Source organism: Streptosporangium canum (genome assembly GCF_900113865.1).
GTDB lineage: Bacteria > Actinomycetota > Actinomycetes > Streptosporangiales > Streptosporangiaceae > Streptosporangium > Streptosporangium canum.
The window spans coordinates 1-113,334 of record NZ_FOQY01000026.1; the positions used below are offsets into that span (position 1 = coordinate 1).

Below are 113,334 nucleotides of genomic sequence, written 5' to 3' on the forward strand. Positions count from 1 at the left end.
GCCCGACGAGGATGTGGACGCCTACGCGTTCCGGATCCTCTGCCAGTAATGGGTTGAAATCCCCCATTGCAATCCTTCCACCTCAGCTACCGATAAAGCTACTAATAAGTTGTTCTATGGCTATCAAAGCAAATATCGAACCTGGCGTTCACTGATTTCACATGTCTTTCACGATCTGTTATCCAGGGTTCCCGGCTGCCACCTGCGGCGACGTCCCGCCGGAATCGTGACGCTACCCAGGGCGATCAGGATGACGGCAGCGAGCGACAGCAGGGCGATCCACGTCGCGACCGAGATACTCCGGGTGTCCTCCGGCGGCGCCTGCCGGATCGCGTCGGCCGCCAGCGGGGTGGGCTCCGGCGGCGCGAGCGCCACCGCCTCCGACGACAGGATCGCCGAGACGGCCTGCAGCGGGTTGACCATCCCCTTGCCGGTGCCGGTCCCGGAGCCGCCGTCCGCGGTCAGCGTGATGCGCCGTACCACCTCCGCCTGGGTCAGCTCCGGATAGCGGGAGCGGACCAGCGCGGCGACCCCGGACACGTACGCCGCGGCGAAGCTGGTGCCCTCCCGTTTCTCCATGTAGACCCGGAAGGGCCAGGGGGTGGTGAGGTCCGTGCCGGGAGCCAGCACGGTGATGGGCGTGATCGGGTTCGAGGAGTCGGCTCTGCGCCCGTCGGGACCGGCGGAGCCGACGGACAGCACCCCGGGATAGGAAGCCGGATAGGCGGGCAGGGGAGAGCCGTCGTCCTTGTTCACGTTGCCGGCCGCGGCGACCACCACCACGTCCTTGGACAGCGCGTAGGCGATGGCGTTGCTCAGGTCGGGCTGGTCGGCCGCCCGAGTCGATATGTTGATCACGTCGGCGCCGAGCTCCACGGCTTTGGCGACGGCCTGGACCAATATGCCGATCTCTCCTTCGGGCCCCACGGTGTATTTGACGGAGACCAGCTTCACCGCCGGCGCGATCCCGGAGAAGAGGACCCGGTCGCGCGGGACGGCGGCGATGATGCCCGCCACCGCGGTGCCGTGGCCGTAGCAGTCGAGCGGCCCGGTGCCGGTGACGTCCTCCGCGCGGGCCCCCCTCAACTGGGGATGCGTGGTGTCCAGGCCGCTGTCGATGACCGCGACGGTCACCCCGGCGCCCTTGGTCAGCCGCCACACCTCGGGCAGGTTGAGCCGCTTCTGGCCCCATGACTCCGCGATGCTCACCGTGCCGCGTTCGGGGGCGCACTTCTCGGGCGCCGCCGCGGCGGACGCGACCGCCGGAGCCGCAGGCACCGTGATCGCCGTCAGCAGCGACACCGCGGCGAGCATCCGACCGATCACCATGTGTTCCCCCAATGTGGGTGAAAGACCGCCAGAACCCTACTCAACTTGATCAAGCGTTGTCACGACGGGACGGGCCACGCGCGACCGCTCGGGTGAGCGGCGGCGCCCGGCGGTCCTAAGCTGGCTGTCGTGAACGAGCGAGGCGGGCGGGCCGGCAGGCGCGCCGGTGATCGATCGTTCTCCGACGTGTGTGGCTGGGAGCGGGCATGAGCGAATATCCGTGGGGTGAGGCGACCGCCACCGGCGTCGGGTCGCACCCGGGGGCGGACCACGCGGAGGCGATCAGGGTCGTCTTCGGAGAGCTGCCCGCGCTGCCGTACCTGCCGGAGCTGCCCGCGCGCGGGGTGGGCGCCGACCTGATCGGGCGCACCGCGTCGCTGCTGGTGGAGCTGCCGGTGGAGGTGCAGCCGTCCGGCTGGCGGTTCGCCGACCGGCCGGGGCGCGACTTCAAGCGGGCCCGCGACCACCTCGTACGCGACCTCGACGCGCTGGAGGAGGCGGCCCAGGGATACGAGGGGCCCTTCAAGATCCAGGTGTGCGGCCCGTGGACGCTGGCCGGCGCGGTCGAGCTGCGCCACGGCGACAAGACGCTCGCCGATCCCGGGGCCGTGCGCGACCTGGTGGGCTCCTTCGCCGAAGGGCTCGCCGCGCATGTCGCCGACGTGCGCCGCAGGGTTCCGGGCGCCTCGCGGATCGTGGTCCAGCTCGACGAGCCCGGCCTGCCCGGCGTCCTCGCCGGCACGGTGCCGACCGCGTCGGGTTTCGGGCGGCTGGCCGTCGTCGAGGCACCGATCGCCGCCGAGCGGCTCGGGGCGGTGCTGCCCGAGGGCGCGTTCACGGTCGTGCACTGCTGCGCCCCCGGCGTGCCCTTCGGCGTGCTCCGCGCGGCGGGCGTCGGCGGCGTCTCGCTGGACGCCTCCCTGCTCAGGCGGCGCGACGAGGACGCGATCGGGGAGGCGATCGAGGCCGGGACGGCCTTCTTCCTCGGCGTGGTGCCCGGCGTCGACTCCCGGCTGCCCGACGTCGACGTGGTCGCCAAGCCCGCCGTCGAGCTCTGGCGCCGTCTCGGCTTCCCCGTCGCGACTCTGGCCTCGCAGGTCGTGCTCACCCCCGCCTGCGGGCTGGCCGGGGCCTCGCCCGCCTACGCCAGGGCCGCTCTTGCCAAGGCGCGGGAGGCGGCCCGCGTGCTGAGAGACGACCCCGGCGAGTGACCGCGGCCGGCCCCTCCGGCCCGCGGTCGCGGGCATAGAGGGGATGTCCGGCGACGTCAGGAGGGCCGGGCCGGCCCTCCACGACGCCCACGCGGCGTGGCGGGAAGCCACCCCGGTTACGCGGGAGAGGAGTCACCTCCGGGTAAGGCCGCCGCGGGATGTCGGCGCCCGGCGATAGCGTTTCCCTCGGTTGGATCGATGAGGGGAGAGCTGGCGATGGGGGCTGAGGTCGAGGGTGTGCCGGTGGCGGCGCTGGATCGGCACGCGGAGCTGACCGAGCTGGTCGAGGAGGCCAACTGGCGCTATCACGTGCTCGACTCGCCCACCGTGAGCGACGCCCAGTACGACACGTGGATGCGTGAGCTGCGCGGCATCGAGGAGGAGCACCCGAGCCTGCGCACGCCCGACTCGCCCACGCAGAAGGTCGGCGCGCCGATCTCCAGCGATTTCACGCCGGTGGCGCACCTGCAGCGGATGGAGAGCCTGGACAACGCGTTCGACGCCGACGACCTCGCCTCCTGGCAGGCGCGGGCCGAGCGGCTGGCCGAGCGCGACCCGGCTCCCTACCTGTGCGAGCTGAAGATCGACGGTCTGGCCATCGCGCTGGTCTACGAGAAGGGCCGCCTGGTCCGGGGCGCGACCCGGGGCGACGGGCGTGTGGGCGACGACGTGACGGCCAACGTGCGCACCGTCGCCGGCGTGCCGCACCGCCTGGCCGGTGACGACGTGCCCGACCTGGTGGAGATCCGGGGCGAGGTCTACATGCCCGTCGAGGGGTTCGTGCAGCTCAACGAGCAGCTCGGCAAGGCGGGCAAGGCGCCGTTCGCCAATCCGCGCAACTCCGCCGCCGGCTCGCTGCGGATGAAGGACCCGCGGATCACCGCGCAGCGCCCGCTGCACCTGATCGTGCACGGCGTCGGCAGGTGGGAGGGGACCGCCCTGCCCCGGACCCAGTCCGGGGTCTACGAGCGGCTCCGGGAGTTCGGCCTGCCGGTCAGCGACCTCTACAAGGTCGTCGACGACCTCGACGGCATCAACGCCTTCATCGAGTTCTACCGCGAGCACCGCCATGACCCGGCCTACGAGATCGACGGCGTCGTGGTGAAGGTGGACCGCATCGAGCTCCAGAACAACCTCGGCTCCACCAGCCGGGCGCCCCGCTGGGCGATCGCCTACAAATACCCGCCCGAGGAGGTCAACACCAAGCTCCTGGACATCCAGGTGGGAGTGGGCCGGACCGGCCGGGTCACGCCGTACGGCGTCATGGAGCCGATCGTCGTGGCCGGTTCCACGGTCGAGCGCGCCACGCTCCACAACGGCTCGGAGGTCGCGCGCAAGGGCGTGCGCATCGGCGACACCGTGGTGCTGCGCAAGGCGGGCGACGTCATCCCCGAGATCGTCGGGCCGGTCGTGGACCTGCGTGACGGCACCGAGCGCGAGTTCACGATGCCGACGCACTGCCCGGAGTGCGGCACCGCGCTGGCCTACGAGAAGGAGGGCGACGCCGACCTGCGCTGCCCCAACACCAGGGCGTGCCCCGCCCAGCTCCGCGAGCGGATCTTCTTCGCCGCCGGGCGCAGGGCCCTCGACATCGAGGGCCTGGGCTACGTGGCGGCCACCGCGCTGACCCAGCCGCTGCCGCCCCAGGAGCCCCCGGTCCGCACCGAGGCCGACCTGTTCGACCTGACCATCGAGCGGCTGCTGCCGATCCGGTCGGTCGTCCGCGACCCCGACACCGGCCTGCCCAAGACCGACCCGGAGACGGGCGACCCCAAGGTCGTCTCCTTCTTCGCCAACCAGAGCGGCGAGCCGAGCAAGAACGCCGAGAAGATGCTGGAGGAGTTGGAGAAGGCCAAGGACCAGCCGGTCTGGCGGGTCCTGGTCGCGCTCTCCATCCGGCACGTCGGACCGCCCACCGCCCAGGCCATCGCCGCCGAGTTCCGCTCGATCGACGCGATCGCGGCCGCCTCGGAGGAGGAGCTCGGCGCCGTCGAGGGCGTCGGCCCCCGGGTGGCCGCCGCGATCCGCGACTGGTTCGAGGTCGACTGGCACCGGGAGATCGTCGACCGGTGGAAGGCCGCGGGGGTCCGGATGGAGGACGAGCCGCCGACGGATCAGCTCCCGCAGACCCTGGCCGGGCTCACCTTCGTGGTGACCGGCACGCTGGAGGCCTTCACCCGCGACGAGGCGGGCGCGGCCCTGGCGAGCCGGGGCGGCAAGGTGTCGAGTTCGGTGTCGAAGAAGACCGCCTTCCTGGTCGCGGGTGAGAACGCCGGATCCAAGTTCGACAAGGCGGTCAAGCTCGGCGTGCCGATCCTCGGCGAGGAGGGCCTCCAGGTCCTGCTGGCCGAGGGGCCGGAGGCGGCGGCCGGGCTGGCGGTCCAGCCGGAGGAGTGACCGGGGGCGGGAGCCGGGCCGGTGAGGCCGGCGAGACGACCGGGGGCCGGGGCGCGGCCGGTGGTCGAGCCGGCGGAGTGACCGGGTGGGTGGCCGGGCCGGGGTGGGAGCCGGGCCGGCGGCAGGCCCGCAGGAGTGACCGGGGGCGGGAGTCGCGGCAGCGCGGGCGTTTCAAATGACCGGTAACGGAACGTGCGCAACCGGTTTCGCGAAGTGGCCCAGAGGCCGTACTCTCCCATAGTGAACTAATGGGGGTTTTGTTACTCATGGCCGACCCAAACGACGCACGCGACAGCGGACCGCGCATGGGCTCACCCCTGTGGGCCTATCTCGCCGCCGTCATCACGATCGGCTTCACCGCCCTCGTCGTGGCCCAGTGGTGGATCAGCCCGCCGGAGCTGGCCGGCCTCGCCCGCAGCCCGCTGTTCTGGATGCTGACGTTCCTGGTCGTGCTGGGGGAGCTGCGGCCGGTGCTGCTGTCGTCGTCGATGACAGTGGGCGGCACCTACCCGTCGACGATGTTCACCTTCGCCGCGCTGCTCCACTACGGGCTGCCGGTCGCCGTGCTGATGCAGGCGGTCGGCATGGTCGTCAACTGCGCCGTCACCCGCAAGGCGTGGCACCGGGTCATGTTCAACATCGCCCAGGCGACGCTGGCCTGCACCGCGGCCGGGCTGGTGCTCGCGCTGTTCGGGAGCCCGCCGGCCCCGGAGGTCTCCTGGGTGCCCAGGGGGCCCGACATGCTCGCGATCGGACTGGCCGGGCTCGCCTACTTCGTGGTCCGGGCGCTGCTGGTCTCCGGCGCGGTGGCGCTGCACGAGCGCCGGTCGATCAACCGGGTGATCAGGACCACGATCGGCCACCAGAGCCTGGTCTACGCCGGGCTGCTCGGGCTGGCCCCGCTGGTCGTGGTGGTGATGAAGCACTCGCCGGCGCTGGTGCCGCTGTTCCTCGCCCCGATGGCCGCCGTCTACTTCACCGCCACCCTGTCGGTCCGCCGCGACCACCAGGCGATGCACGACGGGCTCACCGGGCTGCCCAACCGCAAGCTGCTCGTGCTCAGCACCGAGGAGGCGCTCGCCGAGGCGCGGCTGAGCGAGCGGGTCGGCCTGTTCCTGCTCGACCTCGACAGGTTCAAGGAGGTCAACGACACGCTGGGGCACCCGGTGGGCGACCGGCTGCTGCAGATCGTGGCGCACCGGCTCACCCACAGCGTACGGCCGGGCGACGTGGTGGCCAGGCTCGGCGGCGACGAGTTCGCGGTGCTGCTCCCCTCGATCAGGGACGCCGCCGCGGCCCGGGAGGTGGCCGCACGGCTGCGGGTGGCCCTCACCGAGCCGGTCCGGCTGGAGGGGATGACCTTCGACCTGGACGCCTCGGTCGGCATCGCGCTCTACCCCGACCACGCGCCGGACTTCGAGCTGCTGCTGCAACGCGCCGACGTGGCGATGTACCTGGCCAAGGAGGGGCGGACCGGTGTCGAGATCTACGTCGCCGACAAGGACCGCAACAGCCCCGAACGGCTCAACCTCATCGGCGACCTGCGCAGGGCCATCGACCGCTCCGAGCTCCGGCTCCACTACCAGCCCAAGCTCGACCTGGCCAGCGGGCAGGTGCGGGGGGTGGAGGCGCTGCTGCGCTGGCGCCACCCGGAGCGGGGGATGATCTCCCCGGGGGAGTTCGTGCCGATGGCCGAGCAGTCCTACCTCATGCGGCACCTCACCCAGTACGTCATCGACGCGGCACTGGAGCAGGCGGCTCACTGGTGGCATACCGGAGTGCACGAGCAGATATCGGTAAACGTTTCCGCCCGTGATCTGCTCGACTCCGCGCTCCCCGACCGGCTGGAGGCGGGCCTCGCCCAGTACCGGCTGCCGCCCAAGGCGATCCAGCTCGAGGTCACCGAGCGCATCCTGATGACCGACCAGGCCTACACCGCCGACGCCGTCCGCGCCCTGGCCTCGCTCGGTGTGCCGCTCGCGCTGGACGACTTCGGCACCGGCTACTCCTCGCTGGTCCGCCTGCAGCGCCTGCCGGTCTCCGAGGTCAAGATCGACTCCTCGTTCGTCCGCAGGATCTGCGACTCCAAGGACGACGAGCGGATCGTCCGCTCCATCGTCGACCTGGTCCGCTCCCTGGGCCTGCGCTCGGTCGCCGAGGGCGTCGAGTCGGCGGAGGTGGCCACCTGCCTGGCCGCCATGGGCTGCGACCTCGCGCAGGGCTGGCTGTTCGCCGAGCCGATGTCGGCCGTCGACGCCACCGTCTGGCTCCGCAAACACCGTGACCCGGCCACACCCGGATTCTGTTTCCTCGGCTCCGCCGAGGTCCTGGACCCCCAGAGGGCCTAGTCTCAGAGGGCCTGGTCTCCGGCTCCGGCGGGCCGCTCGGAGCCTTCCGTACGGCCGGCCGTACGGGCCGGACCCCACCGGCCGGCCGGGGTCCTCATCGCCGCCCCGCGTACGGCGGCGCGGCCGTCCGGCCCCTTCCAACAGATCTTCGCGTGGTTACCGCGACGTCAATGAGTCAGGCACGTTAGGTCACGAGCCCTAAGATGACAGTGTCCAATTGCCATTCCACGAAACGGGTTCAACGACTCATGTCCGCCATAACCCGCGACGAGGTCGCTCACCTCGCCCGGCTGTCCCGGCTGGCGCTGGCCGACGAGGAACTCGACCACTTCGCCGCCCAGCTCGATGTGATCATCGGTGCGGTCGCCCGCGTCGCCGAGGTGGCGGCCGACGACATCCCGCCGTCCTCGCACGCGCTCCCGCTCACCAACGTCTACCGCCCCGACGAGGTACGGCCCAGCCTGACGCCCGACCAGGCGCTTTCGGGCGCCCCGGCAGTCGAGGACGGCCGCTTCCGTGTTCCGCGCATCCTCGGGGAGGAAGCATGAGCCTCATCCACAAGTCCGCCGCCGAACTGGGCGCGCTGGTCGCCGGCGGAGAGGTCTCGGCCGTCGAGGTGGCCCAGGCCCACCTCGACCGGATCGCCGCCGTCGAGCCGCAGGTCAACGCCTTCCTGCACGTCGACGTCGAGACGACGCTGGGGCAGGCCCGCGCCGTCGACGCCCGCCGGGCCGCCGGGGAGGACCTCGGCCCGCTCGCCGGTGTGCCGATCGCGCACAAGGACGTCTTCACCACCGTCGACATGCCGACCACGGCCGGATCCAAGATCCTTGAGGGCTACCGCCCGCCGTACGACGCCACCGTGACCCGCCGCCTGCGCGAGGCCGGGCTGGTGATCCTCGGCAAGACCAACCTCGACGAGTTCGCGATGGGCTCCTCCACGGAGAACTCGGCCTACGGCCCCACTCGCAACCCGTGGGACCTGAACCGCATCCCGGGCGGCTCCTCCGGCGGCTCGTCCGCCGCGGTCGCGGCCTACGAGGCCCCGCTGTCCACCGGCACCGACACCGGCGGCTCGATCCGCCAGCCCGCCGCGGTCACCGGCATCGTCGGCATGAAGCCGACCTACGGCGGCTCGTCCCGCTACGGCCTGATCGCCTTCGCGAGCTCCCTGGACACGCCGGGCCCCTTCGCCCGCAACGTCATGGACGCGGCGCTGCTGCACGAGGCGTTCTCCGGGCACGACGCCATGGACTCCACCTCCATCGACGCCCCGGTGCCCTCCGTCGTCGAGGCGGCGCGCAACGGCGACGTGGCCGGGCTGCGCATCGGCGTGGTCAAGGAGTTCGGCGGCGACGGCTACCAGGCGGGCGTGCTCGCCCGCTTCCACGAGACCGTCGAGCTGCTGGAGTCCCTCGGCGCCAAGGTCGTCGAGGTCTCCTGCCCGTCGTTCACCACGGCCCTGCCGGCCTACTACCTGATCGCCCCGTCGGAGGCCTCCTCCAACCTGGCCCGTTTCGACGCCATGCGCTACGGCCTGCGCGTCGGCGACGACGGCACGCGCAGCGCCGAGGAGGTCATGGCGCTGACCCGGGCCGCCGGCTTCGGCCCCGAGGTCAAGCGGCGCATCATCCTCGGCACCTACGCGCTGTCCAGCGGCTACTACGACGCCTACTACGGCCAGGCGCAGAAGGTCCGCACGCTGATCGCACGTGACTTCGAGGCAGCCTTCCACCAGGTGGACGTGCTCGTCTCGCCGACCACGCCGACCACGGCGTTCCCGATCGGCGAGCGCGCCGACGACCCCATGGCGATGTACCTCGCCGACCTGTGCACCATCCCGACCAACCTGGCGGGCAACGCGGCCATCTCGGTGCCGTGCGGCCTGGCCGACGAGGACGGCCTGCCGGTCGGCCTGCAGGTCATGGCTCCGGTGCTCGGCGACGACCGCTGCTACCGGGTCGCCGCCGCGGTGGAGAGGGCCCTCGAAGGCCGCTGGGGCGGCAGCCTGCTGTCCAAGGCCCCGGCGCTGTAGGGCGCCGCGGGGCTTTCGGGGCGACAGGGCGACAGGGGGAACGGCGGCATGATCACTCGGATCGAGATCGACGGGTTCAAGTCATTCTTGAACTTCGACCTCGAGGTGCCGCCCTTCCTCGCGCTGGTCGGCCCCAACTCAAGCGGTAAGTCGAACCTGTTCGACGCCCTCGGATACGTCGCGGACGAGATCGTCGGCTCCGGCGGGCTGCTCGACGCGCGCCGCGGCCTGCCGGGGGAGCAGTTCCACCGGGTCGCGCGGGGCACCCCCGTGCCGGGGTTCGTCGTCTCGGTGGAGGCCCTGGTCTCCCCGGAGCCCGGCGCGCTGCTGCCGATCCGGTTCGACGTGGGCGCGGAGATGGTGCTCAGGATCCCCAGGTCCAGCGGGGCCGTCATCAGCCATGTGGCCCACCAGCTCCCGGAGGAGCTGCTGGAGTTCATGGTCGAGGATCCGGAGCCGGAGATCACGCCTCGCCGTACGGTCCAGTCGTGGCGCCGTTACGTCCCGTCGCCGGGGGCCATGCGCCGCCGGTCCTCCCCGGCCGACCGCGGGCCGCTCGCGGCCGACGGCGCGAACCTCGCCGCGGTGCTCGGGCGGATGGCGGGATCGGCGGCGCTGGCCGACCTCGTGGCCGACCTCGCCGGCGTGGTCCCCGACGTGGTCGAGCTGGTGCCCCGGGCCGACCGTGAGGAATGCTCCTTCGAGCTGGTCGTCGACGGTCAGGGCACGGTGCCGGCCGCGCTGCTGTCGGACGGGACCCTGCGGATCCTCGGTCTGCTCACGGCCCTGCACGATCCGGACCACTCCGGAACCCTGCTGGTGGAGGAGATCGAGAGCGGCGTGCACCCGAGCCGGCTCGGCGAGCTGCTCCGCCGGATCCGGCAGCGGATCGCCGAGCCGGGGAGCGTGAAGCCGTCCCGGCAGGTGATCCTCACCAGCCACTCCCCGGTGGTGGTCGCCGAGATCTACCGGAGCGACCCCGACGCGCTGACCTTCCTGGACACCGCCGTCCGCGTCGATCCCGACAGGGACCGGGTCTCGCGGGTGACCGTGGCCAAACCGATCCAGCCGGACGGCGAGCCGGGCACCTACGTGTCGCCCCGGCAGGTCCGCAAATACCTGGGCGCGGCGGCATGAGCCGCCCCCTGGTTCCCGGGCTGGTCGCGGAGGGGGAGGCCGACGAGGGCTTCCTCGGCATCGTCATCTCCCGGCAGCTGCGCGAGCTCACGTGGATGTCGCCGCACGCGGTCGACGTCGAGGCGACGGAGGTCGTCTCGTGCGATCGGGAGCACATGGTGACGGCGCTGGAGGAGCTCGCGGCGGACTGCCACCTGCTGTTCACCCACGACGACATACGGGAGCGCGGGAAGACGGGCGGTAAGACGGACGGCGTCCGCTACCACTCGCACTACCTGGTGCCGGTCATCGGCCTGGGGGAGACCGAGGCCTGGCTGCTCGCGGACCGCGGGGTGTGGGCCGGTCTGGAGGGCAGCGACCTCAGCCTGCTGCCCGCCCGGCCGCGCGACGTCGAGAGGATCACCGACCCCGCCGGAATCCTGGCCGTGACCGTTCCCCGCCGGGGGAAGCCGATCCGCGACTACTTCGAATACATAGGCCGGAACATCGATCTCGCGGTCCTCGCTCAGGTGCCCGCCTACGCGGACTGGGTCGCCGAGACGAGAAACGCACTGAAGGGACTTGGTTACCTGTGAGCCGGAGAGAGCCCGACGCAGTGAGCGGAGTGGCCGGCGAGGTACGAGCCGTCCGCACAGCGAATGAGGAGTGGTGAACGACCGATGAGCACCGAAACGCTCATGCCGTACGACGAGGCGCTGGAGCGCTTCGAGCCGGTGCTGGGCCTGGAGACGCACGTCGAACTGGGCACGGCGTCGAAGATGTTCTGTGGTTGCCCGACCACGTTCGGCGCTCCGCCGAACACCCATGTCTGCCCGGTCTGCCTGGCCCTTCCCGGGGCGCTGCCGACGGCCAACGCCGCGGCGATCGAGTCGACGATCCGTATCGGCCTGGCGCTCAACTGCTCGATCGCCGAGTGGTGCCGCTTCGCCCGGAAGAACTACTTCTATCCGGACATGCCGAAGAACTACCAGATCAGCCAGTACGACGAGCCGCTCTGCTCCGACGGCTACCTCGACGTCGAGGTGGACGGGAAGACCGTGCGGATCGAGATCGAGCGGGTCCACCTGGAGGAGGACACCGGCAAGTCCACCCACGTGGGAGGCGCGACCGGCCGCATCCACGGCGCCGACTACTCGATCGTCGACTACAACCGCGCGGGCATCCCGCTGGTGGAGATCGTCACCAAGCCGATCCCGGGGACCGACCGGCTCGCCCCCGAGGTCGCCCGCGCCTACGGCACCGAGCTGCGCGAGGTCATGCGCGGCCTCGGCGTCTCGGACGTGCGCATGGAGGAGGGCTCCATGCGCTTCGACGTGAACGTCTCCCTCATGCCGCGCGGCTCCTCGGAGTGGGGCACCCGCACCGAGACCAAGAACGTGAACTCGCTGCGCAGCGTCGAGCGTTCGGTCCGCGGTGAGATCGAGCGCCAGGCCGCGATCCTGGCGGGCGGTGGCCGGATCTTCCAGGAGACCCGCCACTTCCACGAGAACACCGGCACCACCACCTCGGGCCGCTCCAAGGAGGAGGCGCAGGACTACCGCTACTTCCCCGAGCCCGACCTGGTGCCGATCGCCCCCGACACCGCGTGGGTGGCCTCGCTCAAGGCCGCCCTGCCGGAGCTGCCGAGCGCGCGGCGCAAGCGGCTCCAGCAGGAGTGGGGCGTCTCCGACCTCGACATGGCGGCCATGCACAACGCCGACGCCATCGGCCTGGTCGAGGCGACGGTCGCCGCCGGGGCCCCGCCCGCGGACGCCCGCAAGTGGTGGATGGGCGAGCTGGCGCGCCGGGCCAACGAGGCCGGGGTGCCGCTGAGCGAGCTGCTGATCACCCCGGACCAGATCGCCCGGGTGTGCGCGATGGTCGCCGGGGGGGCGCTGAACGACAAGCTGGCCCGCCAGGTGCTGGAGGGCGTGCTGAACGGGGAGGGCTCCCCGGACGAGGTGGTGGCCGCCCGCGGGCTGCAGATCGTCAACGACGAGGGCGAGCTGACGGCGATCATCGACCAGGTCCTGGCCGACAACGCCGCCGCGGCCGACAAGGTCCGCAGCGGCAAGATCGCCGCAGTCGGCGCTCTCGTCGGCGGTGTCATGAAGGCCAGCCGCGGCAAGGCCGACGCGGGCCGGGCCCGTGAGCTCCTGCTGGAGAAGCTGGGCGTCTCCGAGTAGTCCACTCCGGTCCCCGCGGCGCCGCGCGGACCATATGAAAGGCCCCGCCGATCGAAAGATCAGCGGGGCTTTTGTATGTGGTAATTCTGATTTTTCATATCAAATACATATTGACTCAATTGTTCATTACTTGCACAGTGATCACGTTAGTAACCCCTTTATCGCTGGCGCTGTTCGGCCCCAGGATCGGAGAACGCGTGAAAAGGTATTTGGCGCTCCTGGCCATGGTCCCGGCCGTTCTCGGCGGGACGCCGGCGGCCGTCTCCCCAGCTCACGCCGCCGCCCCCATTCCCAGCGCCTCCGTGGCCCTCGGGGTGGACGCTGTCATCGTCGCCGACGGCGTCCGCCTGCGGTCGAGCCCCGGAGGGTCGTACGTGATCGGCCTTCTCTACTACGGCGATTACGGCCAGATACTTGGCTCGTCGAATGGCTGGTGCCGCTTCCGGCTGGGCGGCAGGTCGGCGTCCGGGCTGCCCGCGGGGACCACGGGATGGGCGTCCTGCTCCTACTTCGCGACGGAGGAGGGCCGGCGCATGTCGGAGGTGGCCGTCGACTCCCTGGAGGCCGGCTCTTCATGACCGCCGTCTCCCCCTGACGGCCGGCTCTCCGTGACGGCGGGAACCCGAGGGAGCGGGCGGGGCCCCGCCGCTCTCCGGTACGGCGGGGCCCCGGCAACCGTCTGGCGCATGCCCGGTTCCCGGGACGGTCTACCCGGCGTGTGACGGGCGTGCGACCAGCTTCCTGACGAGCGGGACGGCCAGGACCAGCAGCGCGACCACCAGCAGCACCGCCGCTATCGGGCTCCTGACCAGGACCGTCACGTCGCCCGCGCCGATGGCCAGGGCCCGGCGGAGCTGGATCTCGGCCATCGGGCCCAGGATCATGCCGATCACGGCCGGGGCCACCGGGAGCCCGAAGCGGCGCATCGCGAAGCCCAGCATGCCCAGGATGTAGAGAATGACCAGCTCCACCCAGGAGGAGTTGAGGGCGTAGACGCCCAGCGCGGCGAACAGCACGATGCCCGCGTAGAGGTAGGGGCGGGGCACGTGCAGCACCCGGGCCCAGAGCGGGGCCAGCGGCAGGTTGAGCACCAGCAGCATGGTGTTGCCGATGAACAGCGAGGCGACCATGCCCCAGACCAGCGCCGGGTTGTGGTCGAAGAGCTGGGGGCCGGGCTGCAGGCCGTACTGCTGGAAGGCCGCCAGCAGGATCGCGGCGGTCGCCGACGTGGGCAGGCCCAGCGTGAGCAGCGGGACGAGGGTGCCCGCGGCCGAGGCGTTGTTGGCGGCCTCGGGGCCGGCGACGCCCTCGATGGCGCCCTTGCCGTACTCCTCGCGGGCGACCCCGCGGGCCAGGCGCTTCTCGATCGAATACGACAGGAAGGTGGGGATCTCCGCGCCGCCGCCGGGCAGCGCCCCGAACGGGAAGCCGAGCGCGGTGCCGCGCAGCCACGGCCGCCAGGACCTCGACCAGTCGGAGCGGCCGAGGAACGCCCGGCCGACCGGGACGACCTCCGGCTCGCCGTGCCGCAGCCGTGAGGCGACGTAGAGCACCTCGCCCAGCGCGAACAGGCCGACCGCGACGATCACCACGTCGATGCCGTCGAGAAGCTGCGGGACGCCCAGGGTCAGCCGCGCCTGCCCGGTCTGCTGGTCGATGCCGACCAGCCCGATGACCAGGCCGATCCCCAGCGAGGCCAGCCCGCGCACGACCGAGCGCGACAGCACCGACGACACCGCGGTGAAGGCCAGTACGGCCAGGGCGAAGTAGTCCTCGGGACCGAACGAGATCGCGAAGTCCACCACCAGCGGAGCCGCGACGACCAGCAGCCCGGTGGCGATCGTGCCCGCGACGAACGAACCGATCGCGGCGGTGGCCAGCGCCTGGGCCGCCCGGCCCCGCTTGGCCATCTTGTTGCCCTCGAGCGCGGTGATCATCGAGGAGCTCTCGCCGGGGGTGTTGAGCAGGATCGAGGTGGTGGACCCGCCGTACATGCCGCCGTAGTAGATCCCGGCGAACATGATGAACGCGCTCGCCGGGGGGACGGTGAAGGTGATCGGCAGCAGCAGCGCCACCGTCATGGCCGGTCCGATGCCGGGCAGCACCCCGACCAGCGTGCCGAGAGTGACCCCGACCAGCGCGTAGAGCAGGTTGACCGGGGTCAGTGCGGTCGCGAACCCCTCCATCAGAAGCTGGAACGGATCCACCTAGATCACCCCCGACAGCAGCCCCGCGGGCAGCGTCACGCCCAGGCCCTTGACGAAGGCCAGGTAGGTGACGGTGGACAGCACCACCGCGATCACGCCTGCCTGCAGCCGCCGGGTGGCCCCGAGCACCACCGAGAGGCCGAAGAAGAGCAACGCGCCCGCGATGATCCAGCCGAGCAGGTCCAGCAGCCCGGCGAAGGCCAGGAAGATCACGCTCACCAGCGCGACCGTCCGCCAGTCCGGGCGGGCGCCGGCGTCGACGTCCTCGCTCTCCTCGGGGTCGCCGTGGCCACCCCGGACCACGTCGATCACGTAGAACAGCCCGATCAGCAGCAGCGCCGAACCGACGATGACCGGGAAGAACCGGGGTCCCAGCCCGAGAGAGGAGCCCGCGGTGCTGACGTCCGCGGTCCCCGCGATCACGAACACGCCCAGCCCGAGGACGATCAGCGCCAGGACGAGCTCGGGCCGCCGCCATGAGTGCGCCGGGCCGGCGCCACGGTCGGTGGCGCCGGTCGGCTCTTCGGTGGAGTACATCAGGAGACGAGTCCCATTTCCGCGATGATGGTCTTGACCTTGGTCTGCTCGGCGGCGAGGTAGTCGGCGAACTGCTGGCCGGTCTGGAAGGAGTCGATCCAGCCGTTCTTGGCCACCGCGTCCTTCCACGCCTGCGAGTCGTGCATCTTGGTGACCAGGTCGGTCAGGTTCTTCCTGGCGGCGTCGTCCAGTCCGGGCGGGGCCACGAACCCGCGCCAGTTGGCCAGCTCGACGTCCAGGCCGCCCTCCTTCAGAGTGGGCGAGTCGACGCTGTCGACGCGGGCGGGCGAGGTCACGCCGAGGGCGCGGAGCTTGCCGGACTTCACGTGCTCGGCGAACTCGCCGATGCCGGAGACGCCCATCGCCACCTTGTTACCCAGCAGCGCGTTGAGCGCCTCACCGCCGCCGGAGTGGGCGATGTAGTTGACCTGCTTGGGGTCGATCCCGGCGGCCTTGGCCATCAGGCCCGCCACGATGTGGTCGGTGCCGCCGGCGGAGCCGCCCGCGATCGCGATCTTCGCGGGGTCGGCCTTCCAGGCCGTCACCAGGTCGGCCAGCGTCTTGTACGGCGACTCCGCCGGAACCACGACGATCTCGTACTCCTCGGTGAGCTTCGCGATGGGCGTGGTCTCGGCCAGCGTGACCTTCGACTTGTTCTGCTCCACCGCGCCCACCATGACCAGGCCCATGGTCATCAGCAGGTCGCCGTTGCCCTTCTGGCCCGCGAGCTGGGCCAGGCCGATGGTGCCGCCCGCGCCGGGGACGTTGTAGACCTCCACCTTGCGGGACGGCTCGGCCGACTTGAGGGCCTCGGCCGCCGTACGCGAGGTCTGGTCCCACCCGCCGCCCGGCGAGGCCGGAGCCATGATTTTCAGCGTGCCGACGCCCGAGCCCGAGCCCGAGCCGCACGCGGTGAGGGCGGCGAGGGACAGAGCCGCGAGGGCGGCGAGTCTCCGGAGACGCATGGTCAACTCCCAACAACGGAAAGAAAGCGTGGTGAGGATGCTGGGCGTCGCGGACGGCGGTGTCGATCCTTTGCGAGGTTGCCGTCGTATCGGTCGTATTGGTCATGCCAGGCACGATCGCCGCGACCGCGCCGTTATCTCCGGCTGCTTTCATAATCTCCCTGACCAGGGAGTTCACTCGTGCGACGCATACTCAACGCCTCCCTCGGCACCCAGTTGTTCGTGCTGCAGACGGTGATCGTGTTCCTCGCGGTGGGCGGCACGGCGGGCGTCTGGATGGAACACACCCGCAGCCAGCTCGACCGGCAGTACCAGCAGCGCGCACTGGCGATCGCCGAGTCCGTCGCCGGGCTTCCCCAGGTCCGCGAGGCCTTCGCGCGTCCCCGGCCGGAGTCGATCCTGCAGCCGATCGCCGCCGGGGTGCAGGCGGCCACCGGCGCCGACTACGTGGTGATCGCCAACCGCGAGCAGATCCGCTACGCGCACCCCAACACGGCGCTGATCGGCAAGAGGCTGTCCACCGACGGCTCGGAGATCATGAGCAGCGGCCATGCCTGGACCGGCATCCAGACCGGCACCCTCGGCCGTTCCGTGCGCGGCAAGGCCCCGATCTTCGACTCCTCCGGCCGGGTCATCGGCCTGGCCTCGGTCGGCGTGCTCCAGGACACCGTCGCCGACGAACTCGGTTCGGCGCTGCCGCCGCTGCTGTGGACCGTGCTCGCCGTACTCCTCGCCGGGTCGGCGGCCACCGGGCTGATCGCCCGGCGGGTCCGCCGGCAGACCTTCGGCCTGGAACCCCGGGAGATCGCGGCCCTGCTCGAACAGCGCGAGGGGGTGCTGCACGGCGTGAAGGAGGGGGTGCTCGCCCTCGACCTCCAGGGCAGGGTGACGCTGGTCAACGACGCGGCCCGCGACCTGATCGGCCTCTCCGCCCACGACGTGGGCCGTGAACTGCGTGAGATGCCGCTGTCGGACCGGATGCGGGACGTGCTGGACGGCGTGGACGCCGGCGACGACCGGGTGGTGCTCCACCGCGACCGCGTGCTCGTGCTCAACCGCACCCCGGTCGCGGTCCGCGACCAGCAGAGCGGCTGGGTGGTCACCCTGCGCGACCGGACCGAGCTGGTACGGCTGGCACACGAGCTCGACCAGGCCAGCAGCACCACCGACGCGCTGCGTGCCCAGGCCCACGAGTTCGCCAACCGGATGCACACGGTGGTCGGCCTGCTGGAGCTCGGCGAGCACGACATGGCCGTCAACTACATCACCCAGACCTCCGAGGCCTACGGTCTGTACGCGTCCGGCATCCGGGAGAAGGTCGCCGATCCGACCCTGGCCGCGCTGCTGCTGGCCAAGTCCGCCGAGGCGGCCGAGCGGGGCGCGTCCCTGGTGCTCGCCGAGGACTGCCGGGTGGAGGAGGGCGTGCTCGGCGACCCCCATGACGCCGTGCTGGTGGTCGGCAACCTGGTGGCCAACGCCCTCGACGCGCTGGAGGAGATCGGCGGCACGGTCGAGGTCTCGGTCCGCACCGAGACCGACGGCCTGCACGTCCGGGTCGGCGACTCCGGCCCGGGGATCACCCCCGGCCTGGCCGAGGAGGTCTTCCGCGAGGGCTTCACCACCAAGATCGCACACGCGGGCCCGCGCGGACTCGGTCTCGCCCTGACCCGCCAGGCGTGCTCGCGCCGGGGCGGCTGGGTGCGGGTGCACAACGCCGGCGGCGCCGTCTTCACGGCCCTGCTGCCCCGGCGCGAGGACACCGGAGGGGCCCGGCCGCAGGGAAGCGGGACGGGCGGGCGGGAGAGCGCGACCGGCGACGGACCGGGGAACGGGACGGGTGGGTGGCGGGAGAGCGCGACCGGCGACGGGCGGGGCCGGATCACGGACGCGGAGGTGCCGAGATGATCCGGGTGCTCGTCGTCGACGACGACTTCATGGTGGCCAGGATCCACAGCGGCTATGTGGCGCGGGTGCCCGGGTTCACGGTGGTCGACGCCGTGCACACCGGCAGGGCGGCGGTCGCGGCGGTGGCCGAGCACCGGCCCGACCTGGTGCTGCTGGACGTCTACCTGCCGGACATGTCCGGCCTCGACGTCCTCATGACGCTCAGGGGCGTGTCCCACCCGGTCGACGTCCTGGTGATCACCGCCGCGCGCGACGTGGCGACGGTCCGCGCGGCCATGCGCGGTGGCGCGGTGAACTACCTGATCAAGCCCTTCACCGCCGGAGCGCTCACCGAGCGCCTCGGGCAGTACGCCGACACCCGCAGGCAGCTCGCCGCCATCGGGTCCGAGGTCCGCCAGGACGAGGTGGACCGGTTCTTCGGCGCGGACAGGGGCGGGCCGCCGCCGCTGCCCAAGGGGCTGTCGGCCACCACCTGCGGCCTGGTCGCCGACGCGCTCAGGGAGACCGGCACCGACGTGTCGGCGGCCGAGGCGGCGGTGCTCACCGGGCTCTCCCGGGTCAGCGCCCGGCGCTACCTGGAGTACCTGTGCGCGACGGGTCAGGCCGAGCTGCGGCCGAGGTACGGCACCGCCGGGCGGCCCGAACACCGCTACCGGTGGACGGGCTGATTCGTTACGCCTTTTCGGGCCTCGGCCGATGGTTGTGGTTTAGGGTTAACGGAGGTAAAAACTGCGGAGCAGGAGGAGACGGAGGCCGTGCGGAACGCCGGAGCGTCGATAGACCCGCCGACGGACCCGTTCGCGGCAGTGCCCCTCCCCTCACGCCCGGTCCGGCCGGGCGCCCGCGACCCCAACGCCTCCCCCGATGACCGCCCCAAGGGCGGACCACGGCTCCCTCCCGGCGTCTCGCCTGACATCTTCGGTCCTGCCGGGAGCGCCCAGCCCGCGGGGCCCTCCGGATTCGGTCGGCCCGCCACGGGATCGGCCGGGTTGCCGCCGGCGGCCTCACCGCCCCAGCCCTGGAAGATGGCCACCTCGCCCGAGCGTCCCCTGCAGCAGCGGCCCCCGCGTGAGGAGCCCCCGGCCGCCTCCTCCGGCGGCGGCGACCCCCGGCAGCCGGAGGCGTCCCGTTACGAGGAGCCGCCCCGCCGGGGGCGCAGGATCACCGTCGCCGTCCTGCTCCTGCTGCTGCTCGCCGGTCTCGCCTATGCCGTGCCCGCGATCGTCATGTCCGGCAAGATGCTGCCCGGCACCCAGGTCCACGGCATCGACATCGGCGGGCTGACCGCGACCGAGGCGGCCGACAAACTCAGGGACCGGCTGCCCGGCAAGGCAGGCGAGGAGATGGTCGTCCGGGCCGCCGGCAGGAAATACTCCATCGATCCCGAGAAGGCCGGGCTGGAGTTCGACGTGGTCGCCACGATCGACCAGGCGCACAGCGGCTTCCCCGCTCCGATGGAGGTCTGGCGGGCGCTGACCGGCACCACCGAGCTGGCCCCCAAGGTCTCCGCCGACTCCGAACGCATGCGGGACACCGTCACGGCCCTGGCCAAGAAGATCGACCTCAAGGTCCGTGAGGGCGCGGTCACCTTCGAGGGCGTCAAGCCGGTGGCGGTGACCCCCCGCGACGGCCGCGAGCTGGAACAGGAGGCCGCGGCCCGCACCATCAGGACGGCCTTCCTGGGCCCCGCCGGCGAGGTCGAGCTGCCGGTCTCGGTGATCAAGCCCAAGGTGACGGCCGCGGTGGTCAAGGAGGCCGCCGCCGACGCGGGGAAGGCCCTGTCCGGCCCGGTCACCCTGACGTACGCGGGCAAGCAGGTCCAGCTCCCGGTGGAGACCCTCGCCGCCCACCTGTCCTTCGAGCCCGACAGCTCCGGCGGCATGGGGCCGGTGTTCGACGCCAGGAGCGCGGTCGCGACCGTGGAGACCAGGCTCGTCGATCCGGCCCTGGCCCCCCGCGAGCCCACCTTCCAGATCGTCGGCGCCACGCCGAAGCTGATCCCCGGCCGCAAGGGCAAGGGGATCGACGAGGACAAACTCGCCGAGTCCGTGGCCCGGATGGTCGCCGAAGGCGGCAGCCGGACCATCCCGGTGGCCCTCACGACCGTCCAGCCCCGCGTCTCCGAGGCCGAGGTGCGCAAGCTCGGCATCAAGGAGAAGATCAGCGAGTTCACCACCCCGTACGACTGCTGCCTGCCCCGGGTGACCAACATCCGCACGATCGCCAAGCTCCTGGACGGCTACCTGGTCAAGCCCGGCGAGACCTTCTCGCTCAACGGCGTCATCGGCCAGCGCGACACGGCCCGGGGCTTCGTCCCGGCACCCATGATCCAGGGGGGCCGGCTGGTCGACTCGGTGGGCGGCGGCATCTCCCAGTTCGTCACCACCATGTACAACGCGGTGTTCTTCGGCGGTCTTGAGGACGTCCAGCACATGGCGCACGAGTTCTACATCTCGCGCTACCCGGCCGGCCGCGAGTCCACCGTCTCCTGGCCCGCGCCGGACTTCCGCTGGAAGAACGACTCCAAGTACGGCGTGCTGGTGAAGACCTCCTACACGGACAAGGGCGTCACGGTGGCCTTCTGGAGCACCAAGCGCTACGACATCGAGTCGATCTCCTCCGAGCGCTACGACATCACCCCGTTCAAGAGCGCGACCGACAGCGGTCCCACGTGCATCCCGATGGCCGGCCAGCAGGGTTTCACCATCGACGTGACCCGGGTCTTCAAGCAGGACGGCAAGGAGGTCAAGCGGGAGACGAAGAAGACCGTCTACAAGCCCGAGACCGACCTCAAGTGCGTCCCGTCCACCACGCCCGCCCAGGACGAGTAGCCTCCTGAGCGGTCCGGGGGCGCGCGTTGTTCGCGCTGCGGTGGGTGGGTGTTGTGGTTCGCTCCCGTTCGCGCTGCGGTGGGTGGGTGGTGCGGCCGGCCGTCGTTGGTCGCGGTCTGGTGTTTTCAGGCCTCCGGCCTGGCGGGCGCGGTGGTTTCGGTCCTTTTATACGCCGGCCGCACCACCCACCCACCTCCGCGCACCTGTGTCTCGCCGTACGGCGTGCCCGCCGTAGCCGCTCACTTTCCGGCCGCCCGGCGGGCTCGGGGAGGCTGAAGCGATCTCCGCATGGCCGTCCAGGGCGCGCCGCCGTAGCTGAAGCGTCGCTTTCGAAAGGAGCGCACAGCTGGGCGCCAGCGATCTCCGTATGGCCTTCAGGGGGTGCCGCTGAAGCGTCGCTTTCGAAAGAAGCGCACAGTCGGGCGCCGTGGAAGATGTGAACTCTGGGCTGTTCTGTGCCGGGCAGGGCTGGCGTTGCGCTCCGGGTGGGGATGCCGGAGCCGACCGTGGTTCTCATGCCGACGTGTGGAGTGCTGCATTTATTGGATCTTTGCCGAGGTCGGAGATCTATCTACCTGGTTGCCTGGCTACGCTCAGCGCCATGATTATCTGGTTGAACGGGACCTTCGGAGCGGGCAAGACAACTACCGCCAAAGAGCTCACGCCGCTCATCCAACGGGCTCGTCTCTTCGATCCCGAGCAGATCGGTTACATGCTGGGCCACGTCCCCGATCTCCCAAGGCTCGGGGACTTCCAGCACTGGAGGCCCTGGCGTGGCCTGGTGGTGGAGACCATCGTGCAGCTCCTGGACTATGTCGGCGGTGTGCTGGTTGCCCCGCAAACAGTTCTCATCGAGCAATACTGGAAGGAGATCCATACCGGCCTGAGCAAGTCCGGCATTCCCGTCCACCACTTCGTGCTGCACACCGACCAGCGCACGCTCACCCACCGGATCGAAACCGACACCGTCGAGACCGGGGCACGGCAGTGGCGCCTTGACCATCTCGCGGACTACCACGGCGCCTTGCCGTGGCTTACCCGCGAGGCCGAGCTCGTCGATACGACCGAGATAACACCTTCCCAAGTGGCACGCATCATCGCCGGCAGGGTGGCGCAAGATCCTGAGGCGAGCAGCGTGGAGCAGTGACGGACAGCCCGCAAAGGCCGGGATCGAGGTAGGAGTCCTGAGGTGCCCAGCAGATTCCGGACAGTCGGCTCCCGCTCCCTTTGATCCCGGTCTATCTGGGCGTGTGGATTCTGCTCGCTGTGGCGCGCATCCGTCCTGTCGCCGGGCTGAAGGCGTGGTGCGGCGGATTCATGGAGGGGCTCCGCACTCCGTGCGGCCCCCGGAAGCCGATGAAATGGCGGACGGTGTGGCGCATGACCAGGCTGGGGCGGCCTCCGGTCATCTGAGGCGACCGTTTCCTCGTCAGACCTTGAGCGGGTTGATAGGCAAGAAACGGTTGGGCCAGGCCGTAGCAGCAGCAGGTCTTCCCCAGGAGCCGGATCCACAGCGGGTGGGCGACAGACCGCAGCAGTGCGACCGGGCGGCCCGCTCATCACAGGCGACCCGTTAGAAGGTAAGCACCCACGGCCCCCTGAAGAGCCCCCTGACGAGCCCCCCTGGGGCCCCTGACGGACCCCCTGAGCTGAGCGGTCTCATCTGAGCGATCTTGTCCCTTGGCCGGGTACACGGATTTTTCATGTGCTCCCTGAGGTGTCCGGCTGTGCGCTCCTTTCGAAAGTGACGCTTCAGCTACGGCGGCGCGCCCTGGACGGTCATACGGAGATCACTGGCGCCCAGCTGTGCGCTCCTTTCGAAAGCGACGCTTCAGCTACGGCGGCGCGCCCTGGACGGCCATGCGGAGATCGCTTCAGCCTCCCCGAGCCCGCCGGGCGGCCGGAAAGTGAGCGGCTACGGCGGGCACGCCGTACGGCGAGACACAGGTGCGCGGAGGTGGGTGGGTGGTGCGGCCGGCGTATAAAAGGACCGAAACCACCGCGCCCGCCAGGCCGGAGGCCTGAAAACACCAGACCGCGACCAACGACGGCCGGCCGCACCACCCACCCACCGCAGCGCGAACGGGAGCGAACCACAACACCCACCCACCGCAGCGCGAACGGGAGCGAACCACAACACTCACCCACCGCACAGAAGCGAACCGTCATCTGCAGATCGGTGAAAGCCTCAGGGCTACGGGGTCAGGACCAGGATGCGGTCGTCGCCGGGGACGGGAGAGCCGCGGCCGTCCTTGTTGCTGGTACCGATCCACAGGGAGCCGCCGGGGGCGGCGGTGACCGCGCGGAGCCTGCCGTACCGGCCCTCGAACCTGGCGGCGGGGACGCCGGCCGTGCCGTCGGCGGCGAGGGGGACCTGCCAGAGCCGGCGGCCCCGCAGCGCGCCGACCCAGAGGGAGCCGTCGGCGTAGGCCATGCCGGAGGGGGAGGCCTCGTCGGTGCTCCAGGTGACGATCGGGTCGATGAACCGGGGGGCGCCGCCGACACCCTCGACCTCGGGCCAGCCGTAGTTGCCGCCCTTCCTGATGAGGTTGATCTCGTCGAACGAGCTGGACCCGAACTCGCTGGCGTACATGCGTCCCGACGGGTCCCAGGCCATGCCCTGGACGTTGCGGTGGCCGTAGCTCCAGAGCACGTTCGCGAACGGGTTGCCGGGTGCGGGCTTACCGTCGGCGGTCATGCGGAGGATCTTGCCGGCCATGGAGCCGAGGTCCTGGGCCAGGGCGCGGTCGCCGGTCTCGCCGGTGCTGGCGTAGAGGTATCCGTCGGGGCCGAAGGCCAGGCGGCCGCCATTGTGGATCGGGCCCTTGGGGATGCCGTCAAGGAGCACGGTGGCGTCGGTCAGGCTCCGGTCGTAGCGGTAGCGCACGATCCGGTTGTCCTGGGCCGAGGTGAAGTAGAGGAAGACGTAGTGGTCCTCGGTGAAAACGGGAGAGACGGCCACGCCCATCAGGCCGCCCTCGCCGTCGGGGCGTACGCCGTCGATCTCGCCGACCTCGGTGACCTTCCCCGCCGGGGTGACCCGCAGCAGCCTGGCGGTGTCGCGCTCGGTGACCAGGGCGTCGCCGCCGGGCAGGAACGCGATGCCCCAGGGTACGGCCAGATTCTCCACCAGGGTGCGCGGCTCGCCGGAGGGGGCGGCGGCCACGCCGGAGGCGGGGGTCCGCGCCGTGCCGGCGGGAGCCGCCGAGCAGCTCGCCACCAGCGCCGCCACCAGCGCCGTCGCCAGGATGGAAGCCAGTCGTGACATTCGAATCATGCGAACCTCCTCCTTCATTCATACCGTCGTATGTGGGGGGAGGTTCCAGGACGATCCCCTGGATAATGCAGCCATGAAGATCTGGGTCCCCTCCGAAGCCGCCGTCGACGTCCTCAGTGATCTACCCGATGTGGAGTGCGTCGTCTACGACGGCACGGGTCCGGTCCCCGACGGGGCCGAGGAGGTCGAGGTCTGGGTCCCACCGCTCCTCACGGTGGCGGGCCTGCCGGAGCTGCTCGGCCGGATGTCCCGGCTGCGGCTGCTGCAGACCGTCACGGCGGGGGTGGACGCCTACCGGCCGCACCTGCCGGAGGGCGCGGTGCTGTGCAACGCGCGGGGCGTGCACGACGCGGGGACCGCGGAGTGGGCGGTGGGGGCGATGATCGCGGTGATGCGGGAGTTCCCCGGGTTCGCCGCCGCGCAGCGGGAGGGCGAGTGGACCTACCACCACACCGGTGTACTGGCCGACTCCACGGTGCTGATCATCGGCTACGGCTCGATCGGGGAGGCGCTGGAGCGGCGGCTGGACGGTTTCGAGGTGGACGTCGTCCGGGTGGCGAGGACCGCCCGGGGTGACGTGCACGGCCAGGACGAGCTGCCTGAGCTGCTGCCCCGGGCGGACGTGGTGGTGCTCCTGGTCCCGTCGACCCCCGCGACCACGGGGCTGGTGGACGCGGACTTCCTGTCGGCGATGAAGGACGGCGCGGTGCTGGTGAACGCGGCCAGGGGCGCGGTGGTGGACACCGACGCGCTGGTCGCCGAGCTGCGCAAGGGCCGGATCCTGGCCGCGCTCGACGTCACCGACCCCGAGCCGCTGCCCGCGGGGCATCCACTGTGGACGGCGCCGGGAGTGTTCATCACCCCGCACGTCGCGGGCAGCACCCCGGCGTCCGGACGGCGCCTGCTGAGGCTTCTCCGCTCCCAGCTCCTGCGCTACCTGGCAGGTGAGCCGCTCAAGAACGTGATCACCGGCTCGTACTGACCCCGATCCGCGCCGCCCTGAACCCCTGCCGAGCAGCTCTTTACCGGCTGTAATCCGTACTGTCCGGGAAAGGAATCCGGACCGTGGCTACCTCGTGACCTCGGATCCGTACGGTGATTGACTGCGACCCTGATCGCTCGCATGGTTATCAGATCGGTGACGACTACGGCGTTGTCACCCCCCGCACCGGCCGGAGAGCACACACTGACCGTGTGCCGTCGCGGAAGCGAGACGAATCGACACTGATGGGCAGACGACATTGATCCGCTGGCGTGACCCCCGGGTACCGCTGACCGCCGCTGCCGGAACCGGCGCGGTGGGGCTCGTTGCCGCTCTTCTCAGCGGTGTCTCGCCCGGGATCGTCGGAGCGGTGGCGGGTGTCGTCGCCGCCGCGATCGCCGCGGTGTCACTGTTCGCCGGGCTTCTCCGGGGCGCCGACCGGCGCAGGGCGACGGCGGTCCGGTGGTTGGCCGGCGGTTCGGTCACCTGGCTGGTCGGGGTCGGTGTGCGGCCGCTCGCGGGCGGCACGCCCTTCTCCGTGACCTTCGCCGATCTGGTGGTCCTCGTCGGTACGGCGATGCTCACCGTCGGCACCGGCCTGTCCGCCACCCGGCCCGCGCACGGACGTGCCCTGCTGCGGGATCTCGCCGACTCCTACATGTGCGCCGGCGCGCTGTTCGTGATCGGCTGGGTCCTGCTGCTGGGCCCGTCCTACCGCCAGGCCGACGACGCCGGCACTTTCGCGATCACCATCGCCCTGCCGCTGCTCTGCCTGATCCTCGCGTGCGCCGTGGGCCCGGCGGTGCTGCCGATCCGGCGGTCCGCCTGGCCGATGGGTCTGGCGGCGCTGGCCGTGCTGGCCGCCATCACGGCGTCCGAGACGGGCACCGCGCTGGCCCGCGTGAGCGGTGACGCGCCGCCGCTGCTCGGGGTGTGGCTGGCTCCGGCGGCCTTCCTGCTGCTGGCCGCGGTCCCGTGGAGCGGCCGTACGGCCCGCGTCGCGGACCCTGACGAGGAGGAGCCGTCCGTCGGACAGGCCACCTCCTGGCTGATCGCGGCCCTGCCGCTGATCCTCGTCGTGGCGGCCACCGCGGTCGTGCTCCTGCGCGTGCTCGGCGGCAGGGTGCAGGGGCCGGTCCCGGTCCTGGCCCTGGTGTCGGCGTCGATCGTCTGCGTCCTGGTGGTGCGCCTGTTCGTGGTGCTGATGGAGACGGGCCGGATGCGGCGCCTGGTGGACCTCGGCGAGCGGCAGCTCCAGGACCTGGCGGAGAGCACCGGCGACGTGGTCCTGCTGTGCGACTACGACGGCGTGGTGCGGGAGATCGGCGAGGGCGTCGAGATCACGTACGGCTACCGCCCCGACGAGCTGGTCGGCGGGACGATCTTCGACTACATCCACCCCGAGGACGCGCCCGGGATCCAGGTGGCGCTACGTGCGATGAGCCTGGACGAGGAGCCGGTCGAGGGGCCGGGCACCTGCATGATCGCCTGCCGGGTCCGGGCGTCCGACGGCACCTGGCGGCCCACCGAGTCGGTGGCCACCCGGCACGTGCGCGGCGAGGACCTGCTGCTGGTCACCACCCGTGACGTCAGCGACCAGGAGGCCCTGCGCAACCAGGTCGCCCACCTGACCTTCCACGACGGCGTCACCGGCCTGCCCAACCGGGCCTACTTCGAGGAGCGCACCCGCGAGGTGCTGGCCCGTCCGGGTGCGAGCAGCGCCGTGGTGGTGTTCCTGGATCTGGACGGCTTCACGGCGGTCAACGACTCGGTCGGCCATGCCAGCGGCGACTATCTGCTCGGTCAGGCCGCCCGCAGGCTCCGCGCCGCCGTACGGGCCGACGACACCCTGGCCCGCTGGGGCGGCGACGAGTTCGCGGTGCTGCTGGAGGCGGCGGTGGACGCCCAGACGGCGGTGGATCTGGCCGAGCGGCTGGTCCGTACGGTCTCGTCCGAGCCGTTCCGGGTGGCCGACCGCGACATCGCGCTGACCGCGAGCGTCGGGGTGGCCTTCGCCGAGGACGACGTGTCCTCAGCGGACCTGATCCGCAACGCCGACGTGGCGATGGCCAGGGCCAAGGATCTCGGCGGGCGCCGGGTCGAGGTGTTCGCCGCGCACATGCACGCCGATGTGGTGCGCCGGCTGGAGCTCGCCGCCGACCTGCAGCGGGCGCTGCTGGAGAACCAGTTCGCGATCGAGTACCAGCCGGTGGTGGACCTGGCCACCTCGCGTGTCACCGCTGTGGAGGCGCTGGTGCGCTGGTGGCGGGGGAGCGCGTTCGTGCCGCCCGAGCACTTCCTCGGCCCGGCGGAGGACACCGGCCTGATCGTCCCGCTGAGCGAGTGGATCCTGCGCGAGGCCTGCCGGGAGGTCGCCGCCTGGCGCGCGTCCTCCTGGGACATCGGGTTGTCGCTCAACCTGTCGGCCCGGCAGATCATGGCGCCGCGTTTCGTGGAGACCGTCGAGTCGGCGCTGGCCGAGAGCGGCCTGCCGCCCAGCGCGCTGACCCTTGAGGTCATCGAGGAGATGCTGGTCGAGGACGCCGACGAGACCATCACCCGGCTCTCGGAGCTGCGCCGGCTCGGGGTGCGGCTGGCCATCGACGACTTCGGCACCGGCTACGCCTCGCTGGCGTTCCTGCGGCAGCTCCCGGTGGACATGATCAAGATCGATCCGTCGTTCGTGTCCGGGCTCGGCCGGGACGAGACGCTGACGCTGCTGACCCGCACGATCGTACGGCTCGGCCACGATCTGGGGCTGATTGTGGTCGCCGAGGGCATCGAGCGTCCCGAGCAGCTCGAGCTGCTGCGCGAGATGGGCTGCACTCGGGGGCAGGGCTTTCTGGTGGCGCGGCCGATGGCCGCCCGCGGGGTCGACTCCCTGATGCGCACGAGCTTGTCCAGCCTGCACAGCGGCGTATGACGGCGTTCACCCCGCCCTGCGGGGTGAACGCCGAGGAGTGTGTCTTTCCTCACCCCTTGTCCGTTCTGTTACCTCGTTTCGCTGCCTGGACCGGGCTCGCGCCCGTATCTGTCATCTCGGACTTTGAGACTCCTGTCCCATGAATTTGACGCAGGCACACTCTGTCGGCCATGGTGGAGCCATGCATCACAGTGGGATTCTCGTAGTACTTCGCCGGCGCGCAGGCCGATAGCGAAGCACTTCGACCTGCGCGCCGCCCCAGCTCCGCCGTATCAGGTGGAATGGGGCATTTTTTATGCCGCCAAACATGCTTAGCCACACAAGGAACGAGCCGATGACCGAACAGATGACAGGTGCCCAGGCCCTCGTCAGAGCGCTGGAGCACGTCGGGGTCGACACTGTGTTCGGGATCCCGGGCGGCGCGATTCTCCCCGCCTACGATCCTCTCTACGACTCGGCCAAGGTCCGGCACGTGCTTGTACGGCACGAGCAGGGCGCAGGCCACGCGGCCCAGGGCTACGCGCAGGCCACTGGCAGGGTCGGGGTCTGCATGGCCACCAGCGGCCCGGGTGCGACCAACCTGGTCACCCCGATCGCCGACGCCTACATGGACTCGGTCCCGATCGTCGCGATCACCGGCCAGGTGGCCAGCGCCGCCATCGGCACCGACGCGTTCCAGGAAGCCGACATCTCCGGCATCACCATGCCGATCACCAAGCACAACTTCCTGGTCATCAACCCGGACGACATCCCCAGGACGATCGCCGAGGCCTTCCACATCGCCGCGACGGGGCGTCCGGGGCCGGTGCTGGTCGACATCGCCAAGGACGCGCTCCAGGCGATGACGACCTTCCAGTGGCCGCCGGTGATGCAGCTGCCGGGCTACCGCCCGGTGACCCGGCCGCACTCCAAGCAGATCCGGGAGGCGGCCAAGCTGATCGCCGACGCCAAGCGGCCGGTGCTCTATGTCGGCGGCGGCGTGCACAAGGCGCGGGCGGCGGCGGAGCTGCTGGAGTTCGCCGAGCTGACCGCCATCCCCGTGGTCACCACGCTGATGGCGCGCGGCACCTTCCCCGACAGCCACCGCCAGCACCTGGGCATGCCGGGCATGCACGGCTCGGTGCCGGCGGTCGGGGCGCTGCAGCGCTCCGACCTGATCATCGGGCTCGGGGTCCGCTTCGACGACCGCGTCACCGGGCAGCTGTCCACTTTCGCCCCGCATGCCAAGATCGTCCACGCCGACATCGACCCGGCGGAGATCTCCAAGAACCGGCACGCGGACGTCCCGATCGTGGGCGACTGCAAGGAGGTCATCTCCGACCTGATCGCCGCGGTGCGCAACGAGGACCGCAAGGGCGACTACAGCGAGTGGTGGACCCAGCTCGACGCCTACCGGGCGACCTACCCGCTGGGTTACGACGAGTTCGAGGACGGCTCCCTCGCCCCGCAGTACGTCATGGAGCGGCTGAGCGCGATCGTCGGGCCGGACGCCATCTACACCGCGGGCGTCGGCCAGCACCAGATGTGGGCCGCCCAGTTCATCGGCTACGAGAACCCGGGGACCTTCATCAACTCCGGCGGCGCCGGCACGATGGGCTTCGCGCTGCCGGCCGCGATGGGTGCCAAGATGGGCAGTCCGGACACCACGGTCTGGGCCATCGACGGCGACGGCTGCTTCCAGATGACCAACCAGGAGCTGGCCACCTGCACCATCGAGGGCGTGCCGATCAAGGTCGCGATCATCAACAACGGCAATCTCGGCATGGTCCGGCAGTGGCAGACGCTGTTCTACAACCAGCGCTACTCCAACACCAACCTGCAGACGGTCCGCCGGATCCCGGACTTCGTGAAGCTGGCCGAGGCGTACGGTTGTGTCGGCCTGCGGTGTGAGCGTCCGGAGGACGTGGACGCGACCATCAAGAAGGCGATGGAGATCAACGACGTGCCTGTCGTGGTCGACTTCGTGGTCCACCAGGACGCCATGGTCTGGCCGATGGTGGCGGCCGGGACCAGCAACGACGAGATCAAGTTCGCGCGCGACATGGCGCCGGCCTGGGACAGCGAGGACTAGCGGTGCGTGATCGAAGCGAGCCGGCAGACAGGCGCAGAGGCCCGGCGGGCGCGCGGGCGGGCCGCCGGGCGAGGAGGAAGGCATGAGCAGGCACACGCTCTCCGTGCTGGTGGAGAACAAGCCCGGCGTGCTCGCGCGCGTCGCGTCGCTGTTCAGCCGCCGTGGGTTCAACATCGACTCGCTGGCGGTCGGGCCGACCGAGCACGAGGACATCTCGCGGATGACCATCGTGGTGAACGTCGAGGAACTACCGCTCGAGCAGGTCACCAAGCAGCTCAACAAGCTGGTCAACGTGCTGAAGATCGTGGAGCTCGACCCGGCGCAGGCCGTGCAGCGCGAGCTCACACTGATCAAGGTGCGGGCCGACGCCGAGAACCGTTCCAGTGTGCTGGAACTGGTCAACCTCTTCCGCGCGCGCTGCGTCGACGTCGCCTCCGACGCGGTGACCATAGAGGTCACCGGCACGCCGGACAAGCTGCAGGCATTCATCAAGCTCCTGGAGCCGTTCGGCATCAAGGAGCTCGTCCAGTCGGGCATGGTGGCCATCGGCCGCGGCGCCCGTTCCATCACCGACCGTTCTCTCCGGGCCCTGGACCGGACTGCGTAACCCGCACGAGAAACCCGAAAGGTTAAGTAAGTGACTGAGATCTTCTACGACGACCAGGCCGACCTGTCGATCATCCAGGGTAGGCACGTGGCCGTCCTGGGATACGGCAGCCAGGGCCACGCCCACGCTCTGTCCCTCCGCGACTCCGGCGTCGACGTCCGGGTCGGTCTGCCCGAGGGCTCCAAGAGCCGGGAGAAGGCCGAGGCCGACGGCCTGCGGGTGCTCACGCCCGCGGAGGCCGTCGAAGAGGCCGACCTGACCGTGATCCTGGCGCCGGACCACATCCAGCGTCACCTCTACGCCGAGCACGTGGCCCCGAACCTCGTCGAGGGCGACGCCCTCTTCTTCGGCCACGGCCTCAACATCCGCTACGGCCTCATCGAGGCCCCCGAGGGCGTCGACGTGGCCATGGTCGCGCCGAAGGGCCCCGGCCACCTCGTCCGCCGGCAGTACACCGCGGGCCGCGGCGTGCCGTGTCTCGTCGCCGTGGAGAAGGACGCCAGCGGCAACGCCTGGGACCTCGCGCTGTCCTACGCCAAGGGCATCGGCGGCACCCGGGCCGGCGCGCTGAAGACGACCTTCACCGAGGAGACCGAGACCGACCTGTTCGGCGAGCAGGCCGTCCTGTGCGGTGGCGTGTCCGAGCTGATCAAGGCCGGTTTCGAGACCCTGATCGAGGCCGGCTACCAGCCCGAGGTCGCCTACTTCGAGTGCCTCCACGAGATGAAGCTGATCGTCGACCTGATGTACGAGGGCGGCATCTCCAAGATGTACTGGTCGGTCTCCGACACCGCCGAGTACGGCGGCTACTCCCGTGGCCCGCGCGTCGTGACGCCGGAGACCAAGAAGGAGATGCAGCGCATCCTCGCCGAGATCCAGTCCGGCGAGTTCGCCAAGGAGCTGGTGGATGAGTTCGACGGCGGGCAGAAGAAGTTCACCGCCTACCGCGAGGAGATCGCACAGCACCCGATCGAGAAGACCGGCGCCAAGCTCCGCCCGATGATGAGCTGGCTCAAGTAGCGGCGAGCCCCTCCCGGGCGGTCCCCGGGTGAACGGGCGCCTCGAACGGCGACGCCCCCGTGACGGTCATCCGTCGCGGGGGCGTCGCCGTTCCCGTCGCCGTCTCCGGTGTCTCCGGCGGCGGGCCGGGGCCCTACTTGGCGGCGAAGTCCTGGGTCCAGTAGATCGTGCCGCCGGAGTTCTTGGCCGCGCCGACACCGATGAGGGTGTACTTGCAGTTCATGATGTTGGCCTTGTGGCCCGCGCTGTTCATCCAGGAGCTCATCACGGACGCCGGGGTCTTCTGTCCGGCGGCGATGTTCTCCGCCCAGCCCGACCCGCCGGTGAAGCCGGCCGCCCGGATGCGGTCCATGAAGCTACGGCCGTCCTTGGAGGTGTGGCTGAAGTAGCCCTGGTCCGCCATGTCGGCCGAGTGGCCGTAGGCGGCCTTGCGGAGCTGCGCGTCGTGCTTGAGGGGCCGGCAGCCGCCCTTCGCCCGCTCCACGTTGACCAGCCGCACGACCTCGTTCTCGTCGGCCGTCCCCACGGTGCCGCCCGGCGAGGTCGCGGTGGGGGTGGGGGTGGGGGTGGGGGTGGGCTTCACGGTGGGGGTCGCCGTGGGCTTGGGCGTCGCGGTGGGCGTCGCCGTCGGCTTGGACGTGGGGGTGGCGGTCGGGGTGGGGGTCGGCGTGGCCGAGGGGGAGCAGGACAGCCGGGCAGCCTTGGACCTGCCCGCGTTGCCGCGGTAGTCGGTGACGACCGCGTAGTAGACGCCCGGGGCGCACGGCAGCGCGACGGTGACCCGCCCGTTGTGCCCTCTTCTGGAGGCGCTCTTGACGACCGGGTCGGGACCGGCCTCGGCGCGCTTGACACGGATGCGGACCAGCGCGGTGTCACCGCAGCCGAGCCGTGCGGCGGACGCCTGGATCTTCCCGGCGGCCGTGACGTAGGGAGCGGCCGCGTACACGCGGCACGCCGCCTGCGGGGCCGTCGCGGCGTGGGCGGTGGCCACCGGCGTGCTGAGTGCCGCCAGGCTCCCGAGGCACGCGAGTACCCCTAGCGGTCTACGCATATCGGTTTCCTCCAGTTGGGTGGACGCTGGATGGATTCCGCATTCTGTCGGGGTCAGGTACTCCCTGTCACGAAATTTCGGATATTAATTTGTGATCTAGGTAAACCAGAGTGATCAGATAGGCGTCTGGGATCGTTCCCGCCTCCACGTCTTCCCGCCCGCCTCCCCGCCGCTCCGGCGGGAAGGCGGAGCGGCGGGAAGGCAGGCGGCGGTTCAGCAGCTGACGGGCTTCAGCCAGGAGCACTCGACGTCGGCGGAGTCCTGCTGCGCCTGGCGGAGCTGGACGTTCGCGACGTCGGCCGGGGCGGTCCGGCTGAACTGGGCGAGACGGATGGCGATCTTGTCCTCGATGTCCTTGGCGGAGCCGGACAGGAACTGGTTGAGCATGACGGAGAAGACCAGGGGCTCGTTGTCCGCGCTGGTCACGTAGCCGGACAGGGAGGTGACGCCGGTCAGCGAGCCGGTCTTGGCGTGGACGTTCCCGGCGGCCGGGGTGCCGCGCATCCGGCTCCGCAGGGTGCCGCCGACCATCCGGTCGGGGTCACCGGCGATCGGCAGCGAGCCGTACCAGGTGGAGAACCAGGGCTTGGAGCGCAGCGCGAGCAGCAGGCCGGTGACGCCGCCGGGGGTGAGGCCGTCCACCCGGGACAGGCCGGAGCCGTCCCGCATGCGCAGCGTCGGCATGCCGTTGGCCCGGGCGAAGGAGGTGATGGCGGCGAGCCCGGCGCTCCAGGTCCCGGCCCCGGAGACCTTGCGCCCGATCGACTTGGTCAGGATCTCGGCGTGCATGTTGTTGCTGAGCTTCATGAACGGCACGAGCAGCTCGCTCAGCGGCATCGAGTCGCGTGCGGCCACGGTGGTGGCCCCCGCCGGGGTCGCCTCGCGGGCCGTGGACCCCAGCACCCGCACGCCGTGCTTGGCCAGCGCCTTGCGGAAGAGCGAGGCGACGTAGCCGGTGGGATCGTCGACGGTGACCCACTCGTTGTAGTCGTCCGCCACGGTCCCGGTGATCAGCACGGTGTTGGTGCTGTGCTGCCGCTCGATCAGCACGTCGGTCTCGGCCCCGGTCGTCGCCCGGTTGACGATCTTCAGGTAGTCGGTCTCGGGGGTGGTGGAGACCTTGGCGGGCTTGCCCGCGGCGTCGCCGGGGGCCACCGAGACGACGACGCTCCCGGCGTCGTAGTCGGTGTCCGGCGAGGCGGTCAGCGCGGAGATCTGCGCCGAGTAGTAGTACGGCTCGTCGTCCCAGGCCCAGTCGGTGCCGAGCCGTACCGAGTCGAACCAGGTGTCGTCGGCGACCAGCTTGCCCGTGACCACCTTGATCCCCGAGGCGGCCACGCGGGCGGCCAGCGCGTCGTAGTCGGCGGCGAGGAGGGTGGGATCGCCGGTGCCCTTGAGGTAGAGGTTCCCGGTGAGGGCCGAGCCGGCGCGGCGGCCGGTGGACAGCACGCTCGTGGTGAAGCGGAAGTCCAGGCCGAGGGTGTCGACCGCGGCGGCGGAGGTCACCAGCTTGGCGTTGGAGGCGGGGGTCAGGACCTTGCCCGAGTCCTGGGCGTAGAGCTCCTCGCCGGAGGCGGCGCTCTTGACCACCACTCCGGCTCGGGCGGGGGTCAGCCGGGCGTCGCTGAGGATCTGGTCGATGTCCTTGACCAGATCGGTGACGCCGGAGGCGGGTTCGACGGCGCTCGCCGGGGCCGAGGCCCAGGCGAGACTGGCGAGTAGGAGAGCGGAGACGGAGATCGTTGTTCGTCGCGTGGGCCGCACGGTTGCTCCCGGTGCCTAGGTGTTTGCGGAGATCATGAGGAATCGCGGGCCACGTGACAATACGGAAATGTTCGTATCTTTCGGGCCTGCCGAGCGGTCGCTTGCTGCGGTTGAATGTGCCCATGGTCACACCGGAGCCCGCTCCCGCCCTCGTCACCGTGCCGCGCGGAGTCCGCATCGGCTACGGCATCGGCTCAGTCTCCACCGCGACCTTCTCCACGGTCCCGGGATTGCTGCTGCTGTTCTACATGACCAACGTGCTCGCGGTCCCCGCCTGGATCGCCGGCGTCGTGGTCTTCCTCCCCAAGCTGTGGGACATGCTCATCAACCCCTGGGTGGGCCAGCGCTCCGACCGCACGGTCTCCCGGCTGGGCGCGCGCCGGCCGTGGATGCTCCTCGGCGCGTTCACCCTGCCCGTGGCGTTCGCGCTGACGTTCACCGGGCCGCCGCTCACCGGTGTGCCGGCCGCGCTGTACGTCGCCGTCTGCTACTTCCTCACCGCGACCGCCTACGCCTTCTACGAGGTGCCCTACAAAGCCATGGCCGCCGAGATGACCGACGACTACCACGAGCGCTCCTCGCTGCTGCAGTGGAAGATGGTCTTCGTCGGCCTGGCGATCCTGCTGTCGGGAGCCGTCGCGCCGGCCATCGCGGGCACCGAGGCCGCCGGATACCGGCTCATGGGCCTGATCGTCGGCGCGGTGCTGCTGGTGTCCATGCTCGCCGCCTTCGCGGGTACGGCGCGCGCCCCGATGGTCGCCAGGGCCGAGGCGGAGCCGTCGATCCGGGCCCAGTTCGCGGCGGCCCGCTCCAGCGGGCCGTTCATGGTGCTGCTCGGCCTGAGCTGCGCCCAGATGTTCGCCGCGGGCATCCTGCTGGCGGGCGCGCCGTACTTCGCCACCTACGTCCTGGGCGATCCCGGGATGACCACCACGCTCTTCCTGTGCATCGTCGGGCCGCTGCTGCTCACGATGCCGGCGTGGGTCTGGCTGTCCAGACGCTACGAGAAGCGCGGGGCGATGATCCTCGGGGCGGCGCTGTTCACGGCGGGCACGGCCGCGCTGGCCCTCGCCGGGGAGTTCGGGGCGGTGTACGCGCACGTGTGCGTGCTCGCCGTCGGCATCGGCTACGCCGGATTCCAGCTGCTGCAGTTCTCCATGCTGTCGGACGTGATCGTCCATGACGCGCAGGTCACCGGCAAGCGCCGCGCCGGGGTGTTCACCGGCCTCTGGACGGCCTGCGAGACCGTGGTCTTCGCCCTCGGCGCGCTGGTGCTCGGCTGGCTGCTCGGTGCGACCGGGTTCGTGGAGTCCGACCCCGGCACGCCCGTGGCGCAGCCCGAGGCGGCGGTCGCGGCCGTGCTGTACGGCGGCGCACTGATGCCCGCGCTCCTCGCCGGGATCAGCGTCCTGCTGACGACGCGCTACCCCCTCACCGCGGCGAGCCTCGCGTCCCCGGAGCCCCTCAGGTCAGCTGAGGGGTGATCACCAGGAACATGCAGTCGCCGAAGGACAGGACGTCTCCCGGCCGGACCTTGGCCGGTCCGACCAGGCGCCAGTCGTTCAGCCGGGTGCCGTTGAGCGAGCCGAGGTCGACGACGATCCAGCAGTCCTCGTCGCGGCGGAGCTCGGCGTGCACCCGTGACACGGTCAGGTCGGCCAGGACCAGGTCGCAGGCCGAGCCGCGGCCGACCACGTAGCGGGTACGGCTGTCACCGGGCAGCGCGAGCCTGGGCAGCCTGGGCCGCCGCCAGGCGGACTCCACGCGCTTGGTGAAATCGGAGGCCGAGGAGACGATCTCGGTCACCATGCGGCGGAACCGGCCGCGCTGCGGCAGGTCGGCGACCAGGTCCTCAAGCTCGCCCTGGCTGCGCGCGCGCAGCGCCATGTCGACACGGCCGAGGAAGGTCTCGTGCGACAGACGGCCCTCGACGGCGCGGTCGCGGAGCTCGTTGATCGCACGATCGCGGTCCCCGTCGGACGCGCGGGACGGGGGAGGCGGCGAGCTCATCTCCCGAGTATCAGCCCCCGGGGCGGAACCTGTCCAGAATATGCGGATCTCTGGCCCGGCTTGCCGTGACCATACTGAGTATGCATACTCAGTATCCATGGCGATCCGACAAGGGCTCCTCGCCCTGCTGAGCCAGGGGCCCCGCTACGGCTACCAGTTGCGCACCGAGTTCGAGGCGTCCACAGGGGCGGCCTGGCCGCTCAACATCGGCCAGGTCTACACGACGCTCTCCCGCATGGAACGCGACGGCCTGGTGGCCCCCGGCGAGCAGGACGACCAGGGCCGGGTCGTCTACACGATCACCGAGGCCGGTCGGGCCGAGATGGAGCGATGGTTCGGCACCCCCGTCGCCCAGTCCGACCGGCCCCGGGACGAGTTGGTCATCAAGCTCGCGATGGCGGTCACCGCCGCCGCCGACGTGCGGCCCGTCATCCAGGCCCAGCGCGTCGCGACCATGCGCACGCTGCAGGAGCTCACCCGCGCCAAGCGCGCGAGCGTGGAAGGCCCCGCGCAGCGGCTGGTGCTCGACTCGATGATCTTCCAGGCCGAGGCCGAGCAGCGCTGGCTCGATCACTGCGAGGCCGTGCTCACGGCCTCCCCCCAGACGCAGGAGAGACAAAGATGAGTTTCGATCCGGTCGTACGGCTCGCGGACGTGAGCCGCGTGCACGGTGACGGGCCGCAGGCCGTGGCGGCGCTGCGGGAGGTGAGCCTGGACGTCGCCGCCGGGGAGCTGGTCGCGGTGATGGGGCCGTCGGGCTCCGGCAAGTCCACCCTGCTCAACCTCGCCGGCGGCCTCGACCGGCCCACCTCGGGCGAGGTCGTCGTGGAGGGCAGGCCGCTGTCCGGCCTGTCGGCCAAAGACCTCGCCGGGCTCCGCCGCCGCCACGTCGGTTACGTCTTCCAGGATCTCAACCTGATCCCGTCGCTGACCGCGGTGGAGAACGTCATGCTCCCGCGCGAGCTGGACGGCGTCAGGATGGGGCAGGCCCGCCGGGAGGCGATGGCCGCCCTTGAAGAGGTCGGCCTGGCCGGGGTCGCCGGGCGTTTCCCCGAGGAGATCTCCGGCGGCCAGCGCCAGCGGGTGGCGATCGCCCGCGCGCTGGTCGGCGAGCGGCGGCTGATCCTGGCCGACGAGCCCACCGGCGCTCTCGACACCCCGACCGGCGACGACGTCCTGCAGTTGCTGCGTGCCCGCTGCGACGCGGGGGCGGCGGTCCTGCTCGTCACCCACGAGCCGCGCTACGCCGGCTGGGCCGACCGGGTGGTCTTCCTGCGCGACGGCGAGATCACCGACTCCACTCTTCCCCTGGAGAGCGCCCGATGAGCGCCCTCCTCGCCGCGCTGCGGATCTCCCGCAGAGGCATCGGCCGTGCCAGGGCGCGCAGCGCGCTCATCATCGTCATGATCGGCCTGCCCGTCCTCGCCATCACCGCCGTGCTCACTTTCGGCGCCACCGAGGAAATCCGCCCCGAGGAGCGGCTGACCATGGACCTGGGCTCGGCCGACGCCAAGCTCACGGACGCCAGGAGCACCCAGCCGATCCGGCAGGACGAGGCAGGCCGGATATGGAGACAGAAGGAGCGCGACAGGCCGCCGCGGTCCCGGGCGGACATGCAGGCCCTGATCGGGCAGGGAAGCCGGATCATCCCGATGAACCAGAGCTTCGGCGAATTCTGGGCGGGGGACGGCTACGCCATCGCGGCGGTCCGGGAGGTGGACCTGCGCGACCCGATGGCGGGCGGCATGTTCCCGCTCGTCCGGGGGCACTACCCGCAGGCGGCGGACGAGGTGGTCGTCGTCGCCTCGATGAAGGCGGCCGTCGGTGAGACGCTCCGCTACAGCCGCGACGACGTGCCCAAACGCGTGGTGGGGAAGGTGGTCCGGCAGCCGTTGAGCGACGGCAACACGATCATCGGGCTGCCCGGCTCCATGATCCCCGCCACGGCTACGTCCGTACCGCTGTCCGTACCTGGCGCCGACCGATTCTGGCTGGTGGACGCCCCCGGACCGGTCACCTGGAACGAGACGCTCCGGCTCAACCGCGCGGGTGTGGCCGTGGAGTCGCGGGCGGTGCTGGAGGATCCGCCGCCCGCGGAGATGATGCCCCAGCCGGCCGGCGGACAGATCTTCACCTCTTTCAGGGGCATGACCATCCTCACGGTCGTTCTCGGGGTGATCCTGGTAGTGATCGAGGTCGTGCTGCTGGCCGGTCCCGCCTTCGCCGTGGGCCTGCGCCGCCGCCGTGGGGAGCTCGCGCTCATCTCCGCCCAGGGCGGCTCGGCCCGCCACCTCAAGCTGGTCGTACTGGCCGACGGGCTGACCCTGGGATTGGCCGCCGCGGTGCTCGGCGCCGCCCTCGGGATCGGCGTCGCCAGGGGAATCGTGTCCTACATCGGGATCTGGCCGGCCGGCGCGCTGGGGCCGTTCGAGGTGCCGTTCGGGCGGATCGCGCTGGTCGCGGCGCTCGCCGTGTTCAGCGGGCTGGCGGCGGCCGCGGTGCCTGCCGTACAGGCCGCCAGGGTGGACGTGGTGGCGGCGCTCGCCGGACGGCGGGCCGAGCCGCGCAACCGCGCCGGGTGGCCGCTGCTCGGGCTGGTCCTCCTGGTGGCGGGGGTCGGGGCGATGGCCTTCGGGGTCCGCTCGTCCAGCGCGGTGATGTTCTTCGGTGGGGTGCTCGGGCTGCTCGGCATGGTCATGGTGGCGCCCATGCTGGTCCGGCTCGTCGGAGGGCTTGCCGGAGGGCTCCCGCTGCCCCTCCGGCTGGCAGCCAGAGACGCCGCCCGCAACCGCGGCCGTACGGCTCCCGCCGTCGTCGCGGTGCTGGCCGCGGCGGCGGCGTTCAGCGCGGTCGCCGTCGAGGTCGCCAGCGACGCGAGGCTTGCCGAGAAACACTACCGGGCGCTCTATCCGATCGGCACCACGGCGATATACGGAGCCGACGTGACCGAGGAGTCCTGGAGGAAGATCCGGCCGATCGTCGGCAAGACGCTTCCCGGCGTGCCGCTGCTGGAGGCCTACCATCCCGTCGACGCCAAGGGGGTGACGGTGAACTTCCACCCGCGCGACGGCCGCGTCGGCTGCCGCAGCTGCATGACGTGGACAGGGCCGCTCGGCGAGCTTCCGGCGGGCGGACCCGGCCTGCTCCGCCTCCTGCTCGGCCGCACCGACCTGGCGGCCGAGGCGGCACTGGCGGAGGGGAAGGCGGTCCTCTTCGATCCCGGGACGGTCAGCGACGGCCGGGTCCGTCTCGATGTCTGGTCGCAGACCACGGACAAGGTGAAGCCGCGGGTCGTCACCGTGCCCGCGGTGGCGGTCACCGTCCGGGGACCTTCCCTTGTGACCGGCGTGATGCCGGTCGGCGCGATCACCAAGGCCGGGCTCGCTCCCCGGCTGAGCCACCTGATCGTCGATCCAGCGGTCGCCGTGCTCACCCCGCAGCAGCATCAAAGGCTCAGCGGGCCGGTGCGCGCCGTCACATCCAAGGTCGCGGTCCAGACCGAACGGGGAACCATCTCCAACAGGGACGACAGGAACGACAACGTCATGTGGATCATGGCCGCCTTCGCCTCGGTGGTGGCACTCGGCGGCACGTTCGCCGCCGCGGGGCTGGCCGCGGCCGACGCCCGGCCCGACCTCGACACGCTCTCGGCGGTCGGGGCGCGGCCCGGGACCCGCAGGCTGGTGGCGGCCGGGCAGGCGGTGTTCGTCGCGGGTCTCGGCGTGCCCCTGGGGCTGCTCGCCGGCCTGGTCCCCGGGCTCGCGATGGCAGGCCAGAGGGCCCTGGAGCGCGATGCCGTACAGGGAGTCGGGCTCAACGGGGTCCTGTACGGGAAAGTAGGCCTCGTCCTCAGCGTGCCCTGGCCGGCGCTCCTCGCCGTGGGGGTCGGCCTGCCGCTGGCGGCGGCGCTGATCGCGATGACGTTCGCCGGGACCCGGGTCACGCCGGTCCGGCGGACGGGATAGCCGGCAATCGCCTGCCATCAGGGGTGCGTCCCTGACGGCAGGCGGGTTCCGCCGGTTCAGCCGGTGACGTCGGCGCAGACCACGTGGGCGCAGAGCTCGACCATCCGCTGCTCGCTGCGCGCGTCGGCGACCCGGGCCATGAGGATCGGCGCCTCGCTCGCCGCGAGCTGCGGCAGCCGGGCGCGGACCCCGCGGTGGATGTCCCTGACCACGTCCTCGGCGGCCGACATGTGCACCTTGACGTGCAGCATGATCCCCGGCGCGCCGGAGGAGGTGCGGGCCTCGGAGATCCACACGTGGTGGACGAGCGGGTAGTCGGCGAGCACGTGCGAGATCGCCACGCGCAGCGCGGGCAGGATCGGGTGCTCGCACCGCCGGTAGCCGGGGTCCACCATCTGCATCGGCCCCGACAGGTGGGGGCGGGGCGCGGGGATCCACGGCTGGGCGGGCGCGGCCGGCACGGAGGCCCGCTGCGGACGCGAGGCCGGGAACTCCGGCGGGCGTGCCACCGGGGTCTCCGGCGGGCGCGAGACCGGGAACTCCGGCCGGCGCGCGACCGGGGTCTCCGGCGGGCGTGCCGCCGGGTACTCCGGCTGGTGCGTCACCGGGGGAGTCTGCGGGCGCGAGACCGTGGCCATCGCCCCGGTCGCGTACGCGGTCAGGGCCACGCCCGACAGCGCCGGCGTGGGGCCGGTGCGGGTCGACCGCAGGTAGCGCTGGAGGTCCTCGATGGGGACGGCGGCCGCCGCCGGTCCCGCCGCGTCGATCACGATTTCCCGCACACCGGTGACGCGCTGGATGTCGAGGATGGTGTCGGCGTCGCAGGCCGACAACGAGTGGTTGCCACGGTGCCGTGCGTAGGTGCTCGCGGAGGTGTATCCGAGCAGCACCCGGTCACCCGCCTGCGTCGTGCCGAGCACGACGGAGCGGTCCGGTCGCACGGCAACCAGGAGTCCCCATTCGGCGAGCGCCGTCAGCAGGCGGTGCGGGCCGCCGTGCTGCGCGAGCACATCGCCGAGAGCGGGGTTCCCGATGCTCATATGAGGAACGATAGGTAGGGGACCACGGCTTATGAGGGTAATCGTGAACTTTTGCCAGTAGCAATACCAAGTTGAATTTTCTGCGCATGGATGCGTCAGGGATGGGTACCCCCGATGGCCCGTCTCGGATCGCGGGACACTCGTGAACGCGTTCACAAGCGCCGATAGACTACGTGAGGTCCGTGCAGCTCCTCCACGTCTCAAAGGATCTAGCCTGTGAACAAGCCCGTCGTACTGGTCGCCGAGGAACTCTCCGAGGCCGGTCTCGCGGTCCTGGGCGCGGACTTCGAAGTCCGCCACACCGATGGCGCCGACCGCGCCCAGTTCCTGCCCGCGCTCGCCGACGTGGACGCGCTCATCGTGCGCAGCGCCACACAGGTGGACGCCGAAGCCATCGCCGCCGCGCCCAAGCTCCGGGTCGTCGCCCGGGCCGGCGTCGGTCTGGACAACGTGGACGTGGAGGCCGCCACCAAAGCCGGCGTCATGGTCGTCAACGCGCCCACCTCCAACATCACCAGCGCCGCCGAGCACACCGTCGCGCTGATCCTCGCCTCCGCCCGCAACGTCGCCCAGGCGCACTCCGCGCTCAAGGGCGGCGAGTGGAAGCGCTCGAAGTACACCGGCATCGAGCTCGACGAGAAGGTCGTCGCGATCCTCGGCCTCGGCAAGATCGGCCAGCTCGTCGCCCAGCGGCTGCAGCCGTTCGGCGTCGAGCTGATCGCCTACGACCCCTACCTGCAGCCGGCCCGCGCCGCGCAGATGGGCGTCCGCCTGGTGTCGCTGGAGGAGGCCCTGCGTGAGGCCGACTTCATCACCGTGCACCTGCCCAAGTCCAAGGAGACCATCGGGCTCATCGGTGACAAGGAGCTCCACACGGTCAAGCCGTCGGTGCGCCTGATCAATGTCGCCCGCGGCGGCATCATCGACGAGAACGCGCTCTACTCGGCGATCAAGGAAGGCCGCGTCGCCGGAGCCGGCATCGACGTCTTCCCCAAGGAGCCCGTCACCGACAGCCCGCTGTTCGAGCTGGACCAGGTCGTCGTCACCCCGCACCTGGGCGCCTCCACCCACGAGGCCCAGGAGAAGGCCGGCACCCAGGTCGCGCGGAGCGTGAAGCTCGCCCTCGCCGGCGAGTTCGTGCCGGACGCGGTCAACGTCCAGGGCGGCGCCGTCGCCGAGGACGTCAAGCCGGGCCTGCCGCTGGCCGAGAAGCTCGGCCGGGTGTTCACCGCCCTGGCCGGCGAGGTCGCCACCAGGCTCGACGTCGAGGTCCGCGGCGAGATCGCCTCCCAGGACGTCCGCGTGCTGGAGCTGGCCGCCCTCAAGGGCATCTTCACCGACGTGGTCGAGGACTCCGTCACCTACGTCAACGCCCCGCTCCTGGCCAAGGACCGCGGCGTGACCGTCGAGCTGGTCACCAGCTCCGAGAGCCCCGACTGGCGCAACGTCGTCACCGTCCGCGGCGTCCTCGCCGACGGCCGCACGGTCTCGGTCTCCGGCACCCTGTCGGGCCCGCGCCAGATCACGAAGATCGTCGAGGTCAACGGCTACCAGATGGAGATCGAGCCGACCGACCACCTGTCGTTCTTCACCTACACCGACCGTCCCGGCGTCGTCGGCGTCGTCGGCCGCATCCTCGGCGACCACAGCATCAACATCGCCTCGATGCAGGTGGCCCGCGACGTCAAGGGCGGCAAGGCCCTCATCGCGCTGACCGTCGACACCGGTATCCCGGCCGACGTCATCGACCAGATCGGCGCCGAGATCGGCGCCGACAGCGGCCGCTCGGTCGACCTGGCCGACTAGCCTGTCTCCACCGAACGGCTGCCGCCCCGCCCGCCGGGGCGGCAGCCGTTCGGTGTCTCAGCATGTGAGAAGTGTGGACAGCGGGCGAGACGGCATTCCTACGGGCGGGTAACCTGGCAGGAAATGCGCCAGGTTCTCGTACTCGTCACCTGCCGCGGCGAGGTCTGACGGGACAGGCCGGCAGCACGCCGGCCGTACGTCCCCGTCGCCGGTCCGTGACCCGGACCCGTGACATTCAGGCCCGGTCCGGATCCGTGACCGGAATCCAGACCATCTCCCCTGCTCGCATGCGACCGAGATGAGAATCGCCATGTACGACATGTATCCCTGGAACCGTTCCGAAGAGACCGAGGACGAGGCCGCCGCCGCGCTCCAGACCGCGCTGGACCGTCGCGACAACGGGGGCGCTCCCACCCGCTGAGTCCCGCCCTGGCGGATCCCGCCGGAGCGAGGGCCGGCCGAACAGGTCCGTGATCACTTCCATCCCGCGGGCGGACCGGCCCGTGGCGTCCCCGGTGCTCAGGCGGTGGCCTGGAGCATCGTGGGGGCGGGCTCGGTCGCGCGCTCGGCCTGCTCGGCGGAGAGCTTGACGCCCGCGGGGTCGGGGCGGACGCCGCCGACGAAGCTGCTGCGGCGCCAGGAGTTGAGCTTCTCCTCCTTGACCACGTCGCCGCTCTGCGGGGCGTGCACCATGTAGCCGGGCTTGCTGATCATGCCGACGTGGCCGAGGTTGTGGAAGAAGACGAGGTCGCCGGGCTTGAGATTCTTCCAGGCGATCTTCTTGGAGAACGCGCCGTACTGGTCGGCGGCGACGCGGGGCAGCGTGATCCCGGCGGCGCCGTAGGCGCGGAGCATCAGGCCGGAGCAGTCGAAGCCGCCGCGGCCGGTGCCGCCCCAGACGTACGGGGTGCCGCGCTGGGCCATGGCCCACTTCAGGGCCTTCTTCCAGGCGGGCTTGGGAGCCTGCTTGGTGAGGATTTCCTTGAGCTTGGGGCCGGTGAGCGTCACGACCTCGGGCGAGGTCGAGGGCGAGGGGACCGGGGCCGGGGAGGGGGCGGGGGTGTCGGCCTGGGCGAGGGACGGGGTCGCGAACACGGTGGTGCCGGCGACGAGCAGGGTCAGGACGCGGGGGTAAAACTTGCCGGACAGGATGGTTCCTTCCATAAGGCCGGCCGGGTTAGCTGTCGGGCTCGGGCGTGGAGGCCGCCCTACAGCGCGGGAAGCGCTGATTCGCCCCAAGGGATCCCGTCGGAGGCGGCCCAGGGCATGGCTCCGCCGTGCGAAGCGAGATGTCCTGGACCGCCGTGGATCCCAGAAGGTGGTTCCCCGGCTCCGCGCAGGCCGAAAGGGGGACGGCCGGTGCGGATTAGGCGTCGGTTCGAATGGAGAGGACCATAACCAAAGTTAACGAAAGGGTCAATACGTCGCAAAACCGGACAAAACGATCAGGTGTCCCGGGCGTGCGGCAATGTCCGGTGGGTGAGATCCGTGTTCGATTACCGAGACGGACCGGTAGGGTGCCTGCATGGATTCGCGCAACATTCGCCTGGCAGTCATCCCCGGGGACGGGATCGGAGTCGAGGTCGTCACCGAGGCCCTGAAGGTCCTCGAAGCGGTCGGCACGAAGGTGGAGACCACCACCTACGACCTCGGCGCCAAGCGGTATCACCGGACCGGTGAGACCCTTCCCGACGCCGTCCTGGACGAGCTGCGCGGATACGACGCGATCCTGCTCGGCGCGATCGGCGACCCCAGCGTGCCCCCGGGCATCCTGGAGCGCGACCTGCTGCTCAAGCTCCGCTTCGAGCTCGACCACTACGTGAACCTCCGCCCGGTCAAGCTCTTCCCCGGCGTCGAGACCCCGCTGGGCAAGGCCCGCCCCGAGGACATCGACATGATCGTCGTCCGCGAGGGCACCGAGAGCCTCTACGCGGGAGCCGGCGGCGTGCTGCGCCGGGGCACCCCGCACGAGGTCGCCACGCAGGAGTCGCTGAACACCGCCTTCGGCGTCGAGCGGGTCGTCCGATACGCCTTCGACAAGGCGCTCACCCGGCCGCGCAAGAAGCTGACGCTGGTCCACAAGACCAACGTGCTCACCTACGCCGGTGACCTCTGGGCCCGCACCTTCGACCGGGTCAGCCTGGAATACCCCGACGTCACGACCGACTACTGCCACGTCGACGCCGCCTCCATGTTCTTCGTCACCCAGCCGGAGCGCTTCGACGTGATCGTCACCGACAACCTCTTCGGCGACATCATCACCGACATCGGCGCCGCCGTCGCCGGCGGCATCGGCCTGGCGGCCAGCGGCAACGTCAACCCCGACCGCACCGCGCCGAGCATGTTCGAGCCGGTCCACGGCAGCGCCCCCGACATCGCGGGGCAGGGCAAGGCCGACCCGACCGCGACGATCCTGTCGGTCGCCATGCTCCTGGACCACCTCGGCCTGGCCGCCGAGGCCGCCAGGGTCGAGCAGGCCGTGGCCGACGACCTCGTCGAGCGGCTGACCGGCTGGGCCGGCCGGACCACCCACGAGATCGGCGACGACATCACCGCCCGAGTAACCGGCTGACCAAGCCGCCTCCCCGATCCCAGACGCGCCCGGCGGCTCACGTGAGCCGCCGGGCGCGTCTTCGTTTACCCCGGCAGTGCCGGTTTTCGACATGGATGCAGTAGTTTCCCGTTACCCGGTCCATCGCAGAATGGACTCAAGGGCAGACCGCAACAAGAGAAGGATCTCCGTCATGACCACCGCTCAGAAGCTCAGCTTCGACGTGCAGCTCTCCGACCACGCTCGCACCGCAGCCGAGCGTGAGCGGGTACTGGCGGAACCCGGATTCGGGCAGACATTCACCGACCACATGGTCTCGATCGACTACACCGAGGGGCAGGGCTGGCACGACGCGCGGCTCATGCCGTACGGCCCGCTGAGCCTGGATCCGGCGACGGCGGTCTTCCACTACGCGCAGGAGCTCTTCGAGGGCCTGAAGGCCTACCGCCAGGAAGGCGGCGCGATCGCGTCCTTCCGCCCCTACGCCAACGCCGCCCGGTTCAACCTGTCGGCGGCCCGGATGGCCATGCCGGAGCTGCCCGAGGAGACGTTCGTCGAGTCGCTGGAGCTCCTCGTCCAGACCGACCGCGAGTGGGTCCCCACGACCCCGGGCCACAGCCTCTACCTGCGCCCCTTCATGATCGCCACGCAGCCCGCCCTCGGCGTCAACTACCCCTCCCGCACCTACCGCTACATGGTGATCGCCTCCCCGGCGGCCGCCTACTTCGGCGCGGGCCGGCCCGTCTCGGTCTGGCTGTCCACCGAATACACCCGCGCCGCCCCCGGCGGCACCGGCTTCGCCAAGTGCGGCGGCAACTATGCGGCGGCCTTCGTCGCCCAGCGCCAGGCCGTCGAGCAGGGCTGTGACCAGGTGGTCTGGCTCGACGCGAGCGAGCACCGCTACGTCGAGGAGATGGGCGGGATGAACCTGTTCTTCGTCTACGGCGACCGCCTGCTCACCCCGGCCCTCACCGGCACGCTCCTGCCCGGCATCACCCGCGACTCGATCCTCTCCCTCGCCTCCGACCTGGGCCTGACCGCCGAGGAGGGGCGCCTGTCGATCGAGGAGTGGCAGGCGGGCGCCGAGTCCGGCGAGCTCACCGAGGTCTTCGCCTGCGGCACCGCGGCGGTCGTGACCCCGGTCGGCTCGGTCAAGGGCGCCGACCGCGCCTGGACGATCGGCGACGGCACCCAGGGCCCCGTCACCTCCAGGATCCGCGAGGAGCTGGTCGGCATCCAGTACGGCTCCCGCCCCGACGCGCACAGCTGGGTCCACAAGATCTGCTGACCCGGACACGAGGAGAGCCCGACCTCCCACCTGGCCGGGCTCTCCTCGCGGGACCTCCTACGTCCCGGGCAGGTCGTCGGTGTCGATTGTCAGGTTCCTTCGCGCCCGCCCGCGATGCGGAAAACTTCTCGTCAGTGCTTTCGAATCATGGTGAGTCCGTCGGCGATGGGAAGCATCAGCGAGGTCACGCGGCCGTCGGCCATGACCATGTCGTTGAACTCGCGGATGGCCCGGGTGTCGTCGTCGTCGACGGTGGGGTCGGCCACGTGCCCCTTCCACAGGGTGTTGTCGACGAGGATCAGGCCGCCCGGGGCCAGGCGGGACAGCAGGATCTCGTAGTAGACGGGGTAGCCGGCCTTGTCGGCGTCGATGAACGCCAGGTCCACCGCCTGTCCGGTGGGCAGCTCCTCCAGGCGCTCGGCGGCCGGGCCGATCCTGAGCTCGACGCGGTCGGCGATCCCTGCCTTGTCCCAGTAGCGCTGGGCGATGGCCGTCCACTCCTCGCTGATGTCGAAGCAGGTCAGCCTGCCGCCGGGGGCCAGGCCCCGGGCGAGGCAGATCGAGGAGTAGCCGGTGAAGGTGCCCACCTCCACCACGTTCCCCGCGCGGCTGAGCTGCGTGATCATGGTGAGGAACGCTCCCTGGTCGGGAGAGAGCTGCATGGCCGCGCTGTCGCCGGTGGCCTCGCGGGTCTCCAGGGCGAGCGCGTCGAGGACGTCGTCCGGCTGGGTGGTGTGCGCGATCAGGTATTGCCCGATGGCCGGAGCCAGATAAGTCGCCTTCATGCGGGCCATTCTCGTCACCGGCGACCGATCCGCGGCAGAGGCTCGCGCGTGAACCGGCGAGTCGTACATCTCGGATCCTGAGATCGATGTGTCAAATGGTGTCAGCGTATGGCAGACTCCGAAGCATCATGTTCTACGGTCTGCTCATTATCGGCAGGCGCGCTGGCTGAAAAGGGACACCGCCAGCGCGCAGACCTCTCACGTCCGTGAGGGGTTTTTTTGTTTCTCGAAGCCGGATGAGCGCGCGGCGAATCATCGAACCCGCGACAGGAGACTGACATGCCCGACGACCGCTTCCATGTGTATGACACCACGCTGCGTGACGGTGCCCAGCAGGAGGGCCTCAACCTCACGGTGGTCGACAAGCTGGCCATCGCGCGCCATCTGGACGGCCTCGGCGTCGGCTTCATCGAGGGCGGCTGGCCGGGTGCGAACCCGAAGGACACAGAGTTCTTCAGGCGGGCTCAAACAGAGCTCGACCTGAAGCACGCGCAGCTCGCCGCGTTCGGCGCGACCCGCCGAGCCGGTGTGAAGGCAGCCGACGACCCGTTGGTGGCCGCCCTGCGCGAATCCGGCGCGCCGGTCGTGACCCTTGTCGCCAAGAGTCACGACCGGCACGTGGAGCTGGCCCTCCGCACGACTCTCCAGGAGAACCTCGCGATGATCCGCGACACGGTCTCCCACCTCCGTGCGGAGGGACAGCGGGTCTTCCTCGACGCCGAGCACTTCTTCGACGGTTACGCCTCCAACCCAGCCTACGCGCTGGAGGTCCTGCGGACCGCCGCCGAGGCCGGAGCCTCGGTCATCGCCCTGTGCGACACCAACGGCGGCATGCTCCCCGACGAGCTCGCCGAGGTCGTCCACGCGGCCGTGCAGACCTCCGCCCGGGTCGGCATCCACTGCCACGACGACACCGGCTGCGCGGTGGCCAACACCCTGGCCGCGGTGAAGGCGGGCGCCACCCACGTGCAGGGCTGCGCCAACGGGTACGGCGAGCGGTCCGGCAACGCCAACCTCTTCACCGTCGTGGCCAACCTCCAGCTCAAGCGGGGCTTCGACCTCGTCCCGCGGGAGGCGCTGGCCGACATGACCCGGATCGCCCACGCGATCACCGAGGTCACCAACGTCACCCCGAACTCCCACGCCCCTTACGTGGGCGTCTCCGCCTTCGCGCACAAGGCCGGGCTGCACGCCAGCGCCATCAAGGTGGACCCCAACCTCTACCAGCACATCGACCCGGCGCGGGTCGGCAACGACATGCGCATGCTCGTCTCCGACATGGCCGGTCGCGCCTCCGTCGAGCTCAAGGGCCGCGAGCTGGGCTACGAGCTGTCGCCGGAGATCTCGCGCGAGCTGGTCAACCGGGTCAAGGACATGGAGTCCAAGGGCTACACCTTCGAGGCCGCCGACGCCTCCTTCGAGCTGCTGCTCCGCGACACCGTGGCGGGCGAGCGCAGGCGCCACTTCGAGGTGGAGTCCTGGCGGGTGATCGTCGAGCGGACCCGCGGCGGCGAGCTGGTCAGCGAGGCCACGGTCAAGCTGCACGCCAAGGGCGAGCGCATCGTCGCCACCGGAGAGGGCAACGGCCCGGTCAACGCCCTGGACAGGGCCGTGCGGCTGGGGCTGGAGAAGCTCTACCCCGAGCTGGCGGAGGTCGAGCTGACCGACTTCAAGGTGCGGATCCTGGAGGGCACCCACGGCACCGACGCCATCACGCGCGTCCTCATCACCTCCAGCGACGCGACCGGCGAGTGGGCCACCGTCGGCGTCGACGAGAACATCATCGAGGCCTCCTGGCAGGCCCTGGAGCAGGCCGTCACCTACGGCCTGGTCCGGGCGGGCCACGCCGCCGGCTGACCCGGTCCCCGTGGGGTACGGCCACGCCGTACCCCACGCCCCCGGAGGAGGGCCTCAGGAGAGGTCGGAGCCGCTGACCTTGAAGCTGACCGTGCCCCTGGAGGTCTCCAGGCTCACCTTGCCGCCCGCGCAGGAGAGCGAGGGCTTGTCGGTGCCCGGCACCACGACGGTCAGCAGCGAGTCCGGCGAGGCGGGGGAGACGACGGCGGGAGCGGCCTGCTTCTGCAGGTAGGCGGGGGAGACCCAGCCCTGGTAGGGGTTCTGCCGGCCACGGACCACCTCCAGCCCGCGCACCGGAGTGCAGGAGGGCATCGCCACCTGGACCAGCGTCGCCTTCCAGCCCACCTTGTCCTTGACCACGACCCGGCCGCCGCTGTTCGACACGGTGGACAGGTCGGGGGCGAAGTGCCAGAGGTTGCGGACCCGGGAGCCCTTGGGGACCGTGTCGAGCACGGCCATCACGTCCTCCTCGTGGTTGACCAGCACCGAGCGGGTCCTGGGCACGCCGTAGGCCCTGTCGGTCAGCCGGTAGCTCTGCCGGCTCTCCCCGATCGAGGATCTGCTCAGGGCGGTGGCCGTCCTGTTGCGGAACCCGGCGCCGACGACGGACGGCGTGTTGTGCGCCTGCGGGGACATCGTCCAGCGGCGGTAGCCGTTGTTCTCGTAGGAGTGGAAGCCCACGTCGACCAGGACGTCGCGGCCCTGGGCGTAGTAGGTCACGCCGAGATGGTCCTCATGGCCGTGGTACTTCTGGCCGGGGCCGAAGCGGATGGAGTAGAACGCCGACTCGGGCTTGTCCCAGGCGGTGCGCCCGTAGACGTAGCCGTTGCCGAACACCCGCACGGTCTTCTTCGGGTGGTCGTAGCCGACCGGCCGCACATCCGCGCCGCCGTCCCCGATCGGGACCATGAACCCGTTGGGCTGGGTGGAGTGGGAGATGAAGTCCTCCAGCGACTCCCAGCGCCGGGCGATCTCGCCGGGCACCTTCCGGCCGCACGCCGTGATCCCGTCCATCGCGACCTTGAGCCGTTGGTGGACGTAGATCGCGTAGCGCGGGGCCTGCTCGCGCAGCGCCCCCTGGGAGTCGACGTCGAGTTTCACGGTCTCGGTCAGCCGCTTGACGGCGAGACCGGCCCACGAGCTGTTGCCGTAGCGGCAGCCGATGCCCAGCAGCGCGATGTCCTGGTCGATCCCGTGGTTGTGGCCCTTCTCGTACAGGCGCGGGTCGGACAGCATCTTGGCGTGCTCGGCCAGGCTGCCGGTCAGCCAGGAGGCGCTGACGTGCTTGCTGAGGCAGACCAGCGCGGGGGCGCGCAGCGCGATCGGGTGCTCCTGCCAGGCGTACGGGCTGGACTTGGCGCCGCCCCGGCGGGGGTTGTCCGCCACCCAGTCCTTGGCGATCTCGGTGGCACGGGTCAGGTAGGCCGCCTGCCCGGTCGTCTCGTAGTCGGCGACCAGGCGGCCCATCCAGCGCAGGGAGTGGAAGACCATGCTCCATGAGCGGTTGCGGTAGGGGTCGGTACGCCAGTTGACGTCCTTGCCGACCTTCACCGGGGCCAGATCCAGGAACTCCAGCTCGCCGTTCATGATGTCCGGCGCCGTCGGGGTCGCCGGTAACCAGTCGCCCTGGCACTCGGTCGTGCGTTTGACCTTGTCCGCGGCCTCCGCTGTGCCGACCGCCGCGCCGCAGGCCACGAGGAGGATGAACGAGAGGATGAGTGGTGTGGTGCGGCGGCGCACGCCAGTTCCTTCCAGGCCAGATGAAGAGGGCGGATCATGCTGACCGAATCCCACCAAACCGGTCAAGCCGGGTGGACCTCTTCCAGGACATCGTTAGCAACTAGATGCGCGCCGGACGTTTGACGCCCCTCAGGCGTGTCCCCGGGTGCTGGCCCAGATGTTCGGGCGCGGCAGGGGCGCGCCGGACCTGACCGCGCCGGCCCACTCCGCGACGGTGGCCACCGAGGCGAAGTTGGAGTCCATCACCACCAGCACGTGGTCGTGCAGCTCCTCGGCCGTCACGCTGCCCGCCCGGTTCGACAGGGCGAGCGTGCCGGTCGCGTCCGACAGGAACTCCACGGCCAGGCCCCGGTGGTGGGCGTCGCGGGCGGTGGACTCGTCGCAGTTCTGGCTCATGTATCCGGCGACGGTCAGCGTGTCGACCCCCTGGGCGTCCAGCCAGCCGGCCAGGTCCGTCCCCGCGAAGGCCGAGGCCATCGTCTTCTCCACCAGATGGTCGTACGGCCTGCGCCCCACCTCCTCGTGCAGCTCCCACGAGTGGCCGCCGGCGGCGAACAGCGGTGACCCGGCGGGTGAGGTGTGCTGGACCACGACCACCGGGATGCCGTGCTCGCGCGCGGTGTCCATGGCGGTGAGGACGGCGGCCAGGCTCTCCTCGCGCGGGGGATGGGTGATGGGCAGGGCGCCGGTGAAGTATTCGTTCTGGACGTCGATGACGATCAATGCTCGTTTCATGCCCGTAAGCCTGGTGGAGCGGGCCCCGGGGGTGTGAGAGCCCTTCCGGCCATCCACCGCGACGATCAGGCCAGCCCGCGGACGGCCCGTCGCTCCGCGGCGGGGACCGGCGCGTCCGTCGCGCCGGGGCCGCCGAAGGTCTCCCGGTAGGCGGTGGGGGAGACCCCGACCTGGCGGCGGAAATGGGGCCGCAGGGCCACCGCCGAGGCGAAGCCGACGCTGCGGGCCACCCGCTCGACCGGCTCCCGGGTCGTCTCCAGCAGCCGCTGTGCGTGCAGGACCCGCTGGTGGAGCAGCCACTGGGTGGGCGTGGTGCCGGTGACCTGACGGAAGCGCCGGTCGAAGGTGCGGCGGCTCATCAGGGCACGGGCGGACAGGGCGTCCACGGTGAGCTCCTGGTCCAGATGGCGCAGGGCCCAGTCGAGGGCCTCGCCGAGCGGGTCGCCGTCGGCGGGGGCCGGCACCGGGTGGTCGATGTACTGCGCCTGGCCGCCGGCCCGGTGCGGCGGCACCACCAGGCTCCTGGCGATGTCGTTGGCCGTCCGCGAGCCGTACGTCCGGCGGATGAGATGCAGGCAGAGGTCGATGCCGCCCGCGCTCCCCGCGGAGGTCAGGATGTCGCCCTCGTCCACGTAGAGCACGTCGGGTTCGACCCGGACCCGCGGGTACGCCGAGGCGAGCAGCGGGGCGTAGCGCCAGTGCGTCGTGGCCGTGCGCCCGTCCAGCAGGCCGGCGGCGGCGAGGACGAACGTGCCGAGGCAGAGGCCGACCACCGTCGCTCCGCGCTCGTGGGCCCGGCGCAGCGCCTCCAGCGACTCACGCGCCGGCGGGCGGCCGAGCGGCCGCCGCCAGGTCGGCACGATCACCAGGTCCGCCTCGTCCACGGCGGCCAGGCCGTACGGCGCGGCGAGGGCGATGCCGGCGTCCGTGCGCACCGGGCCGCCCTCGGCGGCGACCGCGCGCACGTCGAACTCCGGCGGGCCGCCCAGCCGTTCCCCGAAGACCGCGATCGGCACGGAGGCCTCGAAGAGCGGGATCTCGTCGAACAGCACCACCGCGACCGTCGTGAACCCCATGGCGGGATCCTATCGACGGCTGGCCTCCCGGCCACTCGCGCACCTTTTCCCGCCGGGAGAGGCTGGCCTCTCGACGTCTTTCCCATGGCTGAAGCCCGGGGTCCGCACTCAAGGAGATTTGATGAGATTCGCCGACATCGTGGTCCCCGACACCTCCGCCGCCCGTGGCGCGCTGGAGGTCGCCACCGCCTACTGCTCACCCGCCCTGCTCAACCACTCGGTGCGGGCCTACCTGTGGGCGGCGGCCTACGCGGGGATGAACGGCATCGCCTTCGACGCCGAGCTGCTGTACGTCTCCTCAATGCTGCACGACATCGGCCTGGTGAAGGAGTTCGACAGCCACACCGTGCCGTTCGAGGAGGCCGGCGGGCATCTCGCGTGGGTCTTCGCCGCCGGGGCCGGCTGGCCCGTCGAGCGGCGCGTACGCGCCTCCGAGGTGATCGTGCGGCACATGTGGGACAAGGTGGACCTCGCCGAGGATCCTGAGGGCCACCTCCTGGAGCTGTCCACCGCCCTCGACATCTCCGGCCGGCGGCCGGAGGACTTCTCCGCCGGGCTCCGGGCCGAGGTGCTGGAGCGCTACCCGAGGCTGGGGATCGGCGAGGAGTTCATCGCCTGCTTCAGGGACCAGGCCGGGCGCAAGCCGGACAGCCTGGCCGCCGCGTTCGTCCGCGGCGGCGTCGCCGACCGCATCCGGGCGAACGCGCTGGACGGCTGACAGACCGGCACGGGACTCCGCGCGGGCAGGTACGGGACTCCCGTGCGGCCGTTATGGGACTCCGCGCGGGCCGGTACGGGACTCTGCGCGGTCGTCATGTGACTCCGCGCGGCCGGGCCGGGCCCGGCCGCCGATCGGGTCAGGCGCCGGAGGCGGAGGCGGGGCCGGTGCTCTGGACGACCTCGAACGACCAGAGCTGGGACCCGGTCGCGGCCGGTCCCTGACCGTGGCCGTGCCCCTGGCCGGCGGCCTGGCCGTGGCCGTGCCCCTGCTCCTGGCCGCCGGCCTGGGCGTGGCCCTTCTGGAAGGACTGGCTGTCGGTCCAGCGCTTGAAGTCCTCCTCGGACCGCCAGCGGGTGTAGACCATGTATTGGTCGGTTCCCTCCACCGGGCGGAGCAGCTCGAACCACTCGAAGCCGTCCGCCGACTCCACGATCCCGGCCCGCCCGGAGAAGCGGCGCTCCAGCTCCTCGCGCATCTCCGCCGGCACGGTCAGCACATTGATCTTGACAACGCTCATGTGACCCATCCTGCCCTACCGCCCCCCGCCGCACCGCGAGCGCCGCCTCCCCGGCCGCGCCGTCAGGCGACGGTCCTGCGGGAGCGCGGCGGCTCCTCCAGGCTCACCTGGGCGACGGCCGGGATGTGCTCGGTCTCCAGCGCCTGGCGCATGTGCGGGATGGCCACCCCGTCCAGTTGCTCGCGGATCGCGCTCATCGGGAGGCTCTCGGCGGCCACCACGCGCACCCGCACCTCCGGATGCGTGTCGGTGCCGACCATCGCGGCGCTGGCGCCGAGGATCGCGGGGTGCGCGCTGATGTCGGCGGCCATCGCGTCGGTGACGCCGCCGGTGTGGAGATCGGTGACCCCTCCGGGGCCGCTCGCCAGGCGGATGTCGCCCAGCCTGGCGCGCCGTCCCTGGACCAGCAGCCAGCGCAGGCCGAACAGGGCCAGCACGATCCCCCCGGCGGCGATCACCCACCACAGCCACGGGTCGTAGCGGACGAAGGCCTCGCGCACCGGGCCGTTGACGAGCGGCTCGCGGGCGGGCGCCAGGCTCTGCGGGAACGCGCCCGCGCCACGGGCGACCGTGAAGGCGCCCAGGACCGTCAGCAGCAGCCCGATGATCAGCAGCCCCAGCCGGTTGCCCCTCGGGGTCCTCCTGTCCAAGGCGATCACCTTCCTCGCAGGTTCACGCGCACGGGATAGTCGTCCACCGGGGCGAGCGCGGCGATCCGGTCGGCGACGGCCAGCCGTACGGCCTCGGCCAGTCCCGTGGTGTCCCGCAGGTGGCTGCCGGCCGTCACCTGGGCGGTCGTGCCGTGCAGCCGCACCCGGGCGTGGTCGACGCCCTGGACCTGCCGGGCGGCGTGGGCCAGGGAACGGGTGAAGCCGCGGCGCTGCACGCCGATGACCAGGTCGGGGTCGCCGGTCCTGGCCGGGATGAACCTGGGCCGTCCGGGGACGAGCGCCAGCAGCACCAGCAGCAGGCCCAGCGCGGTGACCACGCTCGCGCCGAGCATCACCCACGGGTCGCTCCACGGTGTCGAGGACGCCCAGCCCAGCATCCGGTCGTACGGCACCCAGCGCACCGGGCGGCCGAGCAGCGCGGAGATCGTCTCCACCGCGACCAGGACGCCGATCACGGTCATCAGGGCGGCCGTGATCACGGCGGGGACCACCCGGCGCGGACGGAAGGCCTTGATCGCCGCTCGGTCCGCCGCCCGGTTCCTCGGGACTGCGGCGGGTGTGGGCGGCGGGGCCTGTTCCGTGAGCGCCGCGCCGGGTGCGGCCGGTGTCTCCGGTGCGGGACTCGCCCCGGAGGTTCGGTGGGACGGACCGGAGGTGGCCGTCATCGGCCGTCCTCTCCCCGGGGCGGCACCACGCCGGTCACGTCGATGTCGATGTGGTCGATGTGCAGGCCGGTCAGCACGCTGACCCGGTCGGCGACGTGCCGCCGGACCGCCTCGGTGACCTGCCGGAGCGGAGCGGGATACTCCACCGACACGTCCAGTCTCAGCACGGTGAGATCCCCGTCCAGGGTTGCGCGGGTGCGTTCTCCGAAGGTCAGCGGCCCCCGCTCGCGGACCTCCCGCACCCGCGCCACCTCCCGGGCCGCGCGCGCCGCGATGCGCGACACCACCCGCTCCGGGATGTCCGTCTTCCCGCGCCGCTCCGCCGGTACGGCAGGCCGTACCGGCGGAGCGGACCGCGCCGCGTCCGCGGGCGAGGTGCCTCCCGGACGCTGGGCGGGGAGTCCGCGCACGTCCGCGGGCGCCTCGGTGGGCGTGGCGCGGTGCTCGACCGGTGTGGTCATTGCCGCCTCACGCCCAGCCGGGACAGGTCGATCTCGCCGCTTTCGACGATGCGGCCGATGAGGAGTCCGACGGCGCCCAGGACGAGCACCAGAAGGAACGCGCCGAGGCCGCCGAAGGCCGCCGCGAAGCCCAGGACGATGCCGACGAACATGCCGGCGATGCTCCATACGGGGAACTGGTTCATCGAATACCTCCGATATAGACGTTCACCGGACGGTCGCCCACAAGCGGGGCGATCGCCGTCCGCACCTCTTGCGCGATCTCCGGCAGTGGCCGTCCCATCTGGACGACGATGGAGACCTCCACCTCGTCGTCGCGCAACGCGACGCCGGACACCCTCTCGCCGGGCAGGTAGGTCGCCACGGTTCCGAAGGGGCCGCCTGACAGGTCGGCGACGTCGGGGCATCGCCGTACGGCGTCGGCGATCTCGTGCGCGAGTTCGCTCACCGGACGCGCGGCCCCTGCTCGGCGTCCTCCGCCCCGCCCTCGTCCTTCTCCTGGCCGGGCATGTGGACGTCGTCGACCTTGATGTTGACCTCGGTCACCTCAAGCCCGGTCATGCGCTCGACGGCCGTGATCACGTTGCGGCGGACGGCGCCGGCGACGTCCGGGATGGCCACGCCGTACTCGACCACCAGGTCGAGGTCGACAGCCGCCTGCCGCTCGCCCACCTCGACGGACACGCCCTGGGTGACGCTCCTGTCGCCGCCGACCATGCCGCGGACCGCGCCGAGCGCCCGTGCGGTGCCGGCGCCCATGTTGTAGACGCCGGAGACCTCCCGGGCCGCCATGCCGGCGATCTTCGCTACGACCCCGCTGTCGATGCTCGTGTTCCCCTTGGGGGTGGCCAGAGCCCCCTGGCCTCCCGGGGCGTCGGTCCGAGCCCGCGGCACCGGGTTCTCGTCGCCCTTCGGCGTGTTCACCGTGTTGGCTTCGGTCACGTCGATTCCTTCCCCCGGGGGGAAGCCGTGTGCTTCCCAACGCTGCTTACAGGGCGTAATACCCCCCATAAGAACAGCAACCGGGACATACCTTTTCGTGGGGAAATCCTGGATATGTGCAATAGGTCCGGTTAACGATGCTTGTCCAAATCTGGTCTGTCGCGGGGCGTCGGGAAGATGTGCGGCGCTCCCCGCGCGGCGCGGCGGCGCCGGGCGACGGCCGGCTCGCCGCCGGGCGGCGGTCCGGCGGGACCGCGGGCGCGACTAGCCTTGTCGTGTGCGTATAGCGAGGTTCTCCACAGGTGAGGGTGTCGGATTCGGCGTGGTCGAGGGCGGACCCGGCGAGGAGTTCATCTCCGCGATCTCCGGGCACCCCTTCGGCCCGATCCAGTTCACCGGTGAGCGTTACTCGCTCTCGCAGGTCAAGCTGGTCGCGCCCATGCTGCCCAGTAAGGTCGTCGCGATCGGCAGGAACTACGCCGACCACGCCCGCGAGATGGGCGGGGACGTCCCCGACGAGCCGCTGGTCTTCCTGAAGCCGTCCACCTCGGTGATCGGTTCGGGGGAGGCCATCGCCTACCCGACGGGGCTGACCCGGCGGGTCGACTTCGAGGGGGAGCTGGCCGTGGTCATCGGCAGGCTCTGCCGGGAGGTCCCCGCGGAGCGGGCCCACGAGGTCGTCTTCGGCTACACCTGCGCCAACGACGTCACGGCCCGGGACCTGCAGAAGAAGGACGTCCAGTTCACCCGCGCCAAGGGCTTCGACACCTTCTGCCCGCTCGGCCCGTGGATCCAGACCGAGCTCGACCCGGGTGACCTGGGCATCACCACGACGGTGAACGGCGAGATCAAGCAGAGCTCGCGCACCTCCAAGCTCATGTACGACATCCCGACGCTGATCGCCCACGTGAGCGCGGTCATGACCCTGATCCCCGGCGACGTCATCCTCACCGGGACGCCCGAGGGGGTCGGCCCGCTGGACATCGGCGACGAGGTCAGCGTCGGCATCGAAGGAATCGGCACTCTCACCAACCGGGTGGTCTCCCGTGATTAGGGTTCGTTTCGCTCCCTCCCCCACCGGCATGTTCCACGTCGGCGGCGCCCGTTCGGCGCTGTTCAACTGGGCGCTGGCCGAGCAGTCCGGTGGCACGTTCGTGCTGCGCATCGAGGACACCGACGCCGCCCGCAACCGGCCCGAGTGGACCGAGGGCATCATCTCGGCGCTGGCCTGGATCGGCATCAACGGCGACAGTCCGTTCTTCGAGGGCCCCTACTTCCAGTCGGCCTACGAGGAGCAGCACCGGGAGGCGGTGGCCAAGCTGGTCGCCGGCGGCCGCGCCTACTACTGCACCTGCACCCGCGACGAGGTGAAGGCCCGCACCGGCTCGGAGCACAAGGGCTACGACGGCTTCTGCCGCGACCGGGGCCTGACCGAGGGGGCGGTCCGCTTCCGCACCCCGGACGACGGCGTCACCGTGGTCCAGGACCTGGTCCGCGGCACGGTCGAGTTCCCCAACGAGGCGATGGAGGACTTCGTCGTCGCGCGTGCCGACGGCTCCCCGCTGTTCGTGCTGGCCAACGTGGTGGACGACATCGAGATGCGGATCAGCCACGTGGTCCGCGCCGAGGAGCACCTGTCCAACACGCCCAAGCAGCAGCTGCTCTGGGAGGCGCTGGGCGTCGCCCCGCCCATCTGGGCGCACGTGCCGGTCATCGTCAACGACAAGCGCCAGAAGCTGTCCAAGCGCCGCGACAAGGTCGCCCTGGAGTCCTACCGCGAGGAGGGCTACCTGGCCGAGGCCATGGTCAACTACCTGATGCTGCTCGGCTGGGGGCCGGGTGACGACCGGGAGATCATGCCCTGGGCCGAGATGGTGCCGCTGTTCGACCTGGGCAGCGTCAACCCGTCCCCGGCCTTCTTCGACGAGAAGAAGCTCCGCGCCTTCAACGGCGAATACATCCGGGCGCTGCCGCTCGACACCTTCGTCGCCCGCTGCGAGCCGTGGCTGGACCCGAGCTGGGACCGGGGGACCTTCGCCAAGGTCGCCGAGCTCGCCCAGACCCGGATCGCGGTCCTGTCCGAGATCACCGCGAACGTGGACTTCCTCTTCCTGGACGAGCCCGTCTTCGACCAGGCGTCGTGGGACAAGGCCATGAAGAACGCCGCGGTGGAGATCCTCACCGGCTACCTCGCCCGCCTTGAGAAGGTCAACATGGACTCCGAGTCGCTCAAGAGCGCGCTGGAGGAGGTCGGCGCCGAGCACGGCCTCAAGCTCGGCAAGGCCCAGGCCCCGGTACGGGTGGCCGTCACCGGCCGGACCGTCGGCCTGCCGCTGTTCGAGTCGATCGAGGCGCTCGGCCGGGAGCGTTCGATGGACCGGATCCGCGCCGCCCTCGCCAGGCTCCAGGGCTGAGGCGCGCCCGGACGGGGCCCGGCAGGCCGGGCCCCGCGACGAGCGCGAGCGTGAGGGCGGCTCCGGCCGCCATCGCCAGCCAGACGCCGGTGAGGCCGAGCGCGGCGCCGAGCGCGTAGGCGACAGGGAGCTGGAGCGCGAAACCCGCCAGGGTGGCGGTGAGCAGCCTGCTCCCCTTCCCGCTCGCCTGGAGCACCCCGCCGACGGAGATCAGCCCGCCGAACGGGACCAGGTAGAGCGTCATCCAGTGCAGGAAGCCCGCGGCCTCGGCGGCCACCGCCGGGTCACCGGTGAACAGGTTCGCCGCGGGCACGGCGAGGGCGTTGAGCGCCGCGGCGACGGCCAGGCCCGCCGCCAGGCCGTACCCGAGGGCGGGTCCCGCGTCGCCGGAGCGGGCCGTCCGGATCATGGCGGCCTGGCGGAGCGCGTAGAAGGCCATCACCCCGGCCAGCATGATCTTCGTCCCGATGCCGTAGCCCGCCAGCGCCACGACGCCGAACCCGCCGACCACCTCCACCAGGACCATACCGGCGAGGGACCTGGCCAGGAAGTCCCCGGCCATGGGCAGGCCGGTGCGGACGATGGCCACGGCGTCGGCGCGGTTCGCGCGCGCCGGACGGTCGCGGGGCGTCCGCCGGGAGAGAAGGGGCAGCGCGACGGCGAGCGTGACCGTCCGGGCCAGCACGGTCGCCGCTGCGGCACCCGGCACGCCGAGGTCGAGCCCGTAGATGAACAGCGGGTCGAGGACGATCACCAGCGCGTTGCAGAGCAGGGCGGTGCGCATCGGGGTCGTGGTGTCGCCGCGTCCCTTGAAGATCCCGTCGGTCAGCGACTGGGCGAAGAAGACCGGGAGCCCGGCCAGTGAGATCAGGTAGAAGTCGGCGGTCAGGCCGGCCGTCACGGCGTCACCGGTGAAGAGCCGGGCGAGCGGCTCGCGGAGCAGTACCCCGGGGACGGCCACCGCCAGGCTGACCGCCGCCCAGAGCAGCCATGCCGTACGGATCACCGGTGTGATCGGTTCCCTGCCGTCGCGCCGGCCGACCAGGACGGTCGTGCCGGTCTGGACGGCGAGGATGACGCCCAGGGCGAGGTATTCGGTGGTGGTCGCCACCGTCACCGCGGCCACGGCCTGGCTGCCCAGGCCGGAGACCCAGAGCAGGTCGATCAGGCCGACCGCGACCACGGCGGTCAGCAACTCCACGTAGACGGGCAGGGCGAGGCGGATCAGTCGCATATTTGTACCTCTTTTAGAGTTAGCTCGTTTAGAGGTATAGCGATACGATGCTTCCATGGCAAGCGGCGACCTGACCCTGTCGATCCTCGGCCTCCTCGGGGAGGGGCCGATGCACGGTTACGAGCTCAAGGCCCGGATCCTGGAGTTGAGCGGCCATCTCCGCCCGGTCAGCGACGGTGCCCTCTATCCGGCGATCACCCGGCTGGAGCGGGCCGGGCTCGTGGAGCGGCACGAGGAGGAGGGGGCGGGCGCGGCCCGCCGTCAGGTCCTCACCCTGACCGAGGCCGGGCGGGCGGAGCTCCTACGACGGCTCCGGGAGCCCGCCGACCTCGACATCAGCGATCAGACCCGCTTCTTCGGCCTGCTGACCTTCCTGTCCCAGCTCCCCGGCCGCGCGGACCGGGCCCGGGTGCTCCGCCGCCGCCTCGACTTCCTGGAGGCCCCCGCCAGCTTCTTCTACCGGGACGGCAGGCCGCTGCGGGCCGAGGAGGTCTCCGACCCCTTCCACCGGGGTATGCTCCTGGTCGCCCGCGCGACCGGCGACGCCGAGAGGCGATGGCTCAGAGAGGCCGTCGCCGAACTGGACTCCTGACGGACGGAGCCCGCCCGGGGGCTGGGGTGCCGATCCCGGGGGTTTGACGGGTGGAGCCCGTCCGGGGACCTGGGTGCCGGTCCAGGAGCGTGGACCGGGTGCCCGGCGGGCCGCCAGGCCGTGGTGGAGGGCGGGCCGGCGGGCGGATGCCCGCCGGTGACGGCCCGGAGCCCCCGGCCGGGCTGGGGGCGTCTCAGCCCCGGCCGGGGGGAGGGGTCAGGTCAGCAGGCCGCGGCGCTCCAGCAGGGGCTCGATGCGCGGGTCGCGGCCGCGGAAGTTGCGGAAGGCGGCCATCACGTCCATGGAGCCGCCGACCGACAGCAGGGCGGACCGGAAGTGGTCGCCGTTGCCGCGCTTGAGGCCGTCGTTCTCCTTGAACCACTCGACGCTCTCGGCGTCCAGCACCTCGCTCCAGATGTAGGAGTAGTAGCCGGCGCTGTAGCCGCCCGTGCCGCTGGAGAAGATGTGGGCGAAGTAGTTGGTCCGGTAGCGCGTGCGGACCAGGTCGAAGGCGATCCCCGCGCGCTCCAGGGCCGCGGCCTCGAACGCCTCGGCGTCCTCGACGGTCTCGCCGGGGGCCAGCTTGTGCCAGGCCCAGTCGAGCAGCGCCGCGGCGAGATACTCCACGGTCGCGAAGCCCTGGTTGAACTTCTCGGCGGCCTTCATCTTCTCCAGCAGCTCCGCCGGAACCGGCTCCCCGGTCTCGTGGTGCCTGGCGAAGTTGGCGAGGACCGACGGCCAGGTCGCCCACATCTCGTTGACCTGTGAGGGGTACTCCACGAAGTCACGCGGCACCTCGGTGCCGGAGACCCGGGGGAAGCGGACGTCGGAGAACAGCCCGTGCAGGGCGTGGCCGAACTCGTGGAAGGCGGTGTTGACCTCGTCGAAGGTCAGCAGGGTCGGGCCCTCGGCGGGCTTGGTGACGTTGAGGTTGTTCATCACCACGGGCAGCTCGCCGAACAGGTGCGACTGGTCCACGAGGTTGTTCATCCACGCGCCGCCGCGCTTGGTCGGCCGGGCGTAGGGGTCGAACACGAACAGGCCGAGCTGCGAGCCGTCGGCGTTGAACACCTCGAAGACCCGTACGTCCGGGTGGTAGCCGGCCAGGTCGTCCCGGTCGGCGAAGGTGATCCCGTACAGCTCGCCGGCGGCGTGGAAGACGCCGTCCCGCAGCACCCGGTCCAGCTCGAAGTAGGGGCGCAGCTCGGAGCCGTCGAAGTCGTAGCGCGCCTTGCGCACCTTCTCCGCGTAGAACGACCAGTCCCACGCCTCGATGGGGAAGCCGGCCTGCTCGCTCAGCAGCTCGGCCTCGCGGCGGGCGTTGGCCACCGCCGGGCCCACCAGCTTGCCGAGCATCTCCTCGACGGCGTCGGTGGTCTTGGCCGTCTGGTCGGCGACGGAGTAGGCGGCGTGAGTGGGGTAGCCGAGCAGGGCGGCCCGCTCGGCGCGGAGCGTCGCCAGCCTGACGGCCAGGTCGAAGTTCTCCGGCGCCCGGTTCACCGACAGCTCGTACAGCTTCCTGCGGGTCTGCCGGTCGGTCAGCTCGGCCAGGGCGGGCTGGTTGGTGAAGTTGAGCAGCGGCAGGACGTACTTGCCGTCCTTCTCGATCGCCTTGATCGCGCTCTCGGAGAGCCCGTCGAGCTCCTTGACGTCCTCGACGACCAGCGCGGAGTCGGTGGAGGCCCTCAGCAGGTTCTGCGAGAAGGTGGTGGCGACCTTGGTCAGCTCCTCGTTGAGCTCCTTGAGCCGCTCCTGGTCGGCCTCGGACAGGTCGGCGCCGGCCCGGACGAAGTCCACGCGGTACTTCTCCAGCAGCCACGCCTCCTCCGGGTCCTCGGTGGCGACCTGCTTGATCCGCTCGTAGAGGGCGCGGTTGAGGTGGATGGCGTCGCCGTGCTTGGTCAGCTTGGGGAGGATCTCGGTCTCGATCTCCCGGATGCCGTCGGTGGCGTCGGAGGAGGCGATGCTCATGAACACCGTCGCCGCCCGTTTCAGGATCTGGCCCGAGCGTTCCAGGGCCTCGACCGTGTTGGCGAACGTCGCCGGGCCGGGGTCGCCGGCGATCGCCTCGACCTCCTGCAGCTGTTCGGTCATGCCGCGCTCGAACGCGGGCAGGTAGTGCTCCTCCCGGATCTCGGCGAAGTCGGGCAACTTGTAGGGCAACGTGCTGGGGGAGAAGAACGGGTTCTCAGCCAAGGCTCGGGCTCCTCACATGCGGACGGGTCTCCGAAAGCAGCGTTACATAACGGACCCTCGGGTGCACTCCGCCGCCAGGGGGATCCGGTCGCCGCCAATCGTTTTGGCCTTGACCCCCAACCTGGGCTATTCTTTCGGAGTCGCCAAAGAGTCCCGCAAGGGGGTCAAGCGCGGTGGGGTATGGTGTAATTGGCAACACGGCTGATTCTGGTTCAGTTGTTCTAGGTTCGAGTCCTGGTACCCCAGCTGCATCTCTTTCAAGAGATGCTGCGGATTCGGTTCCCCCCGAATCCGACGACAGTGTGTAGGGTCCCGTCGTCTAGTGGCCCAGGACGCCGCCCTCTCAAGGCGGTAGCGCCGGTTCGAATCCGGTCGGGACTACCACTGTCATCTCTGCAAGGCTCCGTCGTCTAGTGGCCTAGGACGCCGCCCTCTCAAGGCGGTAGCGCCGGTTCGAATCCGGTCGGGGCTACATGGGTGAAACCCCCGGAAGCACAGGCTTCCGGGGGTTTTCTGTTTCTTCGGACCGCATCTTTCCGGTATCCCCCTTGCTTGGATAGCTCTACTGTCCAATAATTGGAGAGTGACACTATCCAATAGAGGGCTGAAGATGATCACCTTGCTCGCCGACGGGCACGAGGAGAAGATCGACGGATTGGTCGTGCCGCACGGGGTGCCGATCCTCGGCTGGGAGCGCAAGCCGCACGGCTGGTGCAGGGGAGACGCGTGCATCCCGTCGTTCCGCGCCGCCGCCGCGGAGACCGAGGAGGGCGTGGATCTGGTGAGGTTCGCCGGGCTGCTCGGCAGGCAGGTGGTGGCCGACCCGGACGAGGACGTGGTGGCGGTCGGCGAGCCGGTCGAGCCCACCCTCGGCCGGGCCCCGGAGTTCGGGCCGCTCGCCGGCCTGCGCGGCACCAAGGTCGCGCTGGTCTTCTGGGCCTCCTGGTGCGGCTGCCGCTATGACCTGCCCGCCTGGGAGGCCCTGCACCGGGAGCTCGGAGGGCACGGGTTCAGCGTGGTCAGCGTCTCTCTCGACCGCGACCCGCGGGACGCGCGGGAGTGGCTCGCGGACGTCACCCACCCGGCCGTGATCGACGCGGACGGACGGATCGCCGAGCTCTACAACGTGATCAACGTGCCGACCGTGGTCTGGATCGACGAGGAGGGCCGGATCGCCCGGCCGCAGGACACCATGACCGCCACCGACACCTTCCGGTCGATGAACGGCCTGTCCTCCGAGCGCGCCACCGCGGCCCTGCGCCGGTGGGTGATCGACGGCGACGCCGGGACGGCCCTCCGGGAACTGCGCGCCCCCACCGACGACGAGCGCCTGGCCCGGCTGCACGGACGGCTGGCGGCGTGGCTGTTCCGCGACGACCGCGGGGCGGCCGCCGAGCGGCATCTCGCCCGGGCCGCCGAGCTGGCCCCGCACGACCTGGCCATCCGCCGCGGCCTGATGCCGCTCAACGGGGTGGACCCGTTCGGCGAGGAGTATTTCAAGCTCCGCCAGGAGCTGGAGGACAGCGGTGTCGCGATCTACCGTCCGCTGTCCGACTGGCACGAGGACACCCGCTGAACGACCTCCCGGTACGGCCGGCGTAGCCGATCACCCTCCTGCCGGCCCCGGTGCCGGCTCCCCAGTGAGCGGGGGACCTCGCGGGCTTGGGCCGTGGACGCCGTGGTCGTGAGACGCGCGGGGCGGTCCGTGCCCCGCGCGTCCTCATCCACCCGTCAGTTGTGGGTGGAGCGGGCCTTGAACAGGGCCCGCTTGGCGGCCTTGCCCACCTGCTTGTCCGGGTGGGCCTTGCCGATCGCCTCCAGCAGCTCCTCCAGATGCGGGTGCGGCACCTTCCAGATCACGTCGAGCAGGTTGACCAGGTTCGGCACGTTGCCGATGTCGTCGAGGCTGCTGACGAACTCCGGCCGGCCGAGGCCGGCCGAGATGGTCAGCATGTCGAGGATCAGCCAGTGGGTGTCGGCCTGGGTGGGCGGGGGAGCGTCGTCGACGCCGAGCTGGGCCAGGTGGGTGGCCGCGTAGGGGCGCAGGGACGGCTCGTCCAGGGCGTCCTGCCAGGCGGGCACGGCCACCTCGCCGAGCGAGCCGACCATGCTGGCCGCCTGGACCCGGACCAGGGCGTCCGCGTCGTCCTCGGCCGCGGCCTCCAGCAGCTCCTTGGCGGCCCGGTCGGGCTCGCGCAGCTCCATCCAGGCGGCGAACTCGGCGTCCGCCTCCTCCTCGGGCAGCTCCGCGCTGAAGGAGAGCAGGTCCAGGGCCGTCATCGCGTCGATGGCGGGCCGGGCGTCCAGCTCGATGTCGGCGTCGTCGGTCAGGTGGACCACGCCCTCCATGCCGAGCGGTGTCAGCCGTACCTGGTCGTGCTCGACCTCGACCATGCCGTAGCCGGCCAGCCAGTCGAGCACGGGGTTGAGCGGGTCGCCGTACTGCGCGGTGGCGGCGGCCCAGGCCTCGGCGCCCCGCTCGTCGTATTCGGCGGCGGCCTCCGCCAGCTCGGTGCGGAGCTCGGCCAGCGGCTTGGAGCCGGTGGCCAGGAGCACCCGGACCAGCAGCGCCCGGGTCAGCCCCGACAGGGCGATCGTGGCCTCCTCGTCCTCGAGCTCCGGATCGCCGTAGTCGATCGAGTGCAGGCCGGCCATCCAGACGTCGAGGGCGTCGTCGTCCTCCTCGAAGGGCCAGTCGGCGGTGTCGGCGTCGGCGCTGACGGTGTCTTCGCCCTCGGGCTGGAGGAAGTCCAGGTCGATCGCGAGGTTCCAGATGTTCCAGAGCGCGGGCACGGAGTCGGCCAGCGCCTTGCCGCCCGCCGTGGGCGCGGGCAGTCCCAGAGCGGCCAGGGCCTCGGTGATCTCGGCGTCGGTCAGCAGGCTCGTCTCGCCCACCCGGCGCTCGGAGCCGACCCAGACCGCGAGGTCGCGGGCCTTGGTGATCAGAGTCGCCGCCCGGGTCGCCGCGGCCAGCTCGGCGTCGGGGCGGAGCCGGATCGTCGGCAGCTCGGCGAGCTCGTCCGCGAACGGCTCGAAGTCACCCAGCCCCTCGTCCTCCTCGTCGTCCTCGTATTCGTCCTGGTCGACGACGATGTCCTCCATCGCGTCGACGAAGTCGTCCTCGAGGTCGTCGAGCTCGGCGAGCAGCTCCTTGAGCGAGGAGGAGCCCTTGGCCAGCCGGTCCGTCTCCGACAGGAACGTCAGATAGGCGCGGACCGCGGGCACCATGCCGTCGGCGGCGGCGTCCGGGTCCTCCACCACCTGCGGCATCCGGTCGAGGAGCACCGTGCGCAGATCGGCCCGCTTCCACCGACCGACGTTGTCGGAGGCGATCAGCCGGTGCCACAGGACCACCGAGCCGACCAGGTTGGAGTCGCTGCCGGGTGCGTTCTCGCGCGCCCAGAGGATGAATTCTTGGAGCAGGGGACGCAGTTCAGCCGCGGCTGCCTCGATGCGATCTGTCACCTCCCCAGCCTAGGGGGCCGCAAGGGTGCTCGCCTCCCCATATCGCACGGTTCAGTTGGCCCGTCGCATCGTCTCGGTGATCCGCTCGGCGGCGGTGACCACGGGGGCGGCGTGCAGCCTGCCCGGAGTGCGGGTGAGGCGCTCGATCGGACCGGAGACCGAGACCGCGGCGACGACCTTGCCGCCCGAGCCCCGGATCGGCGCCGAGACGCTGGCCACACCCTGCTCGCGCTCGCCGACGCTGTGCGCCCAGCCCCTGCGCCGGACGCTCGCCAGCGTGGCCGCGGTGAACTTGGCCCCGCGCAGTCCCCGGTGGAGGCGGTCCGGCTCCTCCCAGGCCAGCAGGATCTGCGCCGCCGATCCGGCGAGCATCGGCAGGGCGGCGCCGACCGGGACGGTGTCGCGCAGCCCGCTGGAACGCTCGGCGGCCGCCACGCACACCCGCTCGTCCCCCTGCCGACGGTAAAGTTGTGCACTTTCTCCCGTAAGGTCCCGGAGCTGGATCAGCACCGGCGAGGCGACGGCCAGCAACCTGTCCTCTCCGGCCGCCGTGGACAACTCCGACAACCGCGGGCCCAGCACGAATCGGCCCTGCGTGTCGCGGGAGACGATGCGGTGGTGCTCCAGCGCGACGGCGAGCCGGTGGGCGGTGGGGCGTGCCAGGCCGGTGGCCTGGACGAGCTGCGCGAGGGACGCCGGACCGGCTTCAAGGGCATTGAGCACGAGCACGGCCTTGTCGAGTACGCCGACTCCGCTAGAGTTGTCCATACACCGATACTGCCGTCTCGACATATGAGAAAGCAAGTGGGGTGCGGAATAGCGATCGCAAGGAGGCGACATGGGCCGCACGCTGGCGGAGAAGGTCTGGGAGCAGCACGTCGTGCGACGTGCCGACGGAGAACCCGATCTGCTCTACATCGACCTTCACCTCATTCACGAGGTGACCAGCCCGCAGGCGTTCGACGGCCTGCGCATGGCGGGACGCCCCGTCCGGCGTCCCGAACTCACGATCGCCACCGAGGACCACAACGTCCCGACCCTGCTCGGTCCGATCAAGGACCCGGTGTCGCGCACCCAGGTCGAGACGCTGCGCAAGAACTGCGCCGAGTTCGGCGTCCGGCTGCACCCGATGGGTGACGCGGGCCAGGGCGTCGTGCACATCATCGGGCCGCAGTTCGGCCTCACCCAGCCGGGCATGACGATCGTCTGTGGCGATTCTCACACCTCCACCCACGGCGCCTTCGGGGGCATCGCCTTCGGCATCGGCACCTCCGAGGTGGAGCACGTGCTGGCCACCCAGACGCTGCCCGCATACCGGCCCAGGACGATGGCCATCGAGGTCTCCGGCGAGCTGCCGGCCGGTGTCACGGCCAAGGACCTGATCCTGGCGATCATCGCCAAGATCGGCACCGGTGGCGGCCAGGGCTACATCGTCGAATACCGCGGCGAGGCCATCCGCGAGCTCTCCATGGAGGGCCGGATGACCGTCTGCAACATGTCCATCGAGGCGGGCGCCCGGGCGGGCATGATCGCTCCGGACGAGACCACGTTCGACTACCTCAAGGGCCGCCCCCACGCGCCGGCCGGCGCCGACTGGGACGCCGCGGTCGAATACTGGAAGTCCCTGACCACCGACGAGGACGCCGTCTTCGACACGGTCGTGGAGATCGACGCCACGACGCTGACCCCGTTCGTCACCTGGGGCACGAACCCGGGCCAGGGCGCTCCGCTGGGGTCGGCGGTGCCGGCCCCGCAGGACACCGACGACCCGGCCGCGGCCGAGCGCGCGCTGGAATACATGGGCCTGACCGCGGGCACCCCGCTCCGCGACGTCGCGGTGGACACGGTCTTCGTCGGCTCCTGCACCAACGGGCGGCTGGAGGACCTGCGGGCCGTGGCGGAGGTGCTGCGCGGCCGCCAGGTCGTCACCCGCACGCTCATCGTCCCCGGCTCGATGCTGGTCAAGCTCCAGGCCGAGCAGGAGGGGCTGCACGAGGTGTTCAAGGCCGCGGGCGCCGAGTGGCGCGAGGCGGGCTGCTCGATGTGCCTGGGCATGAACCCCGACACGCTCGCCCCCGGCGAGCGCAGCGCGTCGACCTCCAACCGCAACTTCGAGGGACGTCAGGGCAAGGGCGGCCGTACCCACCTGGTCTCCCCGCAGGTCGCCGCAGCGACCGCCGTCACCGGCAAACTGACCGCGCCCGCCGACCTGGTCTAGGAGATCCCGATCATGGAAGCTTTCACCACCCACACCGGCCGGGCCGTGCCGCTGCGCCGCAGCAACGTGGACACCGACCAGATCATCCCGGCGGTCTGGCTCAAGCAGGTCAGCCGGACCGGATTCGAGAAGGGCCTGTTCTCGGCCTGGCGCGAGGACCCGGCCTTCGTCCTGAACGACCCCGTCCACGAGGGCGCCTCGATCCTCGTCTCCGGACCCGACTTCGGCACCGGCTCCTCACGCGAGCACGCCGTCTGGGCCCTGCAGCAGTACGGCTTCCGCGTCGTGATCGCGGCTCGTTTCGGCGATATCTTCCGTAATAATTCCACCAAGATGGGCTTGCTGCCGGTTGTCCTGCCGGCCGGCGTCGTCGAGGCCCTGCAGTCGGCCGTGGAGGCCGATCCCACTCTGGAAATCACGGTTGACCTGGGGGAACGCCAGGTTCGCTGGGCCGGGGAGATCGCCGGATTCGAGATCGACGACTACACGCGCTGGCGGCTGATGGAAGGGCTGGACGACATCGGGCTGACCCTGCGTAATGCCGATGCCGTCGCGGTGTACGAGAATGGGCGGCAGCCATGGCTGCCGACGACCGTCTGACGCGTTCAGAAGACGAGCTGGCGTGGCGGCTGCGCGAGGCGCACCGCCGCGTCCGCGTGCTGCCCGTGTCCCTCCCGCAGAGGGAGCGCCTGAGCAGGCGCCTGCTCTCCATCTGTGATGTCGCCAAGCGTGATCTCAGCCATGCAGCGGGGCGTCTTGATTTATTCCTTCTAGACCTTGATGCTCTGGTTTCAGATACGCCGAGTGCTGGAAACATTGCGGAAGGTGATTGAGTCGCAAGGCTCCGTCCCTTAATTTCAAGCGGGCAAGGGGTTTCTCGTTCTGTTGAGACCCCGGGCCGTGACAAATCGGGTGAGACGGGTTTTCTGCCTCATGACCCACTCCCAGACATCGGTAACAGGGGGAGCAACTTTATGAACAAGAAGGAACTCGTCGACGCGATCGCGGATCGGGTGGGCGACAAGAAGACAGCCACCGAGGCCGTGAACGCGGTGCTCGACGCCATTCAGAAAGCTGTCGCCAGCGGGGACAAGGTCTCGATCACGGGCTTCGGCGCCTTCGAGATGGTGCACAAGCCCGCTCGCACGGCCCGGAACCCTTCGACCGGCGCCGAGATCAAGGTCGCCGAGAGCTGGGGGCCGAAGTTCCGGCCCGGATCGGACTTCAAGGAGCTCGTCAACGTGGAGGGAAAGAAGGCCGCGAAGAAAAAGTAGGGCTCCGCATGGGCGGCCCGGATTCCCGTGAGGGAGTCCGGGCGTCCGGCGTATCCGGAGCCGACCGGCCACCGGCCTGACCGGCGCGGTCGGGGGACGTTCGGCCTGACCGGTGAAGCCAGGGGGCTGACCGGGGCCGACCGGCCCGACCGGGGGTGACCGGGCAGGCGCGTCCGGGGAGGGCGCGCTGTGCGGGGCGTCAGGGTTGGGGGCCCGCGGGCCTGCCGGGCACCGGGAAGGTCGAGAGCGTGATGTAGGTGACGCGGTCGCCGTCCACGATGATGTTCACCCGCTGGCCCGAGCGGAGCAGCCGCAGCGGCCCGGCGTCGAACGCCGCGGTGCCGTACGGGATCTCGGTCCCGTCGTCCAGGAACACCGTCCCCGACCTGGTCGCCGGGTCAAAGGTCCGCACCGTCGCCTGCACCCGATCAGCGTAGCCCTTCGGAAAAGGCTTTGACCCGTTCCGTGCGGGACCGCCACGATCCCTGTTCATGCGCACTGTGGACAGCGGCACCGGGATGTGGCGGGACCGGTCGTTCCGGCTCTTCCTGGGAGCCGATGCGATCAGCCAGTTCGGAACCCAGATCACGGTCGTCGCCCTGCCGCTGGTGGCGGTGCTCACTCTCGACGCGAGCTTCTTCCAGGTCGGCGTGCTGACCGCGGCCGAACTGGCCGCCTTCCTGTTCATCGGGCTGCCCGCGGGCGTGTGGGTGGACCGGCTGCGCCGCCGTCCGATCCTGATCTGGAGCGACCTGCTGCGCGGCGTCGCGCTGCTGTCGGTCCCGCTCGCGGTCGTCCTGGACGCGCTGACCCTGCCCCACCTCTACGCGGTCGCGCTGCTCATGGGCCTCGGCACGGTCTTCTTCGACGTCGCGCACATGAGTTTCCTGCCCTCGCTGGTCGGCAGGGACGACCTGCTCAAGGGGAACGGCACCCTGGAGACGCTGCGCAACACCGCGGTGCTGTCGGGCCCGGCGCTGGGCGGCTGGCTGGTGCACGCGGTCACCGCGCCGATCGCCCTGCTCGCCGACGCGATCAGCTACCTGGTCTCGGCGCTGCTGCTCGGCGGGGTCCGCGCGGAGGAGACGGCCACACCGGCCGTGGAGCGCCGCAGGCTCAGGGAGGAGATCGCCGAGGGGGTCCGCTACGTCGTGGGCCACCCGCTGCTCCGGCGCATCGCCGTGCTCGGCGCGCTCACCATGCTGTCCAACGGAATCTGGGCCGTCGCCCAGCCGATCTTCATGGTCAAGGTCCTCCACGTGAACCCGGCGATCTACGGACTGCTGCTGTCCGGCGGCGCCGTCGGCTCACTGGCCGGCGCGGTGCTGGCTCCACGCGTCGCGGCCCGCTTCGGAGCCGGCCGGGCCATGTACGGCGGAGCCGCCGTGGCCGCGCTGGCCATCTTGATCGCACCGCTGGCCGCCGAGGGCCGGCTGCTGGTGCTGTTCCCGCTCGGCTGCGCGCTGAGCGGCATGGGCGCCGGGGTGTTCGGCATCAACCAGCTCAGCTACCGCCAGCGGATCACGCCGGAGCACCTGCTCGGCCGGATGAACGCCAGCATGCGCTTCCTGATGTGGGGCGCGGCGCCGATCGGCGGCCTGCTCGGCGGGGTGCTGGGGGAGTGGTCCGGCGCGCACGCCACCATCTGGATCGGCGCGGCCGGCATCACTCTCGCCCACCTTCCGGTTCTGACCTACCGGAGGATCCTGAGCCTCTAGCCTCCCCGGCGACGGAGGCCGGGCGCGAATGACGATCTCCATGCCCGGGGCGGACCTGCCGTCGCCGGACGCGGGGAGGCACACGCGGGGGCACTGACCGCCGGTGTCACGGAGAGGGGAATCCTCCTCTGATCCTCTCCACCATCGCCAGGGTGCGGGGCCCCAGGCCGAGGGCCAGGGCCGCCCGCAGGTCGTCGGGGGTGTCCACGTCCCTGCGGACCGAGTCGATCCCGTCCAGGCAGAGCTCCTTCGCGCCACGCCGCAGGTGGCGGTCGCGTGACTCGCCGCCGAACCCCGGGGTGAACGGGACGCCGGGCCGTACGCCGTAGAAGGTCGTGCCGACGTCGGCGGCGTCCGGCAGGAACGCCTGCTCGAACTCGGCGGCCGCGGTCAGCACGAGCGCCAGCTCCGCCGGGCGGAGGGCGGGCAGGTCGGCCTGGAGCGCGCCGACGGCGTCGCCGGGCGCCAGCCGTACCGCCTCCCGCGCCCCGTGCCGCAGCGCCGCGTTCAGCCCCGCCTCCGGGTCGCCCACCACGTGGGCGCCCACCCCGCCGAGCGCCCGGGCCGCCAGGGGGTCGCCCGTCACCACCACGATCCGCGCGACGATCACGCAGCTCAGCGCGGCTTCGACGGTGTCGCAGGCGATCGCCACGGCGAGCGCGGCCCGGTGCGGGCCCGCCGCCTCCGACAACCGTGTCTTGGCGGCGACCAATGTCTTGACGGGGACGACGAGGGTCCAGCCGGAGCTCTCCGAAGCAGGCATAGCCTTAAGCATCCCGCCTCGACATCCCACAGAGTCAACCGGGACACTTAGGGCGCATCGCGCTTACATGGAGGAGCTATGAGACGCCCTGGATGGCCTTCCCGGTTCTGGGTCGCCGTGGCGGTCGCGATCGTCAGGCCGCTGGCGTGGCTCCTGGTCACGAAGGACTGGCGCCGGGCCGACCGCCTGCCCCGGACCGGCGGGATCATCCTGGTGACCAACCACCTCTCCTGGCTGGACCCCATCCTGCTGTCGCACTACCTCTACAGCAACGGACGCTGGCCGACGATCCTGGCCAAGTCGGGACTCTTCTCCGTGCCGCTGCTCGGGCACATGGTGAAGTCGCTGATGGCCATCCCGGTCTACCGGGGGAGCGCCGAGGCGATCCGCTCGCTCAGGGAGTCCGAGCGGAGGCTCGCCGACGGGGCGTGCGTGCTGTTCTACCCCGAGGGCACCTGCACCCGCGACCCCCGATTCTGGCCCATGGAGGGCAAGACCGGGGCGGCCCGGCTGGCCCTGGCCAGCGGCGCGCCGGTGATCCCGGTGGCCCACTGGGGCGCGCAGGAGATCCTCCCCTACGGGAGCAAGAGGCCCCGGCTCCTCCCCCGCAAGACCTTCAGCGTGCTGACCGGGCCGCCGGTCGACCTGTCGAAGTACCAGGGGCAGGAGCTCCACGCCGACGTCCTGCGCGAGGCGACCGTCGACATCATGGCGGCGATCACCGCCCTGCTCGCTGAGTTACGCGAGGAGAAGGCGCCCGATGCGCCGTTCAAGAAACCTTCCGACAACTGACTTCGGCGTACGGTGATGAAATGACCAAGGCGGCTGTATTCGGCACAGGATCGTGGGGCACCACCTTTGCGATGATCATGGCAGGGGCGGGCACGGAGACGACCCTGTGGGGCAGGCGCCCGGAGGTCGTGGAGGCGATCGACCGCCGCCACGAGAACCCCGACTACCTGCCCGGCGCGACGCTGCCGGAGACCCTGCGGGCCACGACCGACCCCGCAGAGGCGCTCGACGGCGCCGACTTCGTGGTGCTGGCGGTCCCCTCCCAGACGCTGCGGTCCAACCTGATCGGCTGGAAACCGCACCTGCCGTCCGGCGCGGTGCTGGTCAGCCTGATGAAGGGCATCGAGCTGGGCACCACCAAGCGGATGAGCGAGGTGATCTGCGAGGTCGCCGAGGTGCCTCAGGAGCGGGTCGCGGTGGTGTCGGGCCCCAACCTGGTGGGCGAGATCATCCGGGGCCAGCCCGCCGCGACCGTGGTCGCCTGCACCGACGAGCGGGCCATGGAACGGCTCCAGGAGGCCTGCCACCTGCCGCCGTGGTTCCGCCCCTACACCAACCCCGACGTGGTGGGGGTGGAGCTCGGCGGGGCGGTCAAGAACGTGATCGCCCTTGCGGTCGGCGTCGCGGCTGGGATGGGACTCGGCGACAACGTCGGGGCGATGCTGATGACGCGCGGGCTGGCCGAGATCTCCCGGTTGGGCGCGGTGCTCGGCGCGGACCCGCACACCTTCGCCGGCCTCGCCGGGATGGGCGATCTCATAGCGACCTGCACCTCCCCATTGTCCCGCAACCGTACCTTCGGTAAGAATCTTGGTCAGGGCATGACCCTGGCCGAGGTCATCGCCGCGACGAAGCAGACTGCCGAGGGAGTCAAGTCCTGCGAGTCAGTCCTGGAACTGGCCAGAAAGCACGATGTGGAGATGCCGATCACCGAGGTGGTGGTGGCCGTCGTCCATGACGGGATGCCCCCCAGCGAGGCCGCCATGCTGCTGATGTCGCGCACCCCCAAGCCCGAACGGTACGGCGTGTGAACCGACGCGCCCGCAGACGGCAGGGCGAGAACACCCGATCGGTGCACCTGCCCGCCCCGCAGACGCCGCAGCAGGCCCCCCTCGGCCTCCCGGTGTGGCGCAGCTCCGCGTGGAGCTCCGCCGACTCCGCCCGGCACGCCGAGCTCTTCGAGGCCAAGGGCTCCGCCCACGGCCGGATCGAGAACCCCACCGCCGCCGCCTTCGCCGCGGCGGTGGCCTCGCTGGAGGGCGCCGCGGCGCCCGAGGACGTCGCCGGGCAGGCGTTCGCGTCGGGGATGGCCGCGGTCAGCGCGGTCCTGATGACGTTCCTGCGCGCGGGCGCGCACATCGTGGCCCCGACCCCGCTGTACGGCGCGACCCGCTCGCTGATCACCAACGTGCTGTCCCGGTTCGGGGTCGAGGCCGGATTCGTGAACTACGGCGACCTCGCCCTGGCGCAGGCGGCGATCCGGCCCACCACGAAGATCATCTATGCCGAGACGCTGTCCAATCCCACGACGGCCGTCTCCGACATCCGCGGCCTCTACCGGATCGCCCGCCGGGCCGGGGCGCTGCTGGTGGTCGACTCCACCTTCGCCACCCCGGTCGTGTGCCGTCCCCTCGAACACGGCGCCGACATGGTGATCCACTCCGCGGCCCGCTACCTCGGCGGCCACGACGACTGCGCGGGCGGTGTCGTGGTCGGCCGGCCCGACCTGATCGCCCGGCTCCGGGAGGTCAGCGTCGACATCGGGGGCACGCTCTCCCCGGACGACGCGTTCCTGCTCCGCCGGGGGCTGGAGACCCTGCCGCTGCGGGTGCGCCGGATGTGCGCCACCGCGATGGTGTTCGCCGCGGCCGTGGCCAAGCACCCCGCCGTCCGCCGGGTCGACTATCCCGGCCTGCCCGGTCACCCCGGCCACCAGCTCGCCAGGCACCTGTTCGACTCCGGCCCCGAGGGCACCAGGTACGGGGCCTGCGTGACGATCACCCCGCGCGGCGGCTACGGGGCGGGCATGGCGCTGATCGACGCCCTCAAGCTCGCCTCGATCGCCACCTCCGCCGGCGGCACCCGCACCAAGGCCACGCACCTGGCCTCGGCCGGTCACGGCCGGCCCGGTGACGCCTCCGGGATCGACGAGGCGGCCGTCCGCTTCTCCATCGGCCTGGAGGACGCCGAGGATCTCATCGTGGACGTGACCCAGGCTCTCGACTCTCTTCCCGAATCGGCCTGATAGGCGCGTCTGACAGGCGGATTGACCCCCCAGAGAGGGTAGATTCGGTCATCATGAGCGAGCAGCACGAAACCCGGCCGAGGGTCGCAATCGTCTTCGGTGGCCGTAACTCCGAGCACGCCGTCTCCATCCTTGGAGCCGGAAGCGTGCTGGGGGCCATCGACCGGTCCAAGTACGAGGTGGTCCCCATCGGGATCGCCCAGGACGGACGGTGGGTGCTCGCCTCGGGCGACCAGCGTTACGCGATCGAGGGCGACGAGCTGCCGTCCGTCGACGTCCAGGGCACGGGCCTGGCGCTGCCGTCCGGCGACGGCTCGCTGGTGGCCTACGACGCCGGCAGCATCCCGGTCGAGCTCGGCCAGGTGGACGTGGTCTTCCCCGTGATGCACGGGCCGTTCGCCGAGGACGGCACGATCCAGGGCCTGCTGGAGATGGCCGGGGTCCGCTACGTCGGCTCCGGGGTGCTGGCCAGCGCGGTCGGCATGGACAAGGCCTACATGAAGATGGTCCTCGCCGCCTCGGGCCTGCCCGTCGGCCCCTACGTGGTGATCCGTGACCGTGACTGGCGGACCGACCGCGACCGGGTCCTCAAGGAGGTCCAGGAGCTCGGCTGGCCGGTCTTCGTCAAGCCGGCCCGCGCCGGGTCGAGCCAGGGCATCTCCAAGGCCCACGACCTGGAGGAGCTGGAGCGGGCCGTCGAGTCCGCCCGCGAGCACGACCCCAAGGTGCTGGTCGAGGCCGCGATCGTGGGCCGCGAGATCGAGTGCGCGGTGCTGGAGTCGCCGGGCGACGAGGCCGCGCGGGCCAGCGTGCCCGGCGAGGTGCAGGTCCGTGGCGACCATGAGTTCTTCGACTTCGAGGCCAAATACATCGGCGACGACATGTCCCTGTCCGTGCCCGCCGACATCCCCGCCGACGTGGCCGAGAACCTGCGGGCGATGGCCGTCCGCGCGTTCGAGGCACTGGGCTGCGAGGGCCTGTCCCGGGTCGACTTCTTCTACACCGCCGACGGCCGGCTGATCCTCAACGAGATCAACACGATGCCGGGCTTCACCGCGATGTCGGTCGCGCCGCAGCTGTGGGCCGCCACCGGGCTGTCCTACGCCGAGCTGGTCGAGCGGCTGATCCAGCTGGCGCTGCACCGCTCGCCCGGCCTACGGTAGCGCCGCCTTGATCGGGGCCGCGAGCTCGACGAGGACGTTCTCCGGGGTGTGCTGCCGGGAGATCGTCACCTCCACGTAGGCCTCCCTGCCGACCGAGGTGAACAGCAGCGGCCTGGCGGGGTCGGAGAACCAGGCCACCCCGTCGATCTCGGGCACCTGGTCGGTGGCCGCCATCGTCGCCGGGCGGGGCACCCCGCAGCGCAGCGCGATCCCGGCCTCCCCCCACACCGCGACGTACGGCGACGCCGGGGTGGTCTCCACCCGGGCGACGCCGTCGAGCCGCTGTGGGAGCCGCTCGCCGAGTGTCCTGCACGCGGCGGCGGCCGCCCCCTCCGGGGTGGGTGGATCCACCCGGACCGTACTACTGCATCCCGCCAGGATCAGCAGGGCACAGGCGTACCCCGTCCAACGAGCGAACCGGAGTGACATCACATGTTCCTGAAGAATCAGATATGGACGATGGGACACGTAAGAGTACGTGTGATCCCCGCGACCGCCTGAATCTGAGCCACGACAAGTTTGCCCAGCTCATCCACGTTCCGTGCCTCGGCACGGACGATCACGTCGTAGGGGCCGGTGACGTCCTCGGCCTGCGTGACGCCGGAGATCCCGGAGATCTCCCCGGCCACGTTCGCCGCCTTGCCGACCTCGGTCTGGATAAGGATGTAGGCCTGCACCATAACGTCCTCCCGGGCGATTGGATCAGTGCCGAAGGGCCACCGTACCCTGTGATGAACGGGAGGTGTGTCATCACAGTCGGAGATCTCGGCGAATTCGGAGTTGTTGCACGTATTACTGGACGCCTGCCCCAAGGTGGGGCGGTATTGCTCGGTCCCGGGGACGATGCCGCTGTGGTGAGCGCTCCTGATGGCCGGGTCGTCGTGACGACGGACTTATTGATCGAGGGTAGGCACTTTCGTCGCGATTGGTCCAGTGGGTACGACATCGGTCGTAAAGCCGCAGCGCAGAATCTGTCCGACGTCGTGGCCATGGGGGCCGATCCCACCGGCATCGTGGTCGGTCTCGGCCTGCCCCCCGAGGCGGCCACCGGCTGGCTGGACGATCTCACCGACGGCTTCCGCGACGAGTGCGACCTTGTCGGCGCCAGCGTGGTGGGTGGCGACATCACCCGATGCGACCTGGTGGTGATCGCTGTCACCGCCATGGGAGACCTGGGCGGGCGGGCGCCGGTCACGCGCTCGGGGGCGCGTCCGGGCGACGTGGTGGCGGTGGCCGGTCGGCTCGGGCACGCCGCCGCCGGGCTCGCGCTGCTGCACGGCGGCCGGACGGAGCCGGCGGAGCTGGTCGACGCCCACCGCCGCCCGGAGCCGCCCTACGCCCGCGGGCCGGAGGCGGCCGCGCTCGGCGCGACCTCGATGCTCGACGTCAGCGACGGCCTGTTCCAGGACCTGGGGCACGTCGCGAAGGCCAGCCGGACCGGCATCGTGCTGGCCCCGGAGTCCTTCGCCGTCCATCCCCTGCTGGCGGAGGCCGCCCGGCTCCTCGGCGCGGACCCGCTGGAGTGGATGCTCTCCGGAGGGGAGGACCACGCCCTCGCCGCGACCTTCCCGGCGGGGGTACGGCTCCCGCCGGCGTGGACCGTGGTCGGCCAGGTGATCGACGGCGAGGGTGTGCAGGTCACGGGCCGTCCGATGGGCCGCGGCGGCTGGGATCACTTCTCGGAGTGGCGTTTCCCACTCATGTGACATCAGTTAAATTTGCGACAAACGGTTATTAAACTGGTATGAAGATGGGCGGCCGAAACTCCCTAGAGAAAGGGGCAACATGGGCCGCCACGGTGGACATGAACAAGACGCCCCCCGCAGCCGGGGGAAACGTGAACCGGAGCCCACTCCGGAGCCTGACTATCGCGACGAGCCGATCGGGCGCCGGCTCCGTCCCGAGGAGTCGGCGGTCACCGAACCCCGGACCGGATTCCTGGGGTCGGGGTGGTCGGATCCGTCTGATCTGTCCGACCCGGTGTGGCCCGACGAGAAGCGCAGGCCCGGCAGGCGGATCAGAACCGTGCTGCTGGCCGTCGCGGCCGTGGCCGTGGTGCTCGGCGGGACCGTGGCCGGCGTCCAGGTGCTGGGCGGCCCGGCGGGGTCGAGCGCCGACTGCCCGCCCGGCGGGTGCGCGGCGGAGACGCCGGGCGGATCGGAGTCCTACCCGACCGGCCTGACCGACCCGGCGGACCAGACCGGGGAGCCCACGTCGAGCGGGGAGCCCGAGCGGGCGGAGAAGGACAAGGCCACCCCCGTCCCCACGCCGGCGGTCACCCGTCAGCAGAGCGGCCGCACCTCCAGCACCCCCACGCCGACGCCGAAGGCCACGCGCGCCCCCCGGCGCACCGAGCCGGCGCGGCCCACCCGGGAGCCGGAGACCGAGCCGAGCACGACCGGCAAGTCGCTCATCACCGACACCGGGCAGCAGGACCCGACGCCCCCCCAGGCCACCACCCAGCCCCCGGTCCCGCAGCCCTCCCAGACCTCCGTCCCGGAGCCCCCCGACGCCCCGGCCGCCGGCGGCGCGGCCGTCACGGTCGACTTCGGCGTCGTGCAGGAGAAGGAGGAGGTGTACACGGCCAAGCTCACCGTCACCGCGGGCGAGAAGGTCACCGCTCTGGCGCTGAGCCTGCCGGTCGGCGGCGAGGTCGACTCGGTGACCGGGGCCGGCTGGACGCAGGACGGTGACACCCTGGTGCTCGAACCGGGCAGGGACCTTGAGGCCGGTGAGAGCCTGGCCATCACCTTCACCGCGTACGGCCGGGCGCAGGCCCCGCGGACCTGCCGGAGCGCGGTGGGAGAGTGTGCGGTCATCTGAGAGGAAGCTGGTTGGATGGGAGACATGACCGATTTGACCCCTCCCCGTGTGCTGACCGTCGCCGGCTCCGACTCCGGCGGGGGCGCGGGCATCCAAGCCGACCTGAAGACCATGATGGCCCTGGGCGTGTACGGCATGAGCGTGATCGCCGCGGTGACCGCCCAGAACTCGCTGGGTGTGCAGGGTTACTGGGAGCTTCCCCCGGAAGCGGTGCGCGCCCAGCTCGACTCGGTGCTCGGCGACATCGGCGCCCAGGCGATCAAGACCGGGATGCTGGCCTCGCCCGTCCTGGTGGAGACGGTCGCCGAGGTGCTGGCCGGGGTGGACGCGCCGGTCGTGGTGGACCCGGTGGGAGTCTCCAAACACGGTGACGCGCTGCTCGCCCCCGAGGCGGTGGACACGGTGAAGTCGCTCCTGCTGCGTACGGCCACCGTGGTCACCCCCAACCTCTGGGAGGTCTCGCAGCTCACCGGGGTGAAGGTCGAGGATGAGAGAGACCTGCGCCGCGCCGCCGACGCGATCCTGGAGCTGGGCCCCACCTGGGCGCTGATCAAGGGCGGTCACCTGCCCGGCGCCCCGGTGGACCTGCTGACCGACGGCACCCGGGAGTTCCGCTTCACCGCCGAGCGCCACGACAACCGTCACACCCACGGCACCGGCTGCACCCTCGCCTCGGCGATCGCCTCCTACCTGGCGCTCGGTGAGGACGTCCCGGCGGCGGTGGAGAAGGCCAAGGCGTACGTCACGGGCGCGATCGCCCACGGGTTCCCGCTGGGACGGGGCATCGGCCCGGTGGACCACGCCTGGCGCACTCGGCCATGACACCGGCGGCAGGCGGCTGACCGGCGGAGGACCGCCGGGTGCGCTGTGCCGCCGCCGGATGCCGCCGCGCCCCCTCCGGGGTCTCAGCCTCCACGCTCCCGGCGCCGATGACGCGGCCGTACGGCGGTCTAGAGGATCCTGGTGATGGGGTCGGTGCCCAGGCGCCGGAGCAGGTCGGCCGCCTGGGAGGCCCGCTCGGCCTCCGGGCCGGTCCGCCGACCCGACTCGACGGCGTCGGCCAGGGCCACCAGCTCGTGCGGCGGCAGGAACCCACCCGCCGTGCGCAGGCGGATCCGGACCCTGGCGCCGCCCTGCTCCTGGGCGTACAGGTGGGGGATCCGGCGGCCGGTCGGGCGGCGGCCCTGACCGGCGTCCAAGTACTCGGGGGAGGAGTCCAACCAGACGGTGGCCCGGGCGAGGTCCGCCCTGCGCGTCGTGAACGTCTGGCGGACCTCCAGGACGCTCCCCGTCAGCACCGCCCGGAGGCGGAAGGTGCCCAGGGCGTTGACGAGGAAGACCACCATGACCGCGAGGGGCACCAGCGCGGAGAGGAACGAGAGGCCGAGCGAGAGGCGCTCGGAGAACAGCTCGTCGGCGCGCACGACTCTGGAGATCACGAACAGCGGGACGCCGATGAAGGGGATGGCGAAGAGCGCGACACCGATCTTCGCGCCGGTGCTCGCGCCGACGCTCAACTCCAGTGGCCCGTGAGGAGTGCTCATTTATCGGACACTAGCTATCGGGGATGGCGATTTCCCGGAGACCCGGAAAATCGGTCTGCGGAGACTGCGAGAGACCGGCCGGACCCCACCGATGGAAATCATCGGTGGGGTCCGGGAAGGCGACCGAGGGAGATCGGTGGGACCTCGGGAAGGGGGCCGTGGAGGGGCGGCGGGATCCCGGGAAAGCGACAGCCCGCCGTCCCCTGGACGGGGACGGCGGGCTGCGCGGAAGTTCGACTAGCGGGTGACCTTGCCGGCCTTGATGCAGGAGGTGCACACGTTCAGCCGCTTCGGCGTGCCGTTCACCACTGCGCGCACGGGCTGGATGTTCGGGTTCCAGCGGCGGCGGGTGCGGCGGTGCGAGTGGGAGACGTTGTTGCCGAAGGTCGGCTTCTTAGCGCAAACGTCGCAGACGGAAGCCACGGTTCGCTCCTTATATCAGTCGAGAGGCTCGATCCGCCGCACTAGCGGGCGGTCATCGGGCACGCCGGGACAACCGGCTGGCCACACGAGGATATCCGATGTCCGGCCATGCATGCCAACACGGGCCGCCATGACTGGTCGAACGGGGATAATCTCCAGAGGCAACCGTAGCGTATCCGGGAAGGGCGAGGGGCAGGCATGCTGCAGGTTCTCGACCCGCCCGCGGTCCGGCAGTGGTCGCGGCTGGCCGCGGAGACGCTGGGGAAGGCGCGCGAGGAGATCGACGCGCTCAACGTCTTCCCCGTCCCCGACGGCGACACCGGCACCAACCTGCACCTGACCATGCTCTCCGCGGCCAAGGCGCTCGACGGGCTGCCGGGCGACGCCGACGCCGCGACCACCTGGCAGACGCTCGCGCAGGGCGCGCTGCTCGGTGCCCGGGGCAACTCCGGCGTCATCGTCAGCCAGGCGCTGCGCGGCCTCGCCGAGGTGCTCAGGACGGCCGAGGGGCGGGGCGCCGATCTCGGGCTCGGCCTGGTCAGGGCCGCCGAGCTGGCCCGCCAGGCGGTGGCCCGGCCGGTCGAGGGCACGGTGCTCAGCGTGCTCACCGCGGTCGCCGGGGCGGTGCGCGGTCTGACAGGAGACCTCGCCTCGGTGGCCAGGAGGGCGGCCGACGAGGCGCGCTCCGCGCTCCGCCGTACTCCGGACCAGCTCGACGTGCTCGCCCGGAGCGGTGTCGTGGACGCGGGCGGCGCGGGCCTGGCGATCATCCTGGAGAGCCTCGCCGCGGTGGTCACCGACTCCTACACCGAGCGGGTCGACATCCCGGCGCCGACCCGCCGGGTCCCCCCGGAGCCGGAGGAGGGCCCCGGCTACGAGGTCATGTATCTGCTCGACGCCGGCGAGGCGGCGGTCGGCGCGCTCCGCCGCGAGCTGGACGCCCTCGGCGACTCCCTGGTGGTCGTGGGCGGCGACGGCCTGTGGAACGTGCACGTCCACGTGGACGACGCGGGCGCGGCGATCGAGGCGGCCATGCGGGCGGGCCGGCCGCACCGGATCAGGGTGACCTACCTGGACGCCTCCGGCCGGACCCACCCGGCGGCCCGGGGACGCGGCGTGGTGGCCGTGGCGGCCGGGCCCGCGCTGGGCGCCGTGTTCGAGCAGTCGGGAGCCGTGGTGGTCCGCAGGGAGCCCGGCTCCAGTCCGCCCCTGGCGGCGGTGCTCGCGGCCATCCGCGAGGCGGGGGCCGAGGTCGTGGTGCTGCCCAACGACAGCGGGACCCGCGAGGTCGCGGCGGCCGCCGCCGAGATCGCCCGCGAAGAGGGCCTGGTGGTCAGCGTGCTGCCCACCAGAGCCTCGGTGCAGGGCCTGGCGGCCCTGGCGGTCCACGATCCGCTGCGGCGCTTCGACGACGACGTGGTGGCCATGACCGAGGCCGCCGCGCACACCCGCCACGGGCACGTCTGGGTGGCCGACCGCGAGGTGATGACGAGCGCGGGCCTGACCGCGCCGGGAGACGTCCTGGGCGTCATCGACGGCGACGCCGCGGTGATCGGCGCCGACCTCGTGGGCACCGCCCTGGAGGTCACCCGTCGCATGGTGTCGTCGAGCAGCGAGCTGGTGACCATGCTCGAAGGCGTCAACGCGCCGGAGGGGCTGGCCAGGGCCGTGCAGGACCATCTGGCCCGGATCCGGCCCGACGTCGAGGTCGTCCTGTACGAAGGCGGGCAGGGCGGCTACCCGCTGCTCATCGGCGTCGAGTGAATTCTGTCGTCCGGACGCGGTAGAAACTTGGGGTGACGAGCTTCGACGAGCCGCTGGCGAAGGCACTGGATCCCAAGACGGCCAAGCTGCTGGAGAGTGTCCTCGACCTGCGCACCGTCGGCGACCTGCTGCGGCACTACCCCCGGCGCTACGCCGAGCGGGGTGAGCTGACCGACCTCGACGACCTGCAGGTCGACGAGCACGTCACCGTGGTCGGCGAGGTCACCAGGGCCATGCGCAAACCGATGCGCAACAAGGGCGGCACGTGGCTGGAGGTCGAGGTCGTCGACGGCCGGCGCAGCAAGATCTATCTGTCGTTCTTCGGCAAGGCCTCCCACATCGCGGAGACACGGCTGCGGCCGGGCGCCAGAGGCATGTTCGCGGGGAAGGTCGGCGCGTTCGGCCAGGGCGACAAGCGCAGGTGGCAGCTGTCCCACCCCGAGTTCGAGATGTTCGACGAGACGGAGGCCGGAGCCGAGGAGTTCGCCGCCGCGCTGGTGCCGATCTATCCGGCGGGCAAGGACGTGACGCCCTGGGCGATCCGCCGCGCGCTGGGGGTCGTCCTCGACACCATGGGCCCCCTCGACGACCCGCTCCCGGCCGAGCTGCGGGCCCGGCACAAGCTTCCCGGCCTGGCCGAGGCGCTCCTCGCCGTCCACCGGCCGCGCGATCACGGCGACGTGACCCGGGCCCGCAAACGGCTCAAGTTCGACGAGGCGTTCCTGCTCCAGGCGGTGCTGCTGCAGCGCCGGATGGCCGCCGCCTCCTGGCCCGCCACGCCCCGGCCCCCGCGCGGCGACGGGCTGCTGGCCGACTTCGACCGGCGCCTGCCGTTCCAGCTCACCGAGGGCCAGCGGAGCGTGGGGGAGGAGATCGAGGCCGACCTGGCCCTCGCCCACCCCATGCACCGGCTGCTGCAGGGCGAGGTCGGCGCGGGCAAGACCGTCGTCGCGCTGCGGGCCATGCTCCAGGTGGTCGACGCCGGAGGGCAGGCCGTACTGCTGGCGCCCACCGAGGTGCTCGCCCAGCAGCACCACCGGTCGATCTCGGCCATGCTCGGCGACCTGGCCGCCGGCGGCATGTTCGGCGGCACCGTGGTCGCCCTGCTGACGGGCTCGCTGGGCGCGGCGGCCCGCCGCTCGGCCATGCTCGACGCGGCCTCGGGGTCGGCCGGGATCGTGGTCGGCACCCACGCCGTGCTCCAGGAGCGCGTGCAGTTCGCCGATCTCGGTCTGGTCGTGGTCGACGAGCAGCACCGGTTCGGCGTCGAGCAGCGCGACGCGCTCCGCGAGAAGGCCGGAGGCGGGCGCCCGCACGTGCTGGTCATGACCGCCACCCCGATCCCGCGCACGGTCGCCATGACGGTCTTCGGCGACCTCACGGTCTCCACGCTCTCCCAGCTGCCCTCCGGCCGCGCGCCGATCACCACCCACGTGGTGCCCGCCGCGGAGAAGCCGCACTTCCTGGACCGCACCTGGACGCGGCTGCGCGAGGAGGTCGAGCTCGGACGGCAGGCATACATCGTCTGCCCGCGCATCGGCGATCTGGAGGGGGACGAGGGCGACCTGTCGAAGGACGACGACGAGCGGCGCCCGCCGCTGGCGGTGCTGGACGTGGCCCAGATGCTGTCCGAGGGGCCGTTGCACGGCCTCCGCACGGCGGTGCTCCACGGCAAGCTGCCGCCGGAGGAGAAGGACGCGGTGATGCGGGCCTTCACCCGGGGTGAGATCGACGTCATGGTGGCGACCACGGTCATCGAGGTCGGCGTCGACGTCCCCAACTCCTCGGTCATGGTCATCATGGACGCCGACCGGTTCGGCGTCTCCCAGCTCCACCAGCTCCGCGGCCGGGTCGGCCGTGGCGGGCTGCCGGGGCTGTGCCTGCTGGTGACCGACTCCCTGGGCGGCACTCCGGCCCGCCAGCGGCTCGACGCCGTGGCGGCGACCCTGGACGGCTTCGAGCTGTCCCGGGTCGACCTGGAGCAGCGCCGCGAGGGTGATGTGCTGGGCGTGGCCCAGTCGGGCCGCAGGTCGTCGCTGAAGATGCTCCAGCTCCTCCGCGACGAGGACGTCATCCACGCCGCCCGCCAGGACGCCGAGGCCATGCTGACGGCGGATCCCGAGCTGGCCGAGCACGCCGTCCTCCGGATGGAGATCGACCGGCTGCTCGCCGACGAGCGCGCGGAGTATCTGGAGAAGACCTGAGAGGTCCGGAGAGGGCGCGGGGGCCGCGGCCGGGCGGGAGGTGAACGCCCAACTGCGGGGACGGCCTCCCCCCGAATGCCGTCCCCGCCTGGGCCCACTCTCGGGTCAGGTGCCGAGAGCACCGGCGTGCGGAAGGGCTCACGATCACGCCGGTCGGCCTCCCCCTGGGTCACTTGAAGGCCGCAGGACTCATCATGCAAGGCGTCGGGACCGGGCGGAACGACCCTTGCGCTTTCGTCGCCACTCCTTGCCCACTCTTGACCTAGATCACCTCCCCAGACCCTTTTGACCTGCGGTTATGCGATCCGTCGCGACACGCCGGGCTGCCGGGGCGCGCCGCTGACCGTGATTGTGGGACGAGGGATGACATCGGTCCGCGGCGCCGGGCCGGCGGGCGGCGGGGCCTCGCCCGGTGGCCGGATCGACATCCGGCCGGTATCCGGGCCGGCGTTCCGATCGGCGTACGGGCATCGGCGCCCGGTGCACGGGCGTCATCCGGGCCGGCGTTCCGATCGGCGCACGGGCATCGGCGCTCGGTGCACGGGCGTCGGGACACAGGCGGGCGTCTCAGCCGGCACTGAGACAATGGGCCGGTGAGTCGAGTCATCGCGGGAAGCGCAGGAGGACGGCGGCTGGCCGTGCCGCCGGGGCGGGGGACCCGTCCCACGAGCGATCGGGCCAGGGAGGGGATCTTCTCCACCGTGGGGTCGCTGCTCGGCTCGCTGGACGGGGCGAGAGTGCTGGACCTCTACGCCGGATCCGGCGCGGTCGGGCTGGAGGCGCTGTCGCGGGGGGCGGTCCACGCGCTGCTCGTGGAGTCCGACGCCAAGGCGGCCCGGACGATCAGGGCGAACATCGCGACCCTCGGGCTGCCGGGGGCCCTGCTCGCCGCCGACCGGGTCGAGCGGGTGCTGGAGCGGGGCACCGAGGAGCCGTACGACCTCGTGTTCGCCGATCCGCCCTACGCGGTGACCGACGAGGCGGTGGACGCCGTGCTCGGGCAGCTGAGGGACCACGGCTGGCTGGCGGAGGACGCGCTGATCGCGGTGGAACGGGAGAGCCGGGGGAAGGACCTGGTGTGGCCCACCGGATACGAGGAGGAGAGGGTCCGTCGTTACGGCGAAGCGTCCGTTTGGTACGGTCGCGCCGCCGGGAATCCATAGAGCAGGGGGTACACCTTGCGTCGCGTTGTCTGCCCGGGGTCGTTCGATCCCGTTACCAACGGTCATCTGGACATCATCGGCCGGGCTTCCCGGCAGTACGACGAGGTTGTCGTAGCCGTCCTGATCAACATCGAGAAGAAGAGCCTGTTCACGGTCGAGGAACGCATCGAGATGCTCCAGACCGTGACCAAGGAGTACGGCAACGTCCGCGTGGACAAGTTCCACGGTCTGCTGGTGGACTACTGCAAGCAGCAGGAGATCCCCGCCATCGTGAAAGGCCTGCGCGCTGTCAGCGACTTCGACTACGAGCTCCAGCAGGCCCAGCTCAACTACCGGATGTCCGGAGTCGAGACGCTGTTCATGGCGACCGGGCCGGAGGTGTCGTTCCTGTCGTCCAGCCGTATCAAGGAGATCGTCCGGTACGGCGGGAGCGTGGCCGGCCTGGTCCCCGACCTCGTGCAGGAGCTTCTGGTCGAACGGCTCAGGGGTTAGCTGCTGGTATTCTCTTGTTTTGGCCTTGCACAACGGCGGTGATTCGCCATGCCTGATGAGAGCGGAATGACTCTGCGTAGCCTTGATCCCCGAGCCCCCTGGGTAATCTCCACCCATGATCTGGGCAGGCGACCGGGATCGATGCTCCAGATCACCCGCACTCTCCCGGCACCGGCGGAGATCGGCGTTGACATGATCGGTGTCCCCAGGGACGCCGATGTCGAGCTGGAGATCCGGCTCGAGGCGGTCATGGAAGGTGTGCTCGTCACGGGCACGGCGCGAACCCCGCTGCGGGGGGAGTGCGCACGGTGTCTGGAACCGGTCATCTCGGAAACCGAGGTGGGCTTCCAGGAGCTGTTCTTCTACTCGGCGGAGGATGCCGCCGAGGGTGACTCGATCCTCGACGGTGAACTGCTCGATCTCGAGCCCACGTTCCGCGACGCGGTGGTTCTCACACTGCCGCTGAGCCCGGTCTGCAGTGAAGACTGCACGGGGCTCTGCGTGGAATGCGGGATCAGGCTCGCGGATGCCGAGCCTGGTCACAAGCACGAGGTGATCGATGCCCGCTGGGCCAAATTGCAAGGTCTGATTCCGGAACATAACAACGATCAGGAGAGCTGACGTGGCTGTCCCCAAGCGCAAGATGTCGCGGAGCAACACTCGCTCCCGCAGGTCGCAGTGGAAGGCCGCCGCGGTTTCGCTCGTGAGCTGCCCCCAGTGCCGCTCGCCGAAGCGTCCGCACGTGGCGTGCCCGACCTGCGGCACTTACAACCGCCGTCAGGTGATCGAGCCCTCCGCCTGATCGCATTCTGACTGACGGATGCCGGCCGGGCCCTTCTGGTCCCGGTCGGCGTCACCGTCTGCACCACAATGCGATGGCGGTCCGCCCGCGGCTGTGGTGGACGCCGGGGTTCGCGGTAACGCGTACCCTCCCGGCGCCCACCACGTCTTCGGGCAATTCTCGTTCTCCCCTTCGCCATCGCGCATTCGATGAGAACCGTGCGAGGAGAAGACGTGGGTACGAGCGTTAAACCGGTGGCCGTCGAGTCCGTCAGGGACGAGCTGGAGCGGATCCTCTCCGTGCGGCTGGATGTCGCGATCCTGGAGCGGGCGATGACCCACCGCTCCTACGCCTACGAGAACGGCGGCCTGCCCACCAACGAGCGCCTGGAGTTCCTCGGCGACTCGGTGCTGGGCCTGGTGGTCACCGACACCCTCTACCGCAACCACCCCGACCTGCCCGAGGGGCAGCTGGCCAAGCTCAGGGCCGCGGTGGTCAACATGCGCGCCCTCGCCGACGTGGCCCGCACGCTGGGCCTGGGCCGGTTCCTGCGGCTCGGCCGGGGGGAGGAGGGGACCGGGGGGCGCGACAAGTCCTCGATCCTCGCCGACACCCTTGAGGCGCTCATCGGCTCGGTCTACGTCAACAGGGGCCTGGACGAGGCGTTCCGCGTCGTCCACCTGCTCTTCGACCCCCTCATCACCCGTTCGGCCTCGCTGGGCGCCGGGCTCGACTGGAAGACCTCGCTCCAGGAGCTCACCGCGTCCGAGTCGCTCGGCGTGCCCGAGTACCACGTGGAGGAGAGCGGTCCCGACCACGCCAAGTCCTTCACCGCCGTCGTCCTTCTCGGCGGCGAGGAGTACGGCTCCGGGTCCGGGCGTTCGAAGAAAGAGGCCGAGCAGCAGGCAGCCGAGGCGGCCTGGAACCGGATCCGCCAGGACCGGGACAAGCGCGAAGCCAGCTGACCCGTTCAAGGAGGGGCGCATGCCCGAGTTGCCCGAGGTCGAGGTCGTACGGCGTGGCCTGGAGCGCTGGGTGTCCGGGCGGGTCATCGCCCATGCCGAGGTGCTGCACCCGCGGGCGATCCGGCGGCACGTCCCCGGCGCGGAGGAGTTCTCCTCCCGCCTGAAGGGCCGCACGATCGGCTCCGCCGAGCGGCGGGGCAAATACCTCTGGCTGCCCCTGGACGGCTCCGACGCGATCCTGGCGCATCTGGGGATGAGCGGGCAGCTGCTGGTGGTGGAGCCCGGCTCGGCCCCGGAGAGGCATCTCCGCGTCCGGATCGGCTTCACCGACGGCGGTCCCGACCTGCGCTTCGTCGACCAGCGGACCTTCGGCCACGTGCTGGTGACCGCGATGGCCCACTCCGGCGGCCGGCCCGTGCCGGAGCCGATCACGCACATCGCGCCCGACCCGTTCGAGGAGCACTTCGACGAGGAACTGTTCGGCCGCCGCCTGCGTGCCAGGCAGACCGAGGTCAAACGGGCGCTCCTGGACCAGTCGCTGATCAGCGGCGTCGGCAACATCTACGCCGACGAGGCGCTCTGGCGGGCCCGGCTGCACGGGGCCCGGCCCACGGGGGCGCTGACCCGTCCGAAGATCGCCGAGCTGCTGGGCGCCGCCCGCGAGGTGATGGCCGCGGCGCTGTCCGAGGGCGGCACATCCTTCGACAGTCTCTACGTGAATGTCAACGGCGAGAGCGGCTACTTCGACCGGTCGCTCGCCGTGTACGGCAGGCGGGACGAACCCTGCCCGAGGTGTGGCGCCCCGATCATCAGGGAGTCGTTCATGAACCGCTCCTCCTACAGCTGCCCCCGCTGCCAGCCCCGCCCGAGAAGGGCCGGGGCGTGACGGGGGTCCGGTTGACCGCCTGGGCCAGGGGCCGCGTGCAGGGCGTGGGTTTCCGCTGGTGGACACGGGCGCGGGCGCTGGAGCTCGGCCTGGTGGGCTGGGCGAGGAACACCCCCGACGGGCGGGTGGAGATCGTGGCGGAGGGCTCGCGGGAGGCCTGCGCCAGGCTGCTGGAACTGCTCCGCGGCGGTGACGCGCCGGGTCGTGTCGACGGGGTGGTGGAGCGCTGGAGCGAGGCCAAGGGGGGCTCGGCTGGTTTTGTGGAGCGTTAACCGTTCCTTTAGCCCCCTAAAATGAGGTATATTTTACCGTTGGGAGTGCCCACAGGTGCGTCCGAGCGGAGCGTTCAACTTGACCGTCTCCCTCACCAGTGCGACTCTTGATAAGAACCACGCGCACCCCTCCCGCGGCAAGAAGTGCGCGAACCAGTCTGGTCACTCAGCGTGGAGGACCCTTAACCATGGCGAAGGCTCTACTCGGCCACGTCGGCGGTCCTGACCCTCGAATGGTCTCGGAAATGCGCCGTCTCCAGCAGCGTATCCGTGATCTCGAGGCAGAGCTCACCCGGCTCCAGGCCCAGAACGACGAACTCGCGGCCAGCACCCGTGATGAGGCGTTCACCCGCCTGCAGGATCGTGAGCCGGCCCTTACCTAGGGGCCGGGACGAACACACTGTCCAGGGACGCCTCTTCGGGGCGTCCCTTGTCATATCCGGCGCCACGGCCAGCCGTCACACGTACGGCGTCATATGTGGCGCGAGAAGAAGGTCAACCGCCCCGGTAGCACCCGGCGGCGGCAGGCCGTGTTCCGCCATCCGCCGCCATCCATCGCATCTGCCGCCATCCGCCGTGGCGCGCCTGGTGCTTTCGTCCGCCGTATCCGCCGCCCTCGGCCATGGCGCCTGGCGCCTTCCCAGGAGACGGGTGACGGCACGCGGAAACCGCGCCGTGACGCCACTCCCGGGCTTTGACGGCCCTCCCGAACTCCCCGTTCCTCCCCGGGGTTCGAAGCCCGCGGTGTGCGGGCGAGCGGGGGTGAAGAACGGTAGTCTTCCCACGCGGGGCGGGCTGGGCGACGAGGGAGGACACCGGTCGCCGACGCCTGAGCCGTGACGCGCGGCGCCACGGTCCATGGAGGCGCACGGGGAGTGGGGGGTTTTCTGCATGTATCTGAAGACTCTCACCCTGCGCGGTTTCAAATCCTTCGCCTCGGCCACCACCCTCCGTTTCGAGCCGGGCATCACCGCGGTCGTCGGCCCCAACGGGTCGGGCAAGTCCAACGTCGTCGACGCCCTGGCGTGGGTCATGGGCGAGCACAGCGCGAAGTCGCTGCGCGGCGGCAAGATGGAGGACGTCATCTTCGCCGGGACCTCCTCGCGGGCCCCGCTGGGCCGTGCCGAGGTCACGCTCACCATCGACAACAGCGACGGCGCGCTGCCGATCGACTACACCGAGGTCACGATCAGCCGCCTGATGTTCCGGGCGGGGCAGAGCGAATACGCCATCAACGGCGACACCTGCCGCCTGCTCGACATCCAGGAGCTGCTGTCCGACTCCGGCATCGGCCGCGAGATGCACGTCATCGTCGGGCAGGGCCAGCTCGACCAGGTGCTGCACGCCGGGCCCGAGGACCGCCGGGCGTTCATCGAGGAGGCCGCGGGCGTCCTGAAGCACCGCAAGCGCAAGGAGAAGGCGCTGCGGAAGCTCGACGCGATGCAGGCCAACCTGACCCGCGTCCAGGACCTCGCCACCGAGCTGCGCCGCCAGCTCAAGCCGCTGGGCCGCCAGGCCGAGATCGCCCGCAAGGCCGCCGTCATCCAGGCCGACCTCCGCGACGCCCGGCTCCGCCTGCTCGCCGACGACGTGCTCACCCTGCGGACCACGCTGGAGCGGGAGACCGCCGACGAGGCCGCCGTCCTCGCCCGCCGTACGGTGGTGGAGACCGAGCTGGAGCAGGGCCAGGTCGCGGAGGCCGAGCTGGAGGCCGCGGAGGCCGAGGCCCAGCCGCGCCTGGCCACCGCTCAGGAGACCTACTTCCGGCTCTCCTCGCTCCGCGAGCGGCTCAGGGGCCTGGCGGGGCTCGCCGCCGAGCGGCACCGCAACGCCGCCGACCCCGCCGTGGAGCGGCGCGGGCGTGATCCGGAGGACTTCGAGCGCGAGGCCGAGGAGGTCCGGGAGCAGGAGCGGGTCCTCGCCGAGCTGCTCGCCGACGAGCAGGAGTCGCTCGCCAGGGCCGTGGCCCAGCGCGCCGAGACCGAGAGCGCCCTCGCCGCCGAGGAGCGGCGGCTGGCCGCCGCGGCCAGGGCCGCCGCCGACCGGCGTGAGGGCCTGGCCAGGCTCCGAGGCCAGGTCGGCGCCGTGCGCAGCCGGGCCGGAGCGGCCGAGGAGGAGATCGGCCGGCTGGCGCGCTCCCTGGCGGAGGCCGAGCAGCGCGCCGAACGCGCCCAGGCCGAGCACGACAGCCAGGAGCAGGCCGACCCGGCCGCCGATCCCGCCCTCGCCGAGGAGCTGGAGATCGCCCTGGAGGTCGTCGACCAGGCCAGGCAGTCCGTCGAGGCGGCCAGGGCCGTGGTGGAGGAGGCGAAGGCGGCCGTCGCGGGCCCGAACGCGGGCCTCGGCGCGGCCAAGGCCGCCCTCGGTGCGGCGCGCAAGGCCGACCAGGAGGCGCAGCGCCAGGTCGCCGCGCTGGGGGCCAGGTTCGAGGCGCTGGAGCTGAGCTTGGCCAGGGGCGCGGACGGCGGCGCGGCGCTGCTCGCCGCCGACCTGGCCGGCGTGCTCGGCCCGGTGGCCACCATGCTGACCGTCCGGCCGGGCGCCGAGGTGGCCGTCGCCACCGTCCTGGGGGCGGCCGCCGAAGCCGTCGCCGTGGAGTCCCTGCAGAGCGCGGCGGACGCCATCGACTTCCTCAGGAGCGAGGGCGGCGGTCAGGCCGCCCTCGTCATCGCCGCCGGCGGGGCGGAGCCCCCGGCGGCCCCTGTGCCGGTGGCCGGTGCCGAATGGGCGATCGACCTGGTCACCGTCCCCGCGGAGCTGCGGGCCGCCGCCGCGCACCTGCTGGAGGGCGTGCTGGTCGTCGACGATCTGGCGACCGCCAGGAAGGCGGTCGACCAGCGGCCGGAGCTGCGGGCCGTCACCCGTTCCGGTGACCTTCTGGGCGCCTACGCGGCCCGGGGTGGTTCGGCCGGCGGCACCTCGGCCCTCCAGATGCGTGCCGCCCTGGACGAGGCGGCCGCCGACCTGGCCACGGCCGGAGTGGCCGCCGAACAGGCCGCGACGGCGATGGAGGAGGCCGCCGAGGCCGAGGGGGAGGCGCAGTTCGCGGTCGAGGCCGCCCAGGCGCGGGTGACCGAGGCGCAGACGGGTGTGCAGACCGCGCAGGCGGGCGTCAACGCGGCGCAGGCCGCGCTGGACCAGGTCCGGACCCGGCAGCGCGACGCCGACCAGCGGGTCGCCGCGGCGGCCCGGAGGCTTGCCCAGCTCGGCGCCGCGGCCGAGGCCGCCCGGGAGGAGTGCGAGCGGCTGGCCGGGGGCGTGCGGGCGGCGCGGGAGGCACGCGACCGGGACGCGGCCGGGCTGACCGAGCTTGAGGAGCGGCTCGCCGCCGCGGAGGAGGGCGAGGGGCTGGAGTCCGAGCCCAGCACCGAGATCCGCGACGAGCTCGCCGAGGTCTGCTCGATGGCCAGGCAGGCCGAGATGGAGGCCCGCCTGGCCGTACGGACGGCCGAGGAGCGGGTCAGGGGCCTGGAGGGCAAGGCCGACGGCCTGGTGCGCGCGGCCGAGCGGGAGCGCGAGGAGCGCTCCCGGGCCGCCGACCGGCGCGAGCGGCGGCGCAGGCAGGCGCAGGTCGCCCAGGCGGTGGTCCGGGGGACCGAGCTGACGCTGCGGACGCTGGAGGCCTCACTGGCGGGCGCCGCGGCCGAGCGCGACGAGGCCGAGCAGGCACGCGGGCAGATCGACGCCTCGCTCAAGTCCGTCCGGCTCCGGGTCCGCGAGCTCTCCGGCGAGCTGGACAAGCTGGTCAACCGGGCGCACGGCAGCGAGGTGGCCAGGACCGAGCAGCGGATGCGCCTGGAGCAGCTGGAGGCGCGGGCGGTGGAGGAGTTCGGCGTCGAGGCCGGCACGCTCATCGCCGAGTACGGCCCGGACGAACCGGTCCCCACGGGGGACGGCGACCCGGTGCCCTACGTCCGGGAGGAGCAGCAGAAGCGGGCCAAGGCGGCCGATCGGCAGATGGCCCAGCTCGGCAAGGTCAACCCGCTGGCGCTGGAGGAGTTCGCGGCGCTGGAGGAGCGGCACGCCTTCCTCACCTCGCAGCTGGAGGACCTCAAGAAGACCCGCCGCGATCTGCTGCTGGTGGTCAAGGAGGTGGACGACCGGGTCGAGCAGGTGTTCACCGCGGCCTACCACGACGTGGCCCGCGAATTCGAGACGATCTTCACGCGGGTGTTCCCCGGAGGCGAGGGCAGGCTGCTGCTCACCGACCCGGAGAACATGCTGACCACCGGCGTCGAGGTCGAGGCCCGGCCGCCGGGCAAGAAGGTCAAGCGGCTGTCGCTGCTGTCCGGCGGCGAGCGGTCGCTGACCGCCGTCGCCTTCCTCGTCGCCATCTTCAAGGCGCGGCCCTCGCCGTTCTACGTGATGGACGAGGTCGAGGCCGCGCTGGACGACACCAACACCCAGCGCCTGCTGACCCTGTTCGAAGAACTGCGGCAGACGTCACAGATCATCATCATCACCCACCAGAAGCGCACGATGGAGATCGCCGACGCGCTGTACGGGGTGTCGATGCGGGGAGACGGTGTCACCCAGGTCATCAGCCAGCGCCTGAGAGAACACGAGGCCGTCTGACCCCCAGGGGGTCGGAGCATCCCGGGGCGTCTGGAAAACTGTGGTCTTGTGGAAGCCTATCTCGGCATAATCGCGATCGTTGTCGTCGTCGCCCTGCTTGCGGCAGGCGGCGTGTTCCTGCTGTTCAGGCCGGGGGGCAAGACGGCTCCGCCGCCGGTCGAGCCGCCGGAGGTGCTGCCGATCCCCAAGGAGGGGGAGCAGGCGCCTCCCCGGGGGGCGACCGACGACGACGCGGCGACCACCACCCTGCCGCCTCCGCCGGTCAAGCCGGTCGAGCCCGTGGTCGTCGCCCCGGTCATCGAGATTCCGCCGCCCTCCGCCGGCCGGATGGTACGGCTGCGCGCCCGGCTGGCCCGCTCGCAGAGCACCCTCGGCAAGGGGCTCCTCGAACTGCTCTCCCGGGACCGTCTCGACGACGACACCTGGGACGAGATCGAGGAGACCCTGATCACCGCGGACGTCGGCGTCGCGCCCACCCGGGCGATGGTCGAGGATCTGCGCACCCGCGTGAAGGTGCTGGGCAGCCGGTCGCCCGCGGAGGTGCGCGGCCTGCTCAAGGAAGAGCTGCTCACCCAGCTCGGCGTCGACCTCGACCGCACCCTGCACGTCAAGCCGCACGGCGAGCGCCCGGCCGTGGTGCTCGTGGTCGGCGTCAACGGCACCGGCAAGACCACCACCACCGGCAAGCTGGCCCGCTCCCTGATCGGCGACGGCAACAAGGTCGTGCTCGGCGCGGCCGACACCTTCCGCGCCGCCGCCGCCGACCAGCTCCAGACCTGGGGAGACCGGGTCGGGGCCGAGGTCGTGCGCGGTCCCGAGGGGGGCGACCCCGCGTCGATCGCCTTCGACGCCGTGGCCAAGGGCATCGAGGACAAGGTCGACGTGGTGATCGTTGACACCGCCGGGCGGCTGCACACCAAGACCGGCCTGATGGACGAGCTCGGCAAGGTCAAGCGCGTCATCGAGAAGAAGGCCACGGTGGACGAGGTCCTGCTCGTCCTGGACGCCACCACCGGCCAGAACGGCATGCGCCAGGCCCGGGTGTTCGCCGAGGTCGTGGACGTCACCGGCATCGCCCTGACCAAGCTCGACGGCACCGCCAAGGGCGGCATCATCATCTCCGTCCAGCGCGAGCTGGGCGTCCCGGTCAAGCTCGTCGGCCTGGGCGAGGGCCCCGACGACCTGGCCCCGTTCGACGCCGAGGTCTTCGTGGACACGCTCCTCGGCGACTGACCGCCGGCCGGGGCTGGTCAGTGGCGTACGCCGACCGGGACGACCAGGGGGGTTCCGGCCACGGGGTCCTCGATCACCTTGGCGTCCAGGTCGAAGACCTCCGCGAGGAGGGGCTCGGTGAGGACCTCGTGCGGCGCTCCGGCGGCGATGACCTTGCCGTCGCGCATGGCGACCAGGCGGTCGGCGTAGCGGGCGGCCAGGTTGAGGTCGTGCAGGACCATCACCACGGTGCGGCCGAGCTCGCCGTGGAGCCTGCGGACCAGCTCCAGGACCTCGACCTGGTGGGCCAGGTCCAGGAAGGTCGTCGGCTCGTCGAGCAGGAGCAGGTCGGTTCCCTGGGCGAGGGCCATCGAGATCCACGCCCGCTGGCGCTGCCCGCCGGACAGCTCGTCCAGCGGGCGCTCGCCCAGGTCGAGCAGGCCGGTCATGGACAGAGCCTCGCTGACCGCGGACTCGTCGTCGGAGGACCACTGCCGGTACCACGTCTGGTGCGGGTGCCGTCCCCGGGCCACCAGGTCGGCCACGGTCAGCCCCTCCGGGGCCGTCGGAGCCTGCGGCAGCACGCCGAGGACCTTGGCGACCTCCTTGGTGGGCATCCTGTCGATGCGTTTGCCGTCCAGCAGGACCTCGCCACCCGTCGGCCGGAGCAGCCGTCCCAGCGCGCGCAGCAGCGTGGACTTGCCACACCCGTTCGGTCCGATGATCGTGGTCACCGTGCCGGCCTCGATCCCGAGATCGAGGCCGTCGACGATGACGCGGTCGCCGTAGCCCAGCCTGACGTCGACGGCTTGCAGTCTCACGAGCGTGCCTCTCTGCGAACACGGATCAGGAGATAGATCAGATAGGGGGCGCCGAGGACCGCGGTGACCACGCCCACCGGCAGCTCGACGGGGCTGAACAGGGTCCGCGCGGCCAGGTCGGCCGAGGCGGTGAGGACGGCTCCGACGAGAGCGGAGACGACCAGCGGCGGCTGGCCCACCCCGGCCAGGCGCAGTGCGATCTGCGGGGCGGCCAGGGCGACGAACGCGATGGGCCCCGCGGCGGAGGTGGCCACCGCCGCGAGCAGGACGGCGGCGAGGATCATCAGGCCTCTGGCGAGGTTCATCCGTACGCCCAGGCCGGTCACGGTGTCGTCGCCGAAGCGGAGCGCGCCGAGCGAGCGGGTGCCGGCCAGGGTCAGCGGGATGAGCACGACGAGCGCGATCGCGACGGGGACCACGTGCTCCCAGCCCCGGCCGTTCAGCGAGCCGCTGATCCAGACCATGGCCCGGCCGCTGTCGGTGACGTCCCCCACGGTCAGCAGCCAGTACTTGACGTTGGTGAACACCGCCGAGACGCCGATGCCGACCAGCACCAGGCGGTAGCCGTCCAGCCCCTTGCGCCAGGCCAGCAGGTAGACGGTCAGCGCTCCGGCCAGGCCGCCGGCCAGGGCCATGAGAGGGATGCCCACCTCGGCCAGGGCGCCGCTGGCGCCGCCCGCGGTGCTTCCGGCGGCCACGATGACCGCGACCACGGTCACGCTGGAGCCGGTGGTCACGCCGAGGATGTCGGGGCTGGCCAGCGGGTTGCGGGCGATGGCCTGGGTGATCGCGCCGGCCAGGGCCAGCGCCGCGCCGACGAGGACGCCGGTCAGCGCCCGGGGGAGGCGGAGCTCCATCACGACGAAGTGGTTCGAGCCGTCGCCGGTGATCGCCTGGAACACCTCGGGGACGCTCATCGGGATGTCGCCGATGCGCATGCCGAGCGCCATCAGCAGCACCGTGGCGGCCAGCAGGACCAGGGCCACGGTGGCCGAGCGCAGGCGCAGCAGCCAGGAGGCGGAGCCGAGCCGCAGGGACCGTGCACGCGCGGGCCGCACCGGAGGTTCGTGCGGGAGCCGTACGGGGGAGGAGGTCACAGGCGGACCGGCTTTCTCCGGCGGACCAGGAAGACGAAGAACGGCGCGCCGGTCAGGGCGAGCACGACCCCGACCTCCAGCTCGCCGGGGCGGGCGACCATCCGGCCGATCACGTCGGCGGCGAGCAGGGCCGCGGCGCCGATCAGCCCGGAGTACGGCAGCAGCCAGCGGTGGTCCGGGCCGGACAGCGGGCGGGCCAGGTGGGGGACCATCAGGCCGAGGAAGGCCAGCGAGCCGCAGGCCGCGACCGAGGCCCCGCTGAGCAGCGTGATCGCGGCCACGCCGATGGTGCGGGTCAGGGTGACGTTCTGGCCGAGGGCGCGGGCGACGTCCTCGCCCAGGGAGAGCGCGTTGAGGCCGGGTGCGTTGATCAGGGCCAGGACCAGGCCGACGGCGATGAACGGGAGCACCTGCCAGACGACGTCATCGCCCCGGCCCGCGATCGAGCCCGCCTGCCAGAAGCGGAAGACATCCATGGCCTGCTCGTCCATCAGGACCAGGGCCGAGGTGAGGGCGTAGAGGAAGGCGCTGACCGCGGTGCCCGCGAGGGCCAGCGTCACGGGGGTGGGGGCGCCGCGGCCGCCGGCCATGCCGAGGGCGAAGACTCCGACGCTGGCGATCAGGGCTCCGGCCAGGCCGAACCAGATGTAGCCGTACAGGCTGGTGACGCCGAGAACCATGATGCTGAGCACCATGGCGAACGCCGCGCCCTGGGTGACGCCGAGCAGGCCGGGGTCGGCCAGCGGGTTGCGGGTGTGCCCCTGCATGAGCGCACCCGCGACGCCGAGCGCGATCCCGGCCAGGACGCCGACGGCGGTCCTGGGGATGCGCAGCGACCGGATGATGATGTCGTTCTCGCTGCCGGTCGGACCTGTCAGCGCGTGCCACACGTCGGCGGGCGGGACCGGCTTCGCGCCGATCATGACGCTCAGCAGGGCCGCGACCGCGAGAGCCCCGAACAGCCCGGCCAGCACGAGCAGGCGATGCCGGTGGATGGCACGGGCCCTGCCGCGCGACGGGGGTCGCGTGACGGCCGCCACTGTGCTCACCTGCGCTCCTCTCGTTTGCTCGATCCTGCACAAGTATGTCAGCTTAGGTATGGCTAAGCTAAATTAGGTTGGCCGTATCTTGAAGGGGATCTTTGATGAGAGCGTTGCGAGCCTTGACCGTGGGCGTTGCGGGAGCCGTACTCTCCCTCGGCCTCGCCGCCTGTGGGGCGAGCACCTCCAGCACGACGGCCGACACCGGCGCGACGGCCCCGGCTCCGGCGGCGAGCGACGCGGCGGCGTTCCCCCGTACGGTGAAGCACGCCATGGGCGAGAGCCGGATCGAGGCCCAGCCCAAACGGGTCGTGGCCCTCGACCAGAGCTTCGTGGACGCGGTGCTGACCCTGGAGACCGACGTCGTCGGCTTCACCACCTACCGGGCGATCGACGACAAGCTTCCCGACTACCTGACCCCGGTCCTCGGCCACGCCAAGGAGGCCAAGCCGGTCGGCACGCTGGAGCAGCCGAGCCTGGAGCAGATCATCGCGCTCAAGCCCGATCTGATCGTCTCGGCCAAGGTCCGCCACGAGGCGCTGTACGACAAGCTGTCGAAGATCGCGCCGACGGTGTTCAGCGAGACCACGGGGGCCATCTGGAAGGAGAACCTCAAGCTCATGGGCCAGGCCCTGGGCAAGGAGGACCTCGCCGAGCAGAAGATCAAGGCCTATCAGGACCGTGCCGCCGCGATCGGCGAGTCGATCAAGGCGAAGGAGGGCAAGCTGCCCACCGTCTCCATCGCCCGCTTCGCCGGTGAGCCGACCGTCCGCCTCTACGTGGAGAACTCCTACTCCGGCCTGGTGCTGAAGGACGTCGGTTTCGCTCGCCCCGAGGGGCAGCCGACCACCACTGAAACGATCATGGTGGAGGTCAGCCAGGAGAACATCTCCCAGCTCGACGCCGACCACATCTTCGTCGCGGCCTACGCCGACCCGTCGGTCGAGCCGATCAAGAAGAAGTTCGAGGCCAACCCGCTCTGGGGCAAGCTCAAGGGCGCCAAGCACGATGTCGCCGACCTCACCTGGATGAGCGCCGTCGGCATCCAGGGCGCCCACGCCATCCTCGACGACCTGGCCACGACCTTCGAGGTCGACCCGGCCAAGGCGGCCTGACCCCTCCTGCCGGTCCCTTCACCGGAGATCCTTCGCCGAGTTTTCCGCTTCTCGTGGAGAGTCGGTCATAGCGGTCTAAAGTCAGAGCCATGGTGACTCACCGCTCAGCGGTCATACCGACAGATCCGCAATCTCCTGGCACCTGTCTGTGTGGGTACCCGGCCGACTTCGTCATCCAGACTTCCTGGTTCTCCGGCCGGCGTTCCCTCGACCCCGTGTGCGGACCCCACGTCTCCGAGGTGGTGGACGCCATCGCCAGGAAGAACGCGCAGCGGGACGGCGGAGCCTGACGCGCCTGGGGCGCCGGTCGCCGGTGACGGCGGCGCCCCGCGCGCGACGCCGGGGTCAGGGCTGGGCGAGGAAGGACCTCAGCTCCTCCAGGTGGGGGACGATGTCCAGGCCTCGTTCCGCGAGCCAGGCGTCGTCGTCGTAGGTGCCCCGGTAGCGTTCGCCGCCGTCGCAGATCAGCGTGACGACGCTGCCCCGCTCGCCCGCCTGGCGCATCTCCCGCAGGATCTGTACGGCCGCGGCCACGTTGGTGCCGGTGGAGCCGCCGACGTCGCGGCCGGTGACCTCGCGGACCCAGCGCATGGCCGCGATGGACCGGGCGTCGGGGACCTGGATCATGCGGTCGATCACGGTGGGCATGAAGGACGGCTCCACGCGGGGACGGCCGATGCCCTCGATGCGGGAGCCGGGCGCGGTGGCCGTGGCGTCGCCCGAACACCAGGAGGAGTAGAACGCCGAGCCCTCGGGGTCGACCACGGCCAGGCGGGTGACGTAACGCCGGTAGCGGATGTAGCGGCCGATGGTGGAGGAGGTGCCGCCGGTGCCGGCGCCGACCACGATCCAGCTGGGCTCGGGGTGGGGCTCCATCTCCATCTGGCTGAAGATGCTCTCGGCGATGTTGTTGTTACCGCGCCAGTCGGTGGCCCGCTCGGCGTAGGTGAACTGGTCCATGAAGTGCCCGCCGGTCTCGACGGCCAGCCGGTGGGACTCCTCGTAGATGGTTCCGGGGTCGTTCACCAGGTGGCACTTGCCGCCGTAGAACTCGATCAGCGCGATCTTCTCCGGCGAGGTCGAGGCGGGCATCACCGCGATGAACGGCAGGCCGATGAGCCGGGCGAAGTAGGCCTCGCTCACCGCCGTCGAACCGCTGGACGCCTCGACGACCGTTGTGCTGGGACCGATCCAGCCGTTCGACAGGCCGTACAGGAACAGGGAGCGCGCGAGCCGGTGCTTGAGTGAACCGGTGGGGTGGACGGACTCGTCTTTCAGGTAGAGGTTTACCCCCCACCGCGGGGGAAGCGGAAAGACGTGGAGATGAGTGTCGCAGCTTCTATGGGCGTCGGCCTCGACTCGGCGGATGGCCTCGGCCACCCAGGAGCGGGTCTCGGGGTCGTGTCGATCCACGTATTCCATAGACCCAAAGGTAGCGCTAGCTGGGGTTATGTGATGATAGACACATGTTCGGCCAAATTGAAGGAAGGATGTTACGATAATGAGACTTGTCCGGCTGTAGGGCGTGTTGCACCCGCCATTGGCGCAGCCAGTGACGAACCCCCTGAGCAGGCACAACCACTCTTAACGGCACCTTTACCGGGTGCCTGCGAGCATGCCGTATGCCGCCGGGAAGGGTGCGTCGCACCTGAGCCGGACGGTGACTGGGGGAACAGCAAGAGGGGGATGACGTGATCACGATGACCGAAGAGCAGCGCCAGGACTGGTTCGAGCGCGACGTTGTACCGGTCACCAACCAGCTCTACGCGTCCGCGATGCGTCTGACCCGCAACTCCGCCGATGCCGAGGACCTCGTCCAGGAGACCGTGACCAAGGCGTTCACCTCCTATCACCAGTTCCGTGAGGGCACCAACCTCAAGGCGTGGCTGCACCGCATCCTCACCAACAACTTCATCAACGACTACCGCAAGAAGCAGCGCTCGCCCAAGCTCTCGGCCGCCGAGGAGATCGAGGACTGGCAGCTCGCCGCCGCCGAGTCCCACACGTCCTCCGGGCTCAAGTCCGCCGAGACCGAGGCGCTGGAGCAGCTGCCCGACAGCGCCGTGATGAACGCCCTGCGCGCCCTGCCCGAGGACTTCCGGGTGGCCGTCTACCTGGCCGACGTGGAGGGCTTCGCCTACAAGGAGATCGCCGAGCGGATGGGCACCCCCATCGGCACGGTCATGTCACGCCTGCACCGGGGCCGTCGCCAGCTCCGGACGATGCTGGAGGACTACGCCATCGAGGAAGGCGAGTTCCGGCTGCCCGCGCAGCGCCAGGCCGCGTAGGCCCGTGGCGGTCGCCGAACCGCGGGAGACCCCAGACCAATAGCGGCGAACCACTGTCCGGCGACAAGCTGGAACCGCATCATTACGCTATGTCGCTTTCGGTCTCCCGTTCCGGTGTGCCGACACCGCCGGACAACGGGTGCGTCCCCCACCGTGCGTCTTCCCCTCCCCGTCCGGGAGGTGGCGGGTGAGCGAGTCCCGCGCGGCGACGGACCGGCTCCGTGCGGAGCTGGGAGAGCTCGGTGTGACCGGCGTCTACGAGGTCGGGAACGACGGCATCCTTTCGGTGTGGATAGGGCTGGTCATACGTTTCCGTGATGGTTTCTACCGTTGGCAGGAAGGGCCGGTGAAACGTCGCCATCTGGGCACGGATCCCAGTGGATGCGCCATTCGCGTGGCGCGTCGATACGCCGAATTACAGGCCGATGTCCCATCCTGGTGGGAGGACCTGGCCAAGATCTTGCGGGGGGACGCGGCTGAGGACTATCCATAACCCCGCGCTCGCCTGCCTGGGGGAAGCGTGCGGTTATGGGCCGTTCCACTCGCCTTGCTGCTGGGGGTCGGGGGATGTGCCGCGCCGGTCGCCCACCTGAGATCCGAGGGGGCGCGGGTCTCCGTCGCCCCCGCCGTCCCGGACGCTCCCGTGCCGTCCGCGGCCCGGCAGCCCCCGCCGATCGATCCCGCGGAACTGGCCGCGAAACTCGCCGCGATCCAGCCGCAGTGGCCCAGGAGCAGATACCCCGTCGCGCCCGCGGCGCGTCACATCAACTGCAGGCGGGTCAAGTGCGTGGCGCTGACCTATGACGACGGGCCCGGCGAATACACCGGGCAGCTGCTCGACATCCTCGCCCGGCACCACGCCAGGGCGACCTTCTTCGTGCTCGGCCAGAGGGTGGCGGAGGACGGCCCGCACACCCTCCGCCGGATGGTGACCGAAGGACACGAGATAGGCAACCACACCTGGAGTCACGCACAGCTCACCGCGCTGTCGGAGGCGGGGATCAGGGGAGAGCTGCGCCGCACTCAGCAGATCGTCCACTACGTGACCGGGCGCCGGATGACCCTCATGCGCCCGCCGTACGGATCCACCGGCGAACGGGTCGCCGCCGAGACCCGCCGGGAGGGGCTCGCCCAGATCCTGTGGGACGTCGACACCATGGACTGGCGGGACCGCGACAGTCTGATCGTCACGCAGCGCGCGACCACGGTCACGCCGGGGTCCGTCGTGCTCATGCACGACATCCACAGCACCACGGTCGAGGCCGCCGCCCAGGTGCTGGACCTGCTCGCCCTGCGGGGCTACACGTTCGTGACGCTCTCCGAGCTGTACGGCGGGCCGCTCGTCCCGGGCAGGGTGTACGCCGGGGAGGCGGGGCCCACCGGGAGGTGACGGATTATTGTCGGTCGCCGGTGGGAGCATGGGGGCCATGAGTTTCAGCGGTTTCCCCGACGAGGCATTCCTGTTCTACGAGGGCCTCGAGGCGGACAACTCCAAGACCTACTGGACCCGCCACAAGCAGGTCTATGACGAGGCGGTCAAGGCACCCATGGCCGCGCTGGGTGAGGAACTGTCCGCCGAGTTCGGCCGGGTGCACCTGTTCCGCCCGCATCGCGACGTCCGCTTCGCCAAGGACAAGTCGCCCTACAAGACCCACCAGGGCGCCTACGCCGCCACCGCCGAGGCCATCGGTTACTACGTCCAGCTCGACGCCACGGGACTGCACGCCGGGGCGGGCCTCTACTCGGCCCAGGGCGACCAGCTCGCCCGCTACCGCCAGGCGGTCGACGAGGAGCTCAGCGGTGTCCCGCTGGAGAAGGTCGTGGCCGGGCTCGCCGCGGCCGGCTACGAGATCGAGGGCGACCGGCTGAAGACCCGCCCCCGCGGCGTCCCGGAGGGCCACCCCCGCCTCGATCTGCTCCGCTACAGGTCCCTGCACGCCGGCCGCCGTTTCGACCCGGAGCCGTGGGTTCACACCCCCGAGGTCCTCGACCGCGTCCGCGCGGTCTGGCGCGACCTCACCCCGCTCGTCGAGTGGCTCACCGTCCACCTCCCGGCGGACTAGCCTCTTGCCGCGCCTCGGGTCCCCCGGCTCAAGGAGCCCGGCAGGTTCGCGCCGTGGCTTTTCACGATCGCCCGGCGATCACGCTCCGGCGCAGCCGTACCTCACCGGAAGATCCCCGTGTGGCCGAGCGAGTAGCGTCCAGGCTGGGGATAGACGGCCAGGCCGTGCGGGCCGGCGCCGACGTTGATCTTGCGGACGAGGTTGCCGTTGCCGGTGTCGAACACGTAGACCACCCCGTCATAGCGTCCGGACAGCCACAGGCGACTGCCGTCGGCGGAGACCCCGCCCATGTCAGGGGAGCCGCCGCCGGGGATGCGCCAGGTGTCGATCGGGCGGCGGAGCGCGAAGGAGACGACCGTGACCGATCCGGCACCGCGGTTGGACACGTACAGCACCTGCGAGTCGCGGCTGACGTAGAGTCCGTGAGCGCCCTGGCCGGTCTTGATGAAACCCGTGACACGGAGCTTCCCGGCATCGACCAGCCACACGCCGTGCTTGGCCATGTCGGCGACGTAGAAGGTGGTGCCGTCAGGGGAGAGCTTGACGTCCTGCGGCATGTTGGCGTTCAGCATGCGGCCGTGCCGCATGGAGTCGTGCCCCATCCTGTCGTGCTCCAGGATGTCGCGTTCCATACGGCTGTCCTGCGTGGTTCTGTACTGGATGCCTTTGCGCTGCGTGGTGCCGTCCGCCAGGTCGATGACGGCGCGGATCTTCCGGGCCTCTATGTCGATGGCCACCAGGTGACCGGAGAACTCGCAACTGGCCAGGAAGGTTTTCTCGTCGACGGTGAAGTCCGCGTGGTTGATCCCCCTGCAGGGCATGTGCATCGAGTGCTGGAGCCGCATCGTGTGCGGGTCGAGGAAATCGAGCCGGTTCTCCCGTTCGGCCATCACCAGGGCGTTGCGGCCGTCCGGGGTGAAGTACAGGTTGTAGGGGTCGTCGACGGACACCGGCTTGCCGGGCTTGCCGGTCATGGGGTCGATCGGGGTCAGGGAGTTGCCGTCGTTGTTGTTGACCCAGAGCGTCTTCAGATCCCACGACGGAACGACGTGCTGCGGCCGCCGGTCGACCTTGAAGGTGCGCAGCACCTGGTAGGTGCGCGGGTCGATCACGGTGACGGTGTCACTCTCGCTGTTGGGCACGTAGACCCGCTCGGGGAACCCCGCCACGGCGGGGCTGAGCATGCCGGGCCGGTCGTGGGCGTAGACGTCCATCGGTGTGGTCCGGGGAGCGGCGCCGGGAAGAGCAGAGCGGGCGGAGGCGTCGCCCGGTGCGGCCGATCCGTCGGCAGGGGCGCTCGTCATGCCACCGTACGGCCCCTCGCCGCCGGTCGCGGCGGCCCGGCCAGCCGGGAGCGAACCCGGCGCCGGCGCCGGGCCGCCCCCGCAGGCGGACAGGACGCATGCCGCCAACCCGATCAGGGGGACGAGCACGGCGTGCCGTCGCCGCCTACTTCTCAGCCGCTGCATGGCCCGCTCCTTCGATCCGACTCCGGCCCCGGCCGGCTACGGAAACGCTAGGAGCAGTCGGGTCAGCAAATGCTCAACCCATGGTTAGCATGGTGTTCGCCTTTCCCGCACCCCGTGAGCAGGCCGCCTTTCTCATGCCGAAACAGGACGGTCTCGGAGGAAAACGGGGGTTATGGTCAGATCGGCGCTTGAAGGTCGAATTCGGATGCCTTGACGCCGCCGATGAATGCTTTCCATTCGGTGGGGTTGAAGTAGAGGACGGGGCCGGAGGGGTCTTTGCTGTCACGGACGGCGTGGGTGGCGTCCCGCTTGTGATCCGGCCGCTGGGAGGCGCTTCCGAGCTCGGCCACCTCGACGCAGTCGCCGCCGTTGCTGCTGCTGAAACTCGATTTCCGCCACGTGAGATTGCTCAGGTCCATCGCTCCTCTGCCATTCTCTAGTTGAAGGCCGTTGACATGCTGAGCGGTAATGCCTCGACGCCGGCGGCCCCGAATAGCCGCACTGCTTCCGCGATCTCCGACAGGTCACTGGTGATGAGACCGTGAACGGCCATACCTGGATACGCTACCTCGGTAACCATTTCAAAGAGGCCGGAAACCGCATTTACCTCGGCTCGGCCTGGCCTGGGCGGATCTGCCCGTCGTGTGGCCGGACGCCGACGAGCCGGCACGCCTCCGGGAGATGGCGGAGCCGGACGGGCCGGGGCCGGAGACGGCGAAGGCGCCGGACCGTGACGGTCCGGCGCCTTCGCCGTACGGCTTCCCTGCGAAGAGACCCTGTACGGCTTCCCCGCGGGGAGGCCCTGTACGGCTTCCCCGCGGAAGGTCAGTTACCGCGCTTGGCCCGAGCGGTGGTGCGGGCACGGGTCGAGGCGTCCAGGACGACCTTGCGGATGCGCACGGTCTCCGGGGTGATCTCCACGCACTCGTCCTCGCGGATGAACTCCAGCGCCTGCTCCAGCGAGAGCTGGCGCGGCGGGATCAGGGTCTCCGTCACGTCCGCCGTGGAGGAGCGCATGTTGGTGAGCTTCTTCTCCTTGGTGATGTTCACGTCCATGTCGTCGGAGCGCGAGTTCTCACCGACGATCATGCCCTCGTAGACCTCGGTGGTCGGCGTGACGAACAGGATGCCGCGCTCCTGCAGGTTCGTCATCGCGAAGGCGGTGACCGGGCCGGAGCGGTCGGCCACCAGCGAGCCGTTGTTGCGGGTGCGCAGCTCGCCGAACCACGGCTCGTAGGCCTCGAAGACGTGGTGCACCAGGCCGGTGCCGCGGGTCTCGGTCAGGAACTCGGTCCGGAAGCCGATCAGGCCGCGGGCCGGGACCACGAACTCCATCCGGATCCAGCCGGTGCCGTGGTTGGTCATGTGCTCCATGCGGCCCTTGCGGACGGCCAGGAGCTGGGTGACGGCTCCGAGGTAGTCCTCCGGGCAGTCGACGGTCAGCCGCTCGACCGGCTCGTGCACCTTGCCGTCGATGGTCTTGGTGACGACCTGCGGCTTGCCGACGGTCAGCTCGTAGCCCTCGCGGCGCATCTGCTCGACCAGGATGGCCAGCGCCAGCTCGCCACGGCCCTGGACCTCCCAGGCGTCGGGACGGTCGGTCGGCAGGACGCGCAGCGACACGTTGCCGATGAGCTCCTTGTCGAGCCGGTCCTTGACCATGCGGGCGGTGACCTTGGAGCCCTTGACCCTGCCGACCAGCGGCGAGGTGTTGGTGCCGATGGTCATCGAGATGGCGGGCTCGTCCACCGTGATCAGCGGCAGCGGGCGCGGGTCCTCGGGGTCGGCCAGGGTCTCGCCGATCATGATGTCCGGGATTCCGGCGATCGCGATGATGTCGCCGGGGCCGGCCTGCTCGGCGGGCTTGCGCTCCAGGGCCTCGGTCATCAGCAGCTCGGTGATCTTCACCTTCTGGATGCTGCCGTCGGTGCGGCACCAGGCGACCTGCTGGCCCTTCTTGATGGTGCCCTGGTGGACGCGGCAGAGCGCGATCCGGCCCAGGTAGGACGAGGCGTCCAGGTTGGTGACGTGCGCCTGCAGGGGCGCGGTGGGGTCGTAGACCGGAGCCGGGATCGTCTCCTTGATGACCTGGAACAGCGGCTCCAGGTCCTCGGAGTCGGGCATGCCGGCGTCCTCGGGACGGTTCAGCGAGGCGCGACCGGCCTTGGCCGAGGCGTAGACGATCGGGAAGTCGATCTGCTCCTCGGTGGCGTCCAGGTCCATGAAGAGCTCGTAGACCTCGTCCACGACCTCCTTGATCCGGGCGTCGGGACGGTCCACCTTGTTGATGCACAGGATGACCGGCATCTTGGCGGCGAACGCCTTGCGCAGCACGAACCGGGTCTGCGGCAGCGGGCCCTCGGAGGCGTCCACCAGCAGTACGACGCCGTCCACCATCGACAGGCCGCGCTCGACCTCGCCGCCGAAGTCGGCGTGACCGGGGGTGTCGATGATGTTGAGGGTCATGTCACCGTGCTTGACGGCGGTGTTCTTCGCGAGAATGGTGATGCCCTTCTCGCGCTCGAGGTCGTTGGAGTCCATGACACGGTCGTCCACGTCCTGGTTGGCCCGGAAGGCTCCGGACTGCCAGAGCATGGCATCCACGAGAGTGGTCTTGCCGTGGTCGACGTGCGCGATGATCGCGATGTTCCGCAGGTCGTCGCGGCTGTTCAAAGGCATGATGGAGTCTCACTCTGTGATCGTGGAGGCTGGCCGCGGACGGTGCGGCCCTACCATTTTAGTTGATCCGCACAATCACTCTCACGTGTCCGCCTCACGAAGTACGTCGATTCACCTCCTGGACACCCTTTCGACGGGTGATTCCCGCCGGTTCCCCTGTAGGCGGAACTGCCGGTATTCGTCTCCGCGGGCCTCCGCACGGGTCGTGTGCGCCTCCTGAGATCTCCGAGGGCGTAGGGCCCGCCGTGAATGGTCAGCTCTCTGCATATTCCTGGCCATGCGCGCGGGCGCCGGAGTCCCTATCTTCGGAGCCATGCCGACATGGACCGAAGTGGTGCTGCGGGCCTCCGGGCACCGCGGTTGCCGACCCGCGGTCACGGATGTGCGGACCGGAGACGTCCTCACCTACGACATGCTCGCCAAGCAGGTGGGCCACGCGGCGGCGGCGCTGCGTGCCCGCGGCCTGGTGCCGGGCGAGCCCGTGATCGTCCATCTTCCGCCCGGCCACGACTACCCCCTCGCCGTGCACGCCGTCACCGCGGCCGGCGCGCTGGTGGTCCCGCTCGCGGCCGACATGGACCGCGACGCCTTCTACGAACGGCTGTCGTCCAGCCGCGCGCGCGTGATGATCACGGATGCGGCGCTGGCGGAACGGGCGGCGGCGGCCGTCGGAGACTCCCGCATCCGGCGGATCCTCACCTTCGCCGAGGTGGCGGAGACCGTCTGCTCCGACGGCGTGGACGACCCGGTCCCGCCGGGCCCGGACGCGCCCGCGCTCACCTTCGACGGCAGGCGCTCGCTCAGCCACGCCCACGTGGTCGCCGAGCTGGGACGGCTGGTCCCGGAGGCGATGATCAGGGAGCGCGACTTCGTGCTCGTCGGCACCTGCGAGCCGCGCGAGCAGGCCGCCGTCTTCGACCTGGCGCTGATGGGCGGGGCGCACGTCGTGGCCGCTCCGGGAGCGACCGCCGGCGAGTGCCGGAGGCTGATCGAGGAGTACGGCATCACCGTCGCCGCCGTGCCGCAGGGGATGGTCAGGGAGCCGGCCGAGAGCCAGTGGCTGCGCGTCCCCGTCTCGGTCTACGGACACACCATGGACCTCGTCATGCCCAGGCGCTGATCGGCGCCGCCCTCCGCCGCCGATCGGGACCGTCCTAAGCTCGGAGCATGTCTTCAGCGCCATCGTTCGCCGCGACGCTCATGACCGAGGACGGCGTCCGGATCGACGCCGCGCACACCCCGCCGCGCGGGCCGGACGAGCTGGGGATCGTGCTGGCGCACGGGTTCACCGGATCGCTGCGGGAGCGCCCCACGCGGCGGATCACCCATGTGCTCAGCGGGTTCGGCGGGGTGATCTCGTTCGACTTCCGGGGACACGGCCGGTCGGGGGGAGAGTCGACCGTGGGAGACCTGGAGATCCTGGATCTGGACGCGGCGGTGCGCCACGCGCGGGCGATCGGTTACCCCAGGGTCGCCGTCGTCGGGTTCTCGATGGGCGCGGCGGTGGCCGTACGGCATGCGGGGTGGCGCGGGCGGGACGGGGGCCCGGACGGGCGCGGTCTCCGGCCGGACGCGGTGGTCGCGGTCAGCGCGCCCGCGCGGTGGTACTACCGGGGGACCCGGCCGATGCGCCAGGTGCACTGGGCGATCGAGCGGCCGCTGGGGCGGTTGGCCGCGCGGGTGGGCAAGAGGACGCGGATCAGGAAGGGCGTTTGGGACCCGGTGCCGGCGGCGCCCCACGAGGCGGCGGCGCACATCTCGCCGACGCCGTTGCTGGTCGTGCACGGCGACGCGGACGGCTTCTTCCCGCTCGACCACGCCCACCAGATCTACGAGGCCGCCCGGGAGCCGAAGGAGCTGTGGATCGAGCCCGGATACGGCCACGCGGAGTCGGCGGCCACGCCGGGGCTGATCCGCCGGATCGGGGAATGGGCCGTCGCCAACTCCTGAACCCCCGAAGGTGTTTACTCCTAGTGGCGAGGCATGACAGAGGATGTGTCGACACGAGGGGTAGTGGGTATGCGGAGCATCTACGTGGCCGGTCTCGGGCGTGGTGACGGCAGGCAGATCGTCGAGCTCGGCCTGATGGAGCTGCTCACCCGTCACGTGGATCGGGTCGGGGTGTTCCGGCCGATCACGGGGGAGGGCGACGACCGCACGCTCGAACTGCTCAACGCCAGATACCGCCCGGCGGCCTCGGCGATCGGGGTCACGGCCGAGGACGCCGCGGAGATCTATGCGCGGCGGGGCAACGAAGAGCTCATCGCCCGGCTGGTCGCCCGGTTCCACACGTTGGAGCGGGAGTGCGACGCGCTGCTGGTGCTGGGCAGTTCCTTCGACACCGACGACCTCCCACGCGAGCTGGCCCTCAACGCCCGCCTCGCCGCCGAGTTCGGCGCGCCGGTCATCGTGGTGGTGGGGGCGCACGGCGAGCAGGCGGCCGAGATCGCGATGGAGATGCGCACCGGCTACCAGGTCTTCTCGGATCTGGGCAGCACGGTGCTGGCGGTGATCGCCAACCGGGTGCCGCAGGGAATGGTCGTCGAGCCCGGTCTGCCGGTGCCCTGCTACGTCATTCCCGAGCATCCCTCACTGTCGGCGCCGACCGTCGGCCAGGTGCTGCAGGCCGTGGACGCCAAGCAGATCCAGGGGGACGAGGACGGGCTCCGCAGGGACGTGCTCGGGTTCGTGTTCGGCGGGGCCACGCTCCCGGTGTTCCTGGAGCACCTGGTCGACGGCGCCCTGGTGATCACGCCGGGCGACCGGGCGGACCTGCTGCTGGCCGCGGTGGCGGCCGAGGCGGCGGGTACGGCGAGGCCGTCCGGAGTGGTGCTGACGCTGGGGCAGGAGCCCACGGAGGCCGTCAGGGCCCTCACCGCCCGCCTGGCGCCCGGCGTGCCGGTGCTGTCGGCCACCGCGGACAGCTTCACCGTGGCCACCACCCTGGGCGGTCTGGAGGGGCGGCTCACCGCCGACAACCCGCGCAAGATCGAGACGGCCATCGGCCACTTCGAGAGCCACGTGGACACCGCCGACCTGGCCGACCGGATCGAGCTGGCCCGCTCCGACCGGGTCACCCCGATGATGTTCGAGCACACCCTGCTGGAGCGGGCGCGGGCCGACCGGCGGCACATCGTGCTGCCGGAGGGCGAGGAGGACCGGATCCTCCGGGCCGCCGACATCCTCCTGCGGCGCGGCATCGTGGACCTCACCCTGCTGGGGCGGGAGGAGGTGATCCGGCGGCGGATCGGCGATCTCGGGCTCGACCTGTCCGGGGTGACCGTCGTCGACCCGCTGACCTCGCCGATGCGTGACTCCTACGCGGAGGAGTACGCCGCGCTCCGGGCGCACAAGGGGATGACCCTGGAGCGGGCCATGGACGTGGTCACCGACGTCAACTTCTTCGGCACGATGATGTTGCACCGGGGCGTCGTGGACGGCGTGGTCTCCGGCGCCGCGCACACCACCGCCGCCACGATCCTGCCCGCGTTCCAGATCATCAAGACGGTCCCGGGCACCTCGATCGTCTCCTCGGTGTTCTTCATGTGCCTGGCCGACCGGGTGCTCGTCTACGGCGACTGCGCGATCAACCCCGATCCGGACGCCGAGCAGCTCGCCGACATCGCCATCTCCTCGGCCCGTACGGCGGAGCGTTTCGGCATCGAACCGCGGATCGCGATGCTGTCGTACTCCACCGGCCACTCCGGCAGCGGCGTCGACGTGGACAAGGTCCGCGCGGCCACCGCACTGGTCATGGAGCGGGCGCCGGACCTGCTGGTCGAGGGCCCCATCCAGTACGACGCGGCGGTGGACGCCAGGGTCGCCGACGCCAAGCTGCCCGGCTCCCGGGTCGCGGGCCGGGCGACCGTGCTGATCTTCCCGGACCTGAACACCGGCAACAACACCTACAAGGCCGTGCAGCGTTCCGCGGGGGCCGTCGCGGTCGGGCCGGTGCTGCAGGGGCTCCGCGGACCGGTCAACGACCTGTCGCG

102 protein-coding genes, 3 tRNA genes and 1 riboswitch (1 of these 106 only partly in view) are annotated in these 113,334 nt (G+C 71.0%); of the genes, 67 read left to right on the top strand and 38 right to left on the bottom strand.

Features of this window, described 5'->3' with window-relative positions; translation table 11 throughout:
• Positions 1-168 precede the first annotated feature (168 nt).
• Positions 169-1,329 carry a S8 family serine peptidase gene (locus BM085_RS29885; RefSeq protein ID WP_093890215.1) on the bottom strand — a complete coding sequence of 387 codons (1,161 nt, stop codon included), beginning with the start codon at positions 1,327-1,329 and terminating at the stop codon, positions 169-171.
• Positions 1,330-1,535: 206 nt separating this feature from the next.
• On the opposite strand from BM085_RS29885, the gene BM085_RS29890 reads away from it, so the two are divergent.
• The 9 genes from BM085_RS29890 (at position 1,536) to BM085_RS29935 (ending at position 13,200) form a co-directional block, all read left to right on the top strand.
• On the top strand, positions 1,536-2,540 hold the full coding sequence (locus BM085_RS29890) for a methionine synthase (protein WP_093890216.1): 1,005 nt from the start codon (positions 1,536-1,538) through the stop codon (positions 2,538-2,540).
• A 216-nt stretch (positions 2,541-2,756) separates the two neighbouring features.
• Positions 2,757-4,937: an NAD-dependent DNA ligase LigA gene (ligA, locus tag BM085_RS29895; RefSeq protein ID WP_093890217.1), complete on the top strand. Its 2,181-nt coding sequence runs from the start codon at positions 2,757-2,759 to the stop codon at positions 4,935-4,937.
• A 266-nt stretch (positions 4,938-5,203) separates the two neighbouring features.
• Positions 5,204-7,285 carry a putative bifunctional diguanylate cyclase/phosphodiesterase gene (locus BM085_RS29905; protein ID WP_093890219.1) on the top strand — a complete coding sequence of 694 codons (2,082 nt, stop codon included), beginning with the start codon at positions 5,204-5,206 and terminating at the stop codon, positions 7,283-7,285.
• 248 nt (positions 7,286-7,533) lie between these two features.
• Positions 7,534-7,833, top strand: a complete 300-nt coding sequence (gatC, locus tag BM085_RS29910; protein WP_012894460.1) for an Asp-tRNA(Asn)/Glu-tRNA(Gln) amidotransferase subunit GatC — start codon at positions 7,534-7,536, stop codon at positions 7,831-7,833.
• Positions 7,830-9,320, top strand: a complete 1,491-nt coding sequence (gene gatA / locus BM085_RS29915; protein WP_093890220.1) for an Asp-tRNA(Asn)/Glu-tRNA(Gln) amidotransferase subunit GatA — start codon at positions 7,830-7,832, stop codon at positions 9,318-9,320. The genes gatC and gatA overlap by 4 nt, the downstream gene beginning before the upstream one ends.
• A 48-nt stretch (positions 9,321-9,368) precedes the next feature.
• Positions 9,369-10,457, top strand: coding sequence for an AAA family ATPase (locus tag BM085_RS29920; RefSeq protein WP_093890221.1), 1,089 nt, complete (start codon positions 9,369-9,371; stop codon positions 10,455-10,457).
• Positions 10,454-11,032: a hypothetical protein gene (locus tag BM085_RS29925; RefSeq protein WP_012894457.1), complete on the top strand. Its 579-nt coding sequence runs from the start codon at positions 10,454-10,456 to the stop codon at positions 11,030-11,032. Before BM085_RS29920 ends, BM085_RS29925 begins: the two co-directional genes overlap by 4 nt.
• Positions 11,033-11,116: 84 nt before the next feature.
• A complete protein-coding gene (gene gatB, locus BM085_RS29930; protein ID WP_093890222.1) occupies positions 11,117-12,622 on the top strand; it encodes an Asp-tRNA(Asn)/Glu-tRNA(Gln) amidotransferase subunit GatB in 1,506 nt (501 codons plus the stop codon).
• 197 nt (positions 12,623-12,819) lie between these two features.
• On the top strand, positions 12,820-13,200 hold the full coding sequence (locus BM085_RS29935) for an SH3 domain-containing protein (RefSeq protein ID WP_093890223.1): 381 nt from the start codon (positions 12,820-12,822) through the stop codon (positions 13,198-13,200).
• A gap of 129 nt (positions 13,201-13,329) precedes the next feature.
• Here BM085_RS29935 and BM085_RS29940 read toward each other — a convergent pair whose 3' ends face one another.
• From BM085_RS29940 to BM085_RS29950, 3 genes are read right to left on the bottom strand one after another with little or no spacing between them, the layout of a single operon-like run.
• Complete coding sequence (locus BM085_RS29940) at positions 13,330-14,829, bottom strand: tripartite tricarboxylate transporter permease (protein WP_093890224.1); 1,500 nt, start codon at positions 14,827-14,829, stop codon at positions 13,330-13,332.
• Positions 14,830-15,366, bottom strand: a complete 537-nt coding sequence (locus BM085_RS29945; protein WP_093890225.1) for a tripartite tricarboxylate transporter TctB family protein — start codon at positions 15,364-15,366, stop codon at positions 14,830-14,832. It lies immediately after the preceding gene.
• Positions 15,366-16,331, bottom strand: a complete 966-nt coding sequence (locus BM085_RS29950; RefSeq protein ID WP_031171884.1) for a tripartite tricarboxylate transporter substrate binding protein — start codon at positions 16,329-16,331, stop codon at positions 15,366-15,368. Before BM085_RS29950 ends, BM085_RS29945 begins: the two co-directional genes overlap by 1 nt.
• Before the next feature lie 180 nt (positions 16,332-16,511).
• Between BM085_RS29950 and BM085_RS29955 the strand changes: the two genes are divergently transcribed.
• The 4 genes from BM085_RS29955 (at position 16,512) to BM085_RS29970 (ending at position 22,214) form a co-directional block, all read left to right on the top strand.
• Positions 16,512-18,236, top strand: a complete 1,725-nt coding sequence (locus BM085_RS29955) for an ATP-binding protein (protein ID WP_093890226.1) — start codon at positions 16,512-16,514, stop codon at positions 18,234-18,236.
• Positions 18,233-18,904 (top strand): response regulator, encoded by a 672-nt coding sequence (locus BM085_RS29960; RefSeq protein ID WP_031171881.1) that lies wholly within the window; start codon positions 18,233-18,235, stop codon positions 18,902-18,904. The genes BM085_RS29955 and BM085_RS29960 overlap by 4 nt, the downstream gene beginning before the upstream one ends.
• A gap of 357 nt (positions 18,905-19,261) precedes the next feature.
• A complete protein-coding gene (locus BM085_RS29965; protein ID WP_093890227.1) occupies positions 19,262-21,067 on the top strand; it encodes a VanW family protein in 1,806 nt (601 codons plus the stop codon).
• Between the two features lie 601 nt (positions 21,068-21,668).
• A complete protein-coding gene (locus BM085_RS29970) occupies positions 21,669-22,214 on the top strand; it encodes a P-loop nucleotide/nucleoside kinase family protein (protein WP_093890298.1) in 546 nt (181 codons plus the stop codon).
• Positions 22,215-23,261: 1,047 nt separating this feature from the next.
• Here BM085_RS29970 and BM085_RS29980 read toward each other — a convergent pair.
• Positions 23,262-24,344: a PQQ-dependent sugar dehydrogenase gene (locus BM085_RS29980; RefSeq protein ID WP_093890228.1), complete on the bottom strand. Its 1,083-nt coding sequence runs from the start codon at positions 24,342-24,344 to the stop codon at positions 23,262-23,264.
• Positions 24,345-24,417: 73 nt separating this feature from the next.
• On the opposite strand from BM085_RS29980, the gene BM085_RS29985 reads away from it, so the two are divergent.
• The 5 genes from BM085_RS29985 to ilvC all read left to right on the top strand — a co-directional run bounded on the left by BM085_RS29985 (position 24,418) and on the right by ilvC (position 31,947).
• The gene (locus BM085_RS29985; protein WP_093890229.1) at positions 24,418-25,326 is read left to right on the top strand and encodes a 2-hydroxyacid dehydrogenase; all 909 of its coding nucleotides are present in this window, start codon (positions 24,418-24,420) and stop codon (positions 25,324-25,326) included.
• A 370-nt stretch (positions 25,327-25,696) separates the two neighbouring features.
• On the top strand, positions 25,697-28,249 hold the full coding sequence (locus BM085_RS29990; protein ID WP_245789777.1) for a putative bifunctional diguanylate cyclase/phosphodiesterase: 2,553 nt from the start codon (positions 25,697-25,699) through the stop codon (positions 28,247-28,249).
• Between the two features lie 307 nt (positions 28,250-28,556).
• A complete protein-coding gene (locus BM085_RS29995; protein WP_093890230.1) occupies positions 28,557-30,320 on the top strand; it encodes an acetolactate synthase large subunit in 1,764 nt (587 codons plus the stop codon).
• 82 nt (positions 30,321-30,402) lie between these two features.
• The gene (gene ilvN / locus BM085_RS30000) at positions 30,403-30,927 is read left to right on the top strand and encodes an acetolactate synthase small subunit (RefSeq protein ID WP_031171868.1); all 525 of its coding nucleotides are present in this window, start codon (positions 30,403-30,405) and stop codon (positions 30,925-30,927) included.
• A gap of 39 nt (positions 30,928-30,966) precedes the next feature.
• The gene (gene ilvC, locus BM085_RS30005; RefSeq protein ID WP_093890300.1) at positions 30,967-31,947 is read left to right on the top strand and encodes a ketol-acid reductoisomerase; all 981 of its coding nucleotides are present in this window, start codon (positions 30,967-30,969) and stop codon (positions 31,945-31,947) included.
• A gap of 133 nt (positions 31,948-32,080) precedes the next feature.
• Here ilvC and BM085_RS46975 read toward each other — a convergent pair whose 3' ends face one another.
• Both BM085_RS46975 and dacB read right to left on the bottom strand, forming a co-directional pair.
• Complete coding sequence (locus tag BM085_RS46975) at positions 32,081-32,998, bottom strand: CAP domain-containing protein (RefSeq protein WP_093890231.1); 918 nt, start codon at positions 32,996-32,998, stop codon at positions 32,081-32,083.
• A gap of 213 nt (positions 32,999-33,211) precedes the next feature.
• Positions 33,212-34,762 (bottom strand): D-alanyl-D-alanine carboxypeptidase/D-alanyl-D-alanine endopeptidase, encoded by a 1,551-nt coding sequence (gene dacB / locus BM085_RS30015; RefSeq protein WP_093890232.1) that lies wholly within the window; start codon positions 34,760-34,762, stop codon positions 33,212-33,214.
• Between the two features lie 122 nt (positions 34,763-34,884).
• Here dacB and BM085_RS30020 point away from each other — a divergent pair, with 122 nt between their 5' ends.
• Positions 34,885-36,246, top strand: a complete 1,362-nt coding sequence (locus BM085_RS30020) for an MFS transporter (RefSeq protein ID WP_177245352.1) — start codon at positions 34,885-34,887, stop codon at positions 36,244-36,246.
• Here the strand turns inward: BM085_RS30020 and BM085_RS30025 are convergent.
• Complete coding sequence (locus BM085_RS30025; RefSeq protein ID WP_093890234.1) at positions 36,227-36,772, bottom strand: DUF1707 and FHA domain-containing protein; 546 nt, start codon at positions 36,770-36,772, stop codon at positions 36,227-36,229. The genes BM085_RS30020 and BM085_RS30025 overlap by 20 nt on opposite strands.
• 97 nt (positions 36,773-36,869) lie before the next feature.
• Here BM085_RS30025 and BM085_RS30030 point away from each other — a divergent pair, with 97 nt between their 5' ends.
• From BM085_RS30030 to BM085_RS30040, 3 genes are read left to right on the top strand one after another with little or no spacing between them, the layout of a single operon-like run.
• Positions 36,870-37,397: a PadR family transcriptional regulator gene (locus BM085_RS30030; RefSeq protein WP_093890235.1), complete on the top strand. Its 528-nt coding sequence runs from the start codon at positions 36,870-36,872 to the stop codon at positions 37,395-37,397.
• The gene (locus BM085_RS30035) at positions 37,394-38,098 is read left to right on the top strand and encodes an ABC transporter ATP-binding protein (protein ID WP_093890236.1); all 705 of its coding nucleotides are present in this window, start codon (positions 37,394-37,396) and stop codon (positions 38,096-38,098) included. Before BM085_RS30030 ends, BM085_RS30035 begins: the two co-directional genes overlap by 4 nt.
• A complete protein-coding gene (locus BM085_RS30040; protein ID WP_093890237.1) occupies positions 38,095-40,737 on the top strand; it encodes an ABC transporter permease family protein in 2,643 nt (880 codons plus the stop codon). Before BM085_RS30035 ends, BM085_RS30040 begins: the two co-directional genes overlap by 4 nt.
• Before the next feature lie 56 nt (positions 40,738-40,793).
• On the opposite strand, the gene BM085_RS46980 is transcribed toward BM085_RS30040, so the two are convergent.
• Positions 40,794-41,777, bottom strand: a complete 984-nt coding sequence (locus BM085_RS46980; RefSeq protein ID WP_093890238.1) for a hypothetical protein — start codon at positions 41,775-41,777, stop codon at positions 40,794-40,796.
• Between the two features lie 216 nt (positions 41,778-41,993).
• On the opposite strand from BM085_RS46980, the gene serA reads away from it, so the two are divergent.
• Both serA and BM085_RS46985 read left to right on the top strand, forming a co-directional pair.
• Positions 41,994-43,583, top strand: coding sequence for a phosphoglycerate dehydrogenase (gene serA / locus BM085_RS30050; RefSeq protein WP_093890239.1), 1,590 nt, complete (start codon positions 41,994-41,996; stop codon positions 43,581-43,583).
• A 298-nt stretch (positions 43,584-43,881) separates the two neighbouring features.
• Positions 43,882-44,004, top strand: a complete 123-nt coding sequence (locus tag BM085_RS46985; protein WP_012894431.1) for a hypothetical protein — start codon at positions 43,882-43,884, stop codon at positions 44,002-44,004.
• Positions 44,005-44,102: 98 nt separating this feature from the next.
• On the opposite strand, the gene BM085_RS30055 is transcribed toward BM085_RS46985, so the two are convergent.
• Positions 44,103-44,747, bottom strand: a complete 645-nt coding sequence (locus BM085_RS30055; RefSeq protein WP_093890240.1) for a C40 family peptidase — start codon at positions 44,745-44,747, stop codon at positions 44,103-44,105.
• Positions 44,735-44,951, bottom strand: a riboswitch (cyclic di-AMP (ydaO/yuaA leader). (Overlaps the previous gene by 13 nt.)
• 157 nt (positions 44,952-45,108) lie before the next feature.
• Between BM085_RS30055 and BM085_RS30060 the strand changes: the two genes are divergently transcribed.
• Together BM085_RS30060 and BM085_RS30065 are read left to right on the top strand one after the other, a co-directional pair.
• Entirely contained in the window at positions 45,109-46,155 is a 1,047-nt protein-coding gene (locus BM085_RS30060; RefSeq protein WP_093890241.1) for a 3-isopropylmalate dehydrogenase, read from the top strand.
• Positions 46,156-46,327: 172 nt separating this feature from the next.
• Entirely contained in the window at positions 46,328-47,422 is a 1,095-nt protein-coding gene (locus BM085_RS30065; protein ID WP_093890242.1) for a branched-chain amino acid aminotransferase, read from the top strand.
• Between the two features lie 131 nt (positions 47,423-47,553).
• Here BM085_RS30065 and BM085_RS30070 read toward each other — a convergent pair whose 3' ends face one another.
• On the bottom strand, positions 47,554-48,216 hold the full coding sequence (locus BM085_RS30070) for an O-methyltransferase (protein WP_093890243.1): 663 nt from the start codon (positions 48,214-48,216) through the stop codon (positions 47,554-47,556).
• A gap of 270 nt (positions 48,217-48,486) precedes the next feature.
• Here BM085_RS30070 and cimA point away from each other — a divergent pair, with 270 nt between their 5' ends.
• On the top strand, positions 48,487-50,064 hold the full coding sequence (cimA, locus tag BM085_RS30075) for a citramalate synthase (protein ID WP_093890244.1): 1,578 nt from the start codon (positions 48,487-48,489) through the stop codon (positions 50,062-50,064).
• Positions 50,065-50,118: 54 nt separating this feature from the next.
• Here the strand turns inward: cimA and BM085_RS30080 are convergent, their stop codons facing one another.
• From BM085_RS30080 to BM085_RS30090, 3 genes are all read right to left on the bottom strand, one after another.
• A complete protein-coding gene (locus BM085_RS30080) occupies positions 50,119-51,804 on the bottom strand; it encodes a heparinase II/III domain-containing protein (RefSeq protein WP_093890245.1) in 1,686 nt (561 codons plus the stop codon).
• Positions 51,805-51,933: 129 nt separating this feature from the next.
• Positions 51,934-52,539, bottom strand: a complete 606-nt coding sequence (locus BM085_RS30085; RefSeq protein ID WP_093890246.1) for a cysteine hydrolase family protein — start codon at positions 52,537-52,539, stop codon at positions 51,934-51,936.
• 65 nt (positions 52,540-52,604) lie between these two features.
• Complete coding sequence (locus tag BM085_RS30090) at positions 52,605-53,615, bottom strand: GlxA family transcriptional regulator (protein WP_093890247.1); 1,011 nt, start codon at positions 53,613-53,615, stop codon at positions 52,605-52,607.
• 121 nt (positions 53,616-53,736) lie between these two features.
• Between BM085_RS30090 and BM085_RS30095 the strand changes: the two genes are divergently transcribed.
• A complete protein-coding gene (locus tag BM085_RS30095) occupies positions 53,737-54,333 on the top strand; it encodes an HD domain-containing protein (protein WP_093890248.1) in 597 nt (198 codons plus the stop codon).
• Positions 54,334-54,472: 139 nt separating this feature from the next.
• Here BM085_RS30095 and BM085_RS30100 read toward each other — a convergent pair whose 3' ends face one another.
• The 7 genes from BM085_RS30100 to BM085_RS30130 form a co-directional block, all read right to left on the bottom strand.
• A complete protein-coding gene (locus BM085_RS30100) occupies positions 54,473-54,853 on the bottom strand; it encodes an antibiotic biosynthesis monooxygenase family protein (protein ID WP_093890249.1) in 381 nt (126 codons plus the stop codon).
• Positions 54,854-54,915: 62 nt separating this feature from the next.
• Positions 54,916-55,503, bottom strand: coding sequence for a hypothetical protein (locus tag BM085_RS30105; RefSeq protein ID WP_143121127.1), 588 nt, complete (start codon positions 55,501-55,503; stop codon positions 54,916-54,918).
• 5 nt (positions 55,504-55,508) lie between these two features.
• A complete protein-coding gene (locus tag BM085_RS30110; protein WP_143121128.1) occupies positions 55,509-56,003 on the bottom strand; it encodes a DUF6286 domain-containing protein in 495 nt (164 codons plus the stop codon).
• Between the two features lie 182 nt (positions 56,004-56,185).
• The gene (locus BM085_RS30115; RefSeq protein ID WP_093890252.1) at positions 56,186-56,650 is read right to left on the bottom strand and encodes an Asp23/Gls24 family envelope stress response protein; all 465 of its coding nucleotides are present in this window, start codon (positions 56,648-56,650) and stop codon (positions 56,186-56,188) included.
• Positions 56,647-56,835, bottom strand: coding sequence for a hypothetical protein (locus BM085_RS30120; protein ID WP_093890253.1), 189 nt, complete (start codon positions 56,833-56,835; stop codon positions 56,647-56,649). The genes BM085_RS30115 and BM085_RS30120 overlap by 4 nt, the downstream gene beginning before the upstream one ends.
• Complete coding sequence (locus BM085_RS30125) at positions 56,832-57,098, bottom strand: Asp23/Gls24 family envelope stress response protein (RefSeq protein ID WP_086578188.1); 267 nt, start codon at positions 57,096-57,098, stop codon at positions 56,832-56,834. The genes BM085_RS30120 and BM085_RS30125 overlap by 4 nt, the downstream gene beginning before the upstream one ends.
• Positions 57,095-57,592 carry an Asp23/Gls24 family envelope stress response protein gene (locus BM085_RS30130; RefSeq protein WP_093890254.1) on the bottom strand — a complete coding sequence of 166 codons (498 nt, stop codon included), beginning with the start codon at positions 57,590-57,592 and terminating at the stop codon, positions 57,095-57,097. Before BM085_RS30130 ends, BM085_RS30125 begins: the two co-directional genes overlap by 4 nt.
• A 277-nt stretch (positions 57,593-57,869) precedes the next feature.
• On the opposite strand from BM085_RS30130, the gene BM085_RS30135 reads away from it, so the two are divergent.
• Both BM085_RS30135 and gltX read left to right on the top strand, forming a co-directional pair.
• On the top strand, positions 57,870-58,646 hold the full coding sequence (locus tag BM085_RS30135) for a fumarylacetoacetate hydrolase family protein (protein ID WP_093890255.1): 777 nt from the start codon (positions 57,870-57,872) through the stop codon (positions 58,644-58,646).
• Positions 58,647-58,674: 28 nt separating this feature from the next.
• Entirely contained in the window at positions 58,675-60,006 is a 1,332-nt protein-coding gene (gene gltX / locus BM085_RS30140) for a glutamate--tRNA ligase (protein ID WP_245789784.1), read from the top strand.
• Here the strand turns inward: gltX and BM085_RS30145 are convergent.
• The gene (locus tag BM085_RS30145) at positions 59,900-61,240 is read right to left on the bottom strand and encodes an MATE family efflux transporter (protein ID WP_177245353.1); all 1,341 of its coding nucleotides are present in this window, start codon (positions 61,238-61,240) and stop codon (positions 59,900-59,902) included. The two genes, gltX and BM085_RS30145, sit on opposite strands and share 107 nt — an antisense overlap.
• 55 nt (positions 61,241-61,295) lie before the next feature.
• On the opposite strand from BM085_RS30145, the gene BM085_RS30150 reads away from it, so the two are divergent.
• Complete coding sequence (locus BM085_RS30150) at positions 61,296-61,832, top strand: PadR family transcriptional regulator (protein WP_093890258.1); 537 nt, start codon at positions 61,296-61,298, stop codon at positions 61,830-61,832.
• Between the two features lie 216 nt (positions 61,833-62,048).
• Here BM085_RS30150 and BM085_RS30155 read toward each other — a convergent pair whose 3' ends face one another.
• The gene (locus BM085_RS30155; protein ID WP_093890259.1) at positions 62,049-64,028 is read right to left on the bottom strand and encodes a M3 family metallopeptidase; all 1,980 of its coding nucleotides are present in this window, start codon (positions 64,026-64,028) and stop codon (positions 62,049-62,051) included.
• Positions 64,029-64,202: 174 nt separating this feature from the next.
• Here BM085_RS30155 and BM085_RS30160 point away from each other — a divergent pair.
• From BM085_RS30160 to BM085_RS30175, 4 genes are all read left to right on the top strand, one after another.
• A tRNA-Gln gene (locus BM085_RS30160) sits at positions 64,203-64,274 on the top strand.
• A 62-nt stretch (positions 64,275-64,336) separates the two neighbouring features.
• Positions 64,337-64,412 (top strand) — tRNA-Glu (locus BM085_RS30165).
• A 15-nt stretch (positions 64,413-64,427) separates the two neighbouring features.
• Positions 64,428-64,500 (top strand) — tRNA-Glu (locus tag BM085_RS30170).
• A gap of 111 nt (positions 64,501-64,611) precedes the next feature.
• Positions 64,612-65,604 carry a TlpA disulfide reductase family protein gene (locus tag BM085_RS30175; protein ID WP_245789779.1) on the top strand — a complete coding sequence of 331 codons (993 nt, stop codon included), beginning with the start codon at positions 64,612-64,614 and terminating at the stop codon, positions 65,602-65,604.
• A gap of 155 nt (positions 65,605-65,759) precedes the next feature.
• On the opposite strand, the gene BM085_RS30180 is transcribed toward BM085_RS30175, so the two are convergent.
• Entirely contained in the window at positions 65,760-67,493 is a 1,734-nt protein-coding gene (locus BM085_RS30180; protein WP_093890261.1) for a hypothetical protein, read from the bottom strand.
• Between the two features lie 51 nt (positions 67,494-67,544).
• Positions 67,545-68,261 (bottom strand): IclR family transcriptional regulator, encoded by a 717-nt coding sequence (locus BM085_RS30185; RefSeq protein WP_031158580.1) that lies wholly within the window; start codon positions 68,259-68,261, stop codon positions 67,545-67,547.
• A gap of 70 nt (positions 68,262-68,331) precedes the next feature.
• Between BM085_RS30185 and leuC the strand changes: the two genes are divergently transcribed.
• The 4 genes from leuC (at position 68,332) to BM085_RS30205 (ending at position 70,985) form a co-directional block, all read left to right on the top strand.
• The gene (gene leuC / locus BM085_RS30190; RefSeq protein WP_093890262.1) at positions 68,332-69,711 is read left to right on the top strand and encodes a 3-isopropylmalate dehydratase large subunit; all 1,380 of its coding nucleotides are present in this window, start codon (positions 68,332-68,334) and stop codon (positions 69,709-69,711) included.
• A gap of 12 nt (positions 69,712-69,723) precedes the next feature.
• Positions 69,724-70,311: a 3-isopropylmalate dehydratase small subunit gene (leuD, locus tag BM085_RS30195; RefSeq protein WP_093890263.1), complete on the top strand. Its 588-nt coding sequence runs from the start codon at positions 69,724-69,726 to the stop codon at positions 70,309-70,311.
• Entirely contained in the window at positions 70,290-70,544 is a 255-nt protein-coding gene (locus BM085_RS30200; RefSeq protein ID WP_012894401.1) for an SCO5555 family protein, read from the top strand. Before leuD ends, BM085_RS30200 begins: the two co-directional genes overlap by 22 nt.
• A 141-nt stretch (positions 70,545-70,685) precedes the next feature.
• Entirely contained in the window at positions 70,686-70,985 is a 300-nt protein-coding gene (locus BM085_RS30205) for an HU family DNA-binding protein (protein WP_012894400.1), read from the top strand.
• Positions 70,986-71,184: 199 nt separating this feature from the next.
• On the opposite strand, the gene BM085_RS30210 is transcribed toward BM085_RS30205, so the two are convergent.
• Positions 71,185-71,409, bottom strand: a complete 225-nt coding sequence (locus tag BM085_RS30210) for a hypothetical protein (protein ID WP_093890264.1) — start codon at positions 71,407-71,409, stop codon at positions 71,185-71,187.
• 67 nt (positions 71,410-71,476) lie between these two features.
• Between BM085_RS30210 and BM085_RS30215 the strand changes: the two genes are divergently transcribed.
• On the top strand, positions 71,477-72,703 hold the full coding sequence (locus BM085_RS30215; RefSeq protein ID WP_245789780.1) for an MFS transporter: 1,227 nt from the start codon (positions 71,477-71,479) through the stop codon (positions 72,701-72,703).
• 106 nt (positions 72,704-72,809) lie between these two features.
• Here BM085_RS30215 and cofC read toward each other — a convergent pair whose 3' ends face one another.
• Positions 72,810-73,478 (bottom strand): 2-phospho-L-lactate guanylyltransferase, encoded by a 669-nt coding sequence (cofC, locus tag BM085_RS30220; protein ID WP_093890265.1) that lies wholly within the window; start codon positions 73,476-73,478, stop codon positions 72,810-72,812.
• A gap of 66 nt (positions 73,479-73,544) precedes the next feature.
• Here cofC and BM085_RS30225 point away from each other — a divergent pair, with 66 nt between their 5' ends.
• The 4 genes from BM085_RS30225 to BM085_RS30240 are packed head-to-tail and all read left to right on the top strand — an operon-like array spanning position 73,545 to position 77,666.
• Positions 73,545-74,258, top strand: a complete 714-nt coding sequence (locus BM085_RS30225) for a lysophospholipid acyltransferase family protein (protein ID WP_093890266.1) — start codon at positions 73,545-73,547, stop codon at positions 74,256-74,258.
• 20 nt (positions 74,259-74,278) lie between these two features.
• Complete coding sequence (locus BM085_RS30230) at positions 74,279-75,289, top strand: NAD(P)H-dependent glycerol-3-phosphate dehydrogenase (RefSeq protein ID WP_093890267.1); 1,011 nt, start codon at positions 74,279-74,281, stop codon at positions 75,287-75,289.
• Positions 75,286-76,503, top strand: coding sequence for a trans-sulfuration enzyme family protein (locus BM085_RS30235; RefSeq protein WP_093890268.1), 1,218 nt, complete (start codon positions 75,286-75,288; stop codon positions 76,501-76,503). The genes BM085_RS30230 and BM085_RS30235 overlap by 4 nt, the downstream gene beginning before the upstream one ends.
• A 53-nt stretch (positions 76,504-76,556) precedes the next feature.
• Positions 76,557-77,666 carry a D-alanine--D-alanine ligase family protein gene (locus tag BM085_RS30240; RefSeq protein ID WP_093890269.1) on the top strand — a complete coding sequence of 370 codons (1,110 nt, stop codon included), beginning with the start codon at positions 76,557-76,559 and terminating at the stop codon, positions 77,664-77,666.
• Here the strand turns inward: BM085_RS30240 and BM085_RS30245 are convergent.
• Positions 77,658-78,095, bottom strand: a complete 438-nt coding sequence (locus BM085_RS30245) for a DUF3515 domain-containing protein (protein WP_031158601.1) — start codon at positions 78,093-78,095, stop codon at positions 77,658-77,660. The genes BM085_RS30240 and BM085_RS30245 overlap by 9 nt on opposite strands.
• 17 nt (positions 78,096-78,112) lie before the next feature.
• The gene (locus tag BM085_RS30250) at positions 78,113-78,346 is read right to left on the bottom strand and encodes an Lrp/AsnC family transcriptional regulator (RefSeq protein WP_031158603.1); all 234 of its coding nucleotides are present in this window, start codon (positions 78,344-78,346) and stop codon (positions 78,113-78,115) included.
• A gap of 51 nt (positions 78,347-78,397) precedes the next feature.
• Here BM085_RS30250 and BM085_RS30255 point away from each other — a divergent pair, with 51 nt between their 5' ends.
• The 3 genes from BM085_RS30255 to thiD all read left to right on the top strand — a co-directional run bounded on the left by BM085_RS30255 (position 78,398) and on the right by thiD (position 81,311).
• Positions 78,398-79,372 carry a thiamine-phosphate kinase gene (locus BM085_RS30255; RefSeq protein WP_093890270.1) on the top strand — a complete coding sequence of 325 codons (975 nt, stop codon included), beginning with the start codon at positions 78,398-78,400 and terminating at the stop codon, positions 79,370-79,372.
• A 274-nt stretch (positions 79,373-79,646) separates the two neighbouring features.
• Positions 79,647-80,489, top strand: coding sequence for a hypothetical protein (locus tag BM085_RS30260; RefSeq protein WP_093890271.1), 843 nt, complete (start codon positions 79,647-79,649; stop codon positions 80,487-80,489).
• A gap of 15 nt (positions 80,490-80,504) precedes the next feature.
• Positions 80,505-81,311 carry a bifunctional hydroxymethylpyrimidine kinase/phosphomethylpyrimidine kinase gene (gene thiD / locus BM085_RS30265; protein ID WP_093890272.1) on the top strand — a complete coding sequence of 269 codons (807 nt, stop codon included), beginning with the start codon at positions 80,505-80,507 and terminating at the stop codon, positions 81,309-81,311.
• A 128-nt stretch (positions 81,312-81,439) separates the two neighbouring features.
• Here the strand turns inward: thiD and BM085_RS30270 are convergent, their stop codons facing one another.
• The gene (locus BM085_RS30270; protein ID WP_143121129.1) at positions 81,440-82,033 is read right to left on the bottom strand and encodes a hypothetical protein; all 594 of its coding nucleotides are present in this window, start codon (positions 82,031-82,033) and stop codon (positions 81,440-81,442) included.
• A 237-nt stretch (positions 82,034-82,270) separates the two neighbouring features.
• Complete coding sequence (gene rpmB / locus BM085_RS30275; RefSeq protein WP_012894387.1) at positions 82,271-82,456, bottom strand: 50S ribosomal protein L28; 186 nt, start codon at positions 82,454-82,456, stop codon at positions 82,271-82,273.
• A gap of 198 nt (positions 82,457-82,654) precedes the next feature.
• Between rpmB and BM085_RS30280 the strand changes: the two genes are divergently transcribed.
• The 12 genes from BM085_RS30280 (at position 82,655) to ftsY (ending at position 96,791) form a co-directional block, all read left to right on the top strand.
• Positions 82,655-84,220, top strand: a complete 1,566-nt coding sequence (locus tag BM085_RS30280; protein WP_093890274.1) for a DAK2 domain-containing protein — start codon at positions 82,655-82,657, stop codon at positions 84,218-84,220.
• Positions 84,221-84,252: 32 nt separating this feature from the next.
• A complete protein-coding gene (recG, locus tag BM085_RS30285; protein ID WP_093890275.1) occupies positions 84,253-86,424 on the top strand; it encodes an ATP-dependent DNA helicase RecG in 2,172 nt (723 codons plus the stop codon).
• A gap of 593 nt (positions 86,425-87,017) precedes the next feature.
• Complete coding sequence (gene rsmD / locus BM085_RS30290) at positions 87,018-87,587, top strand: 16S rRNA (guanine(966)-N(2))-methyltransferase RsmD (protein ID WP_093890276.1); 570 nt, start codon at positions 87,018-87,020, stop codon at positions 87,585-87,587.
• 15 nt (positions 87,588-87,602) lie between these two features.
• Complete coding sequence (gene coaD, locus BM085_RS30295; protein ID WP_012894383.1) at positions 87,603-88,079, top strand: pantetheine-phosphate adenylyltransferase; 477 nt, start codon at positions 87,603-87,605, stop codon at positions 88,077-88,079.
• Between the two features lie 66 nt (positions 88,080-88,145).
• On the top strand, positions 88,146-88,700 hold the full coding sequence (locus BM085_RS30300; protein WP_093890277.1) for a YceD family protein: 555 nt from the start codon (positions 88,146-88,148) through the stop codon (positions 88,698-88,700).
• A gap of 1 nt (position 88,701) precedes the next feature.
• Entirely contained in the window at positions 88,702-88,881 is a 180-nt protein-coding gene (gene rpmF, locus BM085_RS30305) for a 50S ribosomal protein L32 (protein ID WP_012894381.1), read from the top strand.
• A 212-nt stretch (positions 88,882-89,093) separates the two neighbouring features.
• Positions 89,094-89,825, top strand: a complete 732-nt coding sequence (gene rnc, locus BM085_RS30310; protein WP_231509313.1) for a ribonuclease III — start codon at positions 89,094-89,096, stop codon at positions 89,823-89,825.
• Positions 89,826-89,844: 19 nt separating this feature from the next.
• Positions 89,845-90,711: a bifunctional DNA-formamidopyrimidine glycosylase/DNA-(apurinic or apyrimidinic site) lyase gene (mutM, locus tag BM085_RS30315; RefSeq protein WP_093890279.1), complete on the top strand. Its 867-nt coding sequence runs from the start codon at positions 89,845-89,847 to the stop codon at positions 90,709-90,711.
• A complete protein-coding gene (locus BM085_RS30320; protein WP_093890280.1) occupies positions 90,708-90,983 on the top strand; it encodes an acylphosphatase in 276 nt (91 codons plus the stop codon). Before mutM ends, BM085_RS30320 begins: the two co-directional genes overlap by 4 nt.
• Positions 90,984-91,171: 188 nt before the next feature.
• Positions 91,172-91,366 carry a hypothetical protein gene (locus BM085_RS30325; RefSeq protein WP_012894377.1) on the top strand — a complete coding sequence of 65 codons (195 nt, stop codon included), beginning with the start codon at positions 91,172-91,174 and terminating at the stop codon, positions 91,364-91,366.
• A gap of 508 nt (positions 91,367-91,874) precedes the next feature.
• A complete protein-coding gene (smc, locus tag BM085_RS30330; protein ID WP_093890281.1) occupies positions 91,875-95,558 on the top strand; it encodes a chromosome segregation protein SMC in 3,684 nt (1,227 codons plus the stop codon).
• Positions 95,559-95,606: 48 nt separating this feature from the next.
• Positions 95,607-96,791 (top strand): signal recognition particle-docking protein FtsY, encoded by a 1,185-nt coding sequence (ftsY, locus tag BM085_RS30335; RefSeq protein WP_093890282.1) that lies wholly within the window; start codon positions 95,607-95,609, stop codon positions 96,789-96,791.
• Between the two features lie 17 nt (positions 96,792-96,808).
• Here ftsY and BM085_RS30340 read toward each other — a convergent pair whose 3' ends face one another.
• From BM085_RS30340 to BM085_RS30350, 3 genes are read right to left on the bottom strand one after another with little or no spacing between them, the layout of a single operon-like run.
• On the bottom strand, positions 96,809-97,591 hold the full coding sequence (locus BM085_RS30340) for an ABC transporter ATP-binding protein (protein WP_031158633.1): 783 nt from the start codon (positions 97,589-97,591) through the stop codon (positions 96,809-96,811).
• On the bottom strand, positions 97,588-98,649 hold the full coding sequence (locus tag BM085_RS30345; RefSeq protein WP_245789781.1) for a FecCD family ABC transporter permease: 1,062 nt from the start codon (positions 98,647-98,649) through the stop codon (positions 97,588-97,590). Before BM085_RS30345 ends, BM085_RS30340 begins: the two co-directional genes overlap by 4 nt.
• Positions 98,650-98,684: 35 nt before the next feature.
• Positions 98,685-99,737: a FecCD family ABC transporter permease gene (locus tag BM085_RS30350; protein ID WP_093890284.1), complete on the bottom strand. Its 1,053-nt coding sequence runs from the start codon at positions 99,735-99,737 to the stop codon at positions 98,685-98,687.
• Between the two features lie 95 nt (positions 99,738-99,832).
• Between BM085_RS30350 and BM085_RS30355 the strand changes: the two genes are divergently transcribed.
• Positions 99,833-100,843, top strand: a complete 1,011-nt coding sequence (locus BM085_RS30355; RefSeq protein ID WP_093890285.1) for an ABC transporter substrate-binding protein — start codon at positions 99,833-99,835, stop codon at positions 100,841-100,843.
• Between the two features lie 345 nt (positions 100,844-101,188).
• Here the strand turns inward: BM085_RS30355 and BM085_RS30360 are convergent, their stop codons facing one another.
• Positions 101,189-102,265, bottom strand: a complete 1,077-nt coding sequence (locus BM085_RS30360) for a PLP-dependent cysteine synthase family protein (RefSeq protein WP_093890286.1) — start codon at positions 102,263-102,265, stop codon at positions 101,189-101,191.
• Positions 102,266-102,543: 278 nt separating this feature from the next.
• On the opposite strand from BM085_RS30360, the gene BM085_RS30365 reads away from it, so the two are divergent.
• From BM085_RS30365 to BM085_RS30380, 4 genes are all read left to right on the top strand, one after another.
• Positions 102,544-103,131, top strand: coding sequence for a sigma-70 family RNA polymerase sigma factor (locus BM085_RS30365; protein WP_031158642.1), 588 nt, complete (start codon positions 102,544-102,546; stop codon positions 103,129-103,131).
• 187 nt (positions 103,132-103,318) lie between these two features.
• Positions 103,319-103,624 (top strand): hypothetical protein, encoded by a 306-nt coding sequence (locus tag BM085_RS30370; protein ID WP_093890287.1) that lies wholly within the window; start codon positions 103,319-103,321, stop codon positions 103,622-103,624.
• Positions 103,625-103,651: 27 nt separating this feature from the next.
• On the top strand, positions 103,652-104,521 hold the full coding sequence (locus BM085_RS30375) for a polysaccharide deacetylase family protein (RefSeq protein WP_093890288.1): 870 nt from the start codon (positions 103,652-103,654) through the stop codon (positions 104,519-104,521).
• A gap of 37 nt (positions 104,522-104,558) precedes the next feature.
• Positions 104,559-105,194 carry a DUF2461 domain-containing protein gene (locus BM085_RS30380; RefSeq protein ID WP_093890289.1) on the top strand — a complete coding sequence of 212 codons (636 nt, stop codon included), beginning with the start codon at positions 104,559-104,561 and terminating at the stop codon, positions 105,192-105,194.
• A 101-nt stretch (positions 105,195-105,295) separates the two neighbouring features.
• Here BM085_RS30380 and BM085_RS30385 read toward each other — a convergent pair whose 3' ends face one another.
• From BM085_RS30385 to typA, 3 genes are all read right to left on the bottom strand, one after another.
• On the bottom strand, positions 105,296-106,663 hold the full coding sequence (locus BM085_RS30385; RefSeq protein ID WP_218158864.1) for a YncE family protein: 1,368 nt from the start codon (positions 106,661-106,663) through the stop codon (positions 105,296-105,298).
• 176 nt (positions 106,664-106,839) lie between these two features.
• On the bottom strand, positions 106,840-107,082 hold the full coding sequence (locus BM085_RS30390; protein WP_093890290.1) for a DUF397 domain-containing protein: 243 nt from the start codon (positions 107,080-107,082) through the stop codon (positions 106,840-106,842).
• A 406-nt stretch (positions 107,083-107,488) separates the two neighbouring features.
• Complete coding sequence (typA, locus tag BM085_RS30395) at positions 107,489-109,342, bottom strand: translational GTPase TypA (protein ID WP_031158656.1); 1,854 nt, start codon at positions 109,340-109,342, stop codon at positions 107,489-107,491.
• 313 nt (positions 109,343-109,655) lie between these two features.
• Here typA and BM085_RS30400 point away from each other — a divergent pair, with 313 nt between their 5' ends.
• The 3 genes from BM085_RS30400 to pta all read left to right on the top strand — a co-directional run.
• Positions 109,656-110,462: an AMP-binding protein gene (locus tag BM085_RS30400; protein WP_177245354.1), complete on the top strand. Its 807-nt coding sequence runs from the start codon at positions 109,656-109,658 to the stop codon at positions 110,460-110,462.
• Positions 110,463-110,509: 47 nt separating this feature from the next.
• Positions 110,510-111,292 (top strand): alpha/beta hydrolase, encoded by a 783-nt coding sequence (locus tag BM085_RS30405; RefSeq protein WP_093890292.1) that lies wholly within the window; start codon positions 110,510-110,512, stop codon positions 111,290-111,292.
• A gap of 69 nt (positions 111,293-111,361) precedes the next feature.
• On the top strand, positions 111,362-113,334 hold the 5' portion of the coding sequence (gene pta, locus BM085_RS30410) for a phosphate acetyltransferase (protein WP_093890293.1). The gene runs 73 nt beyond the window's last position; 1,973 of the gene's 2,046 nt are visible here — the first part of the coding sequence; it begins with the start codon at positions 111,362-111,364; its stop codon lies off the right edge, out of view.

Excerpts from the sequence above, each read along its gene's own strand:
- BM085_RS29885 (WP_093890215.1), bottom strand. The coding sequence starts at position 1,329 with ATGGTGATCGGTCGGATGCTCGCCGCGGTGTCGCTGCTGACGGCGATC.
- BM085_RS29890 (WP_093890216.1), top strand. The coding sequence starts at position 1,536 with ATGAGCGAATATCCGTGGGGTGAGGCGACCGCCACCGGCGTCGGGTCG.
- ligA (WP_093890217.1), top strand. The coding sequence starts at position 2,757 with ATGGGGGCTGAGGTCGAGGGTGTGCCGGTGGCGGCGCTGGATCGGCAC.
- BM085_RS29905 (WP_093890219.1), top strand. The coding sequence starts at position 5,204 with ATGGCCGACCCAAACGACGCACGCGACAGCGGACCGCGCATGGGCTCA.
- gatC (WP_012894460.1), top strand. The coding sequence starts at position 7,534 with ATGTCCGCCATAACCCGCGACGAGGTCGCTCACCTCGCCCGGCTGTCC.
- gatA (WP_093890220.1), top strand. The coding sequence starts at position 7,830 with ATGAGCCTCATCCACAAGTCCGCCGCCGAACTGGGCGCGCTGGTCGCC.
- BM085_RS29920 (WP_093890221.1), top strand. The coding sequence starts at position 9,369 with ATGATCACTCGGATCGAGATCGACGGGTTCAAGTCATTCTTGAACTTC.
- BM085_RS29925 (WP_012894457.1), top strand. The coding sequence starts at position 10,454 with ATGAGCCGCCCCCTGGTTCCCGGGCTGGTCGCGGAGGGGGAGGCCGAC.
- gatB (WP_093890222.1), top strand. The coding sequence starts at position 11,117 with ATGAGCACCGAAACGCTCATGCCGTACGACGAGGCGCTGGAGCGCTTC.
- BM085_RS29945 (WP_093890225.1), bottom strand. The coding sequence starts at position 15,366 with ATGTACTCCACCGAAGAGCCGACCGGCGCCACCGACCGTGGCGCCGGC.
- BM085_RS29950 (WP_031171884.1), bottom strand. The coding sequence starts at position 16,331 with ATGCGTCTCCGGAGACTCGCCGCCCTCGCGGCTCTGTCCCTCGCCGCC.
- BM085_RS29960 (WP_031171881.1), top strand. The coding sequence starts at position 18,233 with ATGATCCGGGTGCTCGTCGTCGACGACGACTTCATGGTGGCCAGGATC.
- BM085_RS29965 (WP_093890227.1), top strand. The coding sequence starts at position 19,262 with ATGGCCACCTCGCCCGAGCGTCCCCTGCAGCAGCGGCCCCCGCGTGAG.
- BM085_RS29970 (WP_093890298.1), top strand. The coding sequence starts at position 21,669 with ATGATTATCTGGTTGAACGGGACCTTCGGAGCGGGCAAGACAACTACC.
- BM085_RS29980 (WP_093890228.1), bottom strand. The coding sequence starts at position 24,344 with ATGATTCGAATGTCACGACTGGCTTCCATCCTGGCGACGGCGCTGGTG.
- BM085_RS29985 (WP_093890229.1), top strand. The coding sequence starts at position 24,418 with ATGAAGATCTGGGTCCCCTCCGAAGCCGCCGTCGACGTCCTCAGTGAT.
- BM085_RS29995 (WP_093890230.1), top strand. The coding sequence starts at position 28,557 with ATGCTTAGCCACACAAGGAACGAGCCGATGACCGAACAGATGACAGGT.
- ilvN (WP_031171868.1), top strand. The coding sequence starts at position 30,403 with ATGAGCAGGCACACGCTCTCCGTGCTGGTGGAGAACAAGCCCGGCGTG.
- BM085_RS46975 (WP_093890231.1), bottom strand. The coding sequence starts at position 32,998 with ATGCGTAGACCGCTAGGGGTACTCGCGTGCCTCGGGAGCCTGGCGGCA.
- BM085_RS30020 (WP_177245352.1), top strand. The coding sequence starts at position 34,885 with ATGGTCACACCGGAGCCCGCTCCCGCCCTCGTCACCGTGCCGCGCGGA.
- BM085_RS30025 (WP_093890234.1), bottom strand. The coding sequence starts at position 36,772 with ATGAGCTCGCCGCCTCCCCCGTCCCGCGCGTCCGACGGGGACCGCGAT.
- BM085_RS30030 (WP_093890235.1), top strand. The coding sequence starts at position 36,870 with ATGGCGATCCGACAAGGGCTCCTCGCCCTGCTGAGCCAGGGGCCCCGC.
- BM085_RS30035 (WP_093890236.1), top strand. The coding sequence starts at position 37,394 with ATGAGTTTCGATCCGGTCGTACGGCTCGCGGACGTGAGCCGCGTGCAC.
- BM085_RS30040 (WP_093890237.1), top strand. The coding sequence starts at position 38,095 with ATGAGCGCCCTCCTCGCCGCGCTGCGGATCTCCCGCAGAGGCATCGGC.
- BM085_RS46980 (WP_093890238.1), bottom strand. The coding sequence starts at position 41,777 with ATGAGCATCGGGAACCCCGCTCTCGGCGATGTGCTCGCGCAGCACGGC.
- BM085_RS46985 (WP_012894431.1), top strand. The coding sequence starts at position 43,882 with ATGAGAATCGCCATGTACGACATGTATCCCTGGAACCGTTCCGAAGAG.
- BM085_RS30055 (WP_093890240.1), bottom strand. The coding sequence starts at position 44,747 with ATGGAAGGAACCATCCTGTCCGGCAAGTTTTACCCCCGCGTCCTGACC.
- BM085_RS30060 (WP_093890241.1), top strand. The coding sequence starts at position 45,109 with ATGGATTCGCGCAACATTCGCCTGGCAGTCATCCCCGGGGACGGGATC.
- BM085_RS30065 (WP_093890242.1), top strand. The coding sequence starts at position 46,328 with ATGACCACCGCTCAGAAGCTCAGCTTCGACGTGCAGCTCTCCGACCAC.
- BM085_RS30070 (WP_093890243.1), bottom strand. The coding sequence starts at position 48,216 with ATGGCCCGCATGAAGGCGACTTATCTGGCTCCGGCCATCGGGCAATAC.
- cimA (WP_093890244.1), top strand. The coding sequence starts at position 48,487 with ATGCCCGACGACCGCTTCCATGTGTATGACACCACGCTGCGTGACGGT.
- BM085_RS30085 (WP_093890246.1), bottom strand. The coding sequence starts at position 52,539 with ATGAAACGAGCATTGATCGTCATCGACGTCCAGAACGAATACTTCACC.
- BM085_RS30090 (WP_093890247.1), bottom strand. The coding sequence starts at position 53,615 with ATGGGGTTCACGACGGTCGCGGTGGTGCTGTTCGACGAGATCCCGCTC.
- BM085_RS30095 (WP_093890248.1), top strand. The coding sequence starts at position 53,737 with ATGAGATTCGCCGACATCGTGGTCCCCGACACCTCCGCCGCCCGTGGC.
- BM085_RS30100 (WP_093890249.1), bottom strand. The coding sequence starts at position 54,853 with ATGAGCGTTGTCAAGATCAATGTGCTGACCGTGCCGGCGGAGATGCGC.
- BM085_RS30115 (WP_093890252.1), bottom strand. The coding sequence starts at position 56,650 with ATGACCACACCGGTCGAGCACCGCGCCACGCCCACCGAGGCGCCCGCG.
- BM085_RS30120 (WP_093890253.1), bottom strand. The coding sequence starts at position 56,835 with ATGAACCAGTTCCCCGTATGGAGCATCGCCGGCATGTTCGTCGGCATC.
- gltX (WP_245789784.1), top strand. The coding sequence starts at position 58,675 with ATGTTCCACGTCGGCGGCGCCCGTTCGGCGCTGTTCAACTGGGCGCTG.
- BM085_RS30145 (WP_177245353.1), bottom strand. The coding sequence starts at position 61,240 with ATGCGACTGATCCGCCTCGCCCTGCCCGTCTACGTGGAGTTGCTGACC.
- BM085_RS30150 (WP_093890258.1), top strand. The coding sequence starts at position 61,296 with ATGGCAAGCGGCGACCTGACCCTGTCGATCCTCGGCCTCCTCGGGGAG.
- BM085_RS30185 (WP_031158580.1), bottom strand. The coding sequence starts at position 68,261 with ATGGACAACTCTAGCGGAGTCGGCGTACTCGACAAGGCCGTGCTCGTG.
- leuC (WP_093890262.1), top strand. The coding sequence starts at position 68,332 with ATGGGCCGCACGCTGGCGGAGAAGGTCTGGGAGCAGCACGTCGTGCGA.
- leuD (WP_093890263.1), top strand. The coding sequence starts at position 69,724 with ATGGAAGCTTTCACCACCCACACCGGCCGGGCCGTGCCGCTGCGCCGC.
- BM085_RS30200 (WP_012894401.1), top strand. The coding sequence starts at position 70,290 with ATGGCTGCCGACGACCGTCTGACGCGTTCAGAAGACGAGCTGGCGTGG.
- BM085_RS30205 (WP_012894400.1), top strand. The coding sequence starts at position 70,686 with ATGAACAAGAAGGAACTCGTCGACGCGATCGCGGATCGGGTGGGCGAC.
- BM085_RS30215 (WP_245789780.1), top strand. The coding sequence starts at position 71,477 with ATGCGCACTGTGGACAGCGGCACCGGGATGTGGCGGGACCGGTCGTTC.
- cofC (WP_093890265.1), bottom strand. The coding sequence starts at position 73,478 with ATGCTTAAGGCTATGCCTGCTTCGGAGAGCTCCGGCTGGACCCTCGTC.
- BM085_RS30225 (WP_093890266.1), top strand. The coding sequence starts at position 73,545 with ATGAGACGCCCTGGATGGCCTTCCCGGTTCTGGGTCGCCGTGGCGGTC.
- BM085_RS30230 (WP_093890267.1), top strand. The coding sequence starts at position 74,279 with ATGACCAAGGCGGCTGTATTCGGCACAGGATCGTGGGGCACCACCTTT.
- BM085_RS30240 (WP_093890269.1), top strand. The coding sequence starts at position 76,557 with ATGAGCGAGCAGCACGAAACCCGGCCGAGGGTCGCAATCGTCTTCGGT.
- BM085_RS30245 (WP_031158601.1), bottom strand. The coding sequence starts at position 78,095 with ATGTCACTCCGGTTCGCTCGTTGGACGGGGTACGCCTGTGCCCTGCTG.
- BM085_RS30250 (WP_031158603.1), bottom strand. The coding sequence starts at position 78,346 with ATGGTGCAGGCCTACATCCTTATCCAGACCGAGGTCGGCAAGGCGGCG.
- BM085_RS30255 (WP_093890270.1), top strand. The coding sequence starts at position 78,398 with ATGAACGGGAGGTGTGTCATCACAGTCGGAGATCTCGGCGAATTCGGA.
- thiD (WP_093890272.1), top strand. The coding sequence starts at position 80,505 with ATGGGAGACATGACCGATTTGACCCCTCCCCGTGTGCTGACCGTCGCC.
- BM085_RS30270 (WP_143121129.1), bottom strand. The coding sequence starts at position 82,033 with ATGAGCACTCCTCACGGGCCACTGGAGTTGAGCGTCGGCGCGAGCACC.
- BM085_RS30280 (WP_093890274.1), top strand. The coding sequence starts at position 82,655 with ATGCTGCAGGTTCTCGACCCGCCCGCGGTCCGGCAGTGGTCGCGGCTG.
- BM085_RS30300 (WP_093890277.1), top strand. The coding sequence starts at position 88,146 with ATGACTCTGCGTAGCCTTGATCCCCGAGCCCCCTGGGTAATCTCCACC.
- mutM (WP_093890279.1), top strand. The coding sequence starts at position 89,845 with ATGCCCGAGTTGCCCGAGGTCGAGGTCGTACGGCGTGGCCTGGAGCGC.
- BM085_RS30325 (WP_012894377.1), top strand. The coding sequence starts at position 91,172 with ATGGCGAAGGCTCTACTCGGCCACGTCGGCGGTCCTGACCCTCGAATG.
- smc (WP_093890281.1), top strand. The coding sequence starts at position 91,875 with ATGTATCTGAAGACTCTCACCCTGCGCGGTTTCAAATCCTTCGCCTCG.
- BM085_RS30355 (WP_093890285.1), top strand. The coding sequence starts at position 99,833 with ATGAGAGCGTTGCGAGCCTTGACCGTGGGCGTTGCGGGAGCCGTACTC.
- BM085_RS30360 (WP_093890286.1), bottom strand. The coding sequence starts at position 102,265 with ATGGAATACGTGGATCGACACGACCCCGAGACCCGCTCCTGGGTGGCC.
- BM085_RS30365 (WP_031158642.1), top strand. The coding sequence starts at position 102,544 with ATGACCGAAGAGCAGCGCCAGGACTGGTTCGAGCGCGACGTTGTACCG.
- BM085_RS30380 (WP_093890289.1), top strand. The coding sequence starts at position 104,559 with ATGAGTTTCAGCGGTTTCCCCGACGAGGCATTCCTGTTCTACGAGGGC.
- BM085_RS30385 (WP_218158864.1), bottom strand. The coding sequence starts at position 106,663 with ATGCAGCGGCTGAGAAGTAGGCGGCGACGGCACGCCGTGCTCGTCCCC.
- BM085_RS30390 (WP_093890290.1), bottom strand. The coding sequence starts at position 107,082 with ATGGACCTGAGCAATCTCACGTGGCGGAAATCGAGTTTCAGCAGCAGC.
- typA (WP_031158656.1), bottom strand. The coding sequence starts at position 109,342 with ATGCCTTTGAACAGCCGCGACGACCTGCGGAACATCGCGATCATCGCG.
- BM085_RS30400 (WP_177245354.1), top strand. The coding sequence starts at position 109,656 with ATGCCGACATGGACCGAAGTGGTGCTGCGGGCCTCCGGGCACCGCGGT.
- BM085_RS30405 (WP_093890292.1), top strand. The coding sequence starts at position 110,510 with ATGTCTTCAGCGCCATCGTTCGCCGCGACGCTCATGACCGAGGACGGC.